The sequence below is a fragment of the Megasphaera sp. DISK 18 genome (assembly GCF_001682955.1).
Taxonomy (GTDB): Bacteria; Bacillota; Negativicutes; order Veillonellales; family Megasphaeraceae; genus Megasphaera; species Megasphaera massiliensis.
Genome location: NZ_LUGJ01000035.1, coordinates 1 through 84,308, shown reverse-complemented (window position 1 = coordinate 84,308; position 84,308 = coordinate 1). Strand labels below are relative to the sequence as shown.

Here is an 84,308-nt window from a genome sequence, read left to right as displayed (position 1 = left end):
ACGGGTGGAGGCGACTGTTGTCAGGAATCGACACACTATAATGTTCCTAATACAAACTATTCCTCAGACAAACTTAGTACTGAAATTCACGAACCATGCCTAATTATCATAATTGAAAAGAGGTAGTACTTTTTAATCATGCAAATTTCAGGACACTTTTTATATTTATGATATTGATTATTGGGAACAAGATGGGCTTCATATTTTGAAGGAGGACATAAAAGACGGGAGGTCGTCGTTGTAAAGCCATTGTAAATTTTTAATGAGGAATGCTTACAGAATAGATTCGAGTTTTCCTATCAAAACTATTAATTCTTAAACGGAATTAATTTATAGATTATTCATTCCACAAAACGAACTTTCTCAATAATATTCGTTGACGTTATCGATTTTAAGTGATATCATTCTATTAAGTAATTGAGATATGGAAAATTTTCACAAAGAATGAACGATATCATGTCGAACCATTCAATGTGCAGGAGGCAATCAGGGGAATGAGAAAAGTTAACATCATTACGGCTGAACAAGCAGCTCAGCTGGTAAAGGATAACGATACGATCACATCGATCGGGTTTGTCAGCAGCGCCCATCCGGAAGCGTTGACCAAAGCTTTGGAAAAACGGTTTTTGGAAACGAATACACCGCAGAACCTCACCTATATTTACGCAGGTTCTCAAGGGATTCGCGATGGTCGTGCTGCCGAACACCTGGCTCATACAGGACTTTTAAAACGAGCCATCATCGGTCACTGGCAGACCGTACCGGCTATCGGGAAATTGGCTGTCGATAATAAAATCGAAGCCTATAACTTTTCTCAAGGCACCCTCGTTCATTGGTTCCGTGCTTTGGCCGGCCACAAGCTTGGCGTTTTCACCGACATCGGTTTGGAAACTTTCTTGGATCCCCGCCAGCTCGGCGGCAAACTGAACGACGTAACCAAGGAAGACTTGGTTAAACTGATTGAAGTTGAAGGCCATGAACAGCTGTTCTATCCGACCTTCCCCGTACAGGTCGCCTTCCTTCGCGGCACCTATGCCGATGAATCGGGCAATATTACGATGGACGAAGAAATCGGGCCTTTCGAAAGTATTTCCGTGGCTCAGGCCGTTCACAACTGCGGCGGCAAGGTCGTCGTTCAGGTCAAAGACGTCGTCGCTCACGGCAGTCTCGATCCGCGGATGGTCAAGATTCCCGGCATCTATGTCGACGATGTCGTCATCGCCGCTCCGGAAGATCATCAGCAGACTTATGACTGTCAGTATGATCCGTCCTTAAGCGGCGAACATCGGGCTCCGGAAGGCGCTGCCGAAGAAGCCCTTCCTATGAGTGCCAAGAAAATCATCGGTCGCCGCGGTGCCTTGGAACTGACCGAAAATGCCGTCGTCAACCTCGGCGTCGGTGCTCCGGAATACGTTGCCTCCGTTGCCGGTGAAGAAGGGATTGCCGATACGATTACCCTTACCGTCGAAGGCGGTGCCATTGGCGGCGTACCGCAGGGCGGTGTTCGTTTCGGCTCCTCCCGCAATGCCGATGCCATCATCGACCATACGTATCAGTTTGACTTTTACGATGGCGGCGGCCTGGATATGGCTTATTTGGGACTGGCTCAGTGCGACAGCACGGGCAACATCAACGTCAGCAAGTTCGGTACTCACGTTGCCGGCTGCGGCGGTTTCCCGAATATTTCTCAGCAGACCAAAAGTGTTTTCTTCTGCGGCACCTTTACGGCCGGCGGCTTGAAAGTAGCTGTGGAAGACGGTAAGGTCAAGATTCTCAAAGAAGGCAAGGCCAAGAAATTCATCAAGGCCGTCGATCAGATTACCTTCAACGGTTCCTATGCTGCCCGCAATGGCAAGCGCGTTCTCTACATTACCGAACGCTGCGTCTTTGAATTGACCAAAGACGGGCTGGCCCTCATCGAAGTCGCACCGGGTATTGATATCGAAAAAGATATCTTGGCTCACATGGACTTCAAACCGATTGTCAATAACCCCAAAACCATGGACGCCCGCATCTTTCAGGACGGTCCTATGGGACTGAAAAAATAAATCTCTCGCTGTAAAGGAGACCTTACTATGAAACCAATGAGACTCCATCACGTAGGCATCGTCTTGCCGACGTTAGAAAAAGCCCACGAATTCATGCAGAATAACGGCCTTGAAATCGACTATGCCGGTTATGTCGACGCCTATCAGGCCGACCTCATCTTCACCAAATTCGGTGACTATGCAAGCCCGATTGAAATGATCATCCCGCACTCCGGTGTCCTTACTAAATTCAACGGCGGCCGCGGCGGCATCGCTCACATCGCCTTTGAAGTCGACGACGTCGAAGGCGTCCGTAAAGAAATGGAAGCTAAGTGCCCGGGCTGCATGTTGGAACAGAAAGCCGTACAGGGGACGGACGACATCATCGTCAACTTCCGTCGTCCTTCGACCAACCAAGGCATCCTCGTCGAATACGTTCAGACGACGGCACCCATTACGGGCCGCGGCGAAGATCCCTTCGTAAAGGCCATGGGCGCCGAAAAAGGAAAGCTCCGCGAACCGTGGCATCCTATGCGGCTGCACCATATCGGCATCGTCCTGCCGACCTTGGAAAAGGCGCATGATTTCATAGAAACGAATGGCCTTGAAGTCGACTATGCCGGATTCGTCGATGCTTATCATGCCGACCTCATCTTTACCAAAAAAGATAAGAACAGCACGCCCATTGAATTCATCATCCCTCGCGAAGGCGTCCTGAAAGACTTCAATCACGGCAAGGGCGGCATTGCCCACATCGCCTTTGAAGTCGACGACGTCGAAAAAGTACGGCAGATCATGGAAGGCCAGCAAGAAGGCTGCATGCTGGAAAAGAAGGCCGTTCAAGGCACGGACGACATCGTCGTCAACTTCCGCCGTCCCAGCACGGATGCCGGTATCCTCGTCGAATACGTCCAAACCGTTGCGCCCATTAATCGCAGCAATCCCAATCCGTTTCAGAATTGATTTTTGTGAAAAAAGGTGACCATCATGTATACTCTCGGAATCGATGTTGGTTCGTCTTCTTCGAAAGCCGTCATTTTGGAAGACGGCAAGAAAATCATTGCCCAAGCCGTCGTTGAAATCGGTACCGGTTCATCCGGTCCGGAACGGGTCTTGGACGAAGTCTTTGAAAAGACGAACTTAAAGATAGAAGATATGGCCAATATCATCGCCACCGGTTACGGCCGCTTCAACGTCGACTGCGCCAAGGGCGAAGTCAGCGAAATTACCTGTCATGCTAAAGGCGCTCTCTTCGAATGCCCGGGCACGACGACCATCCTCGATATTGGCGGTCAGGACGTTAAGTCGATTAAACTTAACAGTCAGGGACTGGTCATGCAGTTTGCCATGAATGACAAATGCGCTGCCGGTACGGGCCGTTTTCTCGACGTCATGTCCAAGGTACTAGAGATCCCCATGTCTGAAATGGGGGACTGGTACTTCAAATCGAAGCATCCGGCGGCTGTCAGCAGTACCTGCACGGTCTTTGCAGAATCGGAAGTCATTTCCCTCTTGTCGAAGAACATCCCTAAAGAAGACATCGTAGCCGGTGTCCATCAGTCCATTGCTGCCAAGGCCTGCGCCCTCGTGCGCCGCGTCGGTGTCGGCGGTGACCTGACTATGACCGGCGGCGGTTCCCGCGACCCCGGTGTCGTCGATGCCGTATCGAAAGAATTAGGTATCCCTGTCAGAGTAGCCCTCCATCCTCAGGCCGTTGGTGCCTTGGGAGCCGCTCTGATTGCTTATGATAAAATCAAGAAATAAGTCAAAGGAGAGAACAGAATCATGAGTGAAGAAAAAACAGTAGATATTGAAAGCATGAGCGCCAAGGACGCCCTTGGTTACTTCTTGCCGAAAGTCGATGAAGACGCACGCAAAGCTAAAAAAGAAGGCCGCCTCGTTTGCTGGTCCGCCTCGGTAGCACCTCCGGAATTTTGCACGGCCATGGATATTGCCATCGTCTATCCGGAAACTCACGCTGCCGGCATCGGTGCCCGTCATGGTGCTTCGGCTATGCTCGAAGTTGCCGAAAATAAAGGCTATAACCAGGATATCTGTTCCTACTGCCGCGTCAACATGGGCTATATGGAACTCATCAAACAGGAAGCCCTTACGGGTAAAACGCCGGAAGTCTTGAAGAATTCTCCGGCTTCTCCCATTCCCCTTCCGGACGTCGTCCTCACGTGCAACAATATTTGCAATACCCTCCTCAAATGGTATGAAAACTTGGCCAAAGAACTGAACGTTCCTCTCATCAACATCGACGTACCGTTCAACCATGAATTCCCGGTTACGAAACACGCTAAACAGTACATCGTCGGCGAATTCAAACATGCTATTTCTCAGCTCGAAGAACTCTGCGGCCGCCCCTTTGACTATGAAAAATTCTTTGAAGTCCAGAAACAGACTCAGCGCTCCATCGCTGCCTGGAACAAGATTGCGACCTACTTCAAATACAAACCGTCGCCGCTCAACGGTTTTGACCTCTTCAACTACATGGGTCTCGCCGTTGCCGCTCGTTCTTTGAACTACTCTGAAATCACGTTCAACAAATTCCTCAAGGAATTGGATGAAAAAGTTGCCAATAAGAAATGGGCCTTCGGCGACAATGAAAAATCTCGTGTTACCTGGGAAGGCATTGCCGTTTGGATCGCTCTCGGCCATACCTTTAAAGAACTCAAGGGTCAGGGCGCTCTCATGACCGGTTCTGCTTATCCCGGCATGTGGGACGTTTCTTATGAACCGGGCAACCTCGAATCCATGGCAGAAGCTTATTCTCGGACCTATATTAACTGCTGCCTCGAACAGCGCGGTGCCGTTCTTGAAAAAGTCGTCCGCGACGGCAAATGCGACGGCCTGATCATGCATCAGAACCGTTCCTGCAAGAACATGAGCCTCCTCAACAACGAAGGCGGCCAGCGCGTTCAGAAGAACCTCGGCGTACCGTATGTCATCTTCGACGGTGACCAGACCGATGCCCGCAACTTCTCAGAAGCTCAGTTCGATACCCGTGTCGAAGCTTTGACCGAAATGATGGCAGATAAAAAAGCCAGTGAAGGAGGAAATCACTAATGAGTCAGATTGATGAACTTATCAGCAAATTTCAAGAAGTATCCAACCATCCTCAAAAGACGGTTTTAAACTATAAAAATCAGGGCAAACGCCTGGTCGGCATGATGCCTTACTATGCCCCGGAAGAAATCGTATACGCAGCCGGCTGTCTCCCTGTCGGTATGTTCGGTGCCCAGAAACCTCAGATCGCTGCAGCTCGTACTTATTTGCCTCCCTTTGCTTGTTCCTTGATGCAGGCCGATATGGAACTCCAGCTCAACGGTACTTATGACTGCCTCGATGCCGTCATCTTCTCCGTACCCTGCGACACCCTGCGCTGCATGAGCCAGAAATGGCACGGCAAGGCTCCGGTCATCGTCTTTACCCATCCGCAGAACCGTAAGATCCGCCCGGCTGTCGACTTCCTCAAAGCCGAATACGAACACGTCCGCGCTGAATTGGAACGCATCCTCGGCGTCAAAATTTCCGACCTTGCCATCCAGGAAGCTATCAACGTCTACAATGAAAACCGCCGTGCTATGCGCGAATTCTGCGACGTTGCCGCTCAGTATCCGCAGATCTTCACGCCGGTAAAACGTCACGACGTCATCAAAGCTCGTTGGTTCATGGACAAGGCAGAACACACGGCCCTCATTCGTCAGCTCATCGACGCCGTCAAGAAAGAACCGGTACAGCCGTGGAATGGCAAGAAAGTCGTCCTTTCGGGCATCATGGCCGAACCGGATGGATTCCTCGATATTTTCAGCGAATTCAACATTGCTGTCGTTGCCGACGACCTGGCTCAGGAATCCCGTCAGTTCCGTACGGATGTACCGTCCGGCATCGATCCCTTGGAACAGCTCGCTCAGCAGTGGCAGGATTTCGACGGCTGCCCCTTGGCCCTGAATCCGGACAAACCGCGCGGACAGATGCTCATCGACATGACCAAGAAATACAAGGCCGACGCTGTCGTCGTCTGCATGATGCGTTTCTGCGATCCTGAAGAATTTGACTATCCGATTTACAAACCGGAATTTGAAGAAGCCGGTGTCCGCTACACCGTCCTCGACCTCGATATCGAATCTCCGTCTCTGGAACAGCTCCGTACGCGTATCCAGGCCTTCTCGGAAATTCTCTAAGCCTTGGTTTCACTTGGGCGGGACCCCGTGAGGAGCCGGCCACAATATAACCTGTCTTCCCTGGCAGGATGCATAGCTTGAAGCCCGTGTCAAGCGGGCTTTGGGCTATCAATGTTGCTTTAAAGACGGCTTCGCCGTTTTTAAATATAAAGATATACATATAATCTATTAGGAGGAAATTCAATCATGGATTTTAAACTTTCTGAATTACAGCAAGATATTGCCAATCTCGCAAAAGATTTTGCTGAAAAAAAATTAGCTCCTACTGTAAAAGACCGCGATGAAAAAGAAGTTTTTGACCGCGCTATCCTCGATGAAATGGGCACCCTCGGCCTTCTCGGTATTCCTTGGGAAGAAGAAAACGGCGGCGTTGGCGCTGACTTCCTCAGCCTCGTTGTAGCCTGCGAAGAAGTCGCTAAAGTCGACCCCTCCATTGCCCTCAGCTTCGAAGTACATACCATGCTCTGCTCCTGGCCGATTTGGAAATTCGGCACGGCCGAACAGAAAGCTAAATTCCTCAAACCCTTGGCAGAAGGCACGAAACTCGGTGCTTTCGGTCTTACCGAACCGAACGCCGGTACTGATGCCCTGAACGGTTCTACGTCGGCAGTTAAGAACGAAGACGGCAGCTACACCTTGACCGGCTCCAAAGTATTCAACACCAACGGCGGCGAAGCTGACATCACGGTCGTCTTTGCTTCGACGGATAAATCGAAGGGTGCCAAAGGCATGAGCGCTTTCATCGTTGAAAAAGGCATGGAAGGCTTCACCTACGGTAAAAAAGAAGTTAAAATGGGTATTCGCGCTTCCGTACAGCGTGAACTCGTATTCCAGAACGTAAGAATCCCGGCTGAAAACCTCCTCGGTAAAGAAGGCGAAGGCTTCAAGATCGCTATGATGACCCTCGACGGCGGCCGTATCGGCGTCGGCGCTCAGGCTCTCGGTATCGCTGAAGGCGCATACAACGCAGCTCTCCAGTATGCAAAAGAACGTACGCAGTTCGGCAAACCGATCGGTAAATTCCAGGCTATCAGCTTCATGCTCGCCGATATGAAACTGAAGATTGAAACGGCTCGCCTTGCTGTCTATCAGGCTGCTTGGAAGATGGCCCAGCCCGACGTTAAATCTTACTCCGTCGATGCTGCTATCGCTAAGAAGTACGCTTCTGATGTCGCTATGCAGGTTACCACCGATGCTGTACAGGTATTCGGCGGCTACGGCTTCACTCGTGAATATCCGGCTGAACGCTACATGCGTGACGCTAAGATCACCCAGATTTATGAAGGCACCAACCAGGTACAGCAGATGATCATCTCCGGTGCCATCCTCAGATAATCAAAGAGTTTCCTAACCAAACTCTCCTCCTTTTGAAACACGTATAGAAATAAATAGTATGAGATAACAACCGCTTACATGAAGACCCTGCATTCGGAATAGTGCAGGGTCTTTTTTTTGCGGAATCGTATTCACTTAAGCGGAAAATACCTTTTTGACGACACACAAGGCCTTTGATATACTTTGTTCATCGAACATATTGTCCGCGGAAACATGTTGTTTCCGGTTTTGGAGGAAAGAAGGGGTGTTTGTAATGCATTACGATTTTGATGAAATCATTGATAGAAGGGGGACTCGGGCCTTAAATACCGACGGCTTCCGCAGCTATATTTTCAAGGACGTGGAAGGGAAAAAGAAATTTCCCTTTAAAGATGATGAATTTATCCGCATGTGGGTGGCCGATATGGAATTTGCGACGCCGCCGGAAATTTGCCGGGCCATGAAAGACCGAATCGACCGCCGGATTTTTGGCTATACCGGCCTATATGATGACTCTTATTATAAGGTCTTTTCCGGTTGGTGCAAAAAGATGTACGATTGGGAATTTCCCCAAGAAGAATTAACTTTTTCTTCCGGCGTTATCCCGGCTTTATATGAAATCGTCGAAAATCTTGTAAAAGACGATGAAAAGGTCCTCATCACGACGCCTTCGTACGGCTTCTTTCAGCATGCGGCTGAATATTCCGGCAAAGAATATGTCTGCTCTCCCTTGCGGCGTGATGAAGACGGTCATTATACGATAGACTTTGAAGATTTTGCCCAAAAAGCCGCCGATCCTATGATGAAACTGGTCATCTGGTGCAATCCTCATAATCCGACGGGCCGCGTATGGACGGCTGACGAATTAAAGCGAGTTGCCGATATCGTGGAAGAAAATGACTTATGGATCATCAGTGATGAAATCCACTGCGACCTCCTGCGCAGCGGCGTCCGTCACATTCCCATGGCAAAAATGATGGATACGTACGCAAAACTCATTACCTGCATGTCAGCCAGCAAGACCTTTAATATGGCGGGCCTCATGTTTTCGGACATCATCATCCGCGATCGGAAGCTGCGCCGGACTTTTGTGAAGCGCGATAAAAATGTCGGCGCCCTGAACCCTCTTTCACTGGCAGCTCATGAAGCGGCCTATGAGCACGGCGGCGAGTGGCTGAAACAAATGAAAGCTTATCTCGATGGAAACTTTCAATATGTCCATGACTTCCTGGCGGAAAAATTGCCGCTCATTTCTTTTGAAATCCCGGAATCGACGTATCTGGCCTGGGTAGACATGAACCCTTACTTGAGTGATATTGCCGATATCCCCGACTTCTTTGCCAATAAGGCCGGCGTACTCCTTGAAGGCGGTGACAGTCTCTTTGTCGGCAATGCAAAAGGGTTCGTTCGTTTGAACCTGGCCATGCCGCGATCCCTTATTGAAGAAGGCTTAAACCGGATATATGAAGCGGTCCGCAAGCATTCCGGCTCCGTACCGTCGGCTGATTGATGACCCCTGTCTTTTTTTGAGGCACTGTGGGCAGTGAACTGATTTTTTGATATATGAGGTGGTTGTTTTGAATATAAGAACAGCCACATTAGGAGATTTACAGGCCGTTACGGCCGTTGGAGCCAATTGCTTTCCGCCTGCGGAAGCGCAGCGACAGAAGTCGAATTTAAAGACCGTCTGACCCATTATGGCAACCATTTTTTGCTGCTTTTCGATGAAGCGGACCTGACGGACGATATGTATGACGATGCGTTTCTTCACAACGAGCAGGGGCCTGGCAGATGATCTTTGGCGTCAAATACGATTTCGTCCTGCCGCCGTCAGGGCTATGTCGGAAAACTGATGCAGGCCGCCATGGATGCTGCTCGGCATCAGATGCGTCTTACTTTCTAATCGAAAATAGAACCCAGAGAGGCTGTTTCATGCGATAAAAATCTTGCATGGGACAGCCTTTTTGGATGCTCAAATGGTATATAAAATAACATATGAACACTTGAACATATGTTATTTTAATGGTATCATTAGGCATATAAAGAATGTCTTTTAAAAGGGGGCTGCGTTATGGCAGAGCATACGTTACATGAAGAAAACTGCACTTGCTGCGGGCATCATCACCATGATGACAAATACGTTGAAAAAGAAGAACACTGCAGTTGCTGCGAGGGTGAGGAATCGGTCAGTCTTGATTCTATCGGTACCTGCAGCTGCTGCCACGATGAAGAAGTGGAAGAGGAAGAAGGGGGCGCCTTGTGGACCCTGGTCGTCGGAACCCTTGTCTTTTTAATTACCTATGTAACCGACCTCGTTCCCGAAGCTTTTTCACTTCCCGCTTATATCGTCGCTTATTTACTCCTCGGCTATAGTGTCCTTCGCGAAGCGGCTGAAAATATCATGAAGCGTCAGCCTTTTGACGAAAATTTCCTCATGGCCGTAGCTACCATCGGGGCCTTTGCCATCGGTGACTACCCGGAAGCCGTGGCCGTCATGCTCTTTAGCCGTATCGGGGAAGCTATGGAAGAACGGGCTGTCAACCGCAGCCGGAAGCAGGTGGCGGCTGCTATCGATATGCGGCCTGACGTCATCCACCGCCTTATGGAAGACGGAAGCACCGTTGAAGTTCCGGCCCGAGATGCCGCCGTTGGCGATATCGCTGTCGTCCGCGTCGGTGACCGCATCCCTTTGGACGGTGTCGTCGTCTCCGGCGACAGCCTTCTCGATACGTCGGCTCTGACTGGGGAACCGGTTCCCGTTACCTGCCATGAAGGGTCTGAAGTCATGTCGGGCAGCATCAATACGACGGGCGTCCTTCACGTTAAGGTTACCAAGCCACTGGCGGAATCGATGGTCACTAAAATCTTGGAATCCGTCGAAAAAGCGGCGGCCAGAAAACCCAAGATCGACCGCTTTATCACTCGCTTTTCCCGCATTTATACGCCGGCTGTCGTCGCGATCGCCGCGGCTACGGCTATCATCCCGTCCTTGATTACGGGCGAATGGCATTACTGGATTTATACGGCTTTGACCTTCCTTGTCATCAGCTGCCCCTGCGCCTTGGTACTCAGCGTGCCCCTCAGCTTCTTTGCCGGTATCGGTGCCGCGTCGAAGCAGGGCATCCTGTTTAAAGGCGGTATTGCCGTCGAACAGCTTAAAAATATCGGTGCCGTCGTCTTTGATAAGACCGGGACGATTACCAAAGGAAACTTCGTCGTCCACCAAGTCCTGCCGGCCGATGGCTTTGACGAAGAAGAGGTGTTCCGCCTCAGTGCATCGGTGGAACAGGCGTCGAATCATCCCATTGCCCGCAGCGTCGTCGAAGCGTCTGAAAAACGAGGCTTGACCTTGGCACAACCGGAAGCCGTTGAAGAATTTGCCGGCCAGGGACTGAAGGCCAGCGTCGACGGTCACGTCGTCCTCTGCGGCAATCAGAAGCTCATGGACGGTCATGCCGTGGTTATGCCGACGATAGAAGCGGCTGAATACGGTGCCGAACTGTTCGTTGCCGTCGATGGCCGCTATGCCGGCCGTATGGTCGTGTCCGACACGATCAAAGAAGATGCTGTCGATGCTATTAAGGCTATTTCCGGTCTGGGCATTACGACGGCCATGCTTACCGGTGATTCTCAGCAGGCTGCCAATTACATCGCATCCAAGACCGGTATCGACGACGTCCGGGCCAAGCTCTTGCCTCAGGATAAGGTACGACAAATGGATGAACTCCGTAAGAAATACGGTCCGGTCATGTTCGTCGGCGACGGCATCAACGATGCACCGGTCCTGGCCGGTGCCGATGTCGGTGCCGCCATGAACAGCGGTGCCGATGCGGCCGTAGAAGCAGCTGACGTCGTCTTCATGCATTCTAAAGTCAGTGCCGTTCCTAAGGCCCTCCATCTGTCGAAAGAAACGATGAAGATTGCCAAGCAGAACGTCGTCTTTGCCTTAGGCGTGAAAGGGCTGGTCATGGTCGCCGGCTTTGCCGGGTACGCTTCCATGTGGGCTGCGGTATTCGCCGACTCCGGCGTCGCTGCCCTGTGTGTCCTCAACTCGGTCCGCATGCTCTATAAAAAATAACTGACCATCTCCCGATGACAGTTCCATAACAGAAAGCCCCGTCGAAGAAATTTCCTTCGACGGGGCTTTGTTGTAGATGCTGCTTGATTTCTATTTCGTAAACTGCAAGGGGACTGTCGATACGACGACGTCTAAGTAAGGCAGGGTACGGAGTCTTAGCAGCCAGCCGCTCTGGTTGTGAAGCAGACGGTGCCATAATTTTTTCGTTTCAAATTCCGGGATGAGGACGGTAATCGTATCTTTGGGAGCCGTCTCTTTCCGCAGCTCTTGGATAAAGGTGATGAGCGGGTCCGTCAACTGCCGATAGGGAGACTGGAGCATGATGAGCTCGATGTCAGGTTCCAACTGCTGCCACAAGGTTTTGATCTTTTTGCCCCGTTCATCGTCGCTGTAGACGTTGACGGCATAGATTTTATCTTTCGAACCGCTGATGATCTTGGCGTAGCGAATGGCCTTGGCTACGGCTTGAGTCGGGGACGCGATGGGGATGATGATGATATTGCGGCCTAAGTCGGTGGTCATGACTTTCGTATATTCTTCCGGCGTCAGCAACAGCTGTTCCCGGACGTCATCATAGTGATGATGGACTTTAAGGAACATATAGACCAAGGTCGGGATGAGCAGGACGATGATCCAGGCACCGTAGATGAATTTGGTGATGAGGACGATGACGACGACGCAGGCCGTGACCAGGGCACCGAAGCCGTTGATGACGGAAAAGAGGCGCCAGTTTCGTTCCCGGCATTGTCTCCAGTGGACGACCATGGCCGATTGGGCAATGGTGAAGGAGAGGAATACGCCGATGGCATAGAGGGAAATGAGGTGCTCAATATTACCCTGGAAGAAGACGATCAAGATGCCGGCCATGAGCGTCAGGACTTGGATGCCGTTAGAATAGCTCAGGCGTTCACCGCGGTTGGCAAAGTAGCGGGGGACGTAGCCGTCGACGGCCATGAAAGAAAGAAGCGGCGGCAGGCCGTTGTAGGCCGTATTGGCGGCGATGTAGAGGATGACCATCATCAAAATCTGGATGACGTAGTAAATCAAGGTCCGGCTGAAGATATCTTCGACAAGGAGGGACAATAGGGTGTAGCCTTGTGTCGGCAAGAGGTGAAGATAAATGATGAGGTAGCCGAGGCCGCCGAGCATGATTGCCAGGATACAGGCCATGACAGCCGTCGTTTCGATGGCGTTTTTTTGCTGAGGCGCCTTGAACATGGTGACGCCGTTGGCAATGGCTTCGATGCCGGTCATGGAACTACAGCCGTTGGCAAAGGCCCGAAGGACGATGAGCATCAAGGCGGCCTGATTCAATGGGGCTACCGTTTCGACAGCGACGGTATGAGCCGTGAGGGTGCCGTTCCAGATTTGATAGAAGCCGCCGATTAAGGTGATCCCCATGGCAGCCAAGAAGAAGTACGTCGGCCAGACGAAGACGGTTGAGGCCTCCCTGGTACCGCGCAGGTTGACGATCATCATCAGGATGAGAACGCCGAGGTCGAGATAGACGTGGTAAGGGTGGAGGACCGGAAAGGCACTGACCAGCGCCGCCGTCCCTGAAGAAATGGAAACGGCAACGGTCAGGATGTAATCGGCCAGAAGCGCCGCCCCTGCCGTAAGGGCCGGGTAGACACCGAGGTATTTCATGGCGATGCCATAGGAACCGCCGCCGCCAGGATTGACCCGGACGACCTGGGTATAGGACAGGGCAACGATGAACAATAAGGCAATGATAGCTAAGACGATAGGTCCGAAATAACGGTATGTCGCTAAGGTCGGTACCGAAGCCAGGACGATGGCAATCTGTTCCGGCCCGTACCCGACGGATGACAGGGCATCCGATGAGAAAATAGGCAGGGCCTTCCATTTTGGCATCTGTTCGCCCTCGAGTTTGGTATTCTCCAAAGGCTTGCCGAGAAGGTGGCGACTAATCGTTTTGAATAGCATGATAGCCTCCTTTTTTAATTGTAAGAAACTGCATTTTGCTAAATATAATTCAGTATAATCCCACTTTATTATCCTGTCAACTGAGATTTTACCCTTATCATTCTCGTTGGGAATGAGGCATTGAAACCCAGCGTAAAAAAGACATCCTTTGACGCAAGGGAAGGTCAAAGGATGTCTTTTTCGTAAGGAGGAGATCGTATTATTTAGAGGCTACGAGAGCTTCTAATTTAGCAAGTCTTGCATTGAGATCCTGATTCTGGCTTTCCAGGGCTTCAATTTTTTGATTCTGGTCCGTCAGTTCTTTATCCTGCGATTCCAATTTAACGGCCATTTCCGACTTGCTCATGTGAGCGTAAGGGGAAGAAGAGCCGATTTTGAAGGAAACGCCGGCGCTGTACATGTTGTCGTTGTTGCCGATGGTAGCGGCAAGGTTTACCATGGTGTCTTCATTGGGGCGATAGAAGGCGCCGAGGGCTGCGGCATGTTCGCTCTTGTAGGAGCCGAATCCGACGGCGAAGGAGCCTTTGTCATCGGGGTCGAAATCTAAGGGATGGAGGGATGCCAAGGCAGCGGCACCGGCACCGACGCGATTGACGTCGCGACCAATCTGGTTGATGCGGCCGTTCATTTCGTTCATGCCGTTACCGATGTTGTTGATCGTCCGGTCGAACTGGCCTTTGTTGATGGCATCACCGGCTTCTGTAGCTTCGCCGACGTTGTGAATGGCATTGCCGCCCATGTTGATGTTGCCATCCTGGATGGTAATGTTTTTCGTCGGATCGGAATTATTGATCGTCAGGCCGTTGTTGTTGATCGTCGTATTGCCCGTGCGGATGGAGTCGCCGGTGATGACCGTCTTGTTGTCGCCGGTACCAACGGTGATGCTGGTGTTGAATTCCGCCGTATTGAGGCCTTTTAAGTCTTTGGACAATTTGACGGAAACGCCATTTTCGCCCTTAGCTACGACGCCGATGTTGTCGTCAGACAGGTTGTCCGTAGCGGCGCCGCCGGTGATTTCCATGGTTTCACCGACTTTGACGCTGACTTTACTCTTGTCGTCGCCGGCAAAGTCGCGGCTGCCGGAAGCGACTTTGTCCGTCAATTCTTTTACGGTATTGGCAATGCCGTCGGCATAGGTTTTCACCTGTTTCAACTGGGCGACGTTGACGGCGTCCGTGTCAGCCGTACCGGCAGCGAGGTTGGTGATCTGACGAGTAACGGCTTCGTTGCTGTCGGTCGTACCATAGCCTAAGCTGACGGCAGCAGCTGTTGCCTTATAGGTGGAAAGGGCACTGTCTTTGCGGAGGACAGCCTTAGCAATGCCGTCATGTTCTTTTTCGAAGGCGTTCAAGGCGGCGATGGCCGTTTTTTTACCGGCAGCTAAGTCGTTGAGTGTGGCAAGGTCGGCGGCCCGGTCAGCTTCTGTGGCGTAGGTCGTGCTGTTCATTTTAGCGGCCTGTTTATCATAGGCCATGACAGCTTTTTCATAGGCAGATTCAACCGTTTTGTAGTCATTATAGACATCTTCGCCGTAGGTATTGTAGAAGTTAGTGACGGCTGTGACGACACTGTCATCGCCGGTTTTATTGGCCAGGGCCAAATCGTTTGCCATCGAGTCCGTTGCCGCGCTTGTTGAGTAGATACTCTTGACAATATCTGTTGAGTCTTTGAGGGGAACGTAGCCGTAGATACCGTAACCGCGATTGGCGTAGGAATTATCCCCTAAAGCGACGCCGTCAGAACGGACGTAGGAGTAGGTGTTTTCGGCCGTGGCAGCCCCTTTCCCGAGAGCTACGCCGCCGTACATGGCGTTGGCACTGGCGCCGAGGGAAACGCCGCCGTGATCTGCTTTGGCCTTATGTCCGATGGCTGTCCCGACGAGCGCCGTAGCATAGTTACCGATAGCCGTTGAATAGTAGGAGGTGGTTTGGTCATTGGTCATTGACTTGCCAATGTTGAAAATCCCGCCACTGGCTTGCATGCCCATAACGACAGCACCGGCGCCCTTTGAATCTCGGCCGACGACGGTGGCCCAGCTGGTACCGAGGTTTCTTTGCCCGACGACGGTAGCGGCGGCTGTGCTTTTATTGTCATAGCCGACGACGACAGAGCCATTATTGCCGTTGTTATTCCGGCCGATAACGGTGGTATCGGTATTTATAGCGTAGTTGTGATCGCCAATGGTTAAGGCACCATTATACGTTTTGTTGTCGAAGCCGATGGCTACCGTATCGGCTGTCGTGGAACTGGATGATACTTTATTCGGATGATCCGTCCCCGATGTTAAATCCATTGTAACGGGATCGGCGGCTGAGACCGATAAGGAACCGCAAATCGCCAATACGGCTAAGCATGTACTCAGGGTGACTTTCTTTTGGCTAAATCTTTTTGTTTTCTTCATAATCGTAAATCCTCCTCAATGATTCCTACTAGGCAGCTTATCGGCTCATTTTATTTTTTAACCGGATAATATGAATAATTTTAGTCCAAATTAACGGTTAAATACGATTAAAAATATCTTGTTTAACTGTAAAAAAATAAATGAACCGGCAATATGCAAGTTCATATGTAGGAATATAAAATACATTTTGCTATGTATTTCCATGGAGTATATTACTACAACTTGAAGTGAAATACAAGGCTTTATGACGAATTTTATTTAAATATATCATTGTCATGTCACAAAAACAAATGTTTTGTAGGAATTATTCCTACGAAAATTAAAAGCTTATAAATGGCTTTATATAGTCGATCATCGTTTATGATAGATTGCCAAAGATGGAAATCTTATCAGAAAAATTCCTACAAAATAATCGGTTCTAACGTTATTGAATGGTGGGGGAAATATAAATGAGATATGACGAAAATATACCGTCATATGAAAATTCAATGAAAAAGACATCCTTCGATGTAACGATGGTATCGAAGGATGTCTGATTGGTAAGTGCCTTAGCTTATTTAGTGGCGACGAGGGCTTCTAATTTAGCTAATCTTTCATTGAGTTCTTGGTTCTGGCTTTCAATTTTTTGATTCTGAGCTGTCAATTCTTCCAGCTTGACGGCCATTTCCGACTTACTCATGTGAGCGTAAGGGGAAGCAGGGCCAATCTTAAAGGAAACGCCGGCGCTGTACATGTCATCACTGTTTCCGATGGTTGCAGCGAGGTTTACCATGGTGTTTTCGTTGGGACGATAGAAGGCACCGAGGGCAGTAGCGTGTTCGCTCTTATAGGAGCCGAAGCCGACGGCGAAGGATGCTTTGTCATCGGGATCAAAATCCAAGGGATGGAGGGATGCCAAGGCAGCGGCACCGGCACCGACGCGGTTGACATTGCGGTCGATCTGGCCGATACGGCTGTTCATTTCACTCATGCCGGTGGTGAAGTTGTTGATCGTCCGATCGAACTGGCCTTTATTGATGGCATCGCCGGCTTCGGTTGCTTCGCCGACATTGTGAATGGCATTGCCGCCCATGTTGATGTTGCCATCCTGGATGGTAATGTTTTTCGACGAGTCTTCGTTTACAATGGTAAGACCGTTATTGTTGATCGTCGTGCTGCCTGTCCGGATGGAATCACCGGTAATGACCGTCTTGTTGTCTCCGGTACCGACGGTGATGCTGGTGTTGAATTCCGCCGTATTGAGGCCTTTTAAGTCTTTGGACAATTTGACGGAAACGCCGTTTTCGCCTTTTGCTACGACGCCGATATTGTCATCAGACAGGTTGTTTGTTGCGGCGCCGCCGGTGATTTCCATGGTTTCACCGACTTTGACGCTGACTTTACTCTGGTCGTCGCCGGCGAAGTCGCGGCTGCCGGAAGCGACTTTGTCCGTCAGTTCTTTGACCGTATTAGCAATGCCGTCTGCATAGGTTTTCACCTGTTTCAACTGGGCCACGTTGACGGCGTCCGTGTCTTCCGTACCGGCAGCCAGGTTAGTGATTTGGCGAGTAATCGCTCTAGTCACAACCGATCCGTCGGCGGCGATGACGGCGGAGCGGCCGATGCTGACGGCACTGCCGTTAGCCTTGAAGGGGGACAGGGTATGTTCTTTAAGGCGGATGGCATTTTTAATGCCACTATTTTGCTTTTCAAAAGCCGATAAGGCGTTTTTTGCATTTTCGGTCTGTGTTTCTAACACCTTTAATTCGTTGTAGTCTTTCAGTCGGTCGGCTTCAGAGGCATAGGTGGTCTCTTCCATGGCAACTCTTTTCTTATTAGCGGCCATGTCTGCCTTTTCATATTCTGAGGCCAGTGATTTCCACTCTTTATAGGTGTCTTCACCGTATTTATCGTAGAAGCCCTGTACGGCTGTTAAGACAGAGTCGCCCATTTGTTTAGCTAGGGCAAGATCATTGGCCATCGAGTCTTCTGTCTTTAAGGTTGCAGCCGTATCGCTGAGAGGGACGTAGCCATAGGCACCGTAACTGCGGTTGGCCTGGGCGCCGTCACCGAGGGCGACACCGTCGGCATGGAAGAGGGAGTAGGTGTTTTCTGCCGTTGCAGCACCGCTGCCGAGGGCCGTGCCGCCGTACAGGGCGTTTGTTTCGGTGCCTAAGGCAAGCCCTTCAAGATTTGATTTAGCCAGATAGCCAATCGATGTCCCGTTCAAGGACACGGCGCCATTGCCGATGGCTGTCGTAAAGTTTATCATGGTCGAGGTCGTCGGCTTATCAGAAATCTGGAAAGCACCGGCTCTGGCTCCGTTCCCGATTGCAATGCCACCGGCCGCTTTAGAATTGAGACCGAGTACCGTGGCATAAGAGCTGCCGTAGTTATTGAACCCGAAGACGGCACTGCCGCCGACACCGGAGTTACTGTGGCCGACGACGACAGAATCATTATTGGCATAGTTGTATCGGCCAATCGCTGTGGCCAGATGTATGGTAGCAGCATTCTCTGCGGTATTGTTAGAACCGATGGCTAATCCTCCGTTCCGGGCCGTATTATCAAAACCGATGGCAATCGTATTCTTTTGGGAGTTGCCGTTATTGGTCACTTTATTTTTGTGAGTGGTATCGGACGTTGTTAGATCCAGTGTATCGCCAACCGGTTCTTCAGTCGAGTCGGCAGCCGATACGGACAGGGTTCCACAGATTGCCAATGCGGCTAAAATGGCGATCAGGGTAGATTTTTTTCTTGGGTAGAGTGATTTTCTCATCAACATGATGCCTCCTTGGTGAGTTCGGGATGCGGGTATTATCCATTCATGTACGTTTTTGGGAATGGGTCAAATAATGACGGATATCCGATAAAAAATATCTGCATTCTCTCTAAATAAAAAATCAGCAGAAATCTCTATTCGAGAGGCTGTTGATAAAAAATATCGAGATTCATGCATCGAAAAACGTACGTGATTTGTATTCCACGCTCCCTGATTTATGTTTTTTTTATTTAACACAAAAAGATGTGTCAAATATGTTACAATGATAATATACCAAAACGTTTAAAAATTCAAGTATATTCTTGAGAATGTGGATTTGATGTCTATGATATATATCAATTCTAAAATAAAGGAATGGCTATTAAAAGCCGTTTGTTCCGGTAATAGAATGTAAAAAGGACAACTATTAATTGGTTATTAGAATTTTACTAATTATATTTATATAAATAAGTATATATACATATATCAAAGTAACGATATATTAATAAATAGAAAATGTTTTAAAACTATTTGTTTAAACCGGCCCAGCTTATGTTATGAAGTTATCCGGGTTCAGGAAAATTGGACACTAAAAAGGGCTCACGACGTGTCGTGAGCCCTTTTTCTATGGAGCGGATGAAGGGGATCGAACCCTCGTACCAAGCTTGGGAAGCTCGTATTCTACCACTGAATTACACCCGCACATATTAAGTTACTATATCAGTTTAACAGTAAAGTCTCTTTTTGTAAAGCGTTGATTTCAGATTCTATCGATAGATTGCCGTTATTTGGGATTTAACGTGGACCGGGATAAATTCTATTTTCTTTATTTTTGTTGGATTTGCAACCGCTAAAACGACACCGATTAGGTATACTAAAGCCATGAAAAGGAGGGATTACCATGAATGAACGAAAAGGTGTTGTTTTTTCTATCCATGAAGATAATTTGCCTGTAGAAGGCTGTACGATTTCTAAAGAGGTCGTCAATGAACCTGAATCTCATCTGTTTTACTTTTCTTTGGCGGCCCATACGGACATAAGTCCTGAAACGTATCAGAAGGCCAAGGTCGTTTATGTCCTTTCCGGAAGCCTGTCCTTTTATGGAGAGGTTGGGAATAAGGAAGTCCCTTCCGGGCAGGTCGTGGCCGTGCCGGCAGGTGTTGCCGTCGGTATGAGAAGCCAGGGCGGTGCCGTCTATATTGAAATTACGATTGAGGAGGAATCTCTTATGAATATCGATGATGGAAAACTCTTTTCTTTGGCCGATCTCGTCCCCTGCCAGGACGGTAAAATCATCAACCGCGACATCATCCAGTCGCCGAAGATGAAATTCGTCGTCATGAGCTTTGGGGCCGGTACCGGTCTTTCCGAACACGCCGCCCCGGGTGAAGCTCTTATTTTCGCCCTTGAAGGCAAGGCGGTTATCAATTATGAAGGCAAGGATTTTCCCATCAAGGCCGGTGAAAATTTTGCCTTTGCGAAAAACGGCCGCCATGCTGTAACTGCCGATGGGCCGTTTAAAATGGCATTACTTTTGACTTTAGACTAAAATTTCAGTAAAAAAACTGTCAGCCCCCTTAAAAATCTGTTATAATGAAACTAACTGATTTGGCTTCGTTATTCTCTTTAAGGGGGTTTATGTATGAAAACATTAGATGAATTATATCAGCAAATGCTCAAACGAGCAGCTGATGGGAAACCTATTGGCGTTGAAGGGGAACCGAGATTGATCGATTGTTTAGCTCATCCCGATGACCATCCGCTGGTTTGGCGAGTAAAACCCTGCCTCTGCCCTCCTGATGAACCGCACGGCTGTGAAGAAGCTTGCGATTGGGGGGCTATCAAACGCGGACCTGAAGGCGTTGAAGTCGACGACAGCCAGTGTGTCGGCTGTCAGGCCTGTGTCGATGCCTGCAAGCTCGACAACTTGAAGACCCGCAAGGACATCATTCCCGTCGTTCAGGATCTTCACGAATACGACGGACCGATTTATGCCATGGTCGCACCGGCTGTTGCCGGCCAGTTTGGGCCTAATGTCACCATGGGCAAGCTGCGTACCGCTTTTAAACGCCTGGGCTTTACGGGCATGTTGGAAGTCGCTGTCTTTGCCGATATCCTGACCTTAAAAGAAGCCTTGGAATTCGATCGTAACATTCAGAGTGAAGATCAGTTCCAGCTGACGAGCTGCTGCTGCCCCATGTGGATTGCTATGATTAAAAAGCTCTATCATCAGCTCTTGCCGAACGTTCCCGGATCCGTATCGCCGATGATTGCCGGCGGCCGGACCGTAAAGGCCCTTCATCCCAAGGCTAAGACCGTCTTTATCGGGCCCTGCCTGGCTAAAAAAGCGGAACGGAATGAACCCGATTTGGTCGGCGCTGTGGACCACGTCTTAACGTATCAGGAAGTAAAGGATTTCTTCTCTGTAACCGATATCGATTTGGAATCCCTGCCGGAAGACAACGTACCTCACGCTTCCGAAGCCGGCATCAGCTATGCCTATGCAGGCGGCGTTGCCGAAGCCGTCACGACGACGGTACACCAGCTCGATCCCGACCGCAAGGTCGACATTAAGACCCGCAAGGCTGATGGGGTTCCGGCTTGTAAGGCCATGATCAACGACATTTTGGAAGGCAACCGCGACGGAAACTTCTTTGAAGGCATGGGCTGCATCGGTGGCTGTGTCGGCGGTCCTCGTGCCATCATCAAAAAGGAAGACGGCAAAGCTAACGTCCAGGCTTATGGGAAACAGGCCTTCTCCCGTACTCCGATGGAAAATCCTTACGTCATCGAACTCTTAAAGAAACTCGGCTTCCCGACGGTTGAAGAATTCTTGGAAAACAGTCATCTCTATGACCGGCATTTTGACTGAGCTGGCGTAGTTTTTACGAAAGTACAGAAAACTACATGACAAACGAAAAGCACTGCCATCACGCGATGATGGCAGTGCTTTTTGGCTTGAATCAAAAACTTCGGCTTTCTTTCAGTGGTGTGTATTGTTCTAAGAGATTCGTTTTTTCCGGGCTCTGGTAGGTGTAATCGGGATTTTCGGCTTTTGCTTTTTCAACGGCAGCCTTGAAATCGTAATAGACCTGCCATTTCGATTCGACCAGGTCGTGGCCGGTCTGACGCAGGAGAAAGGCCGGATGGTAGGTCGGCATGACGGGATAGCCTCGCCAGGTAAACCACTTGCCGCGATTGCGCATGATACTGGCGGCCTTGCCGTAGAAGTATTGGAAGGCGACTTTACCCAGACAGACGATAACCTTTGGCTGTACGATGTCGATTTCTTTGATTAAGTGGATGTCGGCACAGTGACGGCCTTCGTCTAAGGTTGGCGTACGGTTGTTCTTGGGCCGGCATTTTACGATATTGGTGACGTATACCCGGTCGCGGGTCAAACCGACGCTCCACAAGGCCTTGTCGAGGAGCTGCCCTGACGGGCCGACGAGGGGAACGCCGTATTCATCTTCCACACCGCCGGGGCCTTCACCGACGAACATCAAGGGCGATGTGATATTTCCTGTATATCGCGTCGGTCCGCGGTTGCCTTCCTGTCTTAGATGACAAGATTGACAGGCCATGAGGTTTTCCAGCCAATCCTTCATCATTTCATCTTGTTCCATGATACCCCTTCTTTGCGTATAAAGTAATTTAACTATAACAAGGGAAGCGGGGATTTGCAAGGAATTGTTATTTTTGGGATCATCCTCTATAATATATTTATCTTTATGCTAGTATGGTTGGATGCCAATGCTGTTTGTACGTTTTGAAAGGAGCTGAAATTATGCGAATTTCACTGATTCAATTTTCCATCGTCCCCGGCGATCGGGAAGCGAACTTTGAACAAGCACGCCGCCATGTGCAGGCTGCAGCTGCCGACGGTGCCGATATCGCCGTCTTATCGGAATTATGGGATACGTCTTTTTATCCCTCCGATGTCCGAGAAAAAGCGGATGAAGAAGGGCTGTTGGCACAGGCTTTTTTACAGGATCTGGCAAAATCTTGTAATATACATATCGTAGGAGGCTCTATTGCTCGTCGTCATGAAGGGAACATTTATAATACGACGTACGTTGTCCGCCGAGACGGCAGCCTTGTTTCTTCTTATGACAAGTGCCATTTGTTTACTCCGGGCAAGGAAGATAAGGCCTTTACGGCCGGTAAGGAACTCAATGTTTTTTCTCTCGACGGCGTGACCATGGCTTCCATCATCTGCTACGATGTACGCTTCGGGGAATGGGTCCGCATGGCGGCCTTAGCCGGAGCCAAGGTTCTTTTCGTGCCGGCTGCCTGGCCGGAAGAGCGGCTGGAACACTGGCAGCTCCTCAATCGGGCCCGGGCTATCGAAAATCAGTTTTTCGTTGCCGCTGTAAACAGCTGCGGCTTCTGCGGGCGTCTTAAATTCGGCGGTCATTCACTGCTGGTCGACCCTCAGGGGAATGTTTTGGCGGAAGGCGGCAGTGACGATGCCGTCCTTACGGAAACGATTGATTTGTCCATCGTCGATTGTTTCCGCAGCCGGATTAATGTCTTCCGTGACCGGCGGCCGGAGTTATACCATTTGTAGAAGGGAAGCGATTTTTTGGAAGGCGTGCTCCATGGATTAGAAGGAATTTTTGAGGTTTTATTTATCATCGCCATCGGCGTTATACTGTCAAAAAAAGGGTGGTTCGGCTCGAATATGAGCGCTGTTTTTTCAAAACTGGTCATGAAAATCAGCCTGCCCCTGTATATGCTCTGTCAAATGGAAAAGGATTTTACCCATGACTCTTTGATTCGTATTGCACCGGATCTCATCTTGCCCTTTGCCTCGATATTCCTGGCCTATATCGTCGGCCGCATTGCCGCCAAGGTGCTGCATATTCGCCGGGAACGGCAGGGCGTATTCGTCACCTGTTTCTTTATCGCCAATACGATTTTTATCGGCCTGCCGGTCAATTTGGCCCTCTTTGGTACGCAGAGTGTGCCCTCGGTCATGCTCTATTATATGGCTAATACGACGATGTTTTGGACTCTCGGCATTTACCATATCGTCAATGACAGTCAGGGCGGGAATGGGAATATGCCCCTGTTTTCCGCTCAGACGATCAAAAAGGTTTTTTCTCCGCCCCTCATGGGCTTTCTGATCGGCCTGGCTTTGGTGCTGGCCAATATTAAACTGCCTGACTTCCTGCTCACGTCCTTCCAATACGTCGGCAATATGGCGACGCCGATGTCACTCTTGGTCATCGGCATTGAAATGGCCGGGATTTCCATTTCTGATGTCCACTGGGACCGCGATGTCATCGGCGCCCTGGTCGGCCGTTTTCTCGTCTGCCCGGCCTGTGTGCTGGCTCTCTTGCCTTTCATTCCTGTAACGCCCATGTCGGCCCAAGTCTTTACCATGCAGGCCAGCATGCCGGCCATGACCCAGATGACCGTCGTTGCTAAATCCATCGGTGCCGATGTGCGTTATTCGACGCAGGTCACGTTTATCACTGTTGTCATGGGGATCGTCGTCATCCCCTTATATATGTTTATCGTCGGATAAAAGGAGTTTCTCGTTATTATGAAACATGTTTCTGCTTTGAAATCGGCCTTGGACTCCCATAAGGAACAGGCCTTTCAATTGAATTATGCCATTGCCAATGATCCGGAACTGTCCGGTGAAGAATTTCATGCTTGTCAGCATTATATCGATGCCTGCCGGAGTTTAGGCATGGACGTAGAAGAACATTTTACGGGACAGAAGACGGCCTTTCGGGCCGCCGTGTCCCGGTCTGAAAAGGCTGTCCTTAAAATCGCTCTCCTTGCGGAATATGATGCCCTCCCCGGCGTCGGCCACGGCTGCGGCCATTCGGCCAATGGGGCCATGAGCTTTTTGGCTGCGGCAGCCTTAAAAGATCTGAAAGACCTTCCAGTCGATGTCGATCTCGTCGGGACGCCTGATGAAGAGCTTCGCGGCGGCAAGGTCATCATGTGTGAGCAGGGGGTGTTTAACGACTATGACTTGGCGGTGATGGTTCATATATCGCCGACCAAGACCAATGCCAACTCTCACTTTTTGGCCCTCGATGACTATCGCATTGCCTTCCATGGACAAACGGCACACGCCGCCGGGGAACCGTGGAATGGGCGCAATGCTCTAAATGGTGCCATGCTGGCCCTTCACGGAATCGACATGCTGCGTCAGCACGTCCGGCCGGAAACGCGAATCGGTTCGTACATCGTCGACGGTGGGAGAGCTTCGAATGTCGTTCCCGATTACGCCGAGGTGGAATGCTGTATCCGCCACAGCGAACGAGCCTACCTCGATACGGTCGTTGCCAAGGTCATGAAATGCTTTGAAGGGGCGGCGATTGCAACCGAAACGACGTATGACGTCAAACAGATGGGCTGCAAATTCGACAATATGGTCTGGAATGAAACGGCAACTAAGGCGGCAGAACAAGTTTTGGACGATATGGGAATCGCCTACGAAGCGCCGAAGGACTGCGGCAGTTCCGATGTCGGCAACGTCAGCCACCAGTGCCCGGCCCTCCACCTTCATTTAGCCTTGGGCGATGTGCCCATGCCGGAGCACTCCGTTGAAATTGCCAATGCTGTCAAAGATCCGTCCATTGAACCGATCATCCTTCGCGGTGCTGAAATCATGGGCCGCCTGGCCGTGCTTTTGGCCGGTGATGAAAAACGTTGTCAGGCTATGATGGATGAATTCAAAGACCACGTTGCCGTCCGCGTATAAGCCGTGCGTTATTTTTCTATCTGATCGAGCATACAAGAAAGGACCTGCCACCGAGGTGACAGGTCCTTTTTCAGGCTCTCTATTCAGTTTTAGGTATCTTAGAAGACGCCTTGAGCCAGCATTGCATCAGCAACACGTTCGAAACCAGCGATGTTAGCGCCGGCTACGAGGTTGTAGCCAAGACCGTTGCGTTCAGCTGCTTCTTTGCAGTTTTTGTAGATCGTGTTCATGATTTCGTGGAGACGAGCGTCAACTTCTTCTTCCGTCCATACCAAGCGTTCGCTGTTCTGGCTCATTTCCAGAGCGGAGGTAGCAACGCCGCCGGCGTTAACGGCTTTCGACGGAGCGACGATCATGTCTTTCTGTTCCATCAAGAACTGGAGGGCATCGTTGGTCGTCGGCATGTTGGCGACTTCGATGTAGTAACGAACTTTGTTAGCAGCAATCTGTTTTGCCTGTTCCATGTGAACGTCGTTCTGCATGGCCGACGGCATAACGATATCGGCTTTGCGGCCCCACGGTTTTTCGCCCGGGAAGAATTCTACGCCAAATTTATCGGAGTAGTCCTGTACGCGGTTGCGGCCGCTGTTACGCATTTCGAGGAGGTAGTTGATCTTTTCTTCGGTAACGACGCCATCGGGATCGTAGATGTATCCGTCCGGGCCGGAGAGGGTAACGACTTTAGCGCCGAGTTCAGCAGCTTTTTTGCAGATGCCCCAGGTAACGTTGCCGAAGCCGGCAGCGGCGATCGTTTTGCCTTTAATATCCTGGCCGTCATCGCGGAGAACGTTTTCGAGGTAGTAAACAGCGCCGTAGCCCGTTGCTTCCGGACGGATGCGGGAACCGCCGTAGCTGAAGCCTTTACCGGTGAGAACGCCGTTTTCGAAGGTGCCTTTCAGGCGGCGATATTCACCAAAGAGGAAGCCGATTTCGCGGCCGCCAACGCCCATGTCGCCAGCCGGTACGTCGATATCGGGACCAATGTAACGATATAATGCCTGCATGTAGCTCTGGCAGAAACGCATGATTTCAGCGTCGGACTTGCCCGTCGGGTCGAAGTCGGAACCGCCTTTACCGCCGCCGATAGGAAGGCCGGTCAAAGCGTTTTTGAAAATCTGTTCGAAGCCCAAGAATTTGATGATGCCGGAGTAAACGTTTTTCTGGAAGCGGAGACCACCTTTGTAGGGCCCGATTGCGCCGTTGAACTGGACGCGGTAGCCGGTGTTGGTGTGGTAGTTGCCGTTATCGTCTTCCCAGACAACGCGGAATGTGAATTGCCGTTCGGGTTCGACCAGTCGGCTGATCAGGTCGTACTTTTCATATTCCGGATGTTTTTCGACGACGACGTCGAGGGAGCTCAAAACTTCTTCAATGGTCTGGACGAATTCTGGCTCGTTGGCATGTTTGACACGGACGTTTTCAATAACAGATTGCAAATACTTGTTCATAATGTAGTCACCTCATTTAAAATAGTTATACCTAAAACTGATTTCTACGATTACATAATAGCATGTTTTTCCCGTCTTGAAAACACCACAATGCGGAAAATATTTTTCCATTGCGGCATTGTTTTATCGCTATGCGAAAAAAAGAGTGAAAATTCAAGGGCTTTTTAGGGGGTGAAGGGACGTTTCAACAGGTTAAAGCACATCTATGCATTAAAATTAATTGTAAGATGATTTTGATACATAAACAAGGGGCGCTCATACTCATTTTGAAATCGACGAAAAGGACAGAAAAATCTAGTCACTTTGGCGTCGATGGTATACAATAAGAGATAAATACGCTATACAACATACACTATATGAAAAGAGGGGTACTTAAATGGGGACATACGATACCTATTCTGCTGAATATCTGCGGTATTTAGAACTCTTGGCCAAAGATTATCCGACTCAGGCAGCAACCTTTACAGAAATCATTAATTTACAAGCCATCGTTAATTTGCCGAAGGGAACGGAACACTTTATGAGTGACCTTCACGGTGAATACGGTGCTTTCTATCATATCTTAAATAACTGCTCCGGCGTCATTCGCGAAAAGGTAGAAATGATTTTTTCGGATAAGATGAATAAAATAGAACAGGACAGTCTTTTGACCCTCATTTATTATCCGAAGGAAAAGCTGAATATGCTCTATCGTGAAGGAAAGGTTACGAGTGAATGGGCCCGGACGACGCTGGAAAGGATGATCGACCTGGCTAAGTTATTGTCGTCTAAATATACTCGGTCTAAAGTACGTAAGGCCACGCCGGAAGCCTTCCGCTTCATCATCGACGAATTGATTCATGCCCAGCCCGACGAGGACCAGAACCAGCTGGTCTATCATCGGAAAATCCTCGATACGATTTTAGAGACCGGCAGTACCCGGCAATTCATCTATGCCTTAGCGGCCCTCATCAAGCGGTTGGCAGTAGACCACCTGCACATCATCGGTGACATCTATGACCGCGGGGCCCATGCTGATAAAATCGTCGATACCTTGATGGGACACCATTCGCTCGATATTCAGTGGGGCAATCACGATGTCCTTTGGATGGGCGCCGCTGCCGGCAATTTGGCCTGCATTGCCAACGTCCTGCGCAATAACATTCGTTACCATAATATGGAAATATTGGAAAACGGTTATGGCATCAGTTTACGTCCCTTTGCCCTCTTTGCTATGGAGACATATAAGGAAAATGATGGCATCGAACCGATGGTCAAAGCCATTAACGTCATCGTAGCCAAACTGGAAGGACAAACGATCTATCGCCATCCCGACTATAATATGGATGACCGGCTCATGTTCCACAAATTCGATTGGGAAAAAGGGACTGTTGATTTAGACGGTAAAACTTACGAACTGAAGACCAAGGATTTTCCGACGGTAAATCCCGTGGATCCGTATACTTTGTCGCCGGAAGAACACCAATTGATGAACGATATCCAACTGGAATTTCTCGAAAGCGAACGCCTTCAGCGTCATATCCGATTCCTTTACAGCCATGGTTCACTGTATCGCTGCATGAACAACAATCTCTTGTTCCACGGCGGCCTGCCCCTCAATCCGGACGGCAGTTTTAAAGAGGTCTATCTCGAAGGCAAACCGTATAAGGGCAAGGCCTTTATGGATAAAATTGAGCATATGATCCGCAAGGCCTATGACCAGCGCGATATGGACAGCCTGGACTTCATGTGGTATCTGTGGTGCGGCGCCGACTCACCCGTATCGGGACGCATCGTAAAGACACTTGAACGAAGCTATATCGTCGATGAATCCACCTGGAAAGAACCGCAAAATGCCTATTACCACTTGAACCGAGATAAGGATGAATGCATCAAGATCCTCCATGAATTCGGCATCGATTCGCCTCAGGGGCACATCATCAACGGCCATACCCCGGTTAAGGTCAAGAAAGGCGAAAGCCCTGTTCGAGCTGAAGGCAAGGAAATATGCATCGACGGAGGCTTCTGCAAGGCCTATCAGGGATCGACGGGGATTGCCGGCTATACATTGATTTTTAATTCCCACGGCATCCGCATCAAATCCCATTACCCCTTTGAAGACGTTTACCAAGCTTTAATGAACAACGTCGACATCGACTCGGAATCGACGCAGGTCGAATTGGAACCGAAACGAGTCATGATCGGTGACACGGATAACGGGAAAAAGCTGCTTCAAATGATCGATGACTTAAAGGCTCTCTTACAGGCTTACCGCCAAGGCGTCATTTTAGAAAAAACGGCCCAATAGGAAAATATTTAAAGGAATCTTCATTGACGGAACGGACGGCCATAGCTATAATGAAATGTATCTTATCATTTTCTATAATAAAGGAGCGAATTCGATGAATATCATTGATGAATTGTCATGGCGCGGCGCCGTCAATCAGATGACAGATGAAGAAGGGCTGCGGAAACTGACGGAAGAAAAGAGCATCTCTCTTTACTGCGGCGTTGACCCGACGGGCGACAGCATGCATATCGGTCATTTGATTCCCTTTATGATGCTCAAGCGCTTTGCCAATGCCGGTCATCATCCCTTCGTCGTCATCGGCGGCGGTACGGGTACCATCGGTGATCCCAGCGGTCGTAAGACGGAACGACAGCTGCAGACTATTGATACCATCAAGGCCAATGCAGAAAAATTAAAAGCCCAGTTTACGCACCTCTTCGGTGATTCAGAGAATATCACCTTTGTGAATAACTATGACTGGCTCAGCAAAATCGGCCTCCTTGAATTCCTTCGCGACTACGGCAAACTGTTCAGCGTCAACATCATGCTCAGCAAGGAAGTCGTTGCCAGCCGTCTGGAAGCGGGGATTTCCTTCACCGAATTTTCCTATCAGATTCTTCAGTCCATCGACTTTGAACACCTTTTTTCAAACAATGACGTGCAGCTCCAAATCGGCGGCGCCGATCAGTGGGGCAACATTACGGCCGGTATCGATACGATCCGCAAGATGCACGGCAGCGAAGCCAAGGCCTTCGGCCTTACCATTCCCCTCATGCTGAAATCGGACGGAACGAAATTCGGCAAGACTGCCGGCGGTGCCGTTTGGCTCGACCCGGAAAAGACGTCGCCTTTCGAATTCTATCAGTTCTGGCTCAACCAGGATGACGCCGACGTCATCAAATACTTGAAATACTTCACCTTCCTCAGCAAAGAAGAAATCGACGCCTTGGCCGAAGCCGTTGAAAAGGAACCGGAAAAACGCTTGGCTCAGCGCCGCCTGGCTGAAGAAGTCACGACCTTCGTTCACAGCCCGGAAGCCTTGAAGGAAGCCCAGAATATTACGGAAGCCCTCTATCACGGCAGCATTGCCGATCTTTCGGAACATGAACTGGAACAGGCCTTTGGCAAGATGCCGACCGTCGACGTTTCAAATGAAGACAAGGACGTTGTCAACTGGCTCATCGATGCCAACATCTATAAGTCGAAACGCCAGGCCCGTGAAGACATTAATAACGGAGCCGTCACCATTAACGGCGTCAAAGTTACCAGCCTCGATGAAATCGTAAAACCCCATAAGAATTCAAACGGGAAATTTGTCATCGTCCGCAAAGGCAAGAAGAAGTACACCTTGGCACGCGTTCAGCAGTAAACCGTTTTTCTGAATTCATTAAAATTTAATATTGACGGAATATTTTCTATATGCTATAATAACTCATTGCAGAATGTTCAATTGATGTTATGAGATGCATGGAGGAAACGCTTCCGGTGAGCAAAAAATTAAGCAAGGTTCAATGTCTCTAAGAGCCTTGCTTTTTTGTCGCTTTATGAAGCGTTTAACGACGCGCTTGGCGCGATTATAATGGTTTACTTTTTATAAGGGGTGAAGAATCAGCATGTTCAAACCTGTACAAGTAGGGAAAAGGACTCGATACACATATGCTAAGATTAACGAGGTCTTGAAAATGCCTCATTTGTTGGATTTACAGAATAAATCCTACGAATGGTTCCTCGAAAAGGGACTTAAAGATATCTTCAAAGACATTTCTCCTATCGAAGATGCATCGGGCAACCTGTCTTTATCCTTTGAGGGTTTTAAATTAGGGGAACCGAAGTACGACATTCGTGAATGTAAGGAATGCGATACGACGTATGCCGCACCGCTCCGAGTCCAGATCCGTCTTGTCAACCACGAAACAGGTGAAATTAAGGACCAGGAAGTATTCATGGGTGACTTCCCTCTGATTACTGATACAGGCACGTTCATTATCAATGGGGCAGAACGCGTTATCGTCAGTCAGCTCGTTCGTTCTCCCGGTGTGTACTACGGTCGTGAAATTGACCCGATGGGCATCCGCCTTTACAATTCGACGGTCATTCCGAACCGCGGCGCCTGGATCGAACTCGAAACCGATGCTAACGATATTATCTATGCCCGCATTGACCGCAACCGTAAGATTCCGGTTACGGTTCTCATCCGTGCCCTGGGCTGGGCGTCCAATTCGGATATCCTCGACCTCTTTTTCGACGACAAACGCCTGAAGGCTACTTTTGAAAAAGATACGACGGAAAATCAGGACGAAGCCTTAATTGAAATCTATAAAAAACTTCGCCCCGGTGAACCGCCGACTGTTGAAAGCGCCCGCAACCTCTTTGAAGGGTTGTTCTTCGATCCGCGTCGGTACGATATGGCCCGCGTCGGCCGTTATAAAGCCGGCAAGAAACTCGGTTGGGAACGCCGCCTCTTCGGCCTGACCCTTCACGAACCGATCGTCAATCCGGAAACGGGGGAAATCATCGTCGATGCCCATACGGAAATCGGCTCGGCAGAAGTTGAAAAAATCCGCGAAAGCGGTGTATTCCACCGTGAAATCGCAGCCGATGCCCCTCTCGGTGACGGCGGCGGTTTAGTAGAAGCTTTCGTTGAAAAGCAGGATGGCTCTGTCTATAAGGTCATCTGCAATAACAGCGATCTGCCTTATGATCACCGGACGATTACCCGCGAAGACATCATCGCTCACATCGGCTACCTCCTCAATTTGATGGATGGTTTTGGCACTGTCGATGATATCGACCATTTGGGCAACCGTCGTCTTCGCTGCGTCGGCGAACTCCTTCAGAACCAGTTCCGTATCGGCCTTACTCGTATGGAACGTGTCGTCCGCGAACGCATGACGATTCAGGATGCCGAAAGCATTACGCCGCAGGTCCTGATCAACATCCGTCCTGTCGTAGCCGCCATTAAAGAATTCTTCGGTTCCAGCCAGCTGTCCCAGTTCATGGACCAGACCAATCCCTTGGCTGAAATTACACATAAACGCCGTCTGAGCGCCCTTGGTCCCGGCGGTTTGTCCCGTGAACGCGCAGGCTTTGAAGTCCGCGACGTCCACCATTCGCACTATGGCCGCATGTGCCCGGTAGAAACGCCGGAAGGTCCGAACATCGGCCTCATTTCTTCCCTGGCTTGCTTCGGTCAGGTCAATGAATTCGGTTTCATTGAAGCTCCGTACCGCCGCGTCGACAAAGAAACGGGCGTCGTAACGGAAAAGGTTTACTATATTACGGCTGATGAAGAAGAACAGTACGTCATTGCCCAGGCCAACGAACCCCTTACCGAAGACGGTCATTTCGTCAACGAACGCGTTGCCTGCCGTCACGGTGAAGATACTCGTGAATTCCGGGCTGACCGCGTCGACTTCATGGACGTATCGCCGAAGGAAGTCGTATCTGTCGGTACTTCTATGATCCCCTTCCTCGAAAACGACGATGCTAACCGTGCCCTCATGGGTGCGAACATGCAGCGTCAGGCTGTACCGCTCCTCCGTACCCAGGCTCCGCTCGTCGGGACCGGGATGGAATACAAGGCAGCCTGTGACTCCGGGGTCTGCGTCCTGGCAAAACACAGCGGCGTCGTATCCCACGTTACCGGTGATACCATCGAAGTCCGTACTGATTCCGGCTCGATCGATACGTATAAACTGATTAAATTTGTTCGTTCCAACCAGAGTACCTGCATCAACCAGCGTCCTTTGGTTTACAAAAATGAAGTCGTTACCGAAGGTCAGGTCCTGGCCGACGGCATGGCAACTGATGGCGGTGAATTAGCCCTTGGCTATAACATCCTCGTAGCCTACATGCCTTGGGAAGGTTACAACTACGAAGACGCCGTTCTCCTCAGTGAAGAATTGCCGAAGAACGACCTCTATACTTCTATCCATATTGAAGAATATGAATGCGATGCCCGCGATACGAAACTCGGCTCTGAAGAAATCACTCGTGAAATCCCCAATGTCAGCGAAGAAAGCACGAAGAACCTCGATGAAAATGGGATCATCATGATCGGTGCCGACGTATTCCCCGGCGACGTCCTGGTCGGTAAAGTTACGCCGAAAGGCGAAACGGAACTGACTCCGGAAGAACGTCTCCTTCGCGCTATTTTCGGCGACAAGGAACGTGAAGTCCGCGATACGTCCCTGCGCGTTCCCCACGGGGAATCTGGCAAGGTTGTCAACGTCCGCGTATTCTCCCGTGAAAACAACGACGAACTGCCGCCCGGCGTAACCCGTTTGGTTCGTGTCTACATCGCTCAGAAACGTAAGATTCACGAAGGCGATAAGATGTCCGGTCGTCACGGGAACAAAGGTGTCGTCTCCCGCGTCATGCGCCAGGAAGACATGCCGTTCCTGCCCGATGGCACGCCGGTCCAGATTGTCCTGAACCCCTTGGGCGTACCGTCTCGTATGAATATCGGTCAGATTTTGGAAACTCACCTTGGCTGGGCTGTCCATGAATTGGGCAAGCAGATCAAGGAAATGGATCCGGGTCTGGAAGAAAGACTGCGTGCTGCCGGTTATGACTTTGATAAGTACGGCATGCCGAAACCGGATGTTGCCGGGATTCATATTGCCACACCGGTCTTTGACGGCGCTCAGGCTGAAGACGTATTTAATGCACTCGAAATCGCAGGTCTCCCCAGTGACGGCAAGTCCGTCCTCTATGACGGCCGTACGGGCGAACCGATGGATCGCCGCGTCACTGTCGGCTATACATACTTCCTGAAACTGCATCACCTCGTCGACGACAAGATCCATGCTCGTTCGACAGGCCCGTACTCCTTGGTTACGCAGCAGCCTCTCGGCGGTAAAGCCCAGTTCGGCGGCCAGCGTTTCGGGGAAATGGAAGTTTGGGCTCTGGAAGCTTACGGTGCAGCCTATACCCTCCAGGAAATGCTTACGGTTAAATCTGACGATGTCGTCGGCCGTGTCAAGGCTTACGAAAAGATCGTCAAGGGCGAAAACATTCCGGAACCGGGTGTGCCGGAATCGTTCAAGGTACTCCTCAAGGAACTCCAGGCTATCGGCCTCGATGTCCAGATTCTCAATGAAGACGGCGATGAAGTCGTCATCAAGGAACTTGACGAAGACGATGAAACCGAACCGGAAAAGAACGACGAACTCCGTCGCGTCATGGAAGGTGAAAATGGCCCGGAAACTCCGGCAGTACCTGCTGAAGGCAGTGATGAAAACGGCGAAGATGACGATCAGGAACCCGTTTCCAACGGCGACGAAGATGACGTCATGAGCGAAATGAGCCTCGATGCCGTTGCCGAAGCAGAACAGGCTGACGATGATGATACTACTGACGATGATGAATAACGAGTCGATAGAAGGGAGCGGTATTAGTGCTTGATGTGAATGAATTCGATTCCATGCGGATTGGCCTTGCTTCGCCCGAAAAGATTCTCGAATGGTCTCATGGGGAAGTCAAGAAACCAGAAACGATCAACTACCGTACATTAAAACCGGAACGGGATGGGTTGTTCTGCGAACGCATTTTTGGGCCTACGAAGGACTGGGAATGCCACTGCGGTAAATATAAACGTATCCGGTATAAAGGTGTCGTCTGCGATCGCTGCGGCGTCGAAGTCACGCGCGCCAAAGTCCGTCGTGAACGGATGGGCCATATTAAACTGGCTACACCTGTTTCTCATATTTGGTATTTTAAAGGCATTCCCAGCCGGATGGGCTTGATTCTCGATATCTCGCCCCGTTCGCTGGAAAAAGTCTTATACTTTGCTTCGTACATTGTCCTCGATCCGGGCGATACGTCTCTCCAGAAGCAGCAGCTGATGACGGAAACGGAATATCGCCAGTATCTCGACTTGTACGGCGATAAATTCCGCGTCGGCATGGGTGCCGCTGCGATTAAAGAGCTCCTCCAGGGACTCGACCTCGACCAGCTCGATAAAGAGCTGCGCGATGAACTCCGCGACTCTTCGGGCCAGCGCCGCGTCCGCGCGATCCGCCGCCTGGAAGTCGTCGAAGCCTTCCGTCATTCCGGCAATAAACCGGAATGGATGGTCATGGACGTCATTCCGGTCATTCCGCCGGAACTGCGCCCCATGGTCCAGCTTGACGGCGGCCGTTTTGCAACGTCTGACCTGAACGACCTCTATCGCCGGGTCATCAACCGAAACAACCGCTTGAGCCGCCTCCTTGAATTGGGTGCGCCGGACATCATCGTCCGCAATGAAAAACGCATGCTTCAGGAAGCCGTCGATGCCCTCATCGACAATGGCCGTCGCGGCCGCCCCGTTACGGGCCCCGGTAATCGTCCCCTTAAATCTCTTTCGGACATGCTGAAAGGGAAGCAGGGCCGTTTCCGTCAGAACTTGCTCGGGAAACGTGTCGACTATTCCGGCCGTTCGGTTATCGTTGTCGGCCCGGAAATGAAGATGCACCAGTGCGGTCTTCCGAAGGAAATGGCACTGGAACTCTTCAAGCCCTTCGTCATGAAGAAGCTCGTCGAAAAAGAAATTGCCACCAACATTAAAAACGCCAAGAAAAAAGTCGAACGCGTCAGCAATGAAGTCTGGGACGTCCTCGAAGACGTCATCAAGGAACATCCGGTCCTCTTGAACCGAGCTCCGACACTCCACCGTTTGGGTATCCAGGCCTTTGAACCGGTCCTTTGGGAAGGTCGGGCCATTAAGCTTCATCCGCTGGTCTGCACGGCTTTCAACGCTGACTTCGACGGTGACCAGATGGCCTGCCATCTGCCGCTGTCGGTAGAAGCCCAGTCCGAAGCTCGGACGCTCATGTTGTCGTCGCACAACATCCTGGCTCCGAAAGACGGCAAGCCGGTTGCTGTTCCTACACAGGACATGGTTCTCGGTGCCTACTACCTGACCTTGGTTAAACCGTCTGCGAAGGGCGAAGGCAAGATCTTCTCCAATTACGATGAAGTCATGCTTGCTTACGATGCCAAAGTCATCGACATTGAAGCTTTGATCAAAGTCCGCATCCCGGGCCACGGCCTCATTGAAACGACGGCAGGCAAACTCTTGTACAACTACCAGATCTACGAACCGCTGCGCCTCTTCCATACGGATAAGGTCATGGTCTTCGATAATCCTCAGGATGTCGTATTTGCCTATGAAAACGGCGTTATCGACTGGACGCACTTCATCAAAGTGAAAGATGCCGACGGTCATATCCTGGACTATGGTTTCTCCCAGTTGAAAGAAGCTTTTGGTGTCGACCTCATGGCCGTTCGCCCGCTTCCGAAACATAAAATCGATAAAGATGCTGTCGCTGCTTTCAAAGAAGGTAAAGAATATGTCGACGTCGACTGCCTCGGCGTCCTCATGAGCAAGAAGGAAATCGGCAAACTCGTCGATGCCTGCTTCCACCTCTTTGGCAACACCAAGACGGCAGAACTTCTTGATAATATTAAGGCTATCGGCTACCACTACGCTCGTCAGGCCGGTATGTCCATCGCCATTTCCGACATTCAGATTCCGGAAGAAAAATGGGATATCCTCGGCGCTGCTGACAAACAGGTACAGAACGTATCCAAGATGTATCAGCGCGGTCTCATTACGGAAGATGAACGGTATCGCAAAACCTGTGCTATTTGGGAAAAAGCGACCGATGATGTTACGGAAGTCATGATGGATAACATGGATCCGTTCAACTCGATCTTCATGATGGCTGACTCCGGTGCCCGTGGTAATAAACAGCAGATTCGCCAGGTTGCCGGCATGCGTGGCCTGATGGCTGACCCGTCGGGTCGTATCATCGACTTGCCGATCAAGGCAAACTTCCGTGAAGGCCTGTCCGTACTGGACTACTTCACCTCGTCTCACGGTGCCCGTAAAGGGTTGGCGGATACGGCTCTTCGTACGGCTGACTCGGGTTATCTGACTCGCCGTCTGGTCGACGTCTCCCAGGATGTCATCGTCCGCGAAGACGACTGCGACGTATTCGGCATCGATCTCGTCCGCGAACGGGCCCGCTTGGCAAGCTCCTGCCGCCAGGCTGTCAACCTCCTTCGCGATAAGCTCATCGGCCGCGTCCTGGCTCGTGAAGCCGTGGATCCGGAAACGGGTGAAGCCGTATTTGAAGCAGAACACCTCTTGACCAACGATGACATGGATACGATCATTGAACATCAGGTTCCGAAACTCTATCTCCGCGGCAGCCAGATGGATATCAACGATGACCTCAATCATACCAACGTCATCGAAACGGTTTCCCTCGGCGCACCGGAAGAAGGTTTCCGGGCAGCTATCCGCAAATCCATGGCGGAAAATATGCTTGGCAAGACCATCGAAGAAGCCGTCATCGACTCCAATGGCATTGAAATCTGCGCGAAGGGCACGCCCCTTACGGAAGATGCCATCGATCGCATCCTGAACAGTGATGTCAAAGAAGTCAAAGCCCGCAACAATGATATCCGCGGCGTAGAAGTCACGGCCATCGTCGAAGGCAACGGCGTCATCGAACCGCTTGAAGAACGGATCGAAGGCCGTACGGCTGCTGAAACCCTGGTCAACCCGGAAACGGGTGCCGTCATCGTAGCCCTCAATGAGGAAATCATGGCCGACCAGGCGAAAGAAATTGCTAAATATTACGATACCGTCCGGATCCGCAGCGTCCTTACCTGCCACAGCCGTTACGGTGTCTGCGCCAAGTGCTATGGCCGCGACCTCGGTACCGGCGGCAAGGTCAATGTCGGCGAATCGGTCGGCACCATTGCTGCTCAGTCCATCGGCGAACCGGGCACACAGCTGACGATGCGTACCTTCCATACGGGCGGCGTCGCATCGGCCGGCGATATTACCCAGGGTCTTCCTCGTGTCGAAGAATTGTTCGAAGCTCGTAAGCCGAAGGGCAACGCTATCGTCACGGAAATCAGCGGTACCGTATCGATTACGGAAAAAGAAGACCATCACGACATCAACATCGTTCACGTCCTCTCGAAAGACGGCGAAGAACGGAGTTACACCATTCCCTTCGGTTCGCACCTCGTCGTACACGAAGGCGATGTCATCGAAAAGGGCAGCCGTATCACGGCCGGCTCTATCAACCCCCACGATATCCTGCGTATCCAGGGCGTCGAAGCAACACAGCGCTACTTGGTATACGAAGTACAGAAGGTATACAAATCACAGGGTGTTGGTATCAACGATAAGCACATCGAAGTCATCGTTCGCCAGATGCTGCGCAAGATGAAGATTGAAGAAGCCGGAGATGCAGATGTATTGCCGGGCGATTATATCGACGTCAATATCTTTGAAGATATGAACAAACGCATTGCCAACAACGGCGGCAAGACCGCTATCGGCAAACCGATGCTGCTGGGGATTACCAAGGCCGCCCTGGCAACGGATTCCTTCCTGTCGGCTGCTTCCTTCCAGGAAACGACTCGTGTCCTGACCGATGCGGCTATTAAAGGTAAGGTCGATCCGCTCTTAGGCCTTAAAGAAAACGTCATTATCGGTAAACTCATCCCGGCAGGGACCGGCATGAGCCGTTACCGTAAAGTAAAAGTAGTAAAGACCGTTCCGTCCATCAGCTATGAAGACGAAGACGGCAATCCCGTAGATGCCCCTGAAAGTGCTGTTGAAGCACCGGAAGCCGGCCACTAAGGTTGAAAGGGAGCCCTCGCAAGAGGGCTTCTTTTTTTATACAATAAGGATATTTCAAAACGAAAAGACTGGATGAAGTAAAGGTGATTCATGCAGTATTTTATTGTACGAAAACGACAAGATTTGTCTTGGTGATGTGCTATAGTAGATATAGTACATCACCAAGACAAATCTTTTTATAGGTCGCAGAGTGTGATTTGAGGGTATAATTTACCTTTTGCACAAGCTGCAGAAGGAATTTTTGGCTTTAGCGATGTTCCTTTTGCCCTATTCAGTATAGGCAGATCGAAAGAAAATTCGTATCTTGCATGTCTTGTTGAGGTAACAAATGATTTAAACCCAGCTGATAGAGAAGATTGAACTAACAGATTGTTTGTATTGGCTGATAGGGGGTTTCGAAAATTCAATCTCCAATATGCGTTTTTTATTAACTTACAAGTATTAACTAATTAATAAATTCATGTTATGATAAAAAATAATGATGTATAAGAAGAAGGGAGGACTTGATTATGGGGGCTTTAATTACAGAAGAAATGATGCAAAATGCTTTGTCCTGGGCTTGGGATTCATCAATCAATGGTGTTCCCGGTTCGGGGACAGCCGTGGAATTGGCTAATGATTATTTGAAAGAAAATGAAAACCTGGAGTCTGCTATTGATTCGTTGGTAAGTTGGCAGGTAAGAAAATGTGGAGCAAGCGGTTTTATTACTGGCCTTGGTGGGCTGGCAACGATGCCGGTAGCTATCCCCGTTAATCTGGGAAGCACATTATATATTCAAATGCGTATGGTAGCGGCGATTGCTTATATGTGCGGCAAGGATATACATAGTGATCAAGTCCAGACTCTGGGCTATTTATGTCTATGTGGAAATTCTGGGAAAGAGGTTGTGCGAAATTTTGGGATTCAGATTGGAACAAAAATAGCTAGACAACAAATTCAACGTATTCCCCGGGAGACGCTCAAGGCTATTAATCGAGCAGTTGGATTTAAATTGATAACTAAGTTTGGCGAAAAAGGTATTATTAACTTAGGGAAAATGGTCCCTGTTGTAGGCGGAGTAATTAGTTGTGGTGTAGATGCGGCAGCTACACGGGCGATTGCCGCAGAAGCAAAAAATAGATTTTACTATTCGGATGGTGAAGATATCTAGAATCTAGATAGTATCGACGATTAAAATACTAGATTGCTGTGCCTTTGGGGCTGATTATGTAACGAGAAATTTATGAACATGGCAGTAGTAATAATCACTCAGCTAGAGAGCATACTTGCTTTCTAATGTGAAAAAAAGTTAGACCTAGCCACCGTAGCAGAATGGTTACGGTGGTTTTTTTTAGGTATGGAGAGGAATCTATCAGGATAATCAGTTCATTGATAGTGGGTATATCTAATGCCTAAACGTTTTAAGAGTCACGATTCTTTTTATTGCCTTATGGCACGAGCTAACTGACTATCATTTTTTTATTTGAATCACATGGGCGCGTGTAATAAAAGATGTACTGGTTACGCAGTTTTTACCAAAAAACTCATTGACAGATAATTATCGTGATGATAAAATATCTAAGTGTCGCAATGCGTGCATTGCGCCTAATTTGCAAGACGTAAGGAGTGAGGTTTCGTGAGCTTAGATGTAGCTGCCGGTGTCCGCAAAACTGTCGGAGCCAAGCAAACCTTGAAGGCAATGAAACGAAACGAAGTCACACAGTTGTTCATCGCCAAGGACTGCGATGAACAAGTCGTAGCCCCGCTTATTGCAGCATCTGAAGGGGCTGACATTCCTGTCGACCGCACTTATACCATGGCAGAGCTGGGAGTGGCCTGCCATATTAAAGTAAAAGCAGCGGCCGTAGGCTTGTTGAAATAACTTTTGGTAATATCATCTTATGAGCTCTGCTCGTTGATGATTACATTATAAATCTAATTGTTTGGAGAGGAGGTGCCCATATGCCAACAATCAGCCAATTAGTTCGTAAAGGACGTCAGGTTGCTTTAACCAAATCGAATGCGCCGGCTTTGAAAAACAGCCCGCAGAAACGTGGTGTCTGCACTCGTGTATACACTGCTACGCCGAAGAAACCTAACTCGGCTCTGCGTAAAGTTGCCCGTGTTCGCTTGACGAACTCTATCGAAGTAACAGCTTACATTCCTGGCATTGGTCACAATTTACAGGAACACAGTGTTGTATTAATCAGAGGCGGTCGTGTCAAAGACCTTCCTGGTGTACGTTATCATATCGTCCGCGGTGCTTTGGATACAGCTGGCGTTGCAGATCGTCAGCAGTCCCGTTCGAAATACGGCGCAAAAAAAGGTAAATAAGATTTACCATTAAGATGAAACAGATGACATACACAATATAGAGGAGGAATTAGACATGCCAAGAAAAGGCCCCGTTGCGAAGCGTGATGTGCTGCCGGATCCGGTGTACCATTCCAAATTGGTAACGCGCTTCATCAACAAAGTTATGTTGGACGGCAAAAAAGGTGTCGCTGAAACCATCGTTTATGATGCTTTCGACATCATCCGTTCGAAAATGAATAAAGATCCTTTGGAAGTATTTGAACAGGCTCTCAACAACGTTATGCCTGTCCTGGAAGTCCGTGCTCGTCGTGTCGGCGGTGCTAACTACCAGGTTCCTGTTGAAGTACGTGCAGACCGTCGCTTGTCCCTCGGCATCCGCTGGACTGTCAGCTATGCCCGTCAGCGCGGCGAACGTACGATGAAAGAAAAGCTCGCTGGCGAATTGATGGACGCTTTCAACAACACAGGCGCTGCTATCAAGAAAAAGGAAGATACTCATAAAATGGCAGAAGCTAACAAAGCTTTCGCTCATTATCGTTGGTAATTTACGATATTTATTATTTTTTGAGGAGTGGAAAAAACCGTGCCAAGAGAATTTTCTTTGGAAAAAACGAGAAATATTGGCATCATGGCTCACATCGATGCTGGTAAAACCACGACAACCGAACGTATTCTGTTCTATACCGGCCGAGTTCATAAAATCGGTGAAGTTCATGACGGCGCTGCTACCATGGACTGGATGGCTCAGGAACAGGAACGCGGCATTACGATCACGTCTGCTGCTACGACAGCCCATTGGAAAGACCACCGCATCAACATCATCGATACCCCGGGGCACGTTGACTTCACGGTTGAAGTTGAACGCTCCCTGCGCGTACTCGACGGCGCTGTTGCTGTCTTCTCCGCTAAAGGCGGCGTAGAACCGCAGTCGGAAACGGTATGGCGTCAGGCTGAACATTACCATGTTCCCCGTATCGCATTCGTCAATAAGATGGATACGACCGGTGCTGACTTCCTGAACGTTGTCGAAATGATGAAAGACCGTCTTCAGGCCAATGCCGTCGCTATTCAGCTCCCGATCGGTGCTGAATCGACGTTCAGCGGTATTATCGACCTCATTACCATGAAAGCTGAAATCTATGATGATGCTCTCGGTAAAGAAATCGAAATCGTTGACATCCCGGAAGACGAATTAGAAGAAGCTAAAAAGTATCATGATATCATGGTAGAAGCTGTTTGCGATACCGATGAAGAACTCATGATGAAATACCTCGAAGGGGAAGAAATCTCCATCGACGAATTAAAAACAGCTATCCGTAAGGGCGTCTGCACGAATAAAATCTTCCCGGTCCTCTGCGGTTCTGCTTACAAGAACAAAGGGATTCAGATGCTCCTCGACGCCGTCGTCGACTACATGCCGTCGCCGCTGGATATTCCGGCTGTTAAAGGCACCAACCCCGACACGGACGAAGAAGAAACCCGTGCTGTTGATGACAAGGCTCCTTTGTCTGCCTTGGCCTTCAAGATCATGGCTGACCCCTTCGTTGGCAAGATGGCCTTCTTCCGAGTTTATTCCGGTACCCTCCAAGCCGGTACCTACGTCTACAACTCGACGAAAGGCAAAAAAGAACGTGTTGGCCGTATCCTCCGTATGCACGCTAACCACCGTGAAGAAGTTCAAGAAGCTTATACCGGTGATATCGGCGGCATCGTAGGCTTAAAAGATACGACGACAGGTGATACGCTCTGCGATGAAAAGAATCCGATCATCCTCGAAAAGATGGAATTCCCCGATCCGGTTATTTCCGTTGCTGTTGAACCGAAGACGAAAGCTGACCAGGAAAAAATGGGCATTGCCCTGGCTCGTCTGGCTGAAGAAGATCCAACCTTCAAAGTCAAGACCGATGCTGAAACGGGTCAGACCATCATCTCCGGTATGGGCGAACTCCATTTGGATATCATCGTCGACCGTATGTCCCGCGAATTCAAGGTAGACTGCAACGTCGGTAAACCGCAGGTTGCTTACCGCGAAACGATTCGCAAAGAAATCAAATCCCGCGGCTTCTTCAAACGTCAGTCCGGTGGCCGTGGTCAGTATGGTGACTGCTGGCTCGAACTCATTCCGCAGGAACAGGGCAAAGGCTACGAATTTGAAAACAAAGTCGTTGGCGGTGCTATTCCTAAGGAATATATCGGTTCTGTTGAAGCTGGTGTTAAAGAAGCTATGGAAACCGGCGTTTTGGCAGGCTTCCCGATGGTTGACATCAAAGTTGCCGTATATGACGGCTCTTACCATGAAGTCGACTCCTCGGAAATGGCCTTCAAGATTGCAGGTTCTATGGGCTTTAAAGAAGGCGCCCGCAAAGCCGATCCGGTTCTCCTCGAACCGTACACGAAAGTCGAAGTTGTCGTTCCTGAAGAATACATGGGCGACGTCATCGGCGACCTCAACTCCCGCCGTGGTCGTGTCGAAGGTATGGAAATGCGCTCCGGTGCAGAACATATCAACGCCTTCGTACCGCTGGCAGAAATGTTTGGCTATGCAACGGATTTGCGTTCCCGTACGCAGGGCCGTGGCGTTTATACGATGACCTTTGACCACTACGAAGAAGTTCCTAAGAACGTAGCTGAAAAAGTCATCAGTGAAAAAGGCTAATCGCCTAATATAATTTACTCACACTGGAGGAACAACAAATGGCTAAAGAACATTTTGAAAGAACCAAACCGCATGTCAACATTGGCACGATCGGTCACGTCGACCACGGCAAAACGACATTGACGGCAGCTATCACCAAAGTTTTGGCTGATAAAGGCTACGCTAAATTCGAAGACTATGCTGATATCGACAAAGCTCCGGAAGAACGTGAACGCGGTATTACAATCAACACCGCACACGTTGAATATGAAACGGACAACCGTCACTATGCACACGTTGACTGCCCGGGCCATGCTGACTATGTCAAGAACATGATCACCGGTGCTGCTCAGATGGACGGCGCTATCCTCGTCGTATCCGCTGCTGACGGCCCGATGCCGCAGACTCGTGAACACATCCTCTTGGCTCGCCAGGTTGGTGTACCGGCTATCGTTGTATACCTCAACAAAGCTGACCAGGTTGACGATCCGGAACTGTTGGAACTCGTTGAAATGGAAGTTCGCGATCTCCTCAGCTCCTATGATTTCCCCGGCGACGATGTACCTATCATTGTAGGTTCCGCTCTCAAAGCCCTCGAAGGCGACGACAGCGAAATCGGCACGCCGTCCATCCTCAAATTGATGGATGCCGTTGACGAATACATCCCGACCCCGCAGCGTCCGACGGACCAGCCGTTCTTGATGCCGGTCGAAGACGTCTTCACCATCACCGGCCGCGGCACTGTTGCTACGGGCCGTGTTGAACGTGGCGAATTGAAAGTCGGCGACGCCGTTGAAATCGTTGGTCTTGCTGACCAGCCGAAAGACACGGTTGTTACGGGCGTTGAAATGTTCCGTAAGATCCTCGACAGCGCAGAAGCCGGCGACAACATCGGTGCTCTGCTCCGTGGCGTTGACCGTAAAGAAATCGAACGCGGCCAGGTTCTCGCAAAACCGGGCACGATTCATCCGCACACGAAATTCAAAGCACAGGTCTATGTCTTGACGAAAGACGAAGGCGGCCGTCATACGCCGTTCTTCAATGGCTATCGTCCGCAGTTCTACTTCCGTACCACGGACGTAACGGGCGTCATCCAGCTTCCGGAAGGCACTGAAATGTGCATGCCTGGCGATAACGTTAAAATGGACGTCGAATTGATCACTCCGATTGCTATCGAAGCTGGTCTCCGCTTCGCTATTCGTGAAGGCGGCCGTACCGTTGGTGCCGGCGTCGTTTCCGAAATCGAAGGCTAAAATACACCTGCAGCAGATTGCTTCTGCTGTTATAAGGACGAACTGTTACTATGTAGCAGTTCGTCTTTTTCTTTAGCATGATAGAGAGACATGTAACGTATGTTAAATCGGTCAGAAAAATTTTGAAATGACTTGAAAAATCCTTGCGTCATGCCGCTTTTTGTAGTAAACTAGGTAGGTACGCGACAACAGGGAAATACTCTCTAAACGCGCTAAACTATGATATAAGATGTTGCCCGCACCGCGGGGAAACTCTTATGGAGCAGTCTATTCAACGAAATAGACGTTAGGAGGAATTAAGTAATGGCAAAACAGGAAAGAATTCGTATTCGCCTTAAAGCTTACGATCACAAAACGCTTGATCAGAGCGCGGCGAAAATCGTCGACACGGCGAAACGTACCGGTGCAATGGTATCCGGACCGATTCCGCTTCCGACAGAAAAGAACATCTTCACGATTCTTCGTTCTCCCCATGTTAACAAAGACTCTCGTGAACAGTTCGAACTCCGTACGCACAAACGCTTGATCGATATCCTCGAAGCATCGAACAAAACCGTTGATGCCTTGACCCGTCTCGATCTGCCGGCTGGCGTAGACATCGAAATCAAATTATAGGAGGAGGTGCGATTATGTCTAAAGCTATTTTGGGTAAAAAATTAGGTATGACTCAGGTCTTCACCGAAGAAGGCGCAGTCGTCCCTGTAACCGTCGTCGAAGCTTCCCCGAACGTAGTTGTACGCGTTAAGACCGTTGATACGGACGGATACAACTCCATTCAGCTCGGCTATGGTGAAATCAAAGAAAAACATCTGACGAAACCCGTTAAGGGTCAATTCGACAAAGCAGGCGTTGCTCCTGTTAAGTATCTTCGCGAATTCCGTTTGACAGATACGCCGGAATATACGGCAGGCCAAACTCTGGCAGCTGATATTTTCGCAAGCGGCGATCTCGTCGACGTAATTGGCACCAGCAAGGGTAAAGGGTTTGCAGGTACTATCAAACGTCACGGTTTCCACCGCGGACCGATGGGTCACGGCTCTAAATCTCATCGTGAACCCGGTTCTCTCGGACCTATGACCAGTGGTGGCGGCGGTAAAGTCGTCAAGGGTAAAAAACTTCCTGGACAAATGGGTGGCAACCAGGCAACCGTTCTTCATCTTTCCATCGTTAAAGTCGATATGGATAAGAACCTGATCTTGGTTAAAGGCGGCATCCCGGGCGCTAAAGGCAGCTTGGTTATGATTCGCGATACCGTAAAACCCCGCTAATAGTTGTCTACAGGAAGGAGGATAAAATATAATGCCAAAAGTAAGCACGTATAATATTGCCGGTGCACAGACCGGTGAAATCGAATTGAACGATAGCGTATTTGGCGTTGAAGTGAACGAAGCCGTTATGCGTCAGGCCGTTCTCCGTCAGCTCGCCAACCAGCGCTTAGGCACACATTCCACCAAAACTCGCGGCCTCGTTCGCGGCGGTGGCAGAAAGCCTTGGAAACAGAAAGGAACCGGCCGGGCCCGTGTAGGCAGTAACCGCAGCCCGTTGTGGGTTGGTGGCGGCACCATTTGGGGTCCCCATCCGCGCTCTTACGAACAGAAAATGCCTCGTAAAGCTCGCCGTCTGGCTGTTAAATCCGCTTTGAGCGATAAAGTCAATACTAATGAATTGTTCGTCCTCGACGAAATCAATCTCGCAGCTCCGAAAACGAAAGAAGTTGTTACGCTCATCAATAACTTCAAATTCGCTGGTGAAAAAGTTCTTTTCATCACCGACAACGATGAAGTTGTAGAACGCTGCGCACGCAACATCAAAGGCGTTAAAGCCATTTCTACGACCGGCGTAAACATCTTTGATTTGCTCCACTACACGAAATTGTTCGTTACGAAGAGCGCTGTCGCTAAGATTGAGGAGGTGCTCGCATAATGAACATGCATGATCTCTTGTTAAAACCGGTCATCACCGAAAAAACGACGATGATGATGTCTGATGGCAAATATACATTTAAAGTACCGCTCCATGCTAACAAAGTTGAAATTCGTAAAGCTGTTGAAGCCATTTTCGGCGTCAAAGTTAAAAGCGTAGCAACACTTCGCACGATGGGTAAATTCAAGCGCATGGGCAAATACATCGGCAAGCGCCCGGATTACAAAAAAGCCATCGTAACCCTTCAGGAAGGCGAAACCATCGAATTCTTCGAAGGAGCTTAAGCATTTAACGAATAAGGAGGAGGCACTACAATGGCCATTAAATCATTTAAACCGTACTCCGCTAGCCGCCGTTTCATGACTGTTTCGACATTCGAAGACATTACGGCGTCTAAACCGGAAAAATCCTTATTGGTCAAAGTAACCAATAAGGGCGGTCGTAATAACAGCGGCCGTATGACTGTCCGTCATCAGGGCGGCGGTCACAAACGCCGTTACCGTTTGATCGACTTCAAACGTATTAAAGACAACATCCCGGCAAAAGTTGCGACGATCGAATACGATCCGAACCGCTCTGCCAATATCGCCCTTCTGTTCTATGCAGATGGCGAAAAGAAATACATCATCGCTCCGAACGGCCTTAAAGTTGGCGACGTCGTTTACAGCGGTCCCGAATCGGATATCAAGGTTGGCAATGCTTTGCCGCTCCAGAACATCCCCCTCGGTACCCTCGTACACAACGTTGAAATGAAAATCGGCAAGGGCGGCCAGATGGTTCGTTCTGCCGGTGAATCGGCACAGCTCATGGCTAAAGAAGGCAACTATGCACTTCTTCGTCTGCCGTCGGGCGAACTTCGTCAGGTACACATCCGCTGCCGCGCTACCATCGGTGTCGTAAGCAATACGGATTATGAAAACATCACGATCGGTAAAGCCGGCCGTTCCCGCTGGTTGGGCGTTCGCCCGGGCAACCGTGGTGTCGTCATGAACCCGTGCGATCATCCTCATGGCGGTGGTGAAGGTAAGGCTCCTGTTGGTCGTAAACGCCCGGTTACTCCTTGGGGTAAACCTGCTTATGGCGTCAAGACTCGCGACTCTAAAAAAGCTTCCAATAAGTTTATTGTGAAGAGACGTAAATAAGTGTTGAGGAAAGGAGATAACTAAGTGTCCAGATCCATTAAAAAGGGCCCATTCGTAGCACATCATCTCTTGAAGAAAATCGACGCTATGAACGAAGCCAACGAAAAGAAAGTCATCAAAACCTGGTCCCGTGCATCGATGATCCTGCCGAACTTCGTCGGCCACACGATTGCTGTTCACGACGGCCGGAAACATGTACCTGTCTATATCACGGAAGATATGGTAGGTCATAAATTGGGCGAATTTGCACCGACTCGTACATTCAAGGGTCATGCTAAAGCCGAAAAAGTAACCAGATAAGAAGGGGGTAACATAAATGGCAGTAAAAGCTGTTACGAAACACATTCGCATTGCTCCCCGTAAAATTCGGATTGTTGCTGACTTGGTTCGGGGTAAAAACGTCGGCGAAGCTATCTCTATCTTGAAATTCACTCCGAAAGTGGGTTCTCGTGTAGTTGAAAAGACTTTGCGCAGTGCCGTTGCTAATGCGGAACACAATAACGATATGGACGTTGCAAAATTGTTCATTTCTGAAATTTTTGTTGACCAGGATTCCACGATGAAACGTATTCATCCGCGCAGCCGTGGACAGGCTTTCAAAATTCTCAAGCATTCCAGTCATTTGACGGTTGTTGTTGACGAAAAAGCATAAGGAGGGAAATGTAGTGGGTCAGAAAGTTAATGCCCATGGATTCCGCGTCGGCGTTTCCAAACCATGGGACGCAAAATGGTATGCAGAAAAAGATTACGCTGCACTCTTAAATGAAGACGTTAAGATCCGTGAATTCTTAAAGAAACAGTTATACATTGCAGGTGTTTCCCGCATTGAAATCGAACGCTCTGCAAAACGTATCAAATTGGTTATCCATACTGCTAAACCGGGCATGGTCATCGGCCGTGGCGGTGCAGGTATTGAAGATATTAAAAAAGCGTTGAAAGCCTTCACCACGAAGACTGTCGACGTAAACATTGCTGAAATCAAACAGGCCGAAATGGATGCAACCTTGGTTGCTGAAAACGTTGCCAGCCAGCTCGAACGCCGTATCGGCTTCCGCCGCGCTATGAAACAGTGCGTTGGCCGCACGATGCGTATGGGCGCTAAGGGTATCAAAATCATGTGCTCCGGCCGTCTTGGCGGTGCTGAAATCGCTCGCAGCGAAAGCCTCCGCGATGGTTCTATTCCCTTGCACACGCTCCGCGCTGACATCGACTATGGCTTTGCTGAAGCTCATACGACGTATGGCTGCATCGGCATTAAATGCTGGATTTACAAAGGTGAAATCCTCCCGGAAGCTAAAAAAGCTCCGAAAAAGCACGAAGGGAGTGAAGCGTAATGTTAATTCCAAAACGTGTCAAATATCGTAAACAGTTCCGTGGCCGTATGAAAGGCCAGGCACATCGTGGTAATAAAGTCGCTCATGGTGAATATGGTCTCGTCGCTCTCGAACCGTCGTGGATTACGAACCGTCAGATCGAAGCTGCCCGTATCGCTATGACACGTTACATCAAACGTGGCGGTAAAGTTTGGATCAAGATTTTCCCGGACAAACCGGTTACGGCAAAACCGGCTGGTACTCGTATGGGTTCCGGTAAAGGTGCTCCGGAATACTGGGTTGCTGTTGCAAAACCGGGCCGCGTACTCTTTGAAATGGGTGGCGTAAGCGCAGAAGTTGCTCGTGAAGCAATGCGTCTCGCTGGCCATAAGCTGCCGATTAAAACGAAGTTTGTTGTTAAAGGTCAGGAATTAGGTGGTGAATAAAATGAAGGTTAAAGAAATCCGTGCGCTGAGCGCTGCCGAAATGGATGAAAAAGTGGTTAGCCTGAAAGAAGAATTGTTTAACCTCCGTTTTCAACATGCGACCGGCCAATTAGAAAATCCAATGCGTATCCGCGAAGTTAAGAAGACAATCGCTCGCATCAAAACGGTACAGCGTGAAGCAGAACTGAAAGCGCAGGCGTAAGAACGTCCATAATTGGAATCTAAAAGGAGGTCACAAGCACAGATGGAAAGAAATGAACGTAAAATTCGCGTAGGTAAAGTAGTCAGCGATAAAATGGACAAAACAATTGTCGTTGCTGTAGAATATAAGACACAGCATAAGCTGTATAAAAAGCCGATCATCTCGACGGTTAAATTTAAAGCCCACGATGAAAACAACGAATGCCACATTGGCGACGTCGTTCGTATTGAAGAAACCCGTCCGCTGTCCAAACAGAAACACTGGAGAGTCGTGACGATCGTAGAAAAAGCTAAATAAGCTTCATTAATTAGGAGGTTAAGCCATGATTCAGCAAGAAACTATGTTGAATGTTGCCGACAATACTGGTGCCAAGAAAATTTTGTGCATCCAGGTCATGGGTGGCTCGTATCGTAAATATGGCAACATTGGTGATATCATTACAGCATCTGTTAAAGATGCATCACCCGGTGGCGTTGTCAAGAAGGGCGATGTAGTCAAAGCTGTTATCGTCCGTTCTAAAAAGGGTTTGCGCCGTGCTGACGGTTCCTATATCCGTTTCGACGAAAACGCCGCTGTCGTAATCAACAACAATGATAAAAGTCCGAAAGGTACTCGTATTTTTGGGCCCGTTGCCAGAGAACTGCGTGAAAAAGATTTCATGAAGATTATCTCCCTGGCTCCGGAAGTATTATAAGGAGGGGGTGTTCTCAATGGGTAAAATGCACGTTAAAACAGGCGATACGGTCATTGTCATTGCCGGTAAAGAAAAAGGCAAAAAAGGCAAGGTCATCGCAACGTATCCGAAAAAAGACCGCGTCGTAGTTGAAGGCCTTAACCAGGTTAAGCGCCACACGAAACCGAGTCAGAACAATCCTCAAGGCGGCATTATCACCAAGGAAGCTGCTATCCATGTTTCCAACGTAATGCTCGTAGATCCTGAAAGCGGCAAACCGACTCGTGTCAAAATGGTCCAGCAGGCCGACGGCACTAAAGTTCGTACAGCCGTAAAGAGCGGTAAAGCTATCTAATAAGAAGGGAGGCCCTTGAGAGTGTCCAGATTAAAAGACAAATACCTTTCCGAAGTTGTGAAAGGTTTACAGGAAAAATACAGTTATAAAAATGTAATGCAGATTCCGAAGGTTACCAAAGTTGTTATCAACATGGCCGTTGGCGAAGCTGTTACCAACTCCAAAGCCTTGGATGCTGCTGTTAGTGATATGACCATCATTTCCGGTCAGAAACCGATCATCACGAAAGCTAAGAAATCTATCGCAGCTTTCAAAATCCGTGAAGGCATGAACCTCGGCTGCAAAGTTACGCTTCGCGGCGAACGCATGTATGAGTTCCTCGATAAATTGATGAACTTGACGCTTCCCCGTGTCCGTGACTTCCATGGTGTCAGTGCAACCGGCTTCGACGGCCGCGGCAACTACACCCTCGGCCTGAAGGAACAGCTTATCTTCCCGGAAATCGAATATGATAAGGTTGATAAAGCTCGCGGCATGGATATCACCATCGTTACGACGGCTGCGACCGACGAAGAAGGTCGCGACATGTTGAAACTGATGGGCATGCCTTTTGAAAAGTAATAGAGGAGGATAACATACATGGCAAAGAAATCGATGCTTGAACGTGAAAAGAAACGTGAAAAAATGGTTGCCAAATACGCTAAGCTTCGTGCTGAACTCAAAGCAAAAGGCGACTATGAAGCACTTTCTCAGCTGCCGGCTAACGCATCTCCGGTTCGTCTGCACAACCGCTGCAAAATAACCGGCCGTCCTCACGGTTATATGCGTAAATTTGGCATCTGCCGCATCACATTCCGTGAACTGGCTTATAAAGGTCAGATCCCTGGCGTTAAAAAAGCCAGCTGGTAACACGTATTCCATGGAGGGAGGTTTTTAGATTATGGCAATGACCGATCCGATTGCGGATATGCTCACAAGAATCCGTAATGCTAACTCGGCATATCACGAAAAAGTAGAAATCCCTGCTTCGAAGATTAAAGCAGCAATGCTCGACATCCTCAAAGAAGAAGGTTTCGTCAAAAACTACGAATCCGTAAACGAAGGCAAAACGCTGAAAGTTACGTTGAAATATGGTTCTAATAAAGAAAAAGTAATTACCGGCATCAAGAGAATTTCCAAACCGGGCCTGCGCGTATACGCTGGCAAAGAAGAACTCCCGCGCGTTCTCGGTGGTTTGGGGATCGCTGTAATTTCTACGTCTCAAGGCGTTATGAGCGACAAACAGGCTCGTAAACTCGGCTTGGGCGGCGAAGTTCTCGCTTACGTCTGGTAAATTTTGGAGGTGTCAATATGTCCCGAGTAGGTAGAATGCCTATTGATATTCCGGCAGGCGTAAATGTAAACCTCGATGGCCACGTAATTACCGTAAAAGGCCCGAAAGGCGAACTCACACGTACGCTTCACCAGGATATGAAAGTCACAATTAATGACAACGTTATCACTGTAGAACGTCCGTCTGACGATAAAAATCACCGTGCACTGCACGGCCTCACCCGCGCACTCGTAGCCAACATGGTTAAAGGTGTTTCGGAAGGCTTCAAAAAGGAATTGGAAATCGTCGGTGTTGGTTACAGAGCACAGATGAAAGGTAAGAAACTTGCCTTGACTCTTGGTTTCTCCCATCCCCTCGAACTCGACGCTCCGGCCGGTGTTACCATCGAATGCCCGAGTGCTACGCAGATCCACATTTCCGGTGCAGACAACGAAGTTGTCGGTGAATTCGCTGCTAAAGTTCGCGGCTACCGTCTCCCTGAACCGTATAAGGGCAAAGGTATCCGTTATGTTGGCGAACATGTCCGTCGTAAAGCCGGTAAAGCTGGTACTAAGAAATAAGATTTAATTAGAAAGGAGTGAATTCCTTGAATAAGAGTAAAAACACAATCCGTTTGAAACGGCATTGGCGTTTACGCAAGAACATCAACGGCACGGCAGAACGTCCGCGTCTCAACGTTTTCCGCAGCCTTAACAATATTTATGCCCAGGTCATCGACGACGTAAACGGCGTAACCTTGGTTGCAGCAAGCTCTTTGGACAAAGAACTGAAAGATCAGAACGTCACCGGCGGCAACGCTGAAGGCGCAAAATTGGTAGGTGCTTTGGTTGCTAAACGAGCTGTTGAAAAAGGTATTACGACTGTCGTTTTCGACCGTGGCGGTTACATCTATCACGGCCGTGTTGCAGCTCTCGCTGAAGCAGCTCGTGAAGCTGGCTTGAAATTCTAATCAAGGAGGAAATAACACATGGCAAAAGTTGACCATGCAGGTCTCGAATTACAGGAAAATGTAGTATTCATCAACCGTGTTGCTAAGGTAGTTAAAGGCGGCCGTCGTTTTTCCTTCAGTGCCCTCGTTGTTGTCGGTGACGGCAATGGCCGTGTTGGCGCAGGTTTAGGTAAAGCCGGTGAAGTTCCTGAAGCAATCCGTAAAGGCGTCGAAGACGCTAAGAAACATATGATTTCCGTTCCGTTGAAAAACGGTTCCATTCCCCATAAAGTTACGGGTATTTTCGGCGCAGGCCAGGTATTCCTGAAACCGGCTGCTGAAGGTACTGGCGTCATTGCCGGCGGCCCGGTTCGTGCCGTATTGGAACTGGCTGGCGTCCGCAACATCCTCACCAAATCGATCGGTTCTTCCAACCCGAACAACATGGTTCAGGCTACGCTCGAAGGTTTGAGCAGCTTGAAGGATGTCAATAAAGTTGCTGAACTCCGTGGCAAAACTGTAGAAGAAATTTACGGTTAATAAGGAGGATATAACAAGATGGCTCAGGTTAAAGTTACACTCGTAAAGAGTTTGGCTGGCCGTCCTGGCGATCAGCGCGCAACCATCGTTGCCCTCGGTCTCCACAAGACGAACTCCAGCGTAGTAAAAGAAGTAACCCCCCAGATCAAAGGGATGCTTCATAAAGTAGAACACTTGGTAAAAGTAGAAGAAATTTAATATAGAAGGAGGTGCGCTGAATTGAAACTTCATGAAATGAGTATTGTTCCTGGTTCCAAGAAAAAACGTAACCGCGTCGGCCGTGGTATCGGTTCCGGTAACGGCAAAACGGCCGGTAAAGGTATGAAAGGTCAGCTTTCTCGTAGCGGTGGCGGTAAGCGCCCGGGCTTCGAAGGTGGCCAGATGCCGCTGTATCGTTTGCTCCCGAAACGTGGTTTCACCAACATTTGGGGTAAAGAATATGCAGAAGTTAATGTTTCTGTACTCAACCGCTTTGAAGACGGCACGACTGTCGATCCCGTTGCTTTAGTCGAAGCTGGCATCGTTAAGAATGTCCGCGACGGCATCCGCATCCTCGGCAATGGCGAACTCGAAAAGAAACTGACCGTCGTAGCCAATGGTTTCACGAAATCTGCTAAAGAAAAGATTGAAGCTGCAGGTGGTAAGGTTGTAGTACCGGGAGAAGAACCGGTAGCAGAACAGTAGGGGTGATTTGCGATGTTAGAGAACATCCAAAACGTACTTAACGTTCCGGAATTCCGGAAACGGGCGGTCTTCACTCTTATTATGTTCGTCGTTTTCAGACTGGGTGTACACATCCCCGTACCGGGTGTCGACTCGTCGGTCATTGAAAACCTCTTCAGCAGCGGCAACTTGTTCGGATTACTCGACTTGTTTGCCGGTGGGGCACTGAGTAAGTTCTCCATCCTGGCCATGAGCATCACGCCGTACATCAACGCGTCGATTATCATGCAGCTGCTGACCGCCGTCGTTCCAACGTTTGAACAATGGGCCAAGGATAATCAAGAAGGCCGCGATAAGATCCAAAAGGTCACGCGGTACGGCACGGTTGTCCTGGCATTGATTCAGGCCTTTGCCATGAGCTATGCACTGAAAGTCAACGGTGCGCTCATCGTCGACAGCTGGGCTATGGTCGTCATGGTATCACTGATTCTTACGGCAGGGACTTGTTTCCTCATGTGGCTCGGTGACCAGATCACAGCCGGCGGCATCGGCAACGGCATTTCGCTGATCATCTTCGCCGGTATCGTAGCGCGTTTCCCCCAAGGCGTCATGACGATTTATCAGTATATTCAGGCCGGTTCGATTAATATCTTCCAGGCCTTACTTTTTGTCGTTATCGCTTTGTTCATGATCATCGTGGTCATCGAAGTTACGCAGGGACAGCGGCGCGTTGCGGTACAATATGCAAAACGCATTGTCGGTCGTAAGATGTATGGCGGCCACTCGACACACATTCCGCTGAAAGTCAACCAGGCCGGCGTTATCCCCATCATCTTTGCATCGTCTGTACTGATGTTCCCGATTACGATCGCACAGTTCGTACAGAATGACACAGTCCAATGGATTGCCAGCTACTTTGCATGGGGCACCGTTACCAATACGGTCATGTACGCCGTTCTGATTATGTTCTTCACATATTTCTACACGGCTATTTCGCTGAACATCCCTCAGCTTACGGAAAATATGCAGAAGTATGGCGGCTTCATTCCGGGCATCCGTCCGGGTCAGCCGACTGCCCTGTATATCGATCGCATCATGACGAGAATTACCCTCGCCGGTGCCTTCTTCTTAGCATTCATCGCCATCCTGCCGAACTTCATCGGTTGGATTACTGGCATTGAAGGGGTTTACTTCGGCGGTACAGCCATCCTCATCGTCGTCGGTGTTGCCATCGATACGATGAAGCAGGCAGAATCCTTAGTTTTGAATAGACAATATCAAGGATTTATGAAATAATAAGGGGGTAGTTTGAGTGTATATTCTTTTAATGGGCCCTCCGGGCGCCGGTAAAGGTACCCAGGCTGAACGATTGATTGACAAATATGGTATTCCCCAGATTTCGACAGGCGATATGTTCCGGGCAGCTGTAAAAGAACAGACTCCGCTCGGTCTTGAAGCCAAAAAGTATATGGACAACGGCCAGCTCGTACCCGATGCTGTTACCGTAGGAATTGTCAAGGAACGTCTTTCTAAAGACGACTGCAAAAAAGGCTTTATCCTCGACGGCTTCCCGCGTACGACCAGCCAGGCTGTATCCCTCGATGCCATCCTTCGGGATCTCGGCATCAAACTCGATGGCGTCATCAACATCGCCGTTCCCGATGAAGAACTCATCAAGCGGACGACGGGCCGTCAGATCTGCCGCTCTTGCGGTACGACATACCATGTCACATTCAAACCGTCCAAGGTAAAGAACGTTTGCGATAAATGCGGCGGTGAATTATACCAGCGCGACGACGATAAAGTTGAAACCGTCAAAAAGCGTCTGAGTGTATACGCTGCACAGACGAAACCGCTCATTGACTACTATAAAAATTCCAATCTCTATATTGAAATTGATGGAGAACAGAATATGGATGATGTATACAAAGACATCATCGCTAGTCTTGAAAAGAGTAAATAAGCATGATCATCTTAAAATCAAAACGGGAAATTGAATATATTCGCGACGCTGGCCGTATTACGGCCAATGCCTTAGCTCTCATGAAGAAGCTGGCAAAGCCCGGCATTACGACGGGTGAGCTCGACCAGCGCTGTGAAGACTATATCCGCAGTTGCGGCGCTTTTCCGAGCTGTAAAGGTTATTATGGATTCCCGGCAACTATTTGCGCCAGCGTAAATGAAGAAGTCGTCCATGGGATTCCTGGCCATCGCAAGCTTAAAGATGGCGATATAATCAGCGTTGATTTAGTTGTAAATAAAAATGGCTACCATGGCGATTCGACGGTAACGATTCCTGTCGGCCACGTGAACCCGGCAACCCTCAAATTACTTAAGGTTACTGAAGAATGCCTTTATAAGGGCATTGAACAGGCTGTAGCCGGCAATCATCTTGGCGATATCGGTCATGCCGTCCAAGCCTACGCTGAATCCTTTGGGTACAGCGTCGTCCGAGATTACGTCGGACACGGCATTGGCACGGATATGCACGAAGATCCGGAAGTACCGAATTACGGTATGCCCGGTCACGGCGAATTGTTGGAACCGGGCATGGTCCTGGCTCTGGAACCGATGATCAATATGGGTACGGAAAAGGTCCGCCAGTTGAAAAACGGCTGGACCGTCGTCACACAAGACGGCAAACCGGCAGCCCACTTCGAACATACAGTAGCGATTACGGAAAACGGCCCTGAAATTCTGACCTTACCGGATGAATGATGGAACGAACTCCGATGATACCTGTCTGCACGGTCGTAGAATGCCTGGCAGGCAAGGATAAAGGCTGCTTGTATGTTGTTGTCGGCAGTTTGGCTTATCCCTACGTATGGATTGCTGACGGTAGAAAGTACAACCTGGATAAGCCGAAGAAAAAGAACTGCCGGCATCTCCGGATATTGGGAACGAGCGTATCTGAAGGAAGCGCTGGTCCCGTGAGAATCAGCAATGAATGGATACGGTCCGTCTTAAACCGGGCTATGAAGAATTGACCAGGGAGGTTACTATGTCGAAGGTAGATGTCATTGAAGTAGAAGGCGTCGTCGTTGAAGCCTTACCAAACGCCATGTTCAAAGTCAAACTTGAAAATGAACACATCGTGTTGGCTCATGTCTCCGGTAAAATGCGTATGAATTTCATTCGTATCCTTCCGGGCGACCGGGTCACACTTGAATTGACACCGTATGATCTGAATCGCGGTCGCATTACATACCGCTTTAAGTAAGAGTATTACGCAGGAGGTTAATAATGAAGGTAAAACCGTCAGTAAAGAAGATTTGCGAAAAATGCAAAATCATTAAACGTAAAGGCCGTGTCATGGTCATTTGCGAAAATCCGAAACATAAACAGAAACAGGGTTAATAAGCAGGAGGTGAATGAATAGATGGCACGTATAGCCGGTGTGGATTTACCACGTGATAAACGAGTTGAAATTGGTTTGACTTACATTTTAGGTATTGGTCTTTCTTCTTCCCAGCAGATTCTGGCGAAGACTGGCGTAAACCCGGATACCCGCGTTCGCGATTTGACGGAAGACGAAGTACAGAAAATTCGTGAAGTCATCGGTTCTGATTATAAAGTTGAAGGCGATCTTCGCCGCGACACAGCACTCAACATCAAACGCCTGATCGAAGTTAATTCGTATCGCGGCAAACGTCATCGCGCAGGTCTTCCCGTTCGCGGTCAGCGCACCAAGACCAACGCACGTACGCGTAAAGGTCCGAGAAAAGCTGTAGCAGGTAAGAAGAAATAAGATTCTTTAAGTAAGGAGGGAAACGATTTTGGCTAAGAATGTCAGAAGTAATAAAAGAAAAGAAAAGAAACATGTAGAATCGGGTGCAGCTCATATTCGTTCTACATTCAACAATACAATCGTTACGATTAGTGATACAAAAGGCAATGCACTGTCTTGGGCAAGTGCCGGCGGCCTCGGTTTCCGCGGTTCCCGTAAGAGCACTCCGTTTGCTGCACAGATGGCTGCTGAACAGGCTGCAAAAGCAGCTATGGAACATGGCCTTCGTCAGGTAGAAGTCTTCGTAAAAGGTCCGGGCTCGGGTCGTGAAGCTGCTATCCGCGCATTGCAGGCAGCTGGTCTCGAAGTAAACTCCATCAAAGACGTAACGCCTATTCCGCATAACGGTTGCCGTCCGCCTAAACGGAGACGCGTATAATCGATGATTAACCAAGGTGTTTTGATTCTGAAATAGGAGGATTTTCCTGATGAGCGAAGATAACAAATTTAAAGTTAAAACCGTCGAAGTCAACGACGGCGGTACCTATGGAAAATTCGTATGCGAACCTCTGGATCGGGGTTACGGAATCACATTGGGTAATAGTTTGCGGCGTGTCCTCCTGGCATCACTGGATGGCGTAGCAATCACTTCGATTAAAATCGATGGTGTTCTTCATGAATTTTCGACCATTCCCGGTGTTCGGGAAGACGTTTCGGAAATCATCCTCAACCTCAAGCAGGTTCGGATTAAATTCCTGGATGATGATGTAGATGAAGTTGACATCACTATCGATATCTCTGGTGAATGTGAATTCACTGCAAACGATCTTAACGTAAACTCAGACATTGAAATTTTAAACCCGGATCTCCATATCGCAACCCTCGATACGGAAGCTGACATCCACATGCAGTGCCATATCGAACGCGGTAAGGGCTATGTTCCGTCCACGCAGAACAAGAAAGAAACGGATATGATCGGCGTCATTCCCATCGATTCCATCTTCTCTCCCATTGTGCGCACGAACTACAGCGTTGGCAATATCCGGGTAGGCAACGAAATGGACTATGATTCGTTGACCCTTGAAGTAACGACAGATGGCAGCATCACGACTGAAAATGCCGTTGCTAAGGCTGCATCGATTATGATCAGCTACTTAAACTACTTCCAGAACATCGCTACCGATGCAAAGGTAAATGATGAAAAAGCTATCTTCACTGACGACGATGGCGAACCCGTGGAAGAATCGACCGAACCCGATAAGGGCAAGATCAAGATTGAAATTCTTGACCTGTCTGTCCGCGCTTCGAATTGCCTGAAACGTGCAAATATTTACACCATTGGCGATCTCACCGAACGGACGGAAGATGACTTGTCGAAGATTCGCAACCTCGGCAAGAAATCTGTCGATGAAATTATTGAAAAGTTAGAAATGCACAACTACTACTTAAAATCGAGTAATGAAGAATAGTTCGAGGAGGATGAACAATGGCTTATAGAAAGTTGGGACGAGACAGCTCCGCACGTAAAGCATTGCTGCGCAGCATTGTCACCTCTTTATTCCAGCATGAACGCATTGAAACGACGGAAGCAAAGGCAAAAGAACTTCGCAAAGTCGCTGATAAGATGCTTACCCTCGCAAAACGCGGTGATCTCCACGCTCGCCGTCAGGTTTTGGCATACATGATGGATGAAGATGTTGTCAAAAAACTGTTTGACGAAATTGCACCGAAATACACCGACCGTCAGGGCGGTTATACTCGCATCATTAAGACTGGCGTTCGTCAGGGCGATGCTGCTCCGATGGTAATCATCGAGTTAGTATAAACGTATGAATGAGAAGGAGCTGTCCTGAGACAGCTCCTTTTTGTATATGCTCATCCGGAGGTTCCGGAAAGGGCGCCATTTTCTGGAAAAGGAGTGATACTATGCCGTATCGTATGATGTTAGCCGTAAATTTCACCCCGGAAAGACTGGAACAAGTTAAACTGTTGGCTTTGCTCATGAAATCGAAGATCAAGGCCGTAACGGATGAAGAAAAGGGAGAAACCGTCGGCAAAGTGTTGGGTCTGACCGATGAAGAAATCGCCGAAATCTCTGCCATGAGACAGGACACGGAAGAAGCGAGAGTTCATGAAAAGATGAATGAAGATGAAAATCTGCCGCCGGTTACGAAAGAAGCCCTCATTCTCTGTGGTTTCGACAATAAAGTCGTCAATCTCCTCTTAGACAGCATTCGCCGAGGCCGTTTGAAAAACGTACCTTTAAAAGCCATGCTGACACCCAATAACATTTCCTGGACCATTGAAACGATTTTGCAGGAGCTTTCGAAAGAGCACGAATATTTCCATAAAAAGAGGTAAGGACTATGCGTCCAACGACACTTTGCTTTCCCGTTCGATCGGACGGGAAAGTTTTGTTAGGCCGAAAGAAACGTGGCTTTGGCGTCCGTAAGTGGAACGGTTTCGGCGGTAAAATAGAAGGCGGAGAAACTTTTTTGCAGTGCGCTGTAAGAGAACTTCGGGAAGAAACGGGTTTAATGGCCGATGAAGGAGATTTTGAATTGGTCGGCTTCCTGGACTTCCATTTTAGTGCCGCACCTGAACTGGATCACATCGGCTACGTCTACATCCTGCGCCACTGGCAGGGGGCGGTCTGTGAGAGCGAAGAAATGGAGCCCCGCTGGTTTGCACCTCATGACTTTCCGTACGACGAGATGTGGAAAGGCGACCGGACCTGGGTTCCCATGGTATTAAAAGAAGACTGTGTGAAGGGCATCATTACCTTTGCTCCCGATGGAGAAACCGTTCAGGATATGGAACTTCAGCCTTTTTATCCGCAGCGGCTTGAAGATTAGTTTTTTGCTGAAAGGCGGCAGACCGGAATGAATCGTGATTTCGTGATTTCACAATTTAAAAGCTATGTGGCAGATTTTGACGCTGTCGATGAGGGAATTTCGCTGAAATTCGCCCATTCTTTGCGGGTCAGCGCTTGGTGTGAAAGACTGGCAAAGGCCTTACACCTTTCGCAGGATGACGTGGATTTAGCTTGGATTATCGGTGTCCTTCATGATATCGGGCGGTTTGAACAACTGCGGGAGTACCATACGTTCATCGATTATCAGTCCATGGATCATGCAAAATATGGGGCACGGTATCTATTTCAGGATGGTCATATCCGTGATTTTTGGCAGGATGACCGTCAAGATGCTGTCATGGAAGCCGCTATTTCTCAGCATAATGTGTATCGACTGGCCGATGATTTATCTCCGCGGCAGCGACTGTTTTGTCAGCTCATCCGCGATGCCGACAAGCTTGATATCTTTAAAGTCTGTGCCGATGGCCTGCGTAAAGGTCAGAATGTGTGGCGTGTCGATGACAGCAACGTTGAAAAACAGCCTATCTCAGAGGCCGTCATGAAAGAAGCCCGGCAGAAAAAACTCGTTCCGACCCGGGTGAAAAAGACTTTTATGGATTTTTATGTCGGTACCCTTTGTTTTTATTTTGACCTCGTCTATGATGAGAGCCGGAAACTGGCTAGGGAGCAGGGGTATTTTGCAGAGCTCCTCCGTTTTCATTCACAAAATCCGGACAGTGAGGCGAAATTGAATGAAATACGCTGCCTCATCCAAGGCGACTGAATTTTTCCGACATCTCGATGTCGGATCCTATCAATACATAATGGAGGGCCTATCAACGTGGAAATTTTGATTACTGGCGGTGCCGGGTTTATTGGATCGCATATCTTGGAAGCTTTACAGGGGCGGCCGGATATAAAGGTCGTCGTTTTCGACAATTTATCCGGCGGGTCCCGCGAACATGTGCCGGCCGGGATGGAATTGATTGAAGGCGATGTCTGCGATCAAGACGCTGTTGACGCCATTTTTAAAAATCATTCTTTTTCAGCCGTCATCCATTTGGCGGCCCAGACGATGGTTCCGTTCTCTGTATCGCAGCCGATTGTCGATTGCCGGATTAATTTAGAAGGCGTCCTTCAGGTCTTGGAAGGATGCCGAAAATACAAGGTCCCGCACATTCTCTTTTCATCGAGTGCTGCCGTTTATGGGGATAATTTAAATATTCCTCTGGATGAAGGAGAGCACTTGGTGCCGACGTCGCCTTACGGCATTACCAAGATGACGACGGAACACTACTTGAGAGTATATCATGAGCTCTATGGGTTGGACGCTACGGTGTTTCGCTTTGCCAATGTCTATGGTGAACGGCAGGGGGAAAAAGGCGAAGGCGGTGTCGTCAGCATTTTCTGTAAACTCTTATCGGAAAATCAAGGGATTACCGTCTATGGTGACGGCAATCAGACGCGGGATTTCGTCTATGCCGGTGATATTGCCCAGGCTATTATCCGGGCCCTGCCTCTTACGGGCTATCATACGATAAACGTCTCGACCGGAACCGAAACCAGCATCAACGAACTGATCGAAAGCTTTGAAAAAGCCGTGGGTCATGCCGTTCCTGTTGACTATAAGGCTGCGCGTACCGGCGATATCCTGCGGTCGGTCTTAAGTAATAAGGCTTTGGAATCGCTCCTTTCCTTTGTGCCTCCGACGGATCTTGCCGAAGGGATTCGCCGCACCTACGAGTGGTACCGTCGTGCCGCTGCTAAGTGAAGGGCAGCGCCTTGACAGGTATGGTAAAACATGACACAATTAATTAGATATGCCTATATAAGTATACAGGAGGAGAGCTCATGGCAGATGATAGAATCATTGTGGCTTTGGATGTCCATTCACTGGAAGACCTGAAGAAGCTCGTAGAAACACTGGGCGACCGTGTTTCTTTTTATAAAGTCGGCATGGAACTGTTTTACAGCGCCGGACCCGATGCGGTGCGGTACTTAAAGGATCAGGGAAAACACGTTTTCCTCGATTTGAAAGTACACGACATTCCCAATACTGTCGGTCAGAGTATTCGTGCCTTGACCCGCCTTGGCGCCGATTTCATGACCCTTCACGGGACCGGAGGCCGGGCTATGATGGAAGCGGCAGCCGAAGCCGTCCATGATGAAGCGGAAAAATTAGGCATCGAACGGCCGCGTTTGTTGGCAGTTACGGTATTGACCAGCATCGATGAAGACGCTTGGAAAGAAATCGGCGGTCGAGACTGCATTGCTGATTCGGTAAAGAATTTAGCGAAAATTGCCAAAGAAGCCGGTATCGATGGTACCGTATCGTCGCCGTATGAAGCCAAGGAAATCCGTTCGATGAACGGGCCGGACTTCCTCATCGTCACGCCGGGCATTCGGCCGACTTTTGCCGTTGCCAATGACCAGAAGCGCTTCACGACGCCGTCTCAGGCACTGTGCGACGGGGCTTCCCATTTAGTTATCGGCAGGCCGATTACCAAAGCGGACGATCCGAAAGAGGCAGCCGCAAAGATTTTAGCAGAAATTCAGGGGGTATAATTCATTATGTTGACAGAAGAAGAAGTAAGACAGTTATTAGTCGAAACCAAGGCCGTATTGGAAGGTCATTTTCTCTTGACATCGGGACTGCACAGCCCGCTGTATGTCGAAAAATTCAATGTCCTTCAGCATCCGGAATATACGGAAAAGCTTTGTAAGGAACTGGCTGAACGCTTTAAGGATCAGAATGTACAGACCGTTATGGGACCCATGACCGGCGGCATCCTCTTGGCTCATGAAGTCGGCAAAGCTCTCGGAACGCGGGCTATCTTTACCGAACGGGAAAAGGGCGTCATGACCTTGCGCCGCGGTTTCCATATCGAACCGGGTGAACGGGTCCTTATCGTCGAAGATATCGTAACCACCGGCGGATCGGTTCAGGAAGTCGTCGATGTCGTTAAAAAAGCCGGCGGCGTCATCGTCGGTGTCGGCCTCCTCGTCGACCGCAGCGGCGGCAAGGCTGAATTCGGCGTGCCGAAAGACAAGGTTCAGGCCCTGCTTCACTTGACGGTTCCGACGTACAAGCCGGAAGAATGCCCTCTGTGCAAACAGAGTATCCCCATGACAGAACGGGGAAGCCATCATTTAAAATAATCTGGGTCAGGAGTTGTTTTATCCATGGAAATGTTATCGGCCATCGCCCCGTTTTTTGTGGCCGGTTTGATGGGGACCATCTTTGCCCGCTTTACGGGAATGAATATGAGCATGTGTGTCCTCCTCCTGTTTTTGTATATGGGAGCCAAACCGGTCGAAGCTATCTCGGCTATGTTGATGTTTAACGTCTTTACGTATTTTACCGTCTATTCGCAGCTCCACGTCATGCGGATCAAAAGCTTTGCCTTTTTCCCCGGCGTGCGGCTGGCCATTCCCATCTTGATTACCGTCGGAGTGGCAGCACTGAATCCCTTTGTCGGTATCGCCTTCTTTATCCTCGTGTTCCTGCTGGAAATCTTTGCGAAGATTTACCGGGAAATGAATCCCAAGTCACGGCCTTCGAAGTGGCAAATCGTCCAGATGGTCATTCCCGCCGGTGTCTTAGTGACGATAGGCGCGGCTGCAGTTCAGTTCATTCCGGAAAATTATTACTATATTGTCGGCGGCGTTGCCATTTTGCTGTATGCTGCCATCATGTGGCGCATGGGCGATCGGCGCAAGGGCACGGCTTGGTGGGACAAATGGCTCTACCTGTCGGCTTTGCTTACCGGCCTCAGCGGCATCGATGGGACGGATTGGCTTACGGCTATGCGCCGCAATCCTGAATCGGTCCTGTCTAAATGCTTCCCCATCGTCATCAATGGGGCCATGTTGATTGCCCTGGTGGCCTCTTACGCCATGTACCGTTATTTTTCAATCGGCGCCTTATTTGCCACCATCGGTACGGCTGTCGGTATTCGCCTGTTCGGTCTATATGAACATTCCGGTAAGGGCAGCTTCTCGTACCTCACCCTGGGAGTCGCCGTCTTGACAGCCTTAGTATTCATGATCGTCCAGCCTGTACCCCACGGATTCCCCATCTTGCCTATGGCTGATGAAACAGGTTTCTTTAGCTTTTAAATGAGTGAGAATGCATCGTCTTGATGGGGTTCTCCTTGCATTAGGTATGAGCCATCCGTAAATATCATAATAATGTGCCATCCCCTTACGTTAGATTTAAGGATATAACGTAAGGGGATATTTTTTAGAAAAGTGTAGTTAGAAGCTAGAGAGCCGTTGTCATAAATATTTACAAGGGAGACAGGATATGGGACCTTAGCGAACGAATATAATAAAGATAGAGAGCATAAGGCGATTTTGTGAATACGGCAGTAATCGTGGCGGCCAAGGGGGCGTTCGGTTCTGTCGAATCGAAACCGGGGAAGATCATCTTTTACAAGTGAGTGTGGAGATGAACTTTTGCTTACCGTATGTTACTTGGAAAATATATAATACTTTGCAAGGTCTGAGGAGGTACGATTGATGTTCGATAAATCTGAGTTAGCGGACGTTCTGGTTCGATACAAGAAAGATTTCTTGCCTAAGCGCTGGGAAAGGGAAAAATACAAATGGGAAGCGGTTAAATGCTTTCAAGACAACTGGGATACAGAGGCGGCTGATTTTGCCGCCATGCTGGAAAAATCCCTGGCCGAGACCGATAATCTGCTTACTTCTAGGAATAACTTTCCCAAAGGTATGATTACCGGATTTGCCAAGAATGCTCCCGAGGAAGTCCGTGCCATGTATAGGGACCTCTTTGATGAGCGTAAGGAAGTCTATGATCGCATTGCTGCCTTTAAGAAACAGTCTTCTGTTCTGCGCGATACATACGGCAACGGAGCTAAACAGCACTATCAAAATGAAAATGCCATAACAACCTATCTTTGGCTGCGGTATCCGGATACATACTATATTTATAAGCTCAGCGAGGTAAAAAAAGTAGCTGATGTCTTAAACAGTGATTATCGGTTTAAGAAGGGAGCCTATAGGGATAACCTTCAACATTTTTATAAATTCTATGATGAAATCTGTGCGGAACTGAAGCAAGATACGGAGCTGGTGGAGCTCTTTCGAAATCATCTTACCGATGACTGCTATCCGGATCCGGAGTTGAAAACACTGACCTTCGATGTCGGCTTCTATATCAGTCGGGACTATTCCAAAGACGATAGGAATGAACATGATGGATGGTGGCCGAAAGCCTCGGAGTATGATCCGGGATTGACGGAAGAGGAATGGGTGATGCTCTTGCAGGATACGGAGGTCTTTAACGAAAGTTGCCTCCAAATTATGAAACGGCTCAAAGATTCTGGCGGAGAAGCTACCTGCACCGAGCTTTCTAGTAAATACGGAGAATCAAAGAATTTCTATAATACGAATTCATCTGCCTTGGCAAGGCGAGTCGCGGAAAAGACCGGTTGTCCCCTGCCGCCGGATCGCAATTCCAGAGACTCCAAATGGTGGCCTGTTCTGTATGTCGGAAAATACGCATCCAAGAAGGATGGAGGCGGTTTTATATGGAAACTTCGTTCGCCACTTTCTAAGGCACTTGATCACATTGATTTGAGCGGCGTCGATCTCTCCGCAGCGTCTGATGATGAAAAGGCTGAACCTTCCTACTGGTGGATGAATGCCAATCCAAAAATCTGGAGTTTTTCTGACCTCTCAGTCGGCGAAGTGGAGGCCTATACACTATATAACGAAAACGGACATAAGCGAAGAATATTCCAGAATTTTATCGATGTCAAGGCCGGTGATCTCGTCATCGGATACGAAGCGAATCCGGTAAAGCAGATTGTTGCCCTTGTCCGGGTTAAGGCAGAAAATGATGGAAAGAAGATATTTTTTGAAAAGACCGAAGGCTTGTCATCTCCTATCGATTACCAGATACTCAAGGCCAGTCCGGAACTAAAGGAGATGGAATTTTTCCGGAATTCGAATGGCAGCTTTTTTAGGTTAACCAAGGATGAGTATGACTTCATCATGGATATGATTCGCGATGAGAATCCGCTGCATCCGGACGTGGCACCGAGTCGTTATACAAAGGATGATTTTCTGTCGGAAGTCTATTTGACCGAGGAGGACTATGATCGTCTGACAGAAGTGCTGCTTAATAAGAAAAACGTCATCCTGCAGGGAGCGCCCGGCGTCGGAAAGACATTCTGTGCCAAGAGGTTGGCGTATTCTCTGATGGGGGAAAAGAACGAAAGTCAAATTGAATTCATTCAGTTCCATCAGAGTTATTCCTATGAAGATTTCATGATGGGATACAAGCCGAATGAATCGGGCGGTTTTACGTTGAAAACCGGTGTATTTTACCGGTTCTGTCAGAAGGCTGCCAATCAACGGGATAAAAAATTCTTCTTTATCATTGATGAGATCAACCGCGGCAATCTGAGTCAAATTTTTGGGGAGCTGTTGATGCTGATTGAAAAAGACTACCGTGGTAAGACGGCGACCTTGGCCTACAATGGCATGCCCTTTTCCGTTCCGGAGAACCTTTATATCATCGGCATGATGAATACGGCTGACCGAAGCCTGGCCATGATTGATTATGCCTTGCGGCGGCGGTTCAGCTTCTTCGAACTCGAACCGGGCTTTGAGTCCAAGGGGTTCAGCGACTATAAAGCTGCGATGGATAACGAAACCTTTGATGAACTCATTTCCAAGGTCATCGAACTCAATGAATCGATCCGGCGAGATAAGTCCCTCGGGAAGGGATTCTGTATCGGACACAGCTATTTTTGCGGCAAGACGAAAGATACTTGTACCGATAGCTGGATGCAGGCTGTTGTAGATTATGACATTCTGCCTATGATTTCGGAATACTGGTTTGACGAGGACAGCAAGATACAGCACTGGGATAATATCCTCCATGGAGTATTCCAATGACCAGGGATAGAAGCATATTCATAAAAAACATCTATTATATGTTGTCCTACGCCTTTACCATACTAAAACAATCTACCTACGAGACTATCGAGAAAGAGCCTTTTGATAATATCCATAACCTCTTTGCGGCGATTCTTGCCAAAGGAATCGGACGGCAGCTCAAGCAAGGCCTTTATCGAGAGTATACCCATCGCGTGAAAAATCGGCACGTCGTTCGTGGGAAAATTAATATGCCCGGGACGATGAGGAACCGCTTGCAGCACCGCCTGGTTGTTACCTGTGACTATGGAGAACTTTCCGAGGACAATCGGCTCAATCAGATTCTAAAATCGACGGTCATCCTGCTGTTGAAACAGAAGGATGTGCAGGACAAGTACAAGGCAGAACTCAAGAAGGAAATGCTGTTTTTTTCAAATGTAGCCGAGATTGATCTAAAACAGGTCCGCTTTTCGGACATTCGCTTTCAGCGCAACAACCGCACATATCAGATGCTGCTTGCCATTTCCCAACTTCTGACAGAAGGTTCACTTCTGACAACAGAACCGGGCGAGTACCGTCTGATGGGATTTTTGGATGGGCAGCGGATGAGCCGATTGTATGAAAAATTCATTCTCGAATATTATGCACAGGAATTTGGACAGCGGATAAAAGGGTTCTCGGCCCGGGCGTCGCAGATACCTTGGCAGCTCGACGACGGCTTTGATGCCCGGCTTCCGATCATGCAGACAGATATTACGTTGACGTACGGAGGTCAGACCCTCATTATCGATGCCAAATATTACGAGCGGATATGGCAGTCACGTTTTGATGTAGAGACCCTTCATTCTGGGAATCTGTATCAGATTTTTACGTATGTGAAGAATAAAGAGGCCGCAGTTGCCGGAATGGGGCATCGGGTTTCCGGAATGCTGCTCTATGCAAAGACCGAGGAAGATATTGTGCCGGACAATGTCTATCACATGAGCGGCAATCAGATTTCTGTACAGACACTGGATTTGAATCAGGAATTTCCGAAGATTGCAGAACAACTGGACCGTATTGTAAGAGACCATTTCGGGATATGGTAAATTCCTTTGCAATTTATGGGACTGGATCAGTCCGAAAGAAGGAAAATATACTTCTTTGTCGAAATATATAAGCATATGTCATTATCTATCGCTTATTTTTAGATGGGAGGGGGAATCCCTTATGAAAAAGTGTCTGATGGCGGCCCTGTTTATGGCGGCCTTGGCAGTGAGTCCGGTTTTTGCTTTTAATGAAGGTCCGGTCATGGGCCCTTATGTATCGGCACCGGGATTGACGGCAATCCAGCAGTGTAAGCTTACCGTTGCCGGAAAGGTCATGGATCCCGCCGACGGAGCCGTCCTGCAAAAAGGCGATGTGGTCATGATTCCGCTGCGTAAGGTTGCCGAACAGTTAGGTTATACGGTAAATTGGGATCCGACCGACCAGAGTGTCCGCGTCGAAATGAACATTGCCTATATCATCATCAAGCCCGGAGAAGACTGGTACGAACGCATCGGGACGATTAAGAAGATTAATTTGAACCGCATCTTCCAGTACGGCACGGGACCGGTCAATGTCAACGGCACGATGTACGTACCGGCACAGCTTTTTGAAGCCCTTTATAATAATGTGTCTATTTCTCCGCAGGACGTAACGATTACGCCGGCCGACCAGGTTTAAAAAACATTCGGTTCCACGGAAGACCCTGAAAAAATTCTTGACTTTATAGGCCATGGCCGATAAAATAGATAGAGAATATACGACAGTCCTGTGAGGCTGTGTGATTCTTATACTTCTAGCTTGTACCTTTAATATAGTCCGGAGAGGCTACAAAGGGACATATTTTGCCATGCTTAGAATATGACCTTTGCCCTGCGGCAGAGGTCTTTTTTTTTCAAGGAGGATTCGATGGTTAATATACAGGGCAAGAGCCTGTTGGGACTCCAGGGAGTGCCGAGGGAAGAAATTGAATTGATCTTGCGGGTTGCAAAGAAAATGAAGGCCGTCGTCAAGAGTGACAATAAGAAATTGTCCTTGCTCAAAGGCAAGTCGGTGGTCAACATGTTTTGGGAACCGAGTACCCGTACCCGCGGTTCTTTTGAAATGGCTGCCAAGTATCTCGGAGCCGACGTCATCAATTTTACGCCCCGAGGAAGTTCCATTCAAAAAGGGGAAAGCTTCCGCGACACCCTCTTAACGGTGACAGCCATGGGGGTCGATGCCATCGTCATGCGTCAGAAGCAGGAAGGATCGCCGAGCTTTGCTCAGCGCTGTGTCGATCCGATCATCATCAACGCCGGTGACGGTGCTCACGAACATCCGACGCAGGGACTCCTCGACATGTTCACCATTCAGGAAGTAAAAGGCCGCATCGAAGGGTTGAAGGTCGTCATCGTCGGCGACATCGACCACGGCCGCGTAGCACGGTCCAACATTTACGGCCTCAAGACGATGGGGGCAGACGTACACCTCGTCGGTCCGCGGACGCTGCTCCAGCCGGAATTGGAAGCCATGGGCGTCACCGTTCATTACGACTTGAAGGAAGCCCTAAAGGATGCGGACGTCATCAACGTCCTGCGTATCCAGAAGGAACGCCAGGGTATCGGATTCTTCCCCAGCGCCGGTGAATATAACTCGCTGTTTGGTATCAAGAAAGACCGCCTCAAATGGGCGAAAGACGACGTTCTCGTCCTTCATCCGGGCCCGATGAACCGGGGCATCGAAATTGATTCCGACGTTTGCTACAGCGAACATTCTTCGATTCAGGAACAGGTCATGAACGGCGTATCGGTCCGTATGGCCGTATTATATCTGACAATTATGGGAGGCGATGACGTTGACATTACTCGTTAAAGGCGGCAGAGTGATCAATCCGGCCATGCAGCAGGACGAAATTTGTGATATCCTCATTGAAAATGGAAAAATTAAAGAAGTTGGAGCTAATTTAGCAGCGGACAGCGCTGAAGAAGTTTTCGATGCTTCGGGTCTCGTCGTAGCACCGGGCTTCATCGATATGCACGTCCATCTCCGTCAACCGGGCCAGTCGGGCAAGGAAACGATTGAAACGGGGACTAAGGCAGCGGCTGCCGGCGGCATTACCCGCGTTGCCACTATGCCTAACACGAAACCGGTCATCGACTCGGCTATTGTCGTCGACGGCTTGAAGTATAAGATTGAACATGAAGCTAAGGTTAAGGTAGAAATCATCGGTGCTATTTCCAAAGGCCAACAGGGCCAGGAACTCTCAGCTATGGGCGCTATGGCCAAAGAAGGGGTCGTCGCCTTTTCCGATGACGGTCACTACGTAGAAAATTCCGACTTCATGCGTAAAGCCATGGAATATGCCAGCATGTTCCATAAGATCATCATCGACCACTGCGAAGATGACAACCTCATCGAAGGCGGCAATATGCACGAAGGCGTCGTATCTAACGAACTGGGCATGAAGGGCCGTCCGGCCGTTGCCGAAGATATCGCCGTTGCCCGCGATATCTTCCTGGCTGAAGCGACGGGGACGCCGGTCCACATCGCCCACATCAGCACCAAGAACGCCGTCGACCTCGTTCGGCAGGCTAAAAAGCGCGGCGTCAAGGTTACGGCTGAAGTCACGCCGCAGCACCTCATCTTTACCGATGAAGCCCTGCGGACCTTTGAAACACGCTACAAAATGAATCCTCCCATTCGCTCGGACATCCACCGCGATGCCTGCGTCGAAGGCTTGGTAGACGGTACCATCGATGCTGTCGTTACCGACCATGCTCCTCATGAATGGGAAGAAAAAGACCAAGAATTCAATTTGGCGCCCAGCGGCTTTGTCGGCCTTGAAACGAGTGTCGGCGCCATGCTGACGCATTTGTATCATACGGGTATCATCGATCTCATGAGTCTGGTCAATGTCATGTCGACGGCCCAGGCTAAAATCCTCGGCCTCGATGCCGGCGTCATTGCACCGGGGAAGGATGCTGATTTAACGATCCTTGATCTCGATAAAGAATGGACAGTCGATTCCTCGAAATTCTATTCCAAGGGAAAGTCGACTCCTTTTGATGAAATGATCTTCAAAGGGAAGGCGGCAGCTGCCATCGTCAATGGTAAATTTGTGATGAAAAACGGGGAGGTTTTATAATGAAAGGTGTCCTCATATTAGAGAACGGACAGAAATTTTACGGCAATATGCTGATGGATGAACCGGCTGTCGGCGAAGTCGTCTTCAATACCGGCATGACAGGCTATCAGGAAACCTTTACGGACCCGTCCTATGCCGGACAGATCATTACCCTGACCTATCCGATTATCGGCAATTACGGCTTGTTCCACGAAATCGAACAGGCCGATCGTCCTTATGCTGCCGGCTTCATCGTCAGTGAACTTTGTGAAGAACCGAGCAACTGGCAGAACGAAGGCCAGCTGTCTACCTTTATTATGACACACCACATCCCCTGCCTTTACGGCGTCGATACGCGTGCCATTACCCGGGCTATCCGCAGCCAGGGCGTCATGAAGGGCGTCATCGTACCGGAAACGATGGAAGAAAGCGCCATTAAAGAACTCTTTGATACGCCCCTTGAAACGCAGTTCGTAAAAAAAGTCTCAACGCGGGACATCAAGCATATGGGCGATGGCCGCTACCACGTAGCTGTCATGGACTATGGCGCTAAGGGCAATATCCTGCGTGAACTGGTCCATAACGACTGCCGCCTGACCATCTTCCCGGCCACGACCAAGGCCGAAGACGTATTGGCTGTCAATCCTGACGGTATCTTCCTCAGCAACGGCCCTGGCGACCCGAAGGATATTCCCGATATCATCGATACGGTTAAACAGCTCATGGGCAAGAAACCGATTTTCGGCATCTGCCTGGGTCTGCAGCTCATCGGTTTGGCCCTCGGCGGCAAGAGCCGCAAATTGACTTTCGGTCATCGCGGTTCCAACCATCCGGTCAAGGATATCCGCACGGGCCGGGTCTATATCACGTCTCAGAACCACGGCTATATTATCGACGAAGAATCTCTTCCGAAAGATAAGGTCGTCATTACTCACCGCAACCTCCATGACAACACCCTTGAAGGTTTTGAAGTCCCGTCCCAGAACATCATGTGCGTCCAGTACCATCCGGAAGCCTCGCCGGGACCGACGGACAATCTGTATCTGTTTACCCAATTCGTCAAGATGATGGAGGAAAAATAACATGGTAGAAGGATTGAAGAAAGTACTCGTTATCGGTTCCGGCCCTATTATCATCGGGCAGGCCGCCGAATTTGACTATGCCGGTACCCAGGCCTGCCGTGCCTTGAAAGAAGAAGGGTTGGAAGTCGTCCTCATCAACAGCAACCCGGCGACGATCATGACTGACGAAGACATTGCCGACCGCGTCTATGTCGAACCGATTTCCCTCGACTACGTTACGGAAGTCATTGAAAAAGAACGGCCCGACGGCCTTTTGGCTACCCTCGGCGGTCAGGTCGGCCTCAATATGGCCGTTCAGTTGGCCAATGCCGGCGTCCTTGAAAAATATAACGTCCAGCTTCTCGGTACGCGCCTGTCGGCTATCGAAGAAGCGGAAGACCGTGAATTATTTAAAAAGGCCATGAACGATATCAACCAGCCGGTCCCGGAAAGTGATATCTTCGAAGACGTTCCGTCGGCCATTGAATTTGCCGATAAAATCGGCTACCCGATCATTGTCCGCCCGGCCTTTACCCTCGGCGGTACCGGCGGCGGCATCGCCCACGACGAAGACGAACTGTTCATGATTGCTACCCGCGGCATCAAACTCAGCCCGATCAATCAGATCCTCGTCGAACGCTCCGTTGCCGGCTGGAAAGAAATCGAATATGAAGTCATGCGCGATAAGGCCGATAACTGCATCATCGTCTGCAACATGGAAAATGTCGACCCCGTCGGAATCCATACGGGCGACTCTATCGTCGTCGCTCCGAGCCAGACCTTGAACGATTTGCAGTATCAGATGCTGCGCACGGCATCCCTTGATATCATCCGCCGCTTGAAAATCGAAGGCGGCTGCAACGTCCAGTATGCCCTCGACCCGAACAGCAATCAGTACTACGTCATCGAAGTCAATCCTCGTGTCAGCCGTTCGTCGGCCCTGGCTTCGAAAGCGACGGGCTATCCCATCGCCAAAGTTGCCGCTAAAGTCGCAACGGGTCTAACCCTGGATCAGATTACTAACGCCGTTACGGGTAAGACGACGGCCTGCTTCGAACCGACTCTCGACTACTGCGTCGTCAAGTTCCCGCGCTGGCCCTTTGAAAAATTCGCCTTGGCCGATAAATCCTTAGGCACCCAGATGAAGGCAACAGGGGAAGTCATGTCCCTTGACCGCTGCTTTGAAGGGGCTCTTCTCAAAGCCGTTCGTTCCTTGGAAATCGGGGTCAACTACATTTCCATGAAGAAGCTGGAAAGCAAGTCCCTCATCGACATCGTCGAACTTTTGCAGAAACAGGATGATGAACGGCTGTTCGTCGTCGCTCAGGCCCTGCGCCTCGGTATCAGTGAAGAAAAGATCCACTACATCACCGGTTACGACCTGTGGTTCCTCCATAAAATCAAAAACATCATCGACGTCGAATTCGACCTGCAGCGCAACAACCTGACCATCGACAACGTTCGTTTGGCCAAACGCTACAGCATGCCCGACGCCGTCATCGCCGGATTTACGAAAAAGACGGAAGAAGAAGTCCGTCAGTTCCGCGCCGACCACGGCATTACGCCGACGTTTAAGATGGTCGATACCTGCGCGGCTGAATTTGAAGCGGCTACGCCGTACTACTATTCCTGCTACGCTACGGAAGATGAAGTCAAGCCCCTCGGCAAGAAGAGCGTCATCGTCCTCGGTTCGGGCCCGATCCGCATCGGCCAGGGGATTGAATTCGACTATTGCTCGGTCCACTCCGCCTGGGCCCTGCGCAAGGCCGGTATGAACAGCATCATCATCAACAACAACCCGGAAACGGTCAGCACCGACTTCGATACGTCGGACAGCCTGTACTTTGAACCGCTCATGGTCGAAGACGTCATGGCTGTCGTCGAAAAAGAAAAGCCCGTCGGTGTCATCTGCCAGTTCGGCGGCCAGACGGCCATCAACTTGGCGGCGCCCCTGGCTAAGCGCGGCGTCACCGTCCTCGGCACCTCTGTCGACGGCATGGACCGGGCAGAAGACCGGGAACGCTTCGACGAAGTCCTGGCTAAACTGAACATTCCTCGTCCGGACGGCCGCATTGCGACCAGCGATAAAGAAGCCATGAAGGTCGCTTCGGAATTGGAATTCCCTCTCATCGTCCGCCCGTCATACGTCCTCGGCGGCCGGGCTATGGAAATCGTCTATAATGAAAAGGAATTGGAACGCTATCTCCGTGAAGCCGTCATCGCTTCGCCGGACCATCCGATTCTCATCGACGAATACATGGTAGGCCGTGAAGTCGAAGTCGACGCTGTCGCCGACGGAACCGACGTCTACATTCCGGGCATCATGGAACAGGTAGAACGAGCCGGCGTCCATTCCGGTGACTCCATTGCCGTATACCCGCCGCAGCACCTCGACGACGATATGATCGCCCAGATCGTCGACTATACGACCCGCATTTCTCTGGAACTCCAGGTCAAAGGCTCGGTCAACATCCAGTTCGTCGTATCGCGGGGCAAATTGTACATCATCGAAGTCAATCCCCGTTCGAGCCGTACCGTTCCTTTCCTCAGTAAGGTAACGCACTTCCCAATCGTTGAAATCGCAACCCGCATCGCCCTCGGCGAAACCTTGAAGGATATGGGCATCCACAGTGGCCTCATGCCGGCGAAGAATCACGTTGCTGCCAAGGCTCCGGTATTCTCCTTCAGCAAGATCGGCCTGGCTGAAATCGCCCTCGGACCTGAAATGAAATCGACAGGCGAAGTCATGGGCATCGGCCACTCCTATTCGGAAGCCTTGTATAAGGCCGTCAACGGCGCCAAGATGAAGATTCCTGCCGGCGGCACGATTTTGGTTACCGTCGCCGACCGCGATAAAGCCGAAGCCCTGCATCTGGCAGAAGGCTTTAAAGAACTCGGCTATCACATCATTGCCACCGAAGGTACCGGATCCTACTTCAACGATCACGGCATGCCCGTCGATATCGTCCGCAAGATCCATGAAGGCGGTCAGAATATCGCTACCATGATCCGCAACGGTAAAATCGATTTGGTCCTCAATACCCTGACCTACGGCAAGCATCCCGAACGTGACGGCTTTAACCTCCGCCGCATGGCTGTTGAATTGGCCGTTCCCTGCCTGACCTCGTTGGATACGGCTCGCGAAGTCCTGCGCGTCTTTGCCAATAAAGGCAAGAACGACGGCTATCATCACGTTGCAGCCCTTCAGGACTACGATATGGAATAAACCTTTCACAGGTACAGTCTGATGATACAGAAGTCTCTCATGAATATGGGAGACTTCTTTTTTTGCCGGCAGCTTTGATATGGGTAAGGCGCTGCCGGAGACGGTTTTATCCGCATGAATTATGCTATAATAAACGTAATGACAGAAAGGATGATGATCATGAACGTAAAACACAGCTTATTGACAGCGGCCTTGGGTGCCGCCTTGACCTTTGGCAGCGTCTTCGGTGCCCAGGCCTTCTTCAACAGCCCCTTAGCGGCCAACAGTAATTACCGGCCCATTAACTTCGGCATGGGCTATGAAATGTACGTCGATCTCAGTTCCCTTGAAACGATTAAAGACAATGGACAAGGCTGGATTTTCAAGGTTAACCTCTTCCGCTCGCCGGAAGATTCGGGACGCATCGAAGGAACCTATCCCTTGACGTATAAAATCTTCCGCGGACAGGCCTGGATCTACAATGACTCGACGAATACCTGGTTGGAAATTCCTATGCGGAAGAAACAGCTGAAGCATAAGGACATTGCCGACTTCGTGACGGTCAACCTCTGCTACCGCCAGAAGACGGGCCAGTATTTAAACGATGACTATGGCTATGCTCAGGGAATGGAACGCTACTACAAGGGGGAGTAGTGCGGGATGCGGCCGTTCACATTCCGGCACCGCTAAAAGCCGGTGACTGGATCGGCGTCGCGGCACCGGCCACACATGGAGAGGGGCAGGATATTTCAAGGGCGGTGGCTCGCCTGACACAGGCCGGATACCGGGTAAAGATGATGCCGACGGTGTCCGGCTCCTACGGTTTCTTTTCCGGAACCGATGAAGCGAGAGCTCGAGATATAAACGCTTTATTCTATGACGATGACGTAAAGGCCATCGTCTGCCTTAACGGCGGCTACGGCTCGGCTCGTATCCTCGATAAGCTCGATTACGACTATATGGCGTCCCATCCGAAATGGGTCGTCGGATTCAGTGATATTACGGCCCTTCAGATAGCCTTATGGGAAAAGAGCCGCCTTATCACGGCTAACGGTCCTTTGATGGTTACCTTAGGCGGTTCGAATGATTATACAGCGGATCAATTCTTTGACGGATTAAAACGAGAATCATGGCGCGGAGTCTTGGCACTGCCGCCCGGACGAAAACTTACGACCATCACTGAGGGAACGGCCAAAGGCCCTATTGTAGGGGGGAATTTGACGATTCTTGCATCCCTCGTCGGTACACCCTATGCCCTCGACGGCACGGGGTGTATTTTGGTGCTCGAAGATACGGGCGAAAGCTCATACCGCATCGACCGGATGATGAATCAGCTCTGGCAGAGCGGTCTCTTGTCCCGTGTGTCGGCCATTGTATATGGTGATTTTACGGCATCCTCCCACGATGACGGTGACTTTACGACCGATGAAGTGCTGGATTATTATGCTCATCTGGCCCGGGTGCCGGCTGTCAAGGGACTGCCTGTCGGCCATACTGCCGATAAGGCCTTTATCCCTTATGGCCTTACTGTCTATCTTGAGGCCAATGGGACGAAAGCCTCCTTATCCTTTCAAGAATGACGTATCGTGATGAAAAGTTATAATAATAATTATGTAAAAACAATGCATATTTTATTGACAAAACATTTTAATTCAACTATAATGAATTAAAATTCAATAAAACATGAAGGTATAAGCTATTTTGAAGTATAGATTGTTTTTTTCTGGGAGTGATGCATTGTGAAGACGAAAGTATTTATAGATGGGCATGAAGGGACGACAGGTCTTCGGATTCATGAACGCCTCAGCCAGCGTCAGGATATCGAATTGATTCCCATTGCTGACGAAAAAAGAAAAGATCCCGATGCCATCCGTGCCTGCATGAAAGCCGCCGACATCGCCTTCCTCTGCCTTCCCGATGATGCGGCTGCCGAAGCCGTCAAACTGGCAGAAGGCTGTAAGGTTCGCCTCATCGATACGTCGACCGGGCGGCGGGTCGCCCCGGGGGGGACCTACGGTTTTCCGGAACTCTCTAAGGAACAGGCCAAAGCCATTGCTGCAAGCGATTTCGTCGGCAATCCCGGCTGCCACGCCAGTGGCGCCATCTCTATTTTACAGCCCTTGACGGCGGCAGGTTTGGTACCGGCCGATTATCCGGTGACGGCCTTTTCTCTGACCGGCTACAGCGGCGGCGGCAAGAAGATGATTGGCCAATACGAAAGGGATAAGAGCACCGATCTCTTGGCACCGCGGCAGTACGGCCTTAGTCAGCAGCACAAACATTTGAAGGAAATCGTTTCCATCTGCCACTTGGCACAGGAACCGGTCTTTACGCCCATCGTCGACGACTATTACAGCGGCATGGAAGTGATGATTCCTTTCTTCAGCCAGCTCTTGACGAAGAAGGTCACAGCCAAAGATGTATGGGATATTTTAGCTGAGCATTATGACGGCTGCCCCTTCATTCATGTCCTCGACTTTGGGACCGACAAGGGTGGCTTTATCAGTGCCAATGACATGAGCGGCTACGATGACATGGAAATCGTCGTAACTGGCAACGACCAGCGCATCATGGTCACTTCTTTATTCGATAACCTGGGCAAAGGCGCTTCCGGTGCTGCCATTCAGAATATGAACCTCATGATGGGCATCGACGAGGCCACAGGATTACAGTTAAAACATTAGAAAGGTGGAATCAGTATGAGTCAGGTTTATGATAACTTTGGCGTACCGCAAGGATTTCAGGCTGCCGGTACGTACAGTGGATTATGCAGCAGCCGTGTAAAATTGGACGTCGCCATGATCGTAAGCCGACGAGACTGCTCCATCGTGACCGATACAGCGCAGGGGATGACGGCTCGTTCCGGAAAAATCCTGGTCCTGCACAATGGGACGGCCCTTCCTGAAGGAATGCGCGGTCTTGAGATTTCAAAAGAAGTCTGTCAAGCTGTCAGTACCTGTGTTGGTGAAGCTCCGGATTCGGTAGCCCTCGTCGCCAATGGAGTCAAGGGGCAGTATTTTCGCCCGTCCCTCTTGATTCACAGCTTGAACAATTTGACGGCTGGCCTCGATACAGATACTCAGCCCTTAGAAGCCGTCCTCGATAACTGTGGTGATGTGTCGTCTCAGACCGTGTCTCTTGGGGGAGACTGCGGTTCTTTACAGGGCATCGCTGCCGACGGGACGGATGACAGCGCCGGCTTATGCGTCATCATGACCGACGCGTCAGTTGACGGGACTATGATTGAAAAGGCCTTGATTCAGGTCAAGGCCGATATGGATACGGAACATTTCACCTTCATCGTCATGGCCAATGGGGGAGCCGGCGCACAGCCGGTAGGCCATGATGCTTTGGCAGGGGGAATCGAAGCGTTACTGGTAAAATTAGGCTTTCAACATGCTTTGAAAGCGTGCAGTTAAATAGGGGGAAGACAATAGATGTTTAAAAGAAGTGATCTCGTATCGGAAGATGTAAAAGCTGTGACCAATGCTCAAAAGGCACAGATTTTGATGAATGCCCTGCCATATATTAAAAAGTACAGCGGTAAAACAGTCGTCGTCAAGTACGGCGGCAATGCCATGATCAATGAAGATTTGAAACGGTCGGTCATGGGCGATATCGTTTTGTTGAATCTCATCGGCGTCAAAGTGGTTCTCGTCCACGGCGGCGGCCCGCATATTAAGTCGGCCTTGGATCAACTCGGCATTGAATCGAAGTTCATCAACGGTCTTCGGGTGACCGACGAAGCGACCATGAAGGTTGTCCAAATGGTCCTGGCCGGCCAGGTCAATAAGGATTTAGTCAATCTCATCGGATCTATCGGCGGCAAGGCTATCGGCCTCTGCGGCATCGATGACCAGATGATCAAGGTCCGCAAACAGAGCGATGAATTGGGCTATGTCGGGCGGATTACCAACGTCGACGTATCCATCATTCAAGACAACCTCGACAAGGGATACATTCCTGTCATCTCGACGATTGGGACGGATACGGACGGGCAGGCTTACAACATCAATGCTGATACGGCTGCTGCCCAGATTGCCGGGGCCCTCAATGCCGAATGTATGCTGTCCATGACCAATATCGACGGCGTCCTCAAAGACCCGTCTGATCCCGATTCACTGTTGACGGAAATCACCCTCGAACAGTCGCGGCAGTTAGAACAGGACGGCATCATCGCCGGCGGTATGATTCCCAAAGTTCAGTGCTGCACCGACGCTATCAAAGCCGGCGTCAAGCGAGTGTTCATCATCAACGGCACCGTGCCGCATGCCATCCTCATTGAAATGCTGACCGAAGAAGGTTTGGGGACGATGTTCGTCGGCCACTATTCCTTAGGAAAGTAAGGCTGTTGGGGAGAAAGGTTGTCAACCCGGATTCGGGTAAAAAGGAGATAAAAACAATGGCAGAAGATTATAAAGCTCTTGATAAAGAATATATTGTAAATGTCTACAATCGGATCGGTGCCGTCCTCGATCATGGCAAAGGGGCCACCTTATATGATGTAGACGGAAAAAAGTACATTGACCTCAGTGCCGGCATTGCCGTCAATATTTTTGGTGTCTGTGACGATGAATGGATTCAGGCCGTCGAAACACAGCTCCATAAATTGAGTCACATTTCAAACGTCTTCTATACGGAACCGCAGACCATCCTGGCGGAAAAACTCTGCCAAAAGACGGGCATGAAGAAGGTATTCTTCTCAAACTCCGGTGCTGAAGCTAATGAATGTGCCATCAAGACGGCTCGGAAATATTCTCATGACAAATACGGTGACGGCCGCCATACGATCATCACCTTGAAAAACAGCTTCCACGGCCGTACCTTAGCGACATTGACGGCCTGCGGCCAGGAATCACTGCATCAGGATTTCGGTCCCTTCGTCGACGGTTTCGTCTATGCCGAAGCCGACAATTTTGACGATGTCAAACACTTATGCGAAACGAATAAGGTCTGCGCCATCATGATGGAAATGGTTCAGGGTGAAGGCGGCGTCCATCCTCTCGATAAGGACTTTGTCAAAGAGGTCGCAGCTTACGCCAAGGCTCATGACATCTTGATCGTCGTCGATGAAGTCCAGACCGGCAACGGCCGTACGGGCTATCTCTATGCCTATATGGGCTACGGCATTGAACCGGATATCGTCTCGACGGCTAAGGCCATCGGCGGCGGCCTGCCCTTGGGGGTCACCCTCTTTGCCGCTTCGACAGAGAAAACCTTGACCGACCATACCCATGGCTCGACCTTTGGCGGCAACCCAATCTGCACGGCCGGCGCTATTTCCATCATCGACCGCCTGACGCCGGAATTGATGGAAGAAGTACAGAAAAAAGGTCAGTATATCAAAGAAGAACTGGAACCGTGCCAACACGTCGACCACGTCTCCGGTATGGGCCTCATGATCGGCATTGCCCTTAAGGATAAAGACCTGAGTGACGTCGTCGAAGGCTGCGTCGAAAAAGGCGTCCTGGTCCTTACGGCCAATGGGCTGGTCCGCCTCCTGCCGCCCCTCAACATCTCTTGGGATGACTTGAAAGAAGCCGTTGATATCGTGAAAAAAGTTATCGATCAATAAGTACCATTCATCGTTTTTGTGAAGCAGTCTCTGACGGGGCTGCTTTTTTGCTGAATATTGGGAAGGCTCGTTGCTGTATAGGGCCGCCGTCTTGCTATTGATCGGTGAATTTCGTACAATATGGCTATACCGGTAATGTGGTAGTTTTTGAAGCCCATAAGGAAGGCCATATATGAAACATTTAAAGATAGCTTACAGTTTTGACGTACAATATTATTTTGTCGACAGCGACCGGGACATCGTGCCCATCGAAGAGACGGACTTCACCGATGTTGCCGTAGCCGTCCTGTCGGACCAGGATTTTGATTATATCGATGCCATTGAGGAGACCGGTTTCGGCATCCCTATCATGGTCATCATGCCCGGCGGCGAGAAGCTGCCCGAATCGTATATCGATAAGGTCGACGTCGTCTTTACGGAAGAAATGGTCAATAAGAGCCGCTGCATTGCCGCTGCCGAACGGCTGGCCGGCCGTTATGAACAGACGGTGCTGCCGCCGTTCTTTGCCGACCTCGTCGACTATGTCAGTGAAAAGAATACGCCCTTTGACTGCCCGGGTCACCAAGACGGCTTATTTTTCAAAAAGCATCCTGCCGGACGATATCTCTATGATTTTTACGGCCCCCATATTTTCCAGTCCGATATTTGTAATGCTGACGTTACCTTAGGCGACCTTCTCATCCATGAAGGGCCGGCCCTGGAAGCCCAGGATTTTGCGGCCGAAGTCTTCCATGCCGATAAGACCTATTTCGTCCTAAACGGTTCGTCATCGGCCAATAAGGTCGTGGCCAACGCCTTATTGGCACCGGGGGACTTAGTCCTTTACGATCGAAATAACCACAAGTCCGTTGCCATCGGGGCCCTCATTCAGGCCGGTGCCGAGCCGGTCTATTTGGAGACGGCCAGAAACCCTTATGGCTTCATCGGCGGCATCGACGACCACTGCTTTGATGAAGGATATCTGCGCCAGCTGGCAGCTGAACGGAATCCTGAAAAGGCAAAATCCGAACGGCCCTTCCGCTTGGCCGTCATCCAACTCGATACCTATGACGGCACGCTGTACAACGCCCGGTACGTCGTCGACCGCATCGGCCACCTCTGCGACTACATCCTCTTTGATTCGGCTTGGGCCGGCTATGAACAGTTTATTCCTATGCTCAAGGACTGCTCGCCCCTCCTCCTCGACTTGCATGACGACGATCCGGGCATCCTCGTCGTCCAGTCGGTACATAAACAGCAGGCCGGCTTTTCTCAGGCTTCGCAGATCCATAAGAAGGATAACCACATCCACAACCAGGCTCGGTACTGTAACCATAAGGTCTTTAACAATTCCTTTATGGCCAATGCCTCGACGAGTCCTTTTTATCCCATGTTTGCTACCATTGCCGTCAACGCCAAAATCCATGCCGGTGCCGCCGGCCGAAAGATGTGGCTGGACTGCGTGAAACTGGGCATCGATGCCCGAAAAGATATCCTGCGCCGCTGCCATTATATCCGGCCCTTCGTCGCACCTGCCGTTCATGGCAAACCTTGGCAGGAGGGGGATACGGATGAGATGGCCCATGATTTGGCTTACTTTACCTTCGAGCCCGACGCCAAATGGCATGCCTTTGAAGGTTATGGAGAAGGTCAGTATCGTGTCGATCCCTGCAAGCTCTTACTTACGACACCCGGGATCGATGCTGAATCGGGAGAATATGAAGATTTCGGAATCCATGCCAATATTCTGGCGACGTACCTTCGGGGAAATGGCGTCATCCCGGAAAAGTGCGACTTGAACTCGATCTTGTTCCTTTTGACACCGGCCGAAAATAAGAACAAGATGCGCCTCCTCGTATCCCAATTGGTCCGCTTTGAACGCTTCGTCGATCACGACGTCCCCATGCAGGAAGTCCTCCTCGGCGTCTACAATTCCCATCCCGACCGCTATGCCGGCTATACGATACGACGCCTTTGCCAGGAAATGCACGATTTTTATAAATCTCATCATGTAAAAGATTTACAGAAAAAATTGTTCCGTCGGGAATACTTCCCGGAATATGTCATGAGTCCCCAAGAAGCTCATCACGCCTTCGTCCGCGGGCAGGGCGAATTGGTTTCCTTGGACAACATCGAAGGCCGCATCGCCCTTGAAGGGGCCCTTCCGTATCCGCCGGGCGTCCTCTGTGTCGTCCCGGGTGAACGCTGGTCAAAGACGGCGGTTCAGTATTTCAAGGCCCTCGAAGAAGGGTTGAACGAACTGCCCGGTTTTGCCTCGGAAATCCAGGGCGTCTATTTGGAAAAAGAAGACGACGGCCGTATCCATGCTTATGGCTACGTCCTAAAAGAATAAGCTTGTACATGAAAAAAAGGTTCTATAATAAATGTTGGGGTCTTGTGGACACTCCGGTTCACAAGACCCCTTGTTTTATAT

80 protein-coding genes and 1 tRNA gene are annotated in these 84,308 nt (G+C 49.7%); 75 read left to right on the top strand and 6 right to left on the bottom strand.

The annotated features are described in order from the left end of the window. Positions 1-494 precede the first annotated feature (494 nt). The 8 genes from pct to A0U42_RS08380 all read left to right on the top strand — a co-directional run bounded on the left by pct (position 495) and on the right by A0U42_RS08380 (position 11,609). Positions 495-2,048 (top strand): propanoyl-CoA transferase Pct, encoded by a 1,554-nt coding sequence (gene pct / locus A0U42_RS08415; protein WP_065360594.1) that lies wholly within the window; start codon positions 495-497, stop codon positions 2,046-2,048. A 27-nt stretch (positions 2,049-2,075) separates the two neighbouring features. Next, positions 2,076-2,990 carry a VOC family protein gene (locus tag A0U42_RS08410; protein WP_044502861.1) on the top strand — a complete coding sequence of 305 codons (915 nt, stop codon included), beginning with the start codon at positions 2,076-2,078 and terminating at the stop codon, positions 2,988-2,990. Positions 2,991-3,014: 24 nt separating this feature from the next. After that, on the top strand, positions 3,015-3,791 hold the full coding sequence (locus A0U42_RS08405) for an acyl-CoA dehydratase activase (protein WP_044502860.1): 777 nt from the start codon (positions 3,015-3,017) through the stop codon (positions 3,789-3,791). Positions 3,792-3,812: 21 nt separating this feature from the next. Beyond that, the gene (locus A0U42_RS08400; RefSeq protein WP_065360593.1) at positions 3,813-5,099 is read left to right on the top strand and encodes a 2-hydroxyacyl-CoA dehydratase subunit D; all 1,287 of its coding nucleotides are present in this window, start codon (positions 3,813-3,815) and stop codon (positions 5,097-5,099) included. After that, positions 5,099-6,217, top strand: coding sequence for a 2-hydroxyacyl-CoA dehydratase subunit D (locus A0U42_RS08395; protein WP_065360592.1), 1,119 nt, complete (start codon positions 5,099-5,101; stop codon positions 6,215-6,217). Before A0U42_RS08400 ends, A0U42_RS08395 begins: the two co-directional genes overlap by 1 nt. A gap of 186 nt (positions 6,218-6,403) precedes the next feature. Next, a complete protein-coding gene (locus A0U42_RS08390; protein WP_062413050.1) occupies positions 6,404-7,552 on the top strand; it encodes an acyl-CoA dehydrogenase in 1,149 nt (382 codons plus the stop codon). Between the two features lie 253 nt (positions 7,553-7,805). After that, positions 7,806-9,041 (top strand): MalY/PatB family protein, encoded by a 1,236-nt coding sequence (locus A0U42_RS08385; RefSeq protein ID WP_065360591.1) that lies wholly within the window; start codon positions 7,806-7,808, stop codon positions 9,039-9,041. Between the two features lie 561 nt (positions 9,042-9,602). Further along, the gene (locus tag A0U42_RS08380; RefSeq protein ID WP_065360590.1) at positions 9,603-11,609 is read left to right on the top strand and encodes a heavy metal translocating P-type ATPase; all 2,007 of its coding nucleotides are present in this window, start codon (positions 9,603-9,605) and stop codon (positions 11,607-11,609) included. 90 nt (positions 11,610-11,699) lie between these two features. Here A0U42_RS08380 and A0U42_RS08375 read toward each other — a convergent pair whose 3' ends face one another. The 4 genes from A0U42_RS08375 to A0U42_RS08360 all read right to left on the bottom strand — a co-directional run bounded on the left by A0U42_RS08375 (position 11,700) and on the right by A0U42_RS08360 (position 19,399). After that, positions 11,700-13,556 carry an APC family permease gene (locus A0U42_RS08375; protein WP_065360589.1) on the bottom strand — a complete coding sequence of 619 codons (1,857 nt, stop codon included), beginning with the start codon at positions 13,554-13,556 and terminating at the stop codon, positions 11,700-11,702. 199 nt (positions 13,557-13,755) lie between these two features. Continuing rightward, positions 13,756-15,957: a YadA-like family protein gene (locus A0U42_RS08370; protein WP_065360588.1), complete on the bottom strand. Its 2,202-nt coding sequence runs from the start codon at positions 15,955-15,957 to the stop codon at positions 13,756-13,758. 553 nt (positions 15,958-16,510) lie between these two features. Continuing rightward, a complete protein-coding gene (locus A0U42_RS08365) occupies positions 16,511-18,715 on the bottom strand; it encodes a YadA-like family protein (RefSeq protein ID WP_065360587.1) in 2,205 nt (734 codons plus the stop codon). 610 nt (positions 18,716-19,325) lie between these two features. Further along, a tRNA-Gly gene (locus tag A0U42_RS08360) sits at positions 19,326-19,399 on the bottom strand. 199 nt (positions 19,400-19,598) lie between these two features. On the opposite strand from A0U42_RS08360, the gene A0U42_RS08355 reads away from it, so the two are divergent. Beyond that, entirely contained in the window at positions 19,599-20,246 is a 648-nt protein-coding gene (locus tag A0U42_RS08355; RefSeq protein ID WP_065360586.1) for a cupin domain-containing protein, read from the top strand. A gap of 93 nt (positions 20,247-20,339) precedes the next feature. After that, positions 20,340-21,569 carry a [Fe-Fe] hydrogenase large subunit C-terminal domain-containing protein gene (locus A0U42_RS08350; RefSeq protein WP_065360585.1) on the top strand — a complete coding sequence of 410 codons (1,230 nt, stop codon included), beginning with the start codon at positions 20,340-20,342 and terminating at the stop codon, positions 21,567-21,569. A 91-nt stretch (positions 21,570-21,660) separates the two neighbouring features. Here A0U42_RS08350 and A0U42_RS08345 read toward each other — a convergent pair whose 3' ends face one another. Further along, positions 21,661-22,323: a uracil-DNA glycosylase gene (locus A0U42_RS08345; protein WP_044505188.1), complete on the bottom strand. Its 663-nt coding sequence runs from the start codon at positions 22,321-22,323 to the stop codon at positions 21,661-21,663. A 161-nt stretch (positions 22,324-22,484) separates the two neighbouring features. On the opposite strand from A0U42_RS08345, the gene A0U42_RS08340 reads away from it, so the two are divergent. The 3 genes from A0U42_RS08340 to A0U42_RS08330 are packed head-to-tail and all read left to right on the top strand — an operon-like array spanning position 22,485 to position 25,424. Continuing rightward, the gene (locus tag A0U42_RS08340; protein ID WP_065360584.1) at positions 22,485-23,267 is read left to right on the top strand and encodes a carbon-nitrogen family hydrolase; all 783 of its coding nucleotides are present in this window, start codon (positions 22,485-22,487) and stop codon (positions 23,265-23,267) included. Between the two features lie 24 nt (positions 23,268-23,291). Beyond that, positions 23,292-24,230, top strand: a complete 939-nt coding sequence (locus A0U42_RS08335; RefSeq protein ID WP_255304144.1) for an AEC family transporter — start codon at positions 23,292-23,294, stop codon at positions 24,228-24,230. An 18-nt stretch (positions 24,231-24,248) separates the two neighbouring features. Continuing rightward, a complete protein-coding gene (locus A0U42_RS08330; protein WP_065360582.1) occupies positions 24,249-25,424 on the top strand; it encodes a M20 family metallopeptidase in 1,176 nt (391 codons plus the stop codon). A gap of 98 nt (positions 25,425-25,522) precedes the next feature. Here A0U42_RS08330 and gdhA read toward each other — a convergent pair whose 3' ends face one another. Then, a complete protein-coding gene (gene gdhA / locus A0U42_RS08325; RefSeq protein ID WP_065360581.1) occupies positions 25,523-26,872 on the bottom strand; it encodes an NADP-specific glutamate dehydrogenase in 1,350 nt (449 codons plus the stop codon). Between the two features lie 376 nt (positions 26,873-27,248). Here gdhA and A0U42_RS08320 point away from each other — a divergent pair, with 376 nt between their 5' ends. The 62 genes from A0U42_RS08320 (at position 27,249) to speC (ending at position 84,227) form a co-directional block, all read left to right on the top strand. Then, on the top strand, positions 27,249-29,159 hold the full coding sequence (locus A0U42_RS08320) for a fructose-bisphosphatase class III (RefSeq protein WP_065360580.1): 1,911 nt from the start codon (positions 27,249-27,251) through the stop codon (positions 29,157-29,159). Between the two features lie 94 nt (positions 29,160-29,253). Beyond that, positions 29,254-30,510 (top strand): tyrosine--tRNA ligase, encoded by a 1,257-nt coding sequence (gene tyrS / locus A0U42_RS08315; RefSeq protein WP_065360579.1) that lies wholly within the window; start codon positions 29,254-29,256, stop codon positions 30,508-30,510. 244 nt (positions 30,511-30,754) lie between these two features. Beyond that, positions 30,755-34,513, top strand: coding sequence for a DNA-directed RNA polymerase subunit beta (gene rpoB, locus A0U42_RS08310; RefSeq protein WP_044505181.1), 3,759 nt, complete (start codon positions 30,755-30,757; stop codon positions 34,511-34,513). 26 nt (positions 34,514-34,539) lie between these two features. Continuing rightward, entirely contained in the window at positions 34,540-38,790 is a 4,251-nt protein-coding gene (gene rpoC, locus A0U42_RS08305) for a DNA-directed RNA polymerase subunit beta' (RefSeq protein ID WP_065360578.1), read from the top strand. 509 nt (positions 38,791-39,299) lie between these two features. Further along, positions 39,300-39,941: an EcsC family protein gene (locus A0U42_RS08300; protein ID WP_065360577.1), complete on the top strand. Its 642-nt coding sequence runs from the start codon at positions 39,300-39,302 to the stop codon at positions 39,939-39,941. A 465-nt stretch (positions 39,942-40,406) separates the two neighbouring features. Further along, complete coding sequence (locus A0U42_RS08295; protein WP_044505179.1) at positions 40,407-40,652, top strand: ribosomal L7Ae/L30e/S12e/Gadd45 family protein; 246 nt, start codon at positions 40,407-40,409, stop codon at positions 40,650-40,652. Between the two features lie 80 nt (positions 40,653-40,732). Next, a complete protein-coding gene (rpsL, locus tag A0U42_RS08290; RefSeq protein ID WP_044505178.1) occupies positions 40,733-41,104 on the top strand; it encodes a 30S ribosomal protein S12 in 372 nt (123 codons plus the stop codon). A gap of 55 nt (positions 41,105-41,159) precedes the next feature. Then, positions 41,160-41,630 carry a 30S ribosomal protein S7 gene (gene rpsG / locus A0U42_RS08285; protein WP_044505177.1) on the top strand — a complete coding sequence of 157 codons (471 nt, stop codon included), beginning with the start codon at positions 41,160-41,162 and terminating at the stop codon, positions 41,628-41,630. A 39-nt stretch (positions 41,631-41,669) separates the two neighbouring features. Continuing rightward, entirely contained in the window at positions 41,670-43,742 is a 2,073-nt protein-coding gene (gene fusA, locus A0U42_RS08280) for an elongation factor G (protein ID WP_065360576.1), read from the top strand. Positions 43,743-43,780: 38 nt separating this feature from the next. Next, the gene (gene tuf, locus A0U42_RS08275; protein ID WP_065360575.1) at positions 43,781-44,974 is read left to right on the top strand and encodes an elongation factor Tu; all 1,194 of its coding nucleotides are present in this window, start codon (positions 43,781-43,783) and stop codon (positions 44,972-44,974) included. Between the two features lie 303 nt (positions 44,975-45,277). Beyond that, complete coding sequence (gene rpsJ / locus A0U42_RS08270) at positions 45,278-45,589, top strand: 30S ribosomal protein S10 (RefSeq protein WP_014015734.1); 312 nt, start codon at positions 45,278-45,280, stop codon at positions 45,587-45,589. A 14-nt stretch (positions 45,590-45,603) separates the two neighbouring features. Continuing rightward, a complete protein-coding gene (gene rplC / locus A0U42_RS08265) occupies positions 45,604-46,242 on the top strand; it encodes a 50S ribosomal protein L3 (protein ID WP_044505175.1) in 639 nt (212 codons plus the stop codon). A gap of 31 nt (positions 46,243-46,273) precedes the next feature. Next, complete coding sequence (gene rplD, locus A0U42_RS08260; protein ID WP_062411226.1) at positions 46,274-46,897, top strand: 50S ribosomal protein L4; 624 nt, start codon at positions 46,274-46,276, stop codon at positions 46,895-46,897. After that, complete coding sequence (gene rplW, locus A0U42_RS08255) at positions 46,897-47,181, top strand: 50S ribosomal protein L23 (protein ID WP_044505173.1); 285 nt, start codon at positions 46,897-46,899, stop codon at positions 47,179-47,181. Before rplD ends, rplW begins: the two co-directional genes overlap by 1 nt. A 30-nt stretch (positions 47,182-47,211) precedes the next feature. Further along, on the top strand, positions 47,212-48,039 hold the full coding sequence (rplB, locus tag A0U42_RS08250) for a 50S ribosomal protein L2 (RefSeq protein WP_044505172.1): 828 nt from the start codon (positions 47,212-47,214) through the stop codon (positions 48,037-48,039). A 24-nt stretch (positions 48,040-48,063) separates the two neighbouring features. Next, entirely contained in the window at positions 48,064-48,339 is a 276-nt protein-coding gene (gene rpsS / locus A0U42_RS08245; protein WP_044505171.1) for a 30S ribosomal protein S19, read from the top strand. A 16-nt stretch (positions 48,340-48,355) separates the two neighbouring features. Then, positions 48,356-48,691, top strand: a complete 336-nt coding sequence (gene rplV, locus A0U42_RS08240) for a 50S ribosomal protein L22 (RefSeq protein WP_044505170.1) — start codon at positions 48,356-48,358, stop codon at positions 48,689-48,691. 13 nt (positions 48,692-48,704) lie between these two features. Further along, positions 48,705-49,373 (top strand): 30S ribosomal protein S3, encoded by a 669-nt coding sequence (gene rpsC / locus A0U42_RS08235; protein WP_044505169.1) that lies wholly within the window; start codon positions 48,705-48,707, stop codon positions 49,371-49,373. Next, positions 49,373-49,798, top strand: a complete 426-nt coding sequence (rplP, locus tag A0U42_RS08230) for a 50S ribosomal protein L16 (protein WP_044505168.1) — start codon at positions 49,373-49,375, stop codon at positions 49,796-49,798. Before rpsC ends, rplP begins: the two co-directional genes overlap by 1 nt. Position 49,799: 1 nt before the next feature. Next, positions 49,800-50,000 (top strand): 50S ribosomal protein L29, encoded by a 201-nt coding sequence (gene rpmC / locus A0U42_RS08225; RefSeq protein WP_014015743.1) that lies wholly within the window; start codon positions 49,800-49,802, stop codon positions 49,998-50,000. A 42-nt stretch (positions 50,001-50,042) separates the two neighbouring features. Continuing rightward, positions 50,043-50,297, top strand: coding sequence for a 30S ribosomal protein S17 (gene rpsQ / locus A0U42_RS08220; RefSeq protein WP_044505167.1), 255 nt, complete (start codon positions 50,043-50,045; stop codon positions 50,295-50,297). Positions 50,298-50,322: 25 nt separating this feature from the next. Next, the gene (gene rplN, locus A0U42_RS08215) at positions 50,323-50,694 is read left to right on the top strand and encodes a 50S ribosomal protein L14 (protein WP_044505166.1); all 372 of its coding nucleotides are present in this window, start codon (positions 50,323-50,325) and stop codon (positions 50,692-50,694) included. 25 nt (positions 50,695-50,719) lie between these two features. Continuing rightward, entirely contained in the window at positions 50,720-51,028 is a 309-nt protein-coding gene (gene rplX, locus A0U42_RS08210) for a 50S ribosomal protein L24 (RefSeq protein ID WP_176698857.1), read from the top strand. 21 nt (positions 51,029-51,049) lie between these two features. After that, on the top strand, positions 51,050-51,589 hold the full coding sequence (gene rplE / locus A0U42_RS08205; protein WP_044505164.1) for a 50S ribosomal protein L5: 540 nt from the start codon (positions 51,050-51,052) through the stop codon (positions 51,587-51,589). Between the two features lie 18 nt (positions 51,590-51,607). Next, the gene (rpsN, locus tag A0U42_RS08200) at positions 51,608-51,877 is read left to right on the top strand and encodes a 30S ribosomal protein S14 (RefSeq protein ID WP_044505163.1); all 270 of its coding nucleotides are present in this window, start codon (positions 51,608-51,610) and stop codon (positions 51,875-51,877) included. 31 nt (positions 51,878-51,908) lie between these two features. After that, on the top strand, positions 51,909-52,301 hold the full coding sequence (gene rpsH, locus A0U42_RS08195; protein ID WP_044505162.1) for a 30S ribosomal protein S8: 393 nt from the start codon (positions 51,909-51,911) through the stop codon (positions 52,299-52,301). A 17-nt stretch (positions 52,302-52,318) separates the two neighbouring features. Continuing rightward, the gene (gene rplF, locus A0U42_RS08190; protein ID WP_044505161.1) at positions 52,319-52,861 is read left to right on the top strand and encodes a 50S ribosomal protein L6; all 543 of its coding nucleotides are present in this window, start codon (positions 52,319-52,321) and stop codon (positions 52,859-52,861) included. A gap of 26 nt (positions 52,862-52,887) precedes the next feature. Beyond that, positions 52,888-53,250 carry a 50S ribosomal protein L18 gene (gene rplR, locus A0U42_RS08185; RefSeq protein WP_081651747.1) on the top strand — a complete coding sequence of 121 codons (363 nt, stop codon included), beginning with the start codon at positions 52,888-52,890 and terminating at the stop codon, positions 53,248-53,250. 18 nt (positions 53,251-53,268) lie between these two features. After that, positions 53,269-53,769: a 30S ribosomal protein S5 gene (rpsE, locus tag A0U42_RS08180; RefSeq protein ID WP_044505159.1), complete on the top strand. Its 501-nt coding sequence runs from the start codon at positions 53,269-53,271 to the stop codon at positions 53,767-53,769. 18 nt (positions 53,770-53,787) lie between these two features. Then, the gene (gene rpmD, locus A0U42_RS08175) at positions 53,788-53,967 is read left to right on the top strand and encodes a 50S ribosomal protein L30 (RefSeq protein WP_014015753.1); all 180 of its coding nucleotides are present in this window, start codon (positions 53,788-53,790) and stop codon (positions 53,965-53,967) included. 21 nt (positions 53,968-53,988) lie between these two features. Beyond that, positions 53,989-54,453, top strand: coding sequence for a 50S ribosomal protein L15 (rplO, locus tag A0U42_RS08170; protein WP_044505158.1), 465 nt, complete (start codon positions 53,989-53,991; stop codon positions 54,451-54,453). 12 nt (positions 54,454-54,465) lie between these two features. Further along, positions 54,466-55,728, top strand: a complete 1,263-nt coding sequence (gene secY, locus A0U42_RS08165; protein WP_044505157.1) for a preprotein translocase subunit SecY — start codon at positions 54,466-54,468, stop codon at positions 55,726-55,728. A gap of 16 nt (positions 55,729-55,744) precedes the next feature. After that, positions 55,745-56,395: an adenylate kinase gene (locus tag A0U42_RS08160; protein WP_044505156.1), complete on the top strand. Its 651-nt coding sequence runs from the start codon at positions 55,745-55,747 to the stop codon at positions 56,393-56,395. A 2-nt stretch (positions 56,396-56,397) separates the two neighbouring features. Next, positions 56,398-57,150, top strand: a complete 753-nt coding sequence (gene map / locus A0U42_RS08155) for a type I methionyl aminopeptidase (RefSeq protein WP_044505155.1) — start codon at positions 56,398-56,400, stop codon at positions 57,148-57,150. Then, entirely contained in the window at positions 57,147-57,419 is a 273-nt protein-coding gene (locus A0U42_RS08150; RefSeq protein ID WP_225070094.1) for a KOW domain-containing RNA-binding protein, read from the top strand. Before map ends, A0U42_RS08150 begins: the two co-directional genes overlap by 4 nt. Positions 57,420-57,433: 14 nt before the next feature. Continuing rightward, positions 57,434-57,652: a translation initiation factor IF-1 gene (infA, locus tag A0U42_RS08145; RefSeq protein WP_044505153.1), complete on the top strand. Its 219-nt coding sequence runs from the start codon at positions 57,434-57,436 to the stop codon at positions 57,650-57,652. Between the two features lie 23 nt (positions 57,653-57,675). Next, a complete protein-coding gene (rpmJ, locus tag A0U42_RS08140; RefSeq protein WP_007391661.1) occupies positions 57,676-57,789 on the top strand; it encodes a 50S ribosomal protein L36 in 114 nt (37 codons plus the stop codon). A gap of 22 nt (positions 57,790-57,811) precedes the next feature. Next, positions 57,812-58,180: a 30S ribosomal protein S13 gene (rpsM, locus tag A0U42_RS08135; protein ID WP_062411232.1), complete on the top strand. Its 369-nt coding sequence runs from the start codon at positions 57,812-57,814 to the stop codon at positions 58,178-58,180. A gap of 28 nt (positions 58,181-58,208) precedes the next feature. After that, positions 58,209-58,598, top strand: coding sequence for a 30S ribosomal protein S11 (rpsK, locus tag A0U42_RS08130; RefSeq protein WP_044505151.1), 390 nt, complete (start codon positions 58,209-58,211; stop codon positions 58,596-58,598). Positions 58,599-58,647: 49 nt separating this feature from the next. After that, positions 58,648-59,628 carry a DNA-directed RNA polymerase subunit alpha gene (locus tag A0U42_RS08125; protein WP_044505150.1) on the top strand — a complete coding sequence of 327 codons (981 nt, stop codon included), beginning with the start codon at positions 58,648-58,650 and terminating at the stop codon, positions 59,626-59,628. Between the two features lie 17 nt (positions 59,629-59,645). Then, positions 59,646-59,984 carry a 50S ribosomal protein L17 gene (gene rplQ / locus A0U42_RS08120; RefSeq protein WP_065360574.1) on the top strand — a complete coding sequence of 113 codons (339 nt, stop codon included), beginning with the start codon at positions 59,646-59,648 and terminating at the stop codon, positions 59,982-59,984. Positions 59,985-60,085: 101 nt separating this feature from the next. Beyond that, positions 60,086-60,520 (top strand): DUF3783 domain-containing protein, encoded by a 435-nt coding sequence (locus tag A0U42_RS08115; protein ID WP_255304139.1) that lies wholly within the window; start codon positions 60,086-60,088, stop codon positions 60,518-60,520. Between the two features lie 5 nt (positions 60,521-60,525). After that, positions 60,526-61,014: an 8-oxo-dGTP diphosphatase gene (locus tag A0U42_RS08110; protein ID WP_044505148.1), complete on the top strand. Its 489-nt coding sequence runs from the start codon at positions 60,526-60,528 to the stop codon at positions 61,012-61,014. A 27-nt stretch (positions 61,015-61,041) separates the two neighbouring features. Then, positions 61,042-61,797, top strand: a complete 756-nt coding sequence (locus tag A0U42_RS08105) for an HD domain-containing protein (RefSeq protein WP_065360573.1) — start codon at positions 61,042-61,044, stop codon at positions 61,795-61,797. A 57-nt stretch (positions 61,798-61,854) separates the two neighbouring features. Further along, entirely contained in the window at positions 61,855-62,784 is a 930-nt protein-coding gene (locus A0U42_RS08100; RefSeq protein ID WP_065360572.1) for an NAD-dependent epimerase/dehydratase family protein, read from the top strand. Between the two features lie 80 nt (positions 62,785-62,864). Continuing rightward, positions 62,865-63,578, top strand: coding sequence for an orotidine-5'-phosphate decarboxylase (pyrF, locus tag A0U42_RS08095; RefSeq protein ID WP_065360571.1), 714 nt, complete (start codon positions 62,865-62,867; stop codon positions 63,576-63,578). 6 nt (positions 63,579-63,584) lie between these two features. Continuing rightward, positions 63,585-64,172 carry an orotate phosphoribosyltransferase gene (gene pyrE, locus A0U42_RS08090; RefSeq protein WP_044505144.1) on the top strand — a complete coding sequence of 196 codons (588 nt, stop codon included), beginning with the start codon at positions 63,585-63,587 and terminating at the stop codon, positions 64,170-64,172. A 24-nt stretch (positions 64,173-64,196) separates the two neighbouring features. Beyond that, positions 64,197-65,132, top strand: coding sequence for a hypothetical protein (locus A0U42_RS08085; RefSeq protein WP_065360570.1), 936 nt, complete (start codon positions 64,197-64,199; stop codon positions 65,130-65,132). Between the two features lie 402 nt (positions 65,133-65,534). Beyond that, positions 65,535-67,943, top strand: a complete 2,409-nt coding sequence (locus A0U42_RS08080) for an AAA family ATPase (protein WP_065360569.1) — start codon at positions 65,535-65,537, stop codon at positions 67,941-67,943. Beyond that, on the top strand, positions 67,940-69,010 hold the full coding sequence (mcrC, locus tag A0U42_RS08075; RefSeq protein ID WP_065360568.1) for a 5-methylcytosine-specific restriction endonuclease system specificity protein McrC: 1,071 nt from the start codon (positions 67,940-67,942) through the stop codon (positions 69,008-69,010). The genes A0U42_RS08080 and mcrC overlap by 4 nt, the downstream gene beginning before the upstream one ends. Before the next feature lie 121 nt (positions 69,011-69,131). Further along, complete coding sequence (locus A0U42_RS08070) at positions 69,132-69,629, top strand: copper amine oxidase N-terminal domain-containing protein (protein ID WP_065360567.1); 498 nt, start codon at positions 69,132-69,134, stop codon at positions 69,627-69,629. Between the two features lie 228 nt (positions 69,630-69,857). Next, a complete protein-coding gene (locus tag A0U42_RS08065; protein ID WP_044505140.1) occupies positions 69,858-70,802 on the top strand; it encodes an aspartate carbamoyltransferase catalytic subunit in 945 nt (314 codons plus the stop codon). Next, positions 70,786-72,075, top strand: coding sequence for a dihydroorotase (locus A0U42_RS08060; protein ID WP_065360566.1), 1,290 nt, complete (start codon positions 70,786-70,788; stop codon positions 72,073-72,075). Before A0U42_RS08065 ends, A0U42_RS08060 begins: the two co-directional genes overlap by 17 nt. Beyond that, on the top strand, positions 72,075-73,136 hold the full coding sequence (locus A0U42_RS08055) for a carbamoyl phosphate synthase small subunit (RefSeq protein ID WP_065360565.1): 1,062 nt from the start codon (positions 72,075-72,077) through the stop codon (positions 73,134-73,136). Before A0U42_RS08060 ends, A0U42_RS08055 begins: the two co-directional genes overlap by 1 nt. Before the next feature lies 1 nt (position 73,137). Further along, complete coding sequence (gene carB, locus A0U42_RS08050; protein ID WP_065360564.1) at positions 73,138-76,341, top strand: carbamoyl-phosphate synthase large subunit; 3,204 nt, start codon at positions 73,138-73,140, stop codon at positions 76,339-76,341. A 159-nt stretch (positions 76,342-76,500) separates the two neighbouring features. Beyond that, a complete protein-coding gene (locus A0U42_RS08045) occupies positions 76,501-76,974 on the top strand; it encodes a hypothetical protein (protein ID WP_255304138.1) in 474 nt (157 codons plus the stop codon). After that, positions 76,974-77,900 (top strand): LD-carboxypeptidase, encoded by a 927-nt coding sequence (locus A0U42_RS08040; RefSeq protein ID WP_255304137.1) that lies wholly within the window; start codon positions 76,974-76,976, stop codon positions 77,898-77,900. Before A0U42_RS08045 ends, A0U42_RS08040 begins: the two co-directional genes overlap by 1 nt. Before the next feature lie 156 nt (positions 77,901-78,056). Continuing rightward, on the top strand, positions 78,057-79,004 hold the full coding sequence (gene argC / locus A0U42_RS08035; RefSeq protein WP_255304142.1) for an N-acetyl-gamma-glutamyl-phosphate reductase: 948 nt from the start codon (positions 78,057-78,059) through the stop codon (positions 79,002-79,004). Between the two features lie 15 nt (positions 79,005-79,019). Then, positions 79,020-79,739, top strand: coding sequence for an arginine biosynthesis protein ArgJ (locus A0U42_RS08030; protein WP_065360562.1), 720 nt, complete (start codon positions 79,020-79,022; stop codon positions 79,737-79,739). Between the two features lie 18 nt (positions 79,740-79,757). Further along, positions 79,758-80,666: an acetylglutamate kinase gene (gene argB, locus A0U42_RS08025; RefSeq protein WP_044505134.1), complete on the top strand. Its 909-nt coding sequence runs from the start codon at positions 79,758-79,760 to the stop codon at positions 80,664-80,666. A 56-nt stretch (positions 80,667-80,722) separates the two neighbouring features. Beyond that, positions 80,723-81,895: an acetylornithine/succinylornithine family transaminase gene (locus A0U42_RS08020; RefSeq protein WP_065360561.1), complete on the top strand. Its 1,173-nt coding sequence runs from the start codon at positions 80,723-80,725 to the stop codon at positions 81,893-81,895. 172 nt (positions 81,896-82,067) lie between these two features. Next, positions 82,068-84,227, top strand: coding sequence for an ornithine decarboxylase (speC, locus tag A0U42_RS08015; RefSeq protein ID WP_065360560.1), 2,160 nt, complete (start codon positions 82,068-82,070; stop codon positions 84,225-84,227). Positions 84,228-84,308 lie beyond the last annotated feature (81 nt).

Bases quoted from the DNA above. Each gene is read 5' to 3' on its own strand.
- pct (WP_065360594.1), top strand. From the start codon at position 495: ATGAGAAAAGTTAACATCATTACGGCTGAACAAGCAGCTCAGCTGGTA.
- A0U42_RS08410 (WP_044502861.1), top strand. From the start codon at position 2,076: ATGAAACCAATGAGACTCCATCACGTAGGCATCGTCTTGCCGACGTTA.
- A0U42_RS08405 (WP_044502860.1), top strand. From the start codon at position 3,015: ATGTATACTCTCGGAATCGATGTTGGTTCGTCTTCTTCGAAAGCCGTC.
- A0U42_RS08400 (WP_065360593.1), top strand. From the start codon at position 3,813: ATGAGTGAAGAAAAAACAGTAGATATTGAAAGCATGAGCGCCAAGGAC.
- A0U42_RS08395 (WP_065360592.1), top strand. From the start codon at position 5,099: ATGAGTCAGATTGATGAACTTATCAGCAAATTTCAAGAAGTATCCAAC.
- A0U42_RS08390 (WP_062413050.1), top strand. From the start codon at position 6,404: ATGGATTTTAAACTTTCTGAATTACAGCAAGATATTGCCAATCTCGCA.
- A0U42_RS08385 (WP_065360591.1), top strand. From the start codon at position 7,806: ATGCATTACGATTTTGATGAAATCATTGATAGAAGGGGGACTCGGGCC.
- A0U42_RS08380 (WP_065360590.1), top strand. From the start codon at position 9,603: ATGGCAGAGCATACGTTACATGAAGAAAACTGCACTTGCTGCGGGCAT.
- A0U42_RS08375 (WP_065360589.1), bottom strand. From the start codon at position 13,556: ATGCTATTCAAAACGATTAGTCGCCACCTTCTCGGCAAGCCTTTGGAG.
- A0U42_RS08370 (WP_065360588.1), bottom strand. From the start codon at position 15,957: ATGAAGAAAACAAAAAGATTTAGCCAAAAGAAAGTCACCCTGAGTACA.
- A0U42_RS08365 (WP_065360587.1), bottom strand. From the start codon at position 18,715: ATGAGAAAATCACTCTACCCAAGAAAAAAATCTACCCTGATCGCCATT.
- A0U42_RS08355 (WP_065360586.1), top strand. From the start codon at position 19,599: ATGAATGAACGAAAAGGTGTTGTTTTTTCTATCCATGAAGATAATTTG.
- A0U42_RS08350 (WP_065360585.1), top strand. From the start codon at position 20,340: ATGAAAACATTAGATGAATTATATCAGCAAATGCTCAAACGAGCAGCT.
- A0U42_RS08345 (WP_044505188.1), bottom strand. From the start codon at position 22,323: ATGGAACAAGATGAAATGATGAAGGATTGGCTGGAAAACCTCATGGCC.
- A0U42_RS08340 (WP_065360584.1), top strand. From the start codon at position 22,485: ATGCGAATTTCACTGATTCAATTTTCCATCGTCCCCGGCGATCGGGAA.
- A0U42_RS08330 (WP_065360582.1), top strand. From the start codon at position 24,249: ATGAAACATGTTTCTGCTTTGAAATCGGCCTTGGACTCCCATAAGGAA.
- gdhA (WP_065360581.1), bottom strand. From the start codon at position 26,872: ATGAACAAGTATTTGCAATCTGTTATTGAAAACGTCCGTGTCAAACAT.
- A0U42_RS08320 (WP_065360580.1), top strand. From the start codon at position 27,249: ATGGGGACATACGATACCTATTCTGCTGAATATCTGCGGTATTTAGAA.
- tyrS (WP_065360579.1), top strand. From the start codon at position 29,254: ATGAATATCATTGATGAATTGTCATGGCGCGGCGCCGTCAATCAGATG.
- rpoB (WP_044505181.1), top strand. From the start codon at position 30,755: ATGTTCAAACCTGTACAAGTAGGGAAAAGGACTCGATACACATATGCT.
- A0U42_RS08300 (WP_065360577.1), top strand. From the start codon at position 39,300: ATGGGGGCTTTAATTACAGAAGAAATGATGCAAAATGCTTTGTCCTGG.
- rpsL (WP_044505178.1), top strand. From the start codon at position 40,733: ATGCCAACAATCAGCCAATTAGTTCGTAAAGGACGTCAGGTTGCTTTA.
- rpsG (WP_044505177.1), top strand. From the start codon at position 41,160: ATGCCAAGAAAAGGCCCCGTTGCGAAGCGTGATGTGCTGCCGGATCCG.
- tuf (WP_065360575.1), top strand. From the start codon at position 43,781: ATGGCTAAAGAACATTTTGAAAGAACCAAACCGCATGTCAACATTGGC.
- rpsJ (WP_014015734.1), top strand. From the start codon at position 45,278: ATGGCAAAACAGGAAAGAATTCGTATTCGCCTTAAAGCTTACGATCAC.
- rplC (WP_044505175.1), top strand. From the start codon at position 45,604: ATGTCTAAAGCTATTTTGGGTAAAAAATTAGGTATGACTCAGGTCTTC.
- rplD (WP_062411226.1), top strand. From the start codon at position 46,274: ATGCCAAAAGTAAGCACGTATAATATTGCCGGTGCACAGACCGGTGAA.
- rplW (WP_044505173.1), top strand. From the start codon at position 46,897: ATGAACATGCATGATCTCTTGTTAAAACCGGTCATCACCGAAAAAACG.
- rplB (WP_044505172.1), top strand. From the start codon at position 47,212: ATGGCCATTAAATCATTTAAACCGTACTCCGCTAGCCGCCGTTTCATG.
- rplV (WP_044505170.1), top strand. From the start codon at position 48,356: ATGGCAGTAAAAGCTGTTACGAAACACATTCGCATTGCTCCCCGTAAA.
- rplP (WP_044505168.1), top strand. From the start codon at position 49,373: ATGTTAATTCCAAAACGTGTCAAATATCGTAAACAGTTCCGTGGCCGT.
- rpmC (WP_014015743.1), top strand. From the start codon at position 49,800: ATGAAGGTTAAAGAAATCCGTGCGCTGAGCGCTGCCGAAATGGATGAA.
- rpsQ (WP_044505167.1), top strand. From the start codon at position 50,043: ATGGAAAGAAATGAACGTAAAATTCGCGTAGGTAAAGTAGTCAGCGAT.
- rplN (WP_044505166.1), top strand. From the start codon at position 50,323: ATGATTCAGCAAGAAACTATGTTGAATGTTGCCGACAATACTGGTGCC.
- rplX (WP_176698857.1), top strand. From the start codon at position 50,720: ATGCACGTTAAAACAGGCGATACGGTCATTGTCATTGCCGGTAAAGAA.
- rpsN (WP_044505163.1), top strand. From the start codon at position 51,608: ATGGCAAAGAAATCGATGCTTGAACGTGAAAAGAAACGTGAAAAAATG.
- rpsH (WP_044505162.1), top strand. From the start codon at position 51,909: ATGGCAATGACCGATCCGATTGCGGATATGCTCACAAGAATCCGTAAT.
- rplF (WP_044505161.1), top strand. From the start codon at position 52,319: ATGTCCCGAGTAGGTAGAATGCCTATTGATATTCCGGCAGGCGTAAAT.
- rpsE (WP_044505159.1), top strand. From the start codon at position 53,269: ATGGCAAAAGTTGACCATGCAGGTCTCGAATTACAGGAAAATGTAGTA.
- rpmD (WP_014015753.1), top strand. From the start codon at position 53,788: ATGGCTCAGGTTAAAGTTACACTCGTAAAGAGTTTGGCTGGCCGTCCT.
- secY (WP_044505157.1), top strand. From the start codon at position 54,466: ATGTTAGAGAACATCCAAAACGTACTTAACGTTCCGGAATTCCGGAAA.
- map (WP_044505155.1), top strand. From the start codon at position 56,398: ATGATCATCTTAAAATCAAAACGGGAAATTGAATATATTCGCGACGCT.
- A0U42_RS08150 (WP_225070094.1), top strand. From the start codon at position 57,147: ATGATGGAACGAACTCCGATGATACCTGTCTGCACGGTCGTAGAATGC.
- infA (WP_044505153.1), top strand. From the start codon at position 57,434: ATGTCGAAGGTAGATGTCATTGAAGTAGAAGGCGTCGTCGTTGAAGCC.
- rpmJ (WP_007391661.1), top strand. From the start codon at position 57,676: ATGAAGGTAAAACCGTCAGTAAAGAAGATTTGCGAAAAATGCAAAATC.
- rpsM (WP_062411232.1), top strand. From the start codon at position 57,812: ATGGCACGTATAGCCGGTGTGGATTTACCACGTGATAAACGAGTTGAA.
- A0U42_RS08125 (WP_044505150.1), top strand. From the start codon at position 58,648: ATGAGCGAAGATAACAAATTTAAAGTTAAAACCGTCGAAGTCAACGAC.
- rplQ (WP_065360574.1), top strand. From the start codon at position 59,646: ATGGCTTATAGAAAGTTGGGACGAGACAGCTCCGCACGTAAAGCATTG.
- A0U42_RS08115 (WP_255304139.1), top strand. From the start codon at position 60,086: ATGCCGTATCGTATGATGTTAGCCGTAAATTTCACCCCGGAAAGACTG.
- A0U42_RS08110 (WP_044505148.1), top strand. From the start codon at position 60,526: ATGCGTCCAACGACACTTTGCTTTCCCGTTCGATCGGACGGGAAAGTT.
- A0U42_RS08105 (WP_065360573.1), top strand. From the start codon at position 61,042: ATGAATCGTGATTTCGTGATTTCACAATTTAAAAGCTATGTGGCAGAT.
- pyrF (WP_065360571.1), top strand. From the start codon at position 62,865: ATGGCAGATGATAGAATCATTGTGGCTTTGGATGTCCATTCACTGGAA.
- pyrE (WP_044505144.1), top strand. From the start codon at position 63,585: ATGTTGACAGAAGAAGAAGTAAGACAGTTATTAGTCGAAACCAAGGCC.
- A0U42_RS08085 (WP_065360570.1), top strand. From the start codon at position 64,197: ATGGAAATGTTATCGGCCATCGCCCCGTTTTTTGTGGCCGGTTTGATG.
- A0U42_RS08080 (WP_065360569.1), top strand. From the start codon at position 65,535: ATGTTCGATAAATCTGAGTTAGCGGACGTTCTGGTTCGATACAAGAAA.
- mcrC (WP_065360568.1), top strand. From the start codon at position 67,940: ATGACCAGGGATAGAAGCATATTCATAAAAAACATCTATTATATGTTG.
- A0U42_RS08070 (WP_065360567.1), top strand. From the start codon at position 69,132: ATGAAAAAGTGTCTGATGGCGGCCCTGTTTATGGCGGCCTTGGCAGTG.
- A0U42_RS08065 (WP_044505140.1), top strand. From the start codon at position 69,858: ATGGTTAATATACAGGGCAAGAGCCTGTTGGGACTCCAGGGAGTGCCG.
- A0U42_RS08055 (WP_065360565.1), top strand. From the start codon at position 72,075: ATGAAAGGTGTCCTCATATTAGAGAACGGACAGAAATTTTACGGCAAT.
- carB (WP_065360564.1), top strand. From the start codon at position 73,138: ATGGTAGAAGGATTGAAGAAAGTACTCGTTATCGGTTCCGGCCCTATT.
- A0U42_RS08045 (WP_255304138.1), top strand. From the start codon at position 76,501: ATGAACGTAAAACACAGCTTATTGACAGCGGCCTTGGGTGCCGCCTTG.
- A0U42_RS08030 (WP_065360562.1), top strand. From the start codon at position 79,020: ATGAGTCAGGTTTATGATAACTTTGGCGTACCGCAAGGATTTCAGGCT.
- argB (WP_044505134.1), top strand. From the start codon at position 79,758: ATGTTTAAAAGAAGTGATCTCGTATCGGAAGATGTAAAAGCTGTGACC.
- A0U42_RS08020 (WP_065360561.1), top strand. From the start codon at position 80,723: ATGGCAGAAGATTATAAAGCTCTTGATAAAGAATATATTGTAAATGTC.
- speC (WP_065360560.1), top strand. From the start codon at position 82,068: ATGAAACATTTAAAGATAGCTTACAGTTTTGACGTACAATATTATTTT.